The following is a 115,343-nucleotide window of genomic DNA, read 5'->3' as shown; positions in this document are numbered from 1 at the left end:
ATGGCGCCCTTGTTCAGCATCGTGTTGGCGTCGGTGAAGATGACGTAGGGAGTATTGACGTAGGGGAGGGCCCGGTTCAAGGCGGCGGTCTTTCCTTGTCGCCGCGGTTGGTACAGTACGGTGACCTCCGGGTACTCTTTCAGTCTCTCATTCGTGTTGTCATTGCTTCCATCGGTGATCCAGACCAGTCTCAGCTTATCCGCCGGATAATCCAGTTGTCTGCAATTCACCATCTTGCTCGCCACGATCGCCTCCTCGTTGTAGGCGGCTATCAGCAACGTGGCCTCCGGTAGTGTCTCGGGAAGGCGGGGGAGCCGGGGTTTAACGAACAGCTCCTTGATCTTGACCATAAGGTATAATACGATCCCATACCCCAGATAGGTATAGAAAACGATCCCGATCCCGATCCAGAAGAGGATCTCAATGACTTGACAGCTCTTTTCCATAAAATCTATTTAATTGAAGTGAAACCATTTTTGAAGTATATCCTTGATTTTAAATTTGATGGCTAAATTCACCAAATTGATTTTTATAGTTATAGGTAAACTGTAAAAAATGTATATAGCAAGAAAACGAAGGTAAGAGGTACTACAGATAATTCGGTTAGGTAGTTGGAAATTTCGAGTTAATAAAGAGCATGCGAGTTTTTTCCTTTCTTGTTTTTCCATTTTGTTATCTACGCATAATATTCTGTAGGCATGATATAGGCCCATGAACATGGTATCGAAGAGCAAACAGGGATAAATTGAGTGTGCTCTTAAGTGGGCTATATAGGCTCTTTTTGTTTTTTCTATTTCTGCGTAGCTGATACTTAATTTCATCGAATACCCTTGTGTCTTGATCTTTGAGGTTGTGGATTCTGGATTTATAGTATAATACAAGGTTTGATCGGATATTAATTGGCAAGACTTTGCGGATATAATAACTTGATATGTGAACCAGCAATCCTCTACCAGTTGATGAGGTATACACTGTATATTATGGGATTTTAAAAAGTTTAAATTATAAAGTTTGTTCCAGCTCATTACATATATATCATTGTTTTGTGCATATCGATATTGTGCGACTGGTAAATCATCTCCTTGGATTAAAATCGGGCTATACGTATAAGTAGGGTAGGTCTTTCCTGAGAGATCTTTCTTCATGTGTGATGCTGCGATGAAATCAACTGGATGTTCTTGCATTTTATGTACGAGAATTTCTATACATGTAGGGATGATCTCATCGTCACTATCCATAAAAAACAGATACTCGCCTTGCGCATTATCAATGGCAGTATTTCTTGTAGCCCCAAGGCCAATATTATACGGATGCTCGATGATACGGACATCCTTTCCTCTTGGATGATCTTTAATAATTCTATGGACAATGTCCATGGAATCATCTTGCCCTTTATCGTCTACTATTAAATATTCTATATTATCATATGTTTGGTTTAATGCGGATAGTAACGCTCTTTCTACGAATAGAGACACGTTATAAATAGGTATTGCTAAAGAAACTTTATACATAACTTTGTTATTTTGAGTTATTGTTTATGAAATAAATACCATCTTTTATTCCTTTAAACAAAAATGGAATAAGATGGAATTTTGCTTGAATCGTAAATATTAGAATCTTTTTGCAAAGAGCAAATGTCGTTTGATATATATATGAACATATACGAATTCTTTTTTTTGATAAAATGCGCTGGGCAAATATGAGACGATTTCGGGTGTGATAATATATACGCAAAGGACTCTCAATACCCACACTAGCGCTTTCCTTATGATAGATTATAGCTTTGGGCTCAAACCAAATAGAGGATCCAGTCTTTTGAATTTGAGTACACCAATCTAACTCTTCATAATAAAGGAAGTAGAATTCTGGCATTTTCCCGAATTTTTGTATGTCAATCGCCTTGACTGCCATGGCAGCTCCATGAGCGAATGAGGTTTCATGCGCTTCTTCGAACTGTCCTTGGTCTAACTGATCATAGCCAATGGAGGTGTTCCGGAGCGTTATGTAGCTCATTGGTGTGGAACCTGCGTATTGTAAACGTTCTTTTTCGGGCCAACAAGCTATTTTAGGAGAGACGCATCCTATTCGAGGATTGCTGTCCAGTCTATTTACTAATGCTTTTAGGAATGGTTGGGTAATGATTGTATCATTGTTAAGAAGTAATAAATAATAGCCTGTGGCATATGATATTCCCAAGTTATTACCACCGGCGAATCCAAGGTTTTTCTCACTCCGTATAACCTGTATGTCTGGGAACTTGGATTGGAGAAGCTTATGTTCCAGAGGGTCGGTAGAAGCGTTGTCTACGACAATGATCTCATGAGGATAAGTCTCATGGATAGCCAAGGATTCTATCATCTCGACGGTATCTTTCAACCCGTTATAATTGATAGTGATAATGGAGACTTTTTTAATCATGGCTTTCTTCTTTTTTTATCGTTATGTCATGTGGAGTGCTCTGAAAGCTCGTATCCTTGTTTTTTATCCGGATGAATGAGGCTATATATCCTTTTGTCAAGATGAAAAAAAGGAAGGGAAGCTTCGACAGATTCCTGTAAAGTTTCCGTGTATGCATCTTGCGGGGAATGGCCAGCGTATATGTCAAGATGCTGATTAATATCAGTCCATACCATTTCAGGGCAAGCGGGAAAGTTGTGAGGCTCCATGCCAAGGCGAGGAGAGACGGGATGATCAGTTTTAATATTCTCGGGAGCGGGAACCATTGGACCGCCTTGTCCATATAATTCCAGTTGAGGGTACGGAGGTCGAGATGCCGTATGATCAAAGAGAATGCCAGCAGTTGGGCGTGGAACCAGCGGGATCTTTGCCGTGCCATGACCTCTTGGCGTGAGGTCTTCTCGTCGTACACGAGGATGTCCTCGGCGTAATCGACAAAGATATTTTCCGTGGCGAGATAGATCTCCAGCTCCTTGTCCTCGGCGAAAGTGCCGCATTGGGGCATGTGGGATTTCAGCCATCCGAAGTCGAATACCATGCCGGAGCCTATCAAGGAGGAGGAGATCCCGACATTGACCCGCCCCTTGCGGAAGATGGTGTTGTTGATCTCCTCGGAGATACCGTCCCATACCGCTATCGGCGTATTGTCGTTCTTGAGGGTACGGTGCGCTTGCAGGGCGATGTTGTCTTGCGTGATATCGTTGACCCGGGTCAGGAAATCCGTATCCGTGAGGTTGTCGGCATCGAGGATGACGACTTTATCGATTCCCCCCTTCAGGTATTCCAAGGCGTAGGTGATGGACTTATGTTTCATGCTATGCTTGAAATCCGGCGTGAGGAGCTCGATCGGGAGCTTGGCGAGCGCTTGGTTCGTTTCCTCCCGCATATGGTCCGATACCACGATCACCCGGTATTTGTCCGCCGGATAGTCTTGCAGGAGGATGCGCTCCACGGATTCCTGTATGACTTGGTCTTCCTTATAGGCGGCGAAGATGACGGCGAACTTCTGGAGCCGTATGCTCCGGTGCTTCCGGTACCTCCTCCGAAAAAAGGACGCCAACGTAAAAAATAGGTCATAGCCTATGAAAAAGGCGATGAAAATGAATAGGGCGATATCTATGTAGATCAACAAGTGCATTCGCTTTTTTTTACAAAAGTACTTATAATTTTCAATAAGAGTTTGATTCTGCCGTTTTTTCTCACCTAAGGGGGCCATATCTTTCCCAGCGAGCTCAGCGCCGCCGAGAGTATCAGCCCCCAGCCCAGCAGGTTCAAGGGGCCGGGCGAGGGGTGGACGAGAGCGAGAGTATCGCCCCGATAGCCGCCAACGCCGCCTCCCGCATGTCTAGCAGGAGGGAGAGTACCGCCAGCAGGAAGAGGCTGGCCAAGGCGAGCAGGCGGAAGTGGGGGAAAGGGGGGCGTGGGCTCCGTGGGAGTGTCGGTCGTGTCATGGGGCGGTTGTTTTTGGGGCGTGTGAGATCCTAGGTTTAGCAAGAAATCCAGCAGGCTGCGGACGAAGGCAAGTATTTGTCGTATCTTATTCATATCAATTGTTGTTTTTTAGGGATGAGTAAATCGGTTCGATCTCGTGGCAGAGCTGTACCAGCGTCTCCCGGTAGCGCTCCCGGTTGTCGCCGTTCAGCTCGCTGATGTAGGGGCTGTAGGCGATGGCCTTGGCGTAGTCGGCGGGGAAACGGCTCATGGCGGCGGCCTGCGGGTAGGAGCAGACGAGGAGGCGGGCGAAGTCGAGGTAGGAGTTGCGTGCCGAGTCGTAGCGGCGGAACAGCAACTCGCCCCGCTTGTATCGGGCGGTGACGCGGCCCCCGTGCCAGAAGGCGTTGCTCGCCCCGTAGCCGGTGATGCCGAAATGGTTGTTGGCCTCCCGGGCTAGGCGGGAGGTGCCCCAGCCGCTTTCTAGGGCGGCTTGGGCAAGGAGGATGATGGGGTTTAGGTGGAAGCGGTCGCCGGCGGACTGGGCGTCGGCAAGGTGGGTGGAGATATAGGCTTGTTTCATGATATATACGATGAATTATGATTTGATTTTTCTTGGAAAATTAATCTTAAATTACTATCTTTGAATAAGTTAATAAATAAACAGCATCAGTATGGAAAAGCGGGAGACCGGTGTCGGCGCCTATTATTTTTGTGATATAGCGATGAGTTATTTTCCCTTATTGTCGAAGAAGAAAGCCTCGGATAAGCTGTCCCGGTGGATACGTGTCAGCGGAAAGTTGATGGAGCGGCTGGAGGAGTGCGGATGGCATCCCCGCCAACGGATCTTATCGCCCCGTCAGCGGGAGTGCATCGTTTCTCATCTAGGGGAGCCTTGAGTCAGATTTCGTCGGGGGATTCGCTGTCGCCTCCTCCCGGGGCGGGTGCGTCGGGCACGATCTTCTCGAACTTGGCGAGGCCGGTGACGCTCTTTAGCGTCACGCTCGGACGGAAGACGATCCGGGGACGTTTGATAAGGGAGGCGTTGAAGTCGGACTCCAGCTTGGTGCCCTTGCTGCCGATCACGGCTTGGAAGTGGCCGAGATCGCCCAGCTGGACGGTCTCCCCTTTCTGGAGGCGTTGCTTGAGGATGTAGAGAAGGCCGTCTACCACGACCTGCACGTCGCCCCGTGAGGCGGTGCTGCGGTCGGCGATCTGGTCGCACAGCTCCTCGAAATCGCAGGTGCCGGTGGACTTGTTCACGGCGTAATACAACTTGGAGCCGGCGGCGGCTCCCTTGGTCATGTCTTTTCGTAAGACTAATCGGTACTTGATCGGCATAATGTCTGGTGTTTTTTTGATTACGTTGTAAAGGTACGACATGCCGCCGGTGGGATTCCGGTCAACGGGGACGAAGGGGGGCGAGGTCGGGTGAATGGGGGTAAAGAGGTGGATTTTGAGTGAATAACGCTTGGTTTTCTAACGAAATAAGCGTATGTTTGCCCAATCAAAATTCGATTGACATGAAAAATTTACGGTATGAAAGAGAAAGACAAGCGGCGAGACGTGAGAGGTGAGTCCCGTGAACGGGCGAAGTGCCAGCGTGAGACGTTGGGCAAATATTTTTACGATTTGTCAAAACTGACGTTCACGGCATTGGTGCTGGGTGGAATAGCTATGTTATTCCAATCGGAAAAGATAGAGATAAGTATGATTGGAATGTTCATGGTAGGGATCTTGTTCTCTGTCGGGTTAGCTTTCTGTGGTAATAAAATCTTGAAATAATAAAGAGCTATGAATCCATTGACATTTCTTTTCGGGGTAATGCTATTGATACTTGTGGTGTTTATCGTTTGGATGTACACGCCATCCGGCAAGCGTTGGTTGGATAGCATGAAATAAAAGGACTATCGTATTTCCGGTCCGGACACTACTGTGTTTGGCTTCGGATACTACTGTGTTGGCTTCCCGGCACAATAGTGTTCGGTGCCAAACACGGTAGTTTTTTTTGTCTCCCCCCTATATCCCCTCCGGCAGGATACTTTGGCTTTGCAATTCCTTGGCGATACGGTCGCTTAGGGCGAAGTGATTCTCGAGCGTGGCTTGTAGGCGCAGGCGCTCTTCGGGTGTCGCCGCCGTGCGGACGGACTCCAAGGCCCGGGCTAGCTTCCGGTGCGCGAAGGACTCGCCGTAGAGGAGCACTTGGAAGCGGGTCTCGCCGGGAAGCCGTTCGTCCGGTACCGGCCCGGTATCTTGCGGCGCGGAGGCCCGGAGGGAGAGGACAAGGGCGGAGAGCCGCTCGTCCGCTATCCCGTCCGGGTGCTTGCCCTCGGATAGGAGGTGGAGCAAGTGGGCGTGTTCCGGGTCCTCTAGGGGAAGCTCGTTGTCCGCCAGTTCGCCAGAGACCCATGCGGGCAGGGAAATCTCGTTTCCGTCGGGGTCGTAGAACATCCGGTCATGGTGCGTGAGGCAAAAACGCAGTAACGCCCTTTCTCGTGGCAGGGCGTGCGTGAGGCCTGCGACTTTCTTCCTCGGTGCCGCTGCCGCTACGCTTTTCGGGTCTGTGGCGACAGACATTTCCTGCCGTAATACCTCCATCGGTATACCCGTCGCCCCGGATAGCTCCCCAAGCCTCCGGTACACGGCCAGCGGGGAGGAGAGGAGGCCGATCTCGCCCAACGCCCCGTTGATGGCGGTGGTGTCCGTGCGAGGGCGGGAAGCCGCTTGGCGGATGCGGTAGGAGAGGTAATCGAGGGTACCCTCCCGTGCTAGGCGTGCCAGCTCGTCGCTCCCTTTCCGGCGGTACACCTCGTCCGGGTCCATGCCGTCGGGTAGGGGAAGTAGGCTGACGGCGCATCCCTCGGACAGGAGCATATGGGCGCACCGGACCGTGTTCTGCCGTCCCGCCGGATCGGGATCGAGAGAGAGCGTCACCTGCCCGGCCAGCCTCCGTATCGCCCGGATATGCTCCTCGGTGAGCGCCGTGCCGCATAGCCCCACGGCGTACCGTATGCCGGAGGCGTGGAAGGCGAGCACGTCCTTGTATCCCTCGCAAAGCAGGATGCGCCCCTCGGAGCGTACGGCCTTTACCGCCTTGTGCAGGCCGTAGAGGATATGCCCCTTGTGGTAGGCGGGACTGTCGGGGGAGTTGACGTATTTCCGCCCCTTCTCCGACGGGGCAAGGCTCCGTCCGGCGAACCCGGCCACCTGCCCCCCGGTGGTGTGTACCGGGAAGACGAGCCGGCCGAGGAAGGGGCGGAACGCCGGGGGGGCGTCGGGCGGGCAAAGTCCCACGCCGAAGCCGCGGTAGGTCTCTTCCAGCCCATGGCGATCCTCTATCGTACGTGCCGTACCTACGGGGTGGCCCGGTAGCAGGCCGCTAGCGAACGAGGCGTTCGCCAGCAACAACGCTTCCCGCTCGTCCCGCCGCCGCTCACGACCAGCGGCAGCGGTCTCTTCCACCTCGATATTGTATTTGCGTGCCAGTAGGCGTACTGCCTCCTCGAAGCCGCATCCCTCCATGTGGCACACGAGCCGTATCGGGTCCGCCGCCTCGCCGCAACTGAAGCACTTCCCGATGTTCCTCGCCGGGGAGACGCGGAAGGAGGGATGCCGCTCGTCGTGGAACGGGCACAGCGCCACGAAGTCCTTCCCCGAGCGATGTAGCGTGAGGTAACCGGAGGCTACCTCGTCGATGCGGGCCGTCTCCCGCACCTTGCGCAGCGTATCGTCCGTCAGCATTCGAAGAGGCCCTTTCCCTTCGGTTTAGGCTCCGCTGCCCGGGCCTTGCGGACGCATGCCGGCTGGGTGTCGTCCCAGAAGGAGGTCACGCCCTCGTTGTGCATGAAGCGCACGTGTCCCAGCTCGCCTTGGCGGTTCTTGGCCAGCAGGATCGTGCCCCTCCCCCGGGTAGGCAGGTGCGTATCCGGGTCCTCGTGTATGTTCACCACGGAGAGGCGGCTGATGAAGGCCACCGTATCGGCGTCCTGCTCGATAGAGCCGGAGTCCCGGAGGTCGGATAGCTGGTGCCTGAAGGAGTAGGTCCCCCTCGTCTCGCAATTGCGGTTCAGCTGGCAGAGCAGCACGATCGGTATCTCCTCGTCCATCGCCGTAATCTTGGCCTTGCGGGTGATGTTCGAGATGGCCTCGTTTGGGGTCTGCCCCTTGTCGTCCCGGTTTACTAGCTGCAAGTAATCGATGATGGCGAGGGAACACTTCCCTTGCCGCCTCCTGAGGGAGATATCGCAGCGTATCTCGTCTATTTGGATGTCCGAGCGTTGGTTGATACATATCGGCAATTCTTTCAGCTGCCGGCTCGCCTCCTCCAAGGCTCTCATCTCCTCCTCGGTGGCGGTTCCCTTGGTGATCTTCGAAGGCTCCACGTCGGCTATCTGTCCCAGCATCCTGAAGATCAGCTGTTCCCTCGACATCTCCAGGCTGTAGACGCAAACCGGTACCCCTTGCTTGGCGGCGTTCACCGCCATGAAAAGGGCGAAGGCCGTCTTTCCCATGCCCGGGCGGGCGGCGAACACGTGGAGCGAGCCTGTCCGCAACCCTCCCATAAGCCTGTCCAGTCCCCCCAGCCCGGTATGTATGCCCGCCGTACCGCCCCGGGCTACCCGCTCGCGTATCTCCCGTACCCGTGCCATGGCCTCGGCGGTGGCGGTAGGCATGTCCGGTATCTCGTGGGTGAGGGAGAGCTGCTCGCCCAGTTCATCGGCCACCGTTCCCAGTTCCGATATCAGCTTTTGCGTATCCCGGTCGTCGGCCGCCGCCTTATGCGCCAGCTCGTGGCACCTCAGGATAAGCCGCCTTGCCACGAAGGCCTCCCTTATGTACTGGCAATGCTGCCGTACGAACTCTCCGCCTACCTCCATGTAGCCGTCTTGCCGGGCCAGCTCGAAGAGGTCGGGCAGTTGCCCGGCCCTCTCCGGCGAGAGCCTCCGTATCTCTTTCTCCACCGAGAGTATATCCGTTCCTTCCCCCTTCCCGTGAAGGCTGAGGTAGGCCTCTATCGCCAAGGCGATATCCGGGTGGGTGAACATCTCGGGCCTTATCCTGAAGGCGATCTCGGGAAGGCTCTTGCGTGAGGCCAGCAGCCCGAAGAGCAGGGCTTTCTCCGCTTTCCGCTCTTCGGGTAGCGTGAGGCTGGCGGGGAGGGAGGTAGGGGTTAGCGTTTTCTTATTTGCCATAAGATGTTTTGTTTAGTATGAACGACTGATAATTGATAATTTCCACCGCCATACCGTGATCTAGTTTTTTCTTGGTTATCACGCTGCTTTGTTCTAGCTCTTCCAATCCTTTCCGTATGGCATAGACCGTGCAGCCAAGATAAGTGGCCAGCTCGGGTATTTTCACGATACATTGCCCTTTCTGGATGGTGTATGTGTCATTTTTCCATGGACATTGGTAAGGGCTATAGGCGACTTTGCTGTACAGGTACAGCATGATCCCTATTTGCGTCGGGATCCGCTTTCCCTTGCAACAATTTCTTATGAGCATATCCAAGAAAACTCTGGGATAGCGGATGTAGCCGTTCTTCCGTAGCTCATCCGTGTTGAATAGTTTATACATAATGTTTTGAATTATACCCCTTTAGGGCGTGTTAATAAATATCGTACTCTGAATCGCATTCTAGATCAAACTCTGAACTTCTTAATCCTTAGCGGATAAGCTTGGAATCGTTGCTTTTTTTCGCCACGATTTCGCACCGCTATATATAAATATACAAGGGAGTTATTAAAAGATTTAAATAGGAAACGTGTCGTTTCCGTCTTTTTTGAAGAACCATTTCATTTAGATCGTTTTTTCACAATGGCCGTAAATCATGAATGAATAAATATTCCACTCTTTTTTTATGAAGATCGTGAGGATTTATAATTGTTGTTTAAATCTCTGCAAAGATCGGAATAAAATTGCGATAAAACAAAATATATACGAAGATATTAAATGTTTACAAACATGTGTTATAGTACGCTTTATTTAGATAGTAATAGCTAAATTTATGGAGGATTATTATGTGATGTTAATTGGAAAATAGATATTTTTTTAGGGATTGAATATTTTAATAAACTATGAGTGATTGTGCAGCCTTGAGGCTGATTCTAGACACTAAAATATATTTGTAGATAATGGCCTATAACTCGTGAATTCTAGTCATGTGAATATTATTTATGTATAGTAAGTGCTCCCTACAAATATCATAGGAAAAAGAAGGCGTCTTACCTTTTTGCGAAGGAATAACCATGTTTTTTTCTTATGAGATTTTTATAGAGTTAATTATTTTGTTCATTTGAGTTTCCCATGAGAGAGATCGAATTGATTCCCTGATCTCAAGGGGAGAAAGAGATTGCTTTTCATAAAAATGTATTAATGAGTTTATATCGATGGCGGTTTCATCTGCGGGCACTTTAAGTATATACGGTTTATTCTCAAAGTCGCTATCTGTCTCAGAGTAAATAAAAGAAAGGCCCCGGGCGGCATATTCCCTGTTCTTTAATGTTTTAATATGGGTGATACCGCTACGATGCCGTGCAAGACTACCGATGGCCATGTCTGCTTTCTCAAAAAGCCGGTCAAGCTCTTCGCCGTGCTTAGCGCCGTGAAGGGTTACGTAGTTCTCTAATTTATGCTGTTTGATGATTGGAAGGATATCATCTTTTTCTCGTTGCCCGAAGAAATCTCCTACAATATGGAAAAAGACTTTGTAATTGGGATGTGAATCATAATAATCAGCCAGACCTTTAACCAGACGGTCAAATCCATGCCAGTAATGAATCTCCGCTACTCCTATTAGGTGAAGTTCCTTGTTTGTATCGTTGACCTGTTGTTTCAATTTAATTTGCGAGAAGTCAATGCCATTGGATATTTGTATGGTAGGAACACCGAATATGGTTTTATAGTCGGAAAAAGTCACGATACCGCATAATTGTTTGGCCAAGACACGACGGAAACATTGATCTATAAATAGTAATTTTCGGCGAGAGAAACCTGCGTATTCTTGGTCATAAGGATAAGTTGGTATTTCCATTACTACCTTTATCCCCGCTTTACGCATTTGATGAACCATATGAATCGTGAATGGATTAGCGTTATGATCAGATCGCATATAAATAAAACTAATATTTTCTTTCTTCGCATATTCAACGATTGAGGAATATTCTATCCTTTTCAGTATTTTACCCTTGAACCCTGCTCCATAATCTTGTAGTACCTCGGAGTCTATCATTCTCAATTTCCTGCCGTTAGGCTCATTTAGGTAACAGAGTCTCGTATCAATGCCACATGCTCTTAAGGCATTGACTTGGTAGTAGATCTTCTTGCTGATCCCATTAGCAGGATTAAGACCGTGAAATATCAGGAATAAAGCTTTCATTTCTGTATCTTGGATTTAAGTAGGTTAATAATATCATAAGTTCCACTTAATTGTATATATATGGAAGAAAAAGATATAGCTAACAGAATCTTAACAGATAAGCTTCCTGGCTCAGTCATCTTGTATGATATCTCATATATAGGCCATAGTAAGAGTATCAAAATACTTGTTAATACAATGGGTGATAAAAATTGTCGGATAAAGATTTTTACATTACGCTTTAATGTCACTTTATACATCCATATATAGCATAGGATGAAATTGATCGTAAATGTGATAGTAATGCACCATGCGATCGCTTCGAGCGTTTTAAATACAAATATCCCTATTACAATGCCAGATACGTTTAATAAAGTGGAGAATACGCCGCAAATGAATAAACTTTTAGTGTCGTTGGCCGCTTGGAAAATAGAGCCGGATGTTGATAATATTATTTGTATACCAACAGATATAGATAATATCTGGAATACCGGAACGGAGGGCATCCATTGATCCCCAAACAAAATGAGAGTGATTTCCCTTGCGGAAAACCATAATAACGCAGACAGGGGTAAACCAATAAAGGCTAGAATATGAATAACCTTCTCGTATGAATCCGCTAGCTTATGCAAGTCATCTTGAAAACCGGAAAAGATTGGATGCATGACAGGAGAGATCACATGGGTTATATTTTGCAAAGGAAGCATCATTAACCGATATGATTTTTCGTAATACCCTAGGGCATTCATATTCATGTATTTTCCGATTAATAATTTATCAAGGTTTCTGCTGAAATAATTAATTACATTAAATAAAAATTGATAGGCTGAGAAACTGAATATCTTTTGGACCGAATCCAGACCGAATGTATATTGTAACTTTTGAGGGTTTTTCCGATATGATATGATAAACAAGAGAATGCTGGAGAAAATAGGATTAATGACTAATGCATATAGTCCGGCACCTGCGATGGCGGCACTGATGGCTATGCTTCCTCCAATAAATTGGATAGTTAAGCTACGATATGCGATAAACTTAAACTCCTTATTCTTGAATAGGAGTGCGTTAGGAACGATGTTTGCCGAAGCAAAAAATAAATTGATGGATAGTAGTTGGCATATTGTCAGTAATGTCTTTTGTTTATAAAAAAAAGAAATGGGCCAAGAGCATAGGAAAAAAAGAATAGATATCATGATTCCCAACCATAAGGTAAAAGAGAATATTCTGTTAAGATCTTTGCCTGTTAAATCCTTATTTTGAATAATAGCGGGCGCAATACCTAGGTCACTGAAAATACCAAAAAAAGAAATAATTACAGTTGCTATTGCTACTATACCAAATTCTTCGGGGGCAATTAAGCGTGCTAATATTCCGGTGACAACCAGAGAAATAATTATTCCGGAATATTTGGATATGGCCGTATATAATACTCCTGATATTAATTCTTTTTTTATGGATGCCATAGTTTCTTTTGTTTTTATAGGAATGATTTGAATAATAAAACTATTAGATTTTTTGTTGTCACGTATTGCCTATATTCTTTTAGACATCGTCTGGCTATTTTCAAGCGATCTTTAAAGGGTATTTTATAGGATAGCCATACTGCGGCGTTGAGCATTCTTGATAAATATAAGTCGATTATTTCACGGAACATTGGGTGTGAGTCTGCGAATTTGCTTAAATGGGCAGTTATCGTAAAGTAACTTTCCATGTTTCGCATTGAGAACTTACTGGTCATGATTGAGTCTTCCCGTAGCCTACGTTTGAAGAAATCCTTGTGTATGGAGGATACTCTTTGGGCCTGTAAATATAACAAGCATGTGAATAATTGATCTTCATGGATGATTCCGGGAAGAAAATCGAGTTGGATCTCTGTTAGGTATTCTCTTCTTATGAAATTAAGACATGGGGATGGAGAATATGCCTTATGATCTATTAGGAGTTTTAAGATATATGGGCCTTGATATACTAACTCCGGATTTGTACAATCTTTTCGTTGATAGTTTAAAGATATGTTTTTATGTTTTTCCTTGTTTAATATGTCCGCATCAAAAAAAACGAAATCTAAAGCCTGTCGTTCACATTTAATATAGCATGTTTTTAAGGCTTCTGGCTCCAGATAATCATCACTATCCATAAAATAAACGTATTTACCTTGGGTATATTCGTAGCCTTTGTTTCGGGTGACTGATGGCCCTTGGTTATACTGTGTATAAATTCGGATACGTTTATCTTCATCAGCTAGGCGTTTTATGATAGATAGACTGTTATCTGTTGAGCCGTCATTTATAACAATGATCTCTATTTCTCGTAAAGTCTGGCACATGATAGATCTTACCGCCTCTTCTACGAACTCCTCGGTATTATATAGGGGTATGATTACGCTAACTAGATTCTTATCCATTTTTGTTTGTTAATATCATAACGTTTGATAACTCTAGCGGGATTACCTATAGCAACGGAGTAATCTGGAATGTCCTTAGTTACTACGCTTCCAGCTCCGATCTGGCATCTCTTACCAATATGGACACCTGCTACGACTACACAGTTTGCTCCAATATGGGAGTCTTCATCTATTACTACAGTTTTCTTTACTAAAGGTTGTTCATTGGAATCCACATTTCCATCCTCATATCCATGATTAAAACCGGAGATGAAAACGTGCTGACCTAATCCGACTTTATTTCCGAATCGTACGGGACCAATCACCACCGAACCGATTCCAATACGGGCGTTGTCGCCTATGATAACATCGCCTGCCCCATTGTTGATGGTCGTGAAATCCTCAATGAGGGAATTTTTACCTACCGTGAACTGATTCCAAGGGAATACATCAATACGGGATCTTCTCCTTCGAATGATAGCTCCTTTTCCTTTCTTATGGATCCAAGGATTGACAAACCATTTTACCCAACAACGAGGTTTAGGATTTTTAGGAGAGGTTATTGAATAGAATACTATTTTCTTCAAAAACTCATTTTGCTTGATTTTCTGTTTGATTGGGCCTATATCCATGACTTATCAGGTTTAAATCGTTTTATATAGGGTCAAAAGATTTTCCGCTGTTTGTGACCAAGAGAATCTTTTGACTCTGTTTAAACCATATTCTATTTGATTTTGATAGAATATTTGATCTCGCTCTAAATATAGTATCTTGTCTGCGATTTCTTTTTCACTCAACGGGTCAACTAGTATTCCGCCTTCTCCAGCTATCTCTGGCATTGCGGATGTGTTCCCCGTAATTACAGGTGTGCCGCAAGCCATGGCTTCTAGCAAGGGAATACCGAAACTTTCCCTTAGGGAAGTATATAAAAAAGCGAAAGCGCCGTTATATAGATAAGCTAGGTCTGTATTAGGGATGTATCCCGGGTATGAGAGAAAGGGCTTGATCTCTTCTATCCGTTGCTCTCGTAGGATAGCGTCTAGTTTATCCTCGCTTAAGTCTGCGATAAGTAGAGGTCGTTTCTTTTCTGAGTGCTTCAAATAAAGGCTATATGCCTTTAACGTGCGGGCGACGTTTTTTTTAGGATCTGTATTGCCTAGGAAAAAAATATAATCGTCATTATTAATATACTTATGGATAATAGATGATATCTCTGGCAGGGGATGAAAGTGCTCGCTATATCCATTATAGATAGCTGTGATTTTATCCTTGGGTAATCGCAATACCTCACGTATGCGATCGCACTCAAAACGAGAGACTGTGATGATCTTCCTACATTGGGGGAGTATGCGAGGAACCACCATGCGGCGATAATACCAACCCATGTTTTGATACCAAGATTTATTTCCTCCCTGACGGGGTTCTAGGAAAATAATATCATGTAATGTCAACACTAACGGGACAGGGCAATTTAGTGGGGCGGTATTACTGGTACAATGCAAGAGGTCTGGCTTTATCTTGCTTACATTTCGTGGAAGCGCAACTTGTTCCCAAAGAGGGTAGGTAGGGCATTTTACCTCAATAATATGTACATTGTCTGTCTCTTCTAGGCAATGATCTTCACCTGGACTGACAAATATAAAATATTCATTTTCCTTGTCGATTTTTTGTAACTCTCGAATACTCTCAAGAGCGACAAAGTCCATCCCATGTTTGTTGGTCCGGAATATACGTTGTGCCTCAATTGCTATTCTCATGGTTTTAAAGAATGTTTAGTTGGATTAAATTTGTGTCCTCCTATACGGAAAATATTGAGGAACATAAGTATGAATAAGACAGGAACGCTCGCTATCGCTTTCTTGAATTTCCTGTCGACAAGATAGTCTGGTACCGCTATACTGAATGTAATACCTAACAAGACCAATAAGAGCCACCACTTGATGGATGTTATAAAATCGAGAACAGTCAAAAATGAGGCTATTAATATAATAAAACCTAGCAGTAATATGCGAGGAGGCATCATCCATTGAAATAATTTGTCGCAATAGTCCCAATTTCCATTAAATATGGCTGCCGGCATTTGGAAAAGACCCGAGAATAAGTTGCTGATTTGAGTTGTCAACCAACGACGGCGCTGGTTATAGAAATCCCTCTTACCTCGAACTTTCTCGTCATAGGTATATACTTCTTCCAAATACTCGATATAAACATTTTGCAACAAAAGCTTTCTTTCCATGTATTTATCTTCTCCTATATCGTGACATTCTTGTATGATATCCTTGAAAAGCTCGTATTCGAAAGCCATGCCGGAGCCGCTAAGGGCGGAAGAGAATCCAAGACGGGTATGGCCTTTACGAAAGATAGAGTTGTTAATTTCTTCGCTGACAGAATCGAGCACAGCGATATTGCTATCACGGTTTTTAGCGACCCTGTGTGTTTGCAATGCGGAACAGCCCGCATAAAGGGCATCGTTTATTTTCTCGAGATAACTTGGTTTTACGATATTATCCGCATCGAGGATAACGACATTATCATACTTTATATCTCCTTTCTCAATATAATGTATGGCTTCTTTGAGAGCCTCGATTTTTGTGCTTTGGGGACTATCCATTTTAACGACTTTCGCCGATAATGCTTTTAAGTTATCTATCGTATCTTGTCGCATTTGATTAGATATAACGATAATGTCGTATCGTTCTCTTGGATATTCTTGAACGAGAAAATTTTTTACGGAGTCTATGATAACTTCGTCTTCTTGATAAGCGGGGAACAAGACAGCGAAACGATACTTCTTCTTGGCAGTAGGATAATTATACTGTGGTTTCCGTTTTGAATAGATGGCAAACACGAATAAATATAGTACAAATATCAGAAAACAAAGGAATAAGATGGCATCTCCTAATTGAAAGGCATATTGTTCCTTATCAATCCAGTTTTCTCCTATTTGAAAGAATTGTTCAATCATAGCGTTATTTATTTGAAACAGTTAATTTTTTTATTCGTATCTCTTTGTCAAAGTAAGGACCGTTTAACACAAATGTTAGCCCCATAAATGCGATTATCATTGTTGGAAATTGACCCCAAAACGAGTTTGCGTATGCGTTAATGAACATACCGAATATACCACAAAGTAATCCGGACAATAATCCTTTTAGTTCAAGATCCTTGATCTGTGTGGCAATGATCCACCCTCCCCATCCTATAGTAAAAAAAATCATACTAAGATAAAGAATCAATCCAACTATGCCTGTTTCTACCCAAATTTTCACGTACCAAGAATCAGTTGGAATAGAAGTGGTAAAACGAGTGGATATTTTTACTCCTAATCCATCTCCAGATAGTCCAAGCCCTTCTCCAAAGGGCTTATATTTGAGATATGTGGCTAATTTTTTTTGATTTTCTTTGCGTACGATATATGAGGCATCTTTGGTTGGGTTAAAAGCGGTTCTAATTCTTCTGATAGATGAGTTGCTTTGTCCTATAGTTGTAAAAGCGAAAAAGATATAGATAAACAATAACATACTTGCTCCCCCAATGACCATTTTAGTTTGTTTGCTGATCAGTGTGTAAAGTGCTAGCCCTGCTAATGGTACGATTATAGCTCCTCTTGTCCCGGAAAGGAACAAAGCATAAAGTGCTAGAATCGCTATACATGAATAATATATCTTGCATAATGCAGATCGCATGTAGAGCGAGGCTATACCGAAAAACATGATGGCGGCACCCATATTGGCACCCATATTACTGGCATCCGTAAAGAATGAGAAATAGCGGATTCCAGACCAAATAATATGCGTTGTGGCTCCTCCGGCATTAAGCCATTTTGTCTCAAAACTATCAAATCCAATAAACTTTTGCATTAATGTCTTAATTATCGCAAATAACGTGAATATGGATAAACAAAATATGATAGCTTTGAGTATGGAATAGCGTGTACATAATAGAGATGTAATAATGACTATAATCAATCCATTGAATATTAATCCTCTTGATAATATCCAACCTTCTAATGAGCTGGTTGGATTGATTATTTCTAAAATGCAATAACCCATCCAGATACATAATGCGATACTTAGGATATTAAATGCTCTACGCCATTCTATGTTTTGGAAAAGGGCAGCTTGAATAAAGATCAGTACCAAAGCTATCATATATAGGATTTCCATAATAACACTGATCCCTTCTATGGGAATGTATCGGGTGATGCCTAATATGAAGTAATTGGTCGTGAATATAACGAATAATATAAGCCATGGATATCTTAATAAAAGGATACCTCCTACACAGAATAATGGAATCAAAGTTATTAGTATGAATACTGGAATTGAGTTATACAGCAAGGATATGCCAATACCTCCCAACCCTAAGACAAGAAAGAGCTGAGATATTTTGAACGAAGTATTGTCCTCTTGTATGTATCTTGATGTTTCCATGTGTTTTCGTTATTTTACAGCGGTATTAGTCGCCGTTAATCCCATATACATCATCCGGTTTGCGAAAGATCGCATAGATGTTTGAGGAGGTAATTGCCCCGTGAAATCTTCCACGGCCTCTCTCGTGGCATTGTTTAGATATAAGTACAATGCCGTGCCTTCTGTAATGTCACGCAGATATTTAACTAACTCCGTATCGCTATTTTTCCAAACCCGGCAAGCGTTAGCTACTAACAAATTGACTTGGCTTGACCCTAGCAAATGGGATGGAACACCATACTGTTGGATAGAAGGATACTCAACGATTAATATATCCGGCCTGCTTTCAAGCTGGATATGTTTGTCTATATGTTCAGCCATGAATAAGGAGGCATCGATTGGGATATCTTGACCGACTCTTAGGTATTTTACGTTGAAGCCAAGCTCTTCCCAAGATTCCTGGAAATATCGTGAGATAAACGTTTTTCCTTCTTTTTCCTCTAGACTTAGTATATTGATACAAAGTGTATCGCCCTTTTTGATGTAAGGTGTTAACCGGTTACAAGCATAAGCCGCAGAGATACGGTTACAAGTTTTTACGAATCCACGATATTTTAATTGGGAATTACGTCCTGTGAAAGCCCCTAATATATTCATGCCAGTAAGACGTCTGGCCCGTTCGGCATCCCGGAGCGTACGATCTAGCAACTCGATAACTAGGTTTAATCCGATAATAAAGATAATGCTACCAATAAATGCGGCAACAACTAATAGAAACCGCTTTCCTTTATCACTGAATAAAGGATAGGAGGCATCCGAGATCGTATTTAAGTTTGAAGAGGTTAATTGAAGATTCTTCTGCTTCATCTTTGCCATATTTAAAGCATGAAGTACTTCAAGATAAGATTGCTCGGTTACATGAATCTCACGTTCTTGTTGATTTATTCGTGTACCAATAGGAGAATAATTCTTGTATTGATCTGCAAAATCATTCTTGCGCTCGTTTAGAACCTTCAAATCAGCTTGTGCTTTCGCTTGTATAAGTGTTTGATTTAACCATTCTTGAACTAAACCTTCAATGGCTAAACCTTCTTTACTTTCTTTATAACTATTAATATTATTAGTAATTAGACCTATTTTCTTTTCGGCATCTCGTAGTTCTTCCCTGTATTTTACTAACTCTTGGTCTTTACTTAGCATTTCATCGGAGGTGAAAGTCTCTATTTCTGTTATTTTACCACTAATACGGGATACCTCGGCTAAGGTATTAATGAATTCCTCATTGGACTTAACTAATTTAGTACGAATATCCATGTACTGCTCCAGATTTTTGATAATGCTGGATGAGCTCTCGTAATTTCGCCGTGTCTCCTCATATCGATTCTCAAAGTCTGCGAAAGAGTGGGCGATAGCTTTAGTTTGCTCAATATAGTTAATAACACTATTCTTTACATTATAATCAGTAAGCTCGTTTTCTTGCTTATTCAGTTGTACACGAAGTTTCTTAAGTTCTTCCTCATAATATTTAACAATATCATTTGCGGTTTGATATCGTAAGTTGTTATACGAATATTTTAATTCTTCACTCACCAATTTGACCGTATTCCATGTAATACCGGGATCGGTAGAAGTATAAGCTATCTCTATTAAGTCGCTGTTTCCTTGCCTTCTGATGATAATACTGGATAAGGCATTGTAACTGTAAAATGCACTAGATCCATTAAACAACTCATGTAAATAATTACGACTGTCGCTGTATTTATACTCCTTGAATAAGTTAACGGTTTTGTCAAGAGAAGCTGTGTCAACTAAATGTAAGATCTCTTCTGGCACGGAAGCTATCAACTTTTTATAGTTATTTGCTGTTATGTATAGATTATCTATTTCCGGATCTCCATGCATTAAGTTTAGAGCTAGTAATTTCAATGAGACATTTTCTAAGGTTCCTCTTGATTTGGTTAGATTTACCAAGTTATCATAGGTGTTATTCACAGCTTGCCAATCAGGCCGAGTCTCATCATTTAATCCTGTATTAGACGTAATGCCAGTGTAAATTGAGGTGGTAACTGTATATTTTTTTTCTAAGAATTGACTGAAATAAGCAACCAACGCTGTTATTATTAGCGTTCCGAATACTAATTGATGCCAGATTCTATATATAAAACGCGATATATAAAGTGTTATATCCATGGGTTATCGATTTATAATCTTAATATTTGTGAGCATTTCTAATAAAGTTACGGCATTGTGCAAGGTCGCACGACCTTCTTGGTAAGAAATCACGGCACCAGAACGACGTCCACGTTCCATTGATAATGAGATAATATCAATTTTTCCATTAATAAAATCTTGTTCGGAGATTTTCATCTGGGCGTTGTAAAGTGCGGCAGCATCTGATTTAGCTTTTAATGTAGCCAATGCTTGTAAGACACTATTATAAGCTTCCAGTATTCTTAATTTCCGTTCTTCTATGGACATTTCATACTCATAATCCAATTGACGGAAACGAGCTTTCTTCATCCGTACTTTTTGGCCTCGGCTGAATAAGTCTCCGAATGGGATAGACACGGAAATACCTACACTGTAAGTATGCTGATTACTGCCTATACTGGTGAGAAATGAAGGATCTTCTATGGTTTCTCTTGTAGAAAGTTGAACTAATCGCCCATATTGATATTGGCCGTATACCCTGAAATAGTCCAACCATTCTCTTTTTGTAATCTTCATATCGGCGTTAGCCTCATCTCTTTTAGCTTCATAAATTCTGACAGAAGGATGGTCATATACGGATTCCAGAAAAACCGATAGAGGTGGTAATTGAATACGTTCATAGTCATCTAGCATGGCATTTATAGAATCCGTGCCGGAAGTTACTTCTATTGTTGTCGCTTTATCGAAGTATGTCTTCTTTTTTTGTGCGACAATTGAAAAAGCATTTAATATGAATAATAGAATAAATAGTATCTTCATGTGAATTATGTTTGTTATCAGCTATGTATAGTTTATACATCCTCTTTCTGCACGAACGCCGTAAACGTCTTGAATATAATCTTTATGTCTAGCCAGAAAGAAAAGGTATGAGCATATTTGATGTCTAATTGTTTACGTTCCTCGGCGGACATACTACCAGAATTGCCACGTTTCTCTACTTGCCAAAGACCTGTAAGGCCGGCAGGAGCCATGAAGCGTTGTATGTATTCATCGCTGGTCAATAATTCCGCCTCGTATACGGGAAGAGGGCGGTTACCAACTATTGACATGTCTCCATTTAATATATTGAATAGCTGGGGAAGTTCGTCAATGCTGTATTTCCGGATAATATGGCCGATCTTTGTTATACGGGGATCATTCTCTAATTTGATGAAAGCGTTGGAGCGTTCGTGACGTTTTACTTTTAAATAGTCGTTTTCAGGAGTAGCGTCATTGTCGGAATATAAAATGATATTTTGTTTATTCTCTTTAAAAAAAAAGGTCGCATTCTGTGAATTCACAGAAGTTGATGAAGAGGCCACGGCCTCTTCATCAATAGATTCCATATACTGATTAAGTTTCTTATATTCAGCCAAGCGTTTGTCCGCATCCATATACATAGAGCGGAACTTATAAAAATCGAAAACCTTATAGTTGCTGCCTACTCGTTTCGACTTGTAGAAAGCGGGGCCTTTGTCCTCCAGCTTGATCCAAATCACCGTGATGATAAAGATAGGGGAGAGGCAGAGGAGCGCCATGGATGAGAAAATGATGTCGAAGACCCTTTTCCATAAAGGCAGCTTGAAAATGGCGAGATCAGGCTCTTTTATTTGAGGCTTACGCGCTTTTTCCATTCTCTTGCATTTCTCGGCGATACCCAGTAGCTTCACTAAATCTTCCTTAGAGGTAGACTCGGAGATGACACAGTCCGTTCCGGCTTGCAAATAGGATATTTTCTCCTCCCGGGTCATTTCCGGGGCGATTAATACGATATATATATTTTGAAACGTCTTATGCAAATGCATGATCGCAGGAATGTTTAACGTAGGATCTGTTTTCTCGATGAATACACAATAATCCATTTCTTCGGCAGGAAGAAGCGTGTTTTTCATCTGCAGAAGCGTTATACATTCTATGACCCCGGTGCCTAATGCCTTACGTAAACGTTCGGCCAACGGCACGTTATTACCGAAAAAGACATAATTCATTATCTTAATATTCGTTTTACCCTTACCCTTAATTCCTCTGGATTGAAAGGCTTCAAGATAAAGTCTTCCGCCCCTTCCTCAAACAAACGTATTCTATTTGAGCTGCTCTCTACGCTCGATAGGATCAAGACCGGTATATGGCTGAACATATCGTTCGCTTTTAAATAAACCAAGAATTCCTCTCCGGACATTTCTGGCATATTCAAGTCAGAGATGATCAAATCCGGTAAATTGCCTTCTTGAAGCCAAGCGATCGCTTTCAAAGGATTTTCTTTATAGGATACCTTGTAAGTACTTGATAAATAAAGCATGATTATCTTTGCGATTTCTTGCTTGTCATCCACTAAAAGAACAGATTTCTCCATAGAGTCGTATAATATTGTCGTCTTTTGTTTTATCTATTATGCAAATTTAGGATATTAAATTGAAAAAATCTATGTTTTTCAATTGTTTTTTTGAAAAAACAGTTCGGACTTTGAAAATAGGGGAAACTGCGATTTTTTGATTAAGTTTGTACGCACATAAATGAGATGAGTATTCGAAGATGCGTTGGAGGAAATATATAGATTTTGATGTTATTCATTTATTGGTTGGCGCTATTGTCGGGATGGGCTTGTCCTCTTGCCAGCCGGAGATGCCGGTGATCTCTACGATAACCGTGGAGGCGGATGGCCTGACGGTTCCCGTGAACCCGGATCTGTATGGTTTGACCATTGAGGAGATCAACCACGGGATCGATGGGGGGCTGTACGCCGAGCTGATCCAGAACCGGAGCTTCGAGGATGGCGTGCCACCCTTGAACTGCCCTTACGACGCCGCCCGGAACGTCTTGATTACCCCGAATGGATGGACGATCCCTTTCATGCGGGGAGATTCCGTACCGGGATGGAGGCGGATCGTCCCTAATACACAGATATACCCGGATATGAAGGAGCTGGTGAATGATAAGAACCGGCGGTCGTTGCTCGTGGCCGTATCGACTTCCGGGGAGTCGGGGCGCGGAGGCGTGATAGCCGAGGGATACCGGGGGATACCGATCCGGAAAGGGGAACGATACGATCTCTCGTTTTTCGCCAAGGGGGCGAATATGGTGCCCCGTACCATCCGGGTGGCCTTGGAGGACTCGATGGCTAATACGGTCTTGAGCGATGTGTTTCAGGTAGCGCCGCTATACGAGTGGAAACGATACAGGCATACGTTTACGGCTACGGGGGACGCGCCGAACGCGGTCTTGACGATCACGGCCGATACCTCCGCCGTGTTTTGGCTGGATGTGGTATCGCTCTTCCCGGAGGATACGTGGAAGGGACGGAAGAACGGGCTGAGACCGGACTTGGCGGCGCTGGTCGATTCCTTGGCCCCTCGTTTTATCCGTTTCCCCGGAGGCAGTTTCGTGGAGGGGTATACGGCGGGTACGTACCCTATCTGGAGGGAGACGCTGGGTGATATCTCGGAGCGTAAGCATTTCTGGAACGTATGGGCCTATGGTACGACGAACGGCATGGGCTACCACGAGTACTTGCAAATGTGCGAGGATATGGGGGCGGAGCCTATCTACGTTATTAATAGCGGGATCACGAGCCAAAGCCGCCGGCCCCGCTACGAGGATATCACGGCGATGGATAAGCTCACGGGAGATGCCTTGGACGCTATCGCCTACGCGAACGCCCCGGCGGATTCCCTGCCGGGCGCCCTGCGTGCGAGGAACGGGCATCCGGAACCTTTCAACTTGAAGTATGTCGAGATCGGCAGCGAGAACTATGGCGGGGAGTATTTCAGGCGCTTTGAGCTTTTCCGCAAGGCGATCAAGGAGGCCTATCCGGAGATTACCGTTATCAGCAGTTCGCCCCTCACGAAGCGAGGCCGTAGCGAGTGGGTGGATTCCCATTATTACGCCGGGGAGAATTTCTTCCTATCGAACTCCGGCCGGTTTAATAGCGACCGGTATTCCCGACGTTCGCCGGCGGTGTTTATCGGGGAGTTTGGGACGACGGAGCGGCCCTTGGCCGGTACGCTCCGGGCGGCGGTGGCCGAGGCCTGTTTCTTGGTCGGGGCGGAGGAGAACCCGGATATGGTACGCCGCTTGGCGTATGCCCCGGTATTGGGCAACGCCGGGTTCGAGAACCAGCGCCATCCGTTGATCTCTTTCAACACCCATCAGGCGGTGGTCTCTCCTTCCTACCATTTATTAAAGATGTTTACCCGCCATCGGGGGGATGAGGTGCTGAAGACGATCGTGGATACCTACGAGAAGCCACAGGTACGTACGGGCCGGGCGGGCGTGGAGATGTTTGATAATAGCTATGAGTTCAAGGACGTGCGGATCGACGGCGTGCCCGTATCGGATATATCCGTGATGAGCGGGGGATGGAAGGTCCCGGAGGCTGGTACGTTGGTGCCGGAGGCCAACCGGTGGAACCAGGTATTGTTCGGCGACTCTACGAGCTACGCCTATGAATATACGGCTACCGTCCGGCGTACGAAAGGTAGCGGGCAGATACAGCTTCGCCTCCGCGACAACGGGTGGACGGGCGAGCAGGCGGATTATATCGCCCTGACGATCGGGGCGGGAACGAGCGAGCTGTACCATCAGGTAGGTGGCGTGAAGGATAGCTTGGTCTCTCCCGTGCGGTTCCCTTTTGAGAGTAACCGGTGGTATACGGTTCGCATGACGTGCGAGTACGAGCGCGTCCGTTGCTATGTGGACGGCGTATTGCTGCATGAGGTGGATATGCGCCCGATCCCGTCGTTGGTATCCGTCGCTACCCTCGACAAGGAGAACCGGGTGATTTACTTGAAGGTCGTGAATACGACCCGCCACGAGGAGAAGACCTCTTTGCGTATCGAGGGAGTGAATATCCGTAACGAGGCGGAGCTGATCCAATTGAGGGGGGAGCCGGAGGCTCGTAATACGTTTGAGAACCCGGGGGCCGTAACGCCTGTCACCGAGCCTATCGTATTCCCGATGAGCGGCCCGTTTATCTATAATTTCCCGCCTAATTCAGTGACGATCTTGAAATTATACATGGAGTAGGTCAGATAGGGCAGGAGGGCCGGTACACTTTATCTGTATTTATCCTAACTTCGCGGCGACTTTAACAAAAAAATGTGTTATGGAACCAATGCATAAGATAAACAAGGTAGAGCTCCGGAGTTTGCAGCTTGAGGACTATACGCAGTTGTCGCAATCTTTCAAGAGGGTATACGCCGACAAGGATGTTTTCTGGACCCGCAAGCAGATCGAGACGTTGATACGGATATTTCCCGAGGGACAGGTCGTGACGCTGGTGGATGACCGGATCGTAGGATGTGCCCTCTCCATCATCGTGGATTATGACATGGTGAAAGGGGATCATACCTACGCCAAGGTAACGGGCAACGAGACGTTCAGCACGCATAACCCGAACGGGAATATATTATATGGTATAGAGGTGTTCATCCATCCGGACTACCGGGGCCTCCGGCTGGCCCGCCGTATGTACGAGTACCGGAAGGAGCTGTGCGAGAAGTTGAACTTGAAGGCGATCATGTTCGGCGGACGTATCCCGAACTATTATAAATACGCCGATCATATGCGTCCGAAGGAATACATCGAGAAGGTGCGCTCACGTCAGATCTACGACCCGGTGCTCACCTTCCAGCTCTCCAACGATTTCCACGTGCGGAAAGTGATGATGAACTACTTGCCGAACGACGAGGAGTCGAAGCATTGCGCTACCCTGCTGCAATGGGATAATATCTATTACCAGCCGCCTACGACGGATTACGTGGATAAGAAGACAACCGTGCGTGTCGGTCTGGTACAATGGCAGATGCGGCCTTATAAGACACTGGACGACGTGTTCGAGCAGGTGGAGTTCTTCGTCGACGCCGTGTCCGATTACAAGAGCGACTTCGTCCTTTTCCCCGAGTATTTCAACGCTCCGCTGATGGCCAAGTTCAACCATCTAGGCGAGGCGCAGAGCATCCGTGGGCTGGCCCAGTACACCGAGGAGATCCGTGAGCGATTCGTGAACCTCGCCATCAGTTACAATATCAATATCATCACCGGTAGCATGCCTTTGCTGAAGGAGGACGGGGCGCTGTATAACGTGGGATACCTGATCCGTCGTGACGGCTCCTACGAGATGTACGAGAAGGTACATGTCACCCCGGACGAGCAGAAGAGCTGGGGACTCTCGGGCGGGAAGATGGTGAAGACGTTTGATACGGATTGCGCCCGGATCGGCGTGCTGATCTGTTATGACGTGGAATTCCCGGAGCTTTCCCGTATCATGGCCGACCAAGGGATGCAGATCCTCTTCGTGCCTTTCCTTACGGATACGCAGAACGGTTACTCTCGGGTTCGTGTGTGTGCCCAAGCCCGGGCGATCGAGAACGAGTGCTTCGTGGTGATAGCGGGCAGCGTGGGCAACCTGCCTCGTGTGCATAATATGGATATACAGTACGCCCAGTCGGGTGTGTTCACGCCTTGCGATTTCGCTTTCCCTACCGATGGCAAGCGTGCGGAGGCAACCCCGAATACGGAGATGATCCTTGTATCGGACGTGGACCTTGATTTGCTCAACGAGTTGCATACGTATGGTAGCGTGCGTAACCTTCGGGACCGTCGCCACGACTTGTATGAGTTGAGGGTAAAAAAACAGTAGTGTTTGCGGTTGAACACAATAGTATTCATGGTTGAACCCAGTAGTGTTCGCTATTAAACACAATTATATTTGCCGGAAGAATGCAGTAGGGGCGGGATCTGTCCGCCCTCCCGTGCCGTGTATGCGTGGGAGGGCGGACGAATCCCGCCCCTGCGGTTTATATCGGGGGGAGGATCGCTCGCTTCCCCCCTTCGGAAATGATCTTAATGACTTAGCATCTCAGCCGTGATCGGCGTGAATTTCTCGGCATCCGATTTACGGAGTTGTACGCTGCCGTCGTTCCAGTTGGAAGGCCAACCTCCGATGATGTGTCCGAGGAATACCAGCTTGATCTCGTGCAAGCCTTTTGCCAAGGCCGCGGAGGTGTCATGACGGGAGAAGCGTTTTACCTCGCCACCGTTATTGACCATCAACTTGCCGTCGATCCATACCTCCTCTAAATCGGAAGAGATGTAATAAACGCCATCCTCCGGGATATTCACGTAGCCGGTAGCGATAGCGGCGTATTGCTTCACGCCTCGCATGGATTCGGGGGCGGGCACTTGGTTGGTCAGTTCACGGGTCGTCTTGATGACCTGTTTCTTACCGGTCTTCTGAGCGGCCTCCAGATTATTTACGCTTAGGTACATGCCATCGAATACCTCCATGTCGAGGCCCGGGGTCGTCTTGGCTACCTCCTTGGCGGGAGCCAGCGTTTGTTTCTCCACGAGGATCGTGCGAGGCTTACCCATCTTGCCGGAAGGCAACACGGAAGCGATCTTCACGGTCGTAGTCTCTGTGATGTCGAAAGGAGCCGTATATACGGTAGATTCCGGGGTAGGCTCGGTGCCATCCAGCGTGTAGACCATCTTCATCGGACGGTTCGTGGTGAATGTCATGGTAGCCTTGTCCGTGAAAGCCACGAAGTTGCAAGAACCGTTCGGTTGCTCGGGCTGCGGGATGTAGTAGTTGATACCGTGTCCGTCTAGGCGAACCTGAGCGTTGTCCAGACGGCGTTCGAAGTCCTTGTAATCCTTCCGGTCCAGCGGGCTCCAAGCGATCTCGGAGAGGGCTAGGATACGAGGATAGATACGGTACTCCATGATGTCCGTGTTATAAAGGTACTCACTCCATACGTTGCATTGCACGCCCTTGATGAAATGCCCTTTACCGGCCGCTGCCAGCGTGTCGGGGACGGGGTTGTATTTATAGACCCGCTCCGCCGTGGTGAATCCTCCGATAGATACCGGGTTGATCTTGTAGTCGCCTTGGAACTGGTCGATATACATACCCTCGCTTCCCGGGGTCATGATCACGTCGTGGTTCATGCTAGCGGCGGCGATACCGCCTTCCTCACCTCGCCAAGACATTACCGTGGCCGATGGAGCCAGACCTCCCTCAAGGATCTCGTCCCATCCGATCATCTTCTTGCCGTGCTTGTTTACGACCTTCTCCATGCGTTGTACGAAATAGCTCTGCAATTTCTCCTCGGCGGAATGTTCCTTGTCGCCTTTCAAGCCTTCCTTACGGATACGGGCCTGACAAAGCGGGCATTTCTCCCAGCTCGTCTTCGGGCACTCATCGCCTCCGATATGGAAATACTCGCCCGGGAATAGGGGAGCTACCTCGGCGATCACGTCCTCGAAGAACTGGAAGGGTTCTTCCTTCCCGGCGCATGATACGATGTCTTCCACGCCCCAGATGATACGGGGAGTACCCAGCTTACCCTCGCAAGACAGCTCCGGATAGGCGGCGATAGCGGCCATCTCGTGTCCCGGAAGCTCTATCTCGGGAACGATCGTGATGAAACGATCCGCCGCGTATTTAACGATATCCTTCACCTCCTCTTGGGTATAGAAGCCTCCGTACTCGGTACCCTCGCCATCGATGCGCTTAGAGCCGATCTCGGTCAGTTTCGGGTACTTCTTGATCTCGATACGCCATCCTTGGTCGTCGGTCAGGTGCCAATGCATGCGGTTGATCTTGAACAAGGCCAATACATCCAGCTGCTTCTTGATATTCTCTACCGGGATGAAATGGCGGCAGGGGTCGAGCATGATACCGCGGTAGCCGAATCGAGGCTCGTCCTTGATAGATACGGCCGGAGCGGTCCATGCGATACCTTTCACGGCGGAAGGACTCTCGATCTCGGCGGGCAGCAATTGCAAGAACGATTGCATACCGTAGAAAAGACCTTGAGGGGTCTTGGCTTTGATACGAACGCCGCTGTCGGCTACGTCGAGCGTGTATCCCTCGTCGTTTACGTCCAGAGAGCCGTCGATAACCAATGAGATACCGTCGGAGGTCTCTTTGTCGGCGGTAGCTATCTGGTAGCCTGTCGCCGTGTTCATTTTAGCCGCGAAGAACTCGGCTACGGTTTTCGCCTCCGGGGTGGAAGCGTAGATCTTCGTGTTTTTGTTTAGCTTGAAGTTTCCCTCGTTCTGCGTAAGGCTGACCGGTGTCGGGATGATGTTGATACCTTGGTTGTAAGCTTTCGCTTTACCGGGAGCATCATCACACGAGGCCATCAGACCCAAGACAGCGCCGGCGCAGATTGTAGCAAGGAGCTTTTTCATAGAATTAAAAATTGAAAGTTGAAAATTGAATATTGTTTAGATGTTTTTGAGAGTTTAAAAAGAGAATTGAGAGTTGAAGATAAGATGCCGTTTGGCATCCTTTTCAATTCTCAATTCTCAATTTCCTATTTACCATGCGAAGATAGGATATTCCTTCATGATACCGTTCACCTTCTCACGAACGGCGCCGATAGTCTTATCGCATTCGGGAGCTGCCAATACGGTGTCGATCAGTTCCACGATCTCGCCCATAAGCGGCTCTTTAGCGCCACGGGTCGTGATAGCGGGCGTACCCACACGGATACCGGAGGTCTGGAAGGCTGAGCGGCTGTCGAACGGAACCATGTTCTTGTTCACCGTGATGTCGGCGGCTACCAAGGCTTTCTCGGCCACCTTACCGGTCAGGTCGGGGAACTTCGTGCGCAGGTCGATCAGCATGCTGTGGTTGTCCGTACCGCCGGAGATGATCTTGTACCCTTTGTCCGTGAAGGCCTTGGCCATAGCGGCGGCGTTCGCTTTCACCTGTGCTTGGTACGTCTTGTATTCCGGCTCCAAAGCCTCTCCGAAGGCTACGGCCTTGGCCGCGATCACATGCTCCAGCGGACCGCCTTGGATACCCGGGAATACGGCGGAGTCCAACAACTGAGACATCTTCTTGATCTCGCCTTTCGGTGTTTTCTTACCCCAAGGATTCTCGAAATCCTTACCCAGCAGGATGATACCGCCACGAGGACCCCGCAGGGTCTTATGCGTCGTAGACGTTACGATGTGAGCGTACTCCAGCGGGTTGTTCAGTAAACCGGCGGCGATCAGGCCTGCCGGGTGAGCCATATCGATCATCAATAAGGCGCCTACCTTGTCGGCTATCTCACGCATACGTTTGTAATCCCAGTCACGGGAATAAGCGGAACCACCGCCAACGATCAATTTCGGTTTCTCACGAAGGGCTACTTCCTCCATTTGGTCGTAGTCCACCCGTCCAGTATCTTCCTTTACATTATATTCGGTAGCGTGATAGAGAACGCCGGAGCTATTTACTGGTGAACCGTGGGACAGGTGTCCGCCATGCGACAGGTTCAACCCGAGGAACGTGTCGCCCGGATTCAATACGGCGAAAAATACGGCTGCGTTGGCCTGCGCCCCGGAGTGAGGCTGCACGTTGGCCCATTCGGCGTTGAATAGCTTTTTCAACCGTTCGATAGCGATCGTCTCACTTTGGTCTACTACCTCGCAACCCCCATAATAACGCTTGCCGGGATATCCCTCGGCGTATTTGTTGGTCAGACAGCTTCCCATGGCCTGCATGACCTGGTCGCTGACAAAGTTCTCGGAAGCGATCAACTCAATGCCTTTCAATTGGCGTTGGTGCTCCTTCTCGATAATGTCAAAAATGATGTTGTCTCTTTTCATTACCTCTTAAATTGGTTATTGCAATGATATGTTCCTCATTGAAAAGGAATCCTCGCGAATGTACTATATTATTTTAATACTATTTAAAAGATTCCGTTTAATTATTACAGATGCGCCGGAAACGGCTCCGCTTACCACTTGGTGAGGGTTACGTTTCTGAACTCAACCTCCTTACCCTCGCTCTGTAGCCCGATATGGCCTTCCTTCACCTTGTTGGTTCCGGTGTTCTGGTATACGCCGTTGATGTAAACGGTGATGACGCCGTCTTTCACGAAGATGTTCGCCTCGTTCCACTCTCCGGCGGGCTTCTCGCTAGACGGGTTCACGTTCTTTACGACAGGGAAGAAGGGACGTTCCTCTCCCGGGCGTTGCTGGTACTCGACAAGGTCGGAGCCTCCCAGCAGTACGAACAATCCGGCCCTCCCGGCTTGCAGATTACACTCGATCCCGTTCGGGAAGGGGTTCTTTAGGTCTGCGATATGCAGGAAGATGCCGCTGTTTGCGTTGGAATCCCCATTCGGCCAACGCCATTCCACGTGCAATTTATAGTCGCTGTATTTCTCCTTGGTGTACATATAGCCGAAAGGCTGGCCGGTGATGAAGATCTTACCGTCGCGTACGGAATAGACCTGATCGGCGGGGACGGAGTTTTTGTCGACTACGAAATTCCAGTTAGACAGGTCTTTCCCGTTGAACAGTTTCTCGGTCTTCTGTGCGTTCGCCCCATCGGAGAAACAGAAGAGGGAAGCGGCTAATACAGCCAAAGATAGCATTCTTTTTTTCATGGCATTAAACTCTATTTATAGTATGATTAATCAACGATTAGTTTGCGATAGCGTACCCGTTTCGGCTCGGCGTCGCCCAAGGTCTTACGTTTGTATTCCTCGTATTCGGAATAGGTCCCTTCGTAGAAGACCACGTTGGAATCGCCCTCGAACGACAGGATATGGGTACAGATACGGTCCAAGAACCAACGGTCGTGAGAGACGACGACGGCGCAACCGGCGAAGTTCTCCAGCCCCTCCTCCAAGGCACGTAGCGTGTTCACGTCGATATCGTTGGTCGGCTCGTCGAGCAGCAATACGTTCGCGTCCGCTTTCAGCGTCAGCGCCAGATGCAGGCGGTTACGCTCTCCTCCGGAGAGTACGCCGCATAGCTTCTCTTGATCCGCTCCCGCGAAATTGAATTTAGACAGGTAAGCGCGTGCGTTCACCTCCTTGCCGCCCATACGGATGAATTCTTGTCCGCCGGATACGACTTGGTAAACGGTCTTTTTCGGGTCTATATCCTTATGGGTCTGGTCGGCGTAACCTACTTGTACGGTCTCGCCCACCTCGAAGGTCCCCTTGTCGATGCTTTCCATGCCCATGATCATCTTAAATAAGGTAGTCTTACCGGCACCGTTTGGCCCGATGACTCCCACGATACCGTTCGGGGGAAGCATGAAGTTCAAATCATCGAACAGCAGCTTATCGCCGAACGCCTTTGCCACATGCTGTGCCTCGATCACCTTATTGCCCAAGCGAGGGCCGTTCGGGATGAAGATCTCCAGCTTAGCCTCACGCTCCTTCTGGTCCTCGTTCAAGAGGGCCTCGTACGAGTTCAGGCGTGCCTTACCCTTGGCGTGACGGGCCTTCGGCGCCATATTGATCCATTCCAGTTCACGCTCCAAGGTCTTACGGCGCTTGCTGACTTGCTTCTCTTCTTGAGCCATACGCTTCGTCTTCTGGTCTAGCCAAGAGGAGTAATTACCCTTCCAAGGGATACCCTCGCCACGATCCAGCTCAAGGATCCATCCGGCCACGTGGTCTAGGAAGTAACGGTCGTGCGTGATGCAGATAACGGTACCGGCATATTGTTGCAGATGTTGCTCCAGCCAGTCGATCGACTCGGCGTCCAAGTGGTTGGTCGGCTCATCCAACAGCAATACGTCCGGCTGCTGGAGCAGCAATCGGCAAAGGGCCACCCGGCGACGCTCGCCTCCGGACAACGTATCCACCACCTGATCCTCCGGCGGACAACGCAAAGCGTCCATGGCACGTTCCAGACGGCTGTCGAGGTTCCATGCGTCCGTAGCGTCGATCTTGTCCTGCAACTCCGCCTGACGGTTGATCAAGGCATCCATCTTATCCGGATCTTCCAGCACCTCCGGATCGCCGAATCGCTCGTTCACCTCCTCATATTCTTTCAAGGTGTCCACGATCTCCTGCACGCCTTCCTGCACGATCTCCTTCACGGTCTTGCCCGGCTCCAACTTAGGGTCCTGCTCCAGATACCCTACGGAATACCCGGGGGAGAAGACCACCTCTCCTTGATAATCCTTATCGATACCGGCGATAATCTTCAGCAACGTAGATTTACCGGAACCATTCAATCCAATGATTCCGATTTTCGCCCCATAGAAAAAGGACAGATATATATTCTTTAAAACCTGTTTTTGAGGCGGAAAGATCTTGTTCACGCCTACCATCGAGAAAATAATCTTCTTATCGTCTGCCATATAATTTTTTGTGTGTTAATTGGTTCCTTAACTTAAAATAATGGTGTACAAATCTACGTAAATATCTTTTATTTTACAAATGAACAAAGATCATAGGTATCAGATATCTACCGATTGCCAAGTTTGGCGTGTGGAGATTACTCGGTTTAATTCTCTTGTGCAAGAAGCCGGTAGATATGCTATTCCTCGGAAGTTGAGTTTTAGCGTTATCATAAATGAAGGGTAGGAGAGGTTGTGCGGCGTTGTGGTTAGGACTGTGCGATCATGTGGCTTTAGGTTGTGTGATCCTAACGATTTAGGATTGTGGTTCGTCTTCGTCTCGTGAAGATATGTAACCGGTTTATGCATGATTGTAATACGTGATGTAAAGTGCTTATATCTTGTTTCTTGCATTTGCTCCCCATGAAAAAACTAAAATTTATCCCTCTTGAAATTTGTATAATAAAATAAAACCCCCTATCTTTGCACTCGCATTACAAAAGTAACGCACAGGATGATTCGCTAGCTCAGCTGGTAGAGCACAACACTTTTAATGTTGGGGTCCTGGGTTCGAGCCCCAGGCGGATCACATAAGAACAAAGCCAAACGGCGACAAAAAAGAGACAAGTCCTACAATATCAACGTATTGTAGGACTTTTTTTATTGTTTCAGTCTTGCTTAAAAGACAAAAAAGGGCTCACCCGATAAACCTGGGGGATTAAGCATACAGCTTTGTAAGTCTGAAAAGAAAGAATTTTATATCCGTTACTCCTCTTAAAGCAGCTCTAAACGCCTTAATTTTAGCATTAAAAGACTCTGCAAATGCATTAGTTGCCCTGTTTACAAAGAAGTTCAAGACTTCATCATAGTGCTCGTAAAGTGTGGCGGCAATAACATTGAAACTCTTAAAGCCAGAGTCGTCCACTTTGTTGTACCATCGTGCAAGCGAGAGTCTTGCTGCATCTTTGACGGTATTCTTGGAAAATATCATTCTTAGGGAATGTGTAAGCGAATAGGCTTCTTTAAGATCAGGATACGTTTCAAAGAGCACCTCAGCTCTTTGTCTCTGACTTTCCGTCCATTTGTCGGCAGATTTAAAAAGCAGATATCTGCTGCGAGCCAACAACTGCTTGTGGGTATCACCATTTGCAAGCACAATTGGAGTGTATGCTTCGCCCAGGCATTTGGCTTCTTCCCTGGCATCCGTGTCTGCTTGAATGGCATCCCATCTATGCGCGATACGCATCTCCTGCAAGGCATCACATGCAAGTTTCTGTATATGAAAGCGGTCTATGGTACGCATTGCATTCGGGAAACAGCGTCTGGCTATAAGTCGCATGGAATTCGACATATCCATTGTTATCTCCTTAACCAACAGTCTCTTGTCCTCGTCAATGCGCATAAGTGCTTCCGTGACAGCATCTGCCGCCACACCCTTTACAATAGCAATGATGGTACCTTTACCTCCACGTGAAGATCTGTTGCTTACTATAGTGTACAGCTCACCGTTGCTTGGAGCCGTTTCGTCAATGCAGATGCTTTCACCAATGTTCTCTGGAAAGACAAGCCAGTCTTCTGCATGTGAGAGTTCTGACCATTCACGATAGCCGCTGAGCACTTCCTTGTATTGCTTTTCAAACGTATCCCCGTTTATGTGATAATAGCGGTCAAGCGAACGGGAGGTCGTAGGAATCGTCTCCATACACTCCTTTTAAAAAAGCCGCAAACTCCTTGGAGTAGCGGGTTTCTTCAGCCTTCAGGTCGTAAGAGTCGGAGAAGTATCGGTTATTCTGCTTGTCATACCATTTGCGTCTTCTGACAATTAGGTCAACACCTTTATCGCGGATTGGAAAGTCACGTATAGTTACGGCTTCACAGAACCCTTTGGATTCAATCTCTGGGTTCTCTTTATATTCAGCCTTAACCGATTCATCAAGATAGATGCGGATAAGGGATGCCTCTTCTTCTACACGTACTACTTCAAAATTTGAAAGTATCTCTGATGGCAGAATCAACTGTGCCAATGCTAATAGTCCTTGATTGTTCATGGTACAAAGGTGCAAATTTTCTATAGAATTAAAGAATTTTCCCCCTGATTTATCGGGTGAGCCCAAAAAAGGGGCACGAAAAGACACGGTTGAGTATCCAAATCGTACCCCCTTCCCCCAAAAACGATTAGGGGGTACGATTGTCGGAAATCACTATCCATGCAGAAGGTTTCAATCTCTGTATTGATTTTAGATATTATCATCTGAAACCTGTTTTACTGTGATTTTTTTATTAATGGTGTTTAAATTCAGTTGTTTACTCGAATACCTTTCTTTTATTTAAGAATAGCAAAGCAATACAAAAGTCATTCTGTAAAAGTAATTCAAAGTCCAAAACAGATACAGACACGATTTTTGTATATTTGCAGGATACAGATAACACCTGACAAGTATGAAAAAAGAAATCCTATATCAAGAAATAGCGAGAACTATTGCCTGTCAAATTAAGAAAGGCGTGTGGAAAGCTGGTGAGAAACTACCTTCTTTACGCACTATTAGCAATGAAAATGGTGTAAGTCTTAATACTGCAATTCAGGCATATTATGAATTGGAAAAAGACGGATTTATAATATCACGCCCAAAATCAGGGTATATTGTCAATTACAAACCCATACGCCTATCTGTTCCAGCGACAACACAACCGTCTGTAAAGCCTGAGAGCAAAGAGGTGATAGATTTGATTGCTGACGTATACAGCTCGTTAGAAATAGGAGATAAATCGATCACTCGATTTTCATTAGGAATGCCCGAAGATATTTTATTACCAATTGCAAAACTTAATAAAGAACTTATAAGAGCTATGCAGGCACTTCCGGGTAATGGAACCCGGTATGATGAAACACAGGGAAATATGCGATTACGTAAATCTATAGCTCGTTTTACGTATAGTTGGAAGGGAAACTTGACAGAAGATGATATAGTGACAACTGCTGGAGTTACTAATGCGGTTGCTTTAGCTTTATCTGTAATTACTAAGGTAGGAGATACTATTGCGGTTGAAAGTCCGGTCTATTTTGGAATGTTACAATTAGCCAATAGTATGGGGTTACGTATATTGGAATTACCTACCAATCCAGTAACAGGGATTGATCCAGATGCGCTGAAAAAAGTTTTACCACAAATTAAAGCTTGCCTGCTTATAAGCAACTTTAATAACCCATTGGGAAGTTGTATGCCTGATGAACATAAAAGGGTAGTTGTTGATATGCTGGCCGGATATGATATACCTTTGATCGAGGATGATTTATATGGTGATTTATTTTTTGGAAATTCACGTCCTAAGCCCTGCAAGGCTTTTGACAAGAAGGGGCTTGTTTTATGGTGTGGTGCGGTATCTAAAACATTAGCGCCGGGGTATCGGGTAGGATGGATTGCTCCCGGCAAATTTAAACATGCTATTATTCGCCAAAAGAATATTCACCTTATTTCTACGCCTGCGCTTAATCAAGAAGCGGTTGCCAATTTCATGGAGAATGACAGATACGAAAACCATTTACGTAAACTGCGACAAGAATTATACGCAAACAGTATTCATTTTGCCCATTCCATCATGGATTACTTCCCCGAGAATACAAAAATTGTTACTCCACAAGGAGGATTTATGCTTTGGGTGGAATTAGACAAACAGATTGATACAACAGAACTTTATTATCGGGCTATGCAGCGAAAAATAAGCATAGCCCCCGGACGTATGTTTACATTACAAGAGCAATATACCAATTGTATGCGTTTAAGCTATGGACAACGATGGACTCCACTTCTTGAAGAACGTTTAAAACAATTGGGGGATATAATTAAAAATCACTTTAACTGATGTATGTATTCCTTTAGTACTTCCCCTATTACTTGAAGTCCTTTCATGATTCTATCTTCTGGCATATTAGAGTAATTTATTCTAAATGTATTTTCTTTGTGCTCAACAGGATAAAATGAACCGCCGGGTACAAAGGCTATTTTCTGTTCAATGCATTTTTGCAGGATGTCACGCGCTGAAATATTTTCGGGTAATTCAATCCAAGTAAATAACCCGCCTTGAGGATGAGTATATTTTATGTCATTAGGAAAATTTTATGTCATTAGGAAAATAGCGTTCAATACATTCTAATGCTATATCTCTGCGTTTTCTGTAGACTTCTACTATTTTGCTAATATGCTCATCAATATCATATCGTTTTAGATATTCGGCAATAGTCATTTGAGCTATTGTGTTACACTGCAAATCAGTGCCCTGCTTAACTAACACATACTTGCGGATAATATCTTTATCACCTGCAATCCACCCAATCCGAAAGCCCGGACAAAAGATTTTAGAAAAACTACCAGTACATAAGATATTACCTACCTTATCAAAAGACTTTATAGAGGGTAAAGACTCTCCTTCAAACCTTAATTCTCCATAAGGGTTATCTTCAATAACAGGAATATCATATAAAGCAGATAGTTCAGCCAGTTTTTTTCGTCTTTCCAAACTCCATGTTTTTCCAGTGGGATTTTGAAAGGTTGGTATTACATATATTAGTTTTATATTTTGAGTATTATTCAGTACCTCTTCCAAAGTAGCCATATCCATGCCTTCTTCATCTGTTGGAATTTCAATGAAGCTACTCCCATATGATTTGAATGCGCTAATTGCTGCTAAATAGGTGGGGCTTTCACACAATACGATATCACCATCGTCCAGAAATACTTTTCCGGATAAATCTAATCCTTGTTGCGAACCGTGAGTTATAAGAATATTATCCTTATCAAACGATGTCCCTAAGCGTTCATTCATTCGTTTGGCAATCCATTCACGTAAAGGATAATACCCTTCAGTAGTCGTATATTGAAGAGCTTTTGCTCCTGCTTCTTGCAAAACGACCTGATTCATTTTGTTAATTTCATCTATGGGGAATAGCTCAGGGGCAGGTAGTCCACCAGCAAATGAAATAACATCTTCCCGTTCTGTAACTTTGAGTATTTCTCTTATTTCCGAAGCCTTTATATAAGACATTCTCTTGGCAAATTTCAACTTCATAATCATTAAATATATTTGAAAACTAAAATAATGCAAAGTAAAGCATAATAGATAAATGAGAACAGATACAATTTGCACAATATCAGCGGGTACAGATTTTCGGAACCAAGTATTATCCCGATTGTATCGCCTACCGAAAGAATCAAACGGACAGTTATCAATAGAAAGACAGGACTGATACTTGCGTCGACAGTTATTCTAGCCGAACCTCAATTAACCAAGCGTGAGAAAGAAATACTAATATTAATTCGGCAAGGTTTTCTGAGCAAAGAGATCGCTTATAAGCTAAATCTTAGTATTTATACGGTAAATAATCACCGAAAGAATATATTGGCAAAGCTAAATGTAGATAATGTGATCGAAGCTATCAATAAGGCGGAAAATTTCGGTATTCTCTATTGATTACGATATCCAATCCAAACCACTAGCTAATATTGATATGATTGCGGTTATATTTCATCCTCTGGGGCTGAATCCATTTGTGCGATGCGCTATGAGTGAATTATACAATCATTTTTTTGCGGAAAAAGTAGTGCGGGTGTCGTATGTAAAGAATACCCGCACTTTCTATTTATTTTGAAAAACGTAATTTTATAGTTCAAGATTCACTTCATTCATATTGATTTCAAGAGAGCGCCGCTATACCTGTTCCTATCAAGTTTGCGTTATTCATATTGTTGATATGGATTTCTATATCCGCTAATGCGGATTCATTAAGGAGTTCTTGTAATTTCTCCAGAACAAGAATGTTATAGTTTTTATCTTTTCTATTCTCGCTCCAAAATAGACTGCCTTCGGCTACTAGACAGATTTTTTGTATATCTTTATTATATGATCTCAGTAACTGAATAAGGCCCAGTAGCGATGCGGCGACTAATTGTGCTGATCTGTTGTAGATCCAATGAGCTACATCTACATATACGTCCTTGTGAATATCCGGATAGTTCATGATAGCGGTCAATTTTTGGGCATCGAATTTATTCTCAAACTCATCCAAAGGGAAAGTTGCTTTCAATATATCGCCTAGATACATACCCGAAACTGCTTTCTCAAACCGCTGTTTTCCAAGGCTGCCTGAAATGGCGTCAACCGTATCATCGACTGTCGTGAGGAATGGAGGATGGAAGTTGCCCGACTCTAGGTTGACAGGGACTAAGCCTTGTATATTATAACTCGAATCTAATTTCTTTATTTTATCCGCCGGAATGAAAGTGGCCATGTTGGTGCCTGTTCCTACGATCAGACCGATATAGGCGTCATAGCTATTGTCGGTTAGGCCGGCAAACAAGCTGGCGATAGTATCGTTTAATACTTTAATACCTGTAAATTTGATTTTACAATGTTCGTTTAGGTAGTCGAGAAGTGGTTTGCCAACTAATTGCCCTACCATTTCTTTAATGTCGACTCCTTTTGTCCAACGTAACAATTTGGCGTCTCCACTGAGCACGGATTCTGCTGGATAAGAAAAACAATAGCCGATTGGCATTTCCTCATCCCGTTTTATCCCGACAATCATATCGGCTAATTCTTTAAATAGCTCCTCACGAGTATATCCCGGTGATTTCATGATCGACATGTCTTTTTTCCACCCATTGTTGGGATGGATGGTTGGTGATCCTTGTCCAAGATCGACGGTCGCTACTCTATAGTTGGTTCCTCCTAAATCGAGAACCAATGCTTTTCCATTAATATCAGAGGTTTTGGGAGAGATAAAAGTCGGTATGCATTGTATCTCCGCATTTTCATGTTTTAATCCCTCTTCAACCTTTTCCCGAAATGAACTGGCTATCTCTTTGAGTTGGTCATTTTCTAACCAGAAAATATTTTTCTCCATAAGATTGATTTTTTGATTTTGAAATATCCTTGTTAGTGAATAACAATTTAGAAAGGGATTTGACTATCCTTATTGGTTGATTAAGTTAAGGGGATAAATTTCGGATACTGTAAAATTTGTTGTGTTAAATTTAAATTTTGTATAAACAAAAGGGTGACGATGTCTGTTTAAAACACCAAACAGATGATTTTATTTATTAATCTAAATTAAGATATATGATACCGAAAGTGGAGATAGAAGCAGGCAAGGCGGATTTAATCCGTGAGATTTTAGGCGTTAATGATTTGCAGGACATTAACTTACTTGATGAGTACCGTGATATATTTATAAAATCACAAAAGTCTGCGTATGAGAATGAATCTGTTAATGATATTAATTGTACGGATTGAATTTTGTGAGAAAAATGTCTTATATACAGGGCATAGGATGAGAATATATTATTCAATATTCTGTTTACTAGCATATTACAGTTTCTTTGTATTTCTTTCTTAGGAAACTACAGTTTCCCGCTAGGATAGAAACTGCAGTTTCTTCTAGGGGAAACCGGAGTGTCTTTTAGGCTCGGTTTGTGTAAACGATAAGGAAAATCTACTACTTATCATTTACGGTCTTCCCATATTCCTCATCACTTACCGGCTCAAGCCAAGTGTTTTTATTGGTTTGGGGATTACATTCTACGGCGATATGCGAAAACCAACTGTCCGGTGAGGCGCCGTGCCAATGCTCTACGTTTGGTGCGATTTCGACAACATCCCCGGGTAGTAAACGACGGGCGCTTTTACCTCGTTCTTGATAATAACCCACACCACCTACGGCGATGAGTATCTGCCCTCCTGTATGCGTGTGCCAGTTGTTTCGGCAGTTAGGTTCAAACGTTACGTTAAACATTGGTACGTTTAAATCCTTATTGCTTGTTAATGGCACCAGCCAAGACTTCCCCGAGAAATATTGTTCAAACCCGGTGTTTTCATTTCCTGTAGGGAATTCACTAATTTTTGGAATTTCAGTTTTCATTTCTTGTGCGTTTATATTGCCAATGGAGATTAATGTGATCAACATGGCAATGGTTATTTTCTTTATATTCATATTTGTTTTCTTGATTTTATTCATATTACAAAATTATTTAAGATATTCCATTGCTTTTGTATACCAATTACTGATAAGTGTAACAGAATTACTGATTTTACAATCTATAGAATCTTGAAGTTGATGGCTTTTAAATAAATATAGGGGAAATCTCAAATTGGCGAGATTGGACAATTGTTAGTCTGTTGGGATTATGTATTTTTGTCATCATAAGAATCTATAGGATGAAGCCTGATACGGAAAACATATATCAACGGAAAATCAATCAAGTAATTGATTATATCAATGCGAATTTGCATCTCCCTTTACGACTGGATATAATAGCCGGGCAGGTAAACGTGTCCGAGCGGCAGCTACTACGTATTATGAAAGGAGCCTTGAATGAGTCATTATATGCTTATGTGGCAAGGCAACGTGTAGAGCGAGCGGTTCTATATATGCATACGGAAGATATGAGTCTGGCAGATCTAGCGAGTCGGGTAGGCTATGATAACCCCCAATCTTTCTCGAAAGCGTTCAAGAAACAATTCAGCGTATCTCCGAAAGCTTATATGGATAAGTTGCGAGCACGTCTGAGAGAAGAGACCGAGAAGTGGAGTAATGCTTCGGTCGGGAAGGAGATTATTCCATCAGGGATGTTCGGTACGATTCGTTTGCAGAAAGGAAAATATGCGGTTTATACCTTAAAAGGTAGTTATGCGGGATTACAAGAACTATATAATAATAAATATAGATTTCAATTATACCAAACGGCATGGAATGGCGTTTGAGGAATATGTGAGTTATTCGGAAGAGGATGACGATACGCAAGTGACAAAGATTTATATACCAATAAAATAAATTAGTATGGAAACAAAATTTTGCCAAAGCTGCGGTATGCCGCTGCAAAAGAATGAGGAGTTAGGAACGAACCATGACGGAAGCAAGAATGAGGAATATTGTTGCTATTGTTATAAGGACGGGGCCTTCACGATGGACTGTACGATGGATCAGATGATCGATCATTGTGTCCAGTTTGTCGATGAGTTCAATAAAGATGCGGACTTTCATTATACGAAAGAGGAGGCCGTAGCGAATATGAAATTATTTTTCCCGACATTGAAGCGCTGGGCGGTACAATAAGCCTCTATAAAAAGCGTCTATCTGCGCTTCGGCTTGCTGGATTAGTTTCACTGGAATGCGGGGCTTCTTCTCGAAAAAGTCCATTTCTATTTGAATGGTGTTTTTTTTAATGGAGCGGCTCCAATTACCTATTATCTTTCCGTTATACAAGATAACCGGGTAGAAGGTGCCGAATCGGTTGAACGCTTTTGGATGATGTTCTAGCGGCAATACGTCCGTGCGGTTTTTGTAACTGATCAAGTATTCATCGAAGGCGGGGAGGAGACGCAGTACAGGTTCGCTCTCATTTTTTCCTTTCCATGATTGGTGGATGAAATATTCACGGGAATCGAACGTCTCGGTCATTAACTCCGCCTTGATCAGATTGATAGCGAACCTACACTCGGTAGCGGTTAGCCCGGACCACCAAACAAAATCCTGTAACTGGGCAGGGGAGTGGCTTTGAAAATATCTGGATGCCAATCTCGCCAGAGCCTCTTCCCTGCAAAGTTCACGAGTAGGAGGGACACGTTCGTCCAATAAGGCGTAAGTCGTTTTCTTTCCTTTATCGATCCCGCTACAGACGATGCCTTCCACCTCACCCCATGTAAGGAAAAGGTTTACGTGATCTATGGTGGGCAAAATCCCGGATTTTTGCAATTCCGCCGTTACTTCTTGTTTGGTCAGGCTTTTGTATCCTTCCAATATCTTTCCGATCTGATCTAGGCATCTTGTGAACAGCGTTTTTTCTATCTTCCCGAAATGTCCCTTGGCGTACGACATAACGGCAGCCTTGATACGCTCGGAAGATAGCATAAGCATCCAACGGATATCCTCGGCGGCCACGAAATGCCAAGTAGGACGCATCACATGGGTACGTAGAATATCACCTTTGTACAAAGCCTCATTTACCGTTTCAAGGGAAGAGGATCTCAAGCGAATACCGATCGCCCATTTGGCCATCTCATACTCCTGCGCCTGGATAGCGCCCATCCAAGAGACCAACTCTTTCGGGGACTCGAATCGGGGTTGTTCCAATTGTTGGCTAGCTACTCGTATATGTGTTATCATAATATATGAATATAAACGCAAATGTACGAAATAAAGCGTTAAACATCCCATAATCTTGAAGATATACTCATTCTTTTTGTACCTTCACGCTAGAAACAATTAGTGAAATTTATGACGATAGCGTATTTAAATGTGGCTACAGACCGGCAACACTTGGATATTCAAAGGGAAGAGATCTCTTCTTTTGCCGCGGCCAAAGATATCCATGTGGATAAATGGGTCATGGAAGTATCCGGAGAGAAAGCGAAACAGCCGGGACCAAAGTTAAAACTTGTTCTCGAACGCTTGAAGAAAGGGGATGCCTTGATCGTATCGGATATTACCCGTTTGTGTCTTACCTTATATGAGTTGATGGGGATACTTACCGTTTGCATGGAGAAGGACGTGACGGTCTATTGTATAAACGACCGTTATATATTCGATGACCGGATGGATCGCCAATTGATGATTAATGTCTTCAAGCAAGTAGACGAGATTGATCACAGTCTGGTTTCCATACGTACAAAAGACGCCTTGGAACAGGTGAAAAGTACGGGAAAGCGGTTGGGACGTCCTAAAGGCTCGGAATCCAAGTTGTTCTTCTTGGATGCCCATAAGGGGGAGATCATGAACATGTTGGAGCGGGGAGAATCGGTAGGATCGATTTGCGAGCATTTCAACGTCTCTAAGAATACTTTTTATAAGTATAGGAAGAAATTCTTCAGATCGTAAGGATTGGTTTTAATACCAATCCTTTCGTTTCATATATAGCCAAGTCAATACTCCGGTAACTATCATGACGGCCCAAGCTATGAAATAACCGTAACGCCAATCCAATTCCGGCATTATCTTGAAGTTCATACCCCATACGCCCACCAAGAATGTCAAAGGGATGAAAAGGGTGGAGACAATCGTCAGCCGTTTCATGATGGCGTTCATCCTAAGATCGTTATTGGATATATAAAGATCGACAAGGGAAGAGGTGATTTCCCGGCAGCTTTCCGTTGTTTGGATAACGAATTGGAGTTGGTCTTGCAGGTCATTATAGATCGGCAGGATATCCGGGGTGATAATCCCGTTCTCTGTTCGTAATAGTTTTGAGAATTGATCTTTCAGCGGTAGGCTATTCTTACGGATAATCATGTACTCATGGCGGTGTTGTTGGATTAGGGAACCCATATTACCCTGATCGTTCTTAGGATCGAGCAAAGTCTCTTCTATATCCTCTAGTATCTCTTCTACCTTTGAGGCGGATTCTACTAAATTCGCTATGATGGTGTTTAGAAGGAAAGCGAGCAGCAATCCACTGCCTTTTTTCCGGATGTTCAGCATGTTGGATAGTAGCGCTTTATGAGCGGCCTCGAATACGGGGTTGTTGCTTTCCGTAAAAGTGATAACCGTATTGTTCGCTACCAGTATACTGATGTGCTCAGACCGCATCTCGTTATTGACATCGTAATAGCAGGAGTTTAATACGATAAGCATTCGTCCTTTGTATTCCTCTACCTTGACCACGTGTTGGGGAGTCAAGATATCCTTAGCGTCCAGATTATGCAGTCCGAAATCTTTTACGATACGGGTAATGGCATCCGCGTTGGTCAATCCGCTAACCTCAAACCAATTGATCTGATCCGGGTCGGATAGTTTGCTGAAAGAGGTGTCGGTTATCCGCACCTCTTTCGTATGCAAAGATTGTTCGTTGTATTGCGTGAGACGGATGCCGGTTGCTGTCTCATGTTCGCCGGCGTAATAATACTTGTCCGATAAATGCCGGTTGGATATATGTCTTCTCCTGTGTGTATATTCATTCCGTCTCATAATAAGGATCTCTTTTTAATCGAATTCAACAACGGTGATGCCGGCGCCTCCGAACTGCACATGCTCGTCTTGAAAACGACGGACACCGGGAACCGTGCGCAGATAATCCCGGATTAGCTGACGTAAGATACCCGTACCGGTTCCATGCAAGATACGAACCTTGCCTGCCCCGACTTGAATGGCGTCGTCGATAAAATAGGTCACGCTTTGCAATGCCTCATCGCCCCTCATTCCTCTCACATCGATTTCTTGCTTAAAGTTTATCTTCTTCTCATGCATATTGTCAGTGGTCTGGGAGCTGACGAACGTGCTTTTCTGGATTTCCCGTTTGATCTGGCCTTTGCTTACCTTTTCCAACTGCTCCAGCTTAACCGTGCTTTTGATCATCCCGAATGCTACTACGGCCTGCTTTCCTTGTAGTTCCATAACGGTTCCGGCGGAAACCTGCCCTTTAAGGCGTACATTGTCACCGACCTCTATCACCTCTTTATTAAATATCGGCTGGGCCGTCACTTTTTGTTTCTGTTTCTTCCGTTCATTCCGTTCCTTGAGCTTCGCCATCTTGCGTGCGATCTTATCGTCTTCTTCTTCGGTCGCCATTACGGAGTTCTTGAACTCTTCCAAGGCTTTGCGGGCCAGTTTGGTCTGTTCTTTTTCCGCTTGGGCCTCCTTGATCTCACGGACGGTATTCTCGATCTTGGCGTTAGCCTCCGCTAGAATACGTTGGGCCTCGGCCTTTGCCTCCCGGATGATCTCTTTCCGTTGCTTGTTTACGGCTTCCAAGTCTTGTTCATAACGAGAAGTGACATCTTCCAGTTTTTTCTCCTGCTGACGGATATTCTGCCGTTTGCTTTCCCAGTACCGTTTATCGCGTACGATATCTTGCAAGTATTTGTCCATATTGATATAATCCGCTCCGACGTTCGCGGAAGCGTCGGCTATTACGTCCTCGGGCAGACCGATCTTGCGTGCGATCTCTACGGCGAACGAGCTACCCGGGTTTCCGATAGAAAGCTTGAACAAGGGCTGCATCAAATGGCGGTCGTACAACATGGCACCGTTTACGATACCCTCCGTATCCTCGGCGAAATGCTTCAAATTCTGGTAGTGGGTCGTGATTACCCCAAAGCTATGATTCCGGTTGAAGCGATCCAATAAAGCCTCGGCGATAGCGCCGCCAATCTGGGGTTCCGTACCGCTACCGAACTCATCGATTAGGATAATGGTCCGCTCGTTACAATTCTTCACGAAATACTTCATGTTGGTAAGGTGGGAACTGTAGGTACTCAAATCGTTCTCGATGCTTTGCTCATCGCCTATATCGATGAATATATGCTCGAAGATCCCGGTTCTTGATCGCTCATGCAAAGGAATCAATAAACCACATTGCAACATGTATTGAAGTAATCCGACCGTTTTCAGGCAAACGGATTTACCACCGGCGTTCGGACCGGATATGATCAAGATCCGTTTTCCCTCGGTCAGCTCGATATCGAGGGGAACTACCTGCTTGCCCTGTTTCTGTAAAGACAGGAATAAGAGCGGATGCACGGCACGTGCCCAATCCATTTGTCGCTTATCCTCCACGATCGGCTTGATCGCCTTGACTTGCTCCGCAAATAACGCTTTCGCACGAATGAAGTCAATGTCGGCAAGAAACTCGTAAGATTGTAGGATATCCGGAGCTAAAGGACGGATCACGTTCGTGAATTCCGTCAGTATCTTAATGATTTCCCGGCGTTCTTCCCCTTCCAGTTCCCGGATGCGGTTATTCGCTTCCACGACCACCTCCGGCTCTATAAAGACCGTCTTGCCACTGGCGGACTCATCATGTACGATACCTTTTATCTTTCGTTTGAAGGCCGGGGCTACCGGGATCATCAAACGACCGTCGCGCATGGTCGGTGTCACGTCCTTATCGACAACCCCGTCCGATTGCGCCGCACGGAGGATGGATTGCAGGCTGCGGGATATACCGCTCATCGTGATCGTCATCTCCCTGCGGATTTGCGATAGGGTGGAGGAAGCACTGTCCTTGACCTTGCCGAATTTATCGAGGATGCTATCGATCTTTCCAATCAATTGGGGGAAGACAAAGATATCTCCCGCCAATTCTGTCAAGGCCGGATACTTGATTTCCTCATCGTCCATGGGCTTGAAGAAGCGTACGATGTCATTGATCGTTTGCAAGGAACGTTTGAGGTCGAACAACTCCCGTTCATCCAGCCAAGTACCTTCCGGCCGAATCCGTTTCAAGGAATAGCGCACGTCGAAGAAATAACTGGCGGGGAATTCCGTGTCTCCGTGTAGGATACGGATAAACTCATCGGTTTGTTCCAATCGCTTGGATACGACCTCGAAATCGGCGGAGAATCCCATCTCCGCTACCCGCTCTTCCCCGAGCGGGCTTAAACATTTTTCTGTGATTAAGTGACGGATCTTATCAAAGCCCGTCTTTTGTTCAAAATTTTGTGGATATATCACGTGTTTGTAAAATCTTTATTTGATCTCTACCGTCACTTCAGAGCGAATGGTAGGACGGATAATTACTTCTAATTTTGTCTTGCCACGCTTTATATTAAATGTACAGGCGTTGTTGCCGGACGGATTAATATAAGGGGCGAAATAGTATAAATAAGAGAACGCCGGCAAGTAATCGGAGCTTTGCGACGCATCCGCTATTTGGGGATATTTGAATACGTCCCAAAACATGCAATATTTGAAACCGTTCGCGTCCGTAAACATCGTCTTCGGATCACGATATTGCATCGTGTTCGTGATAAAGCGTTTGTAGGCGGACGAGAACTCCTCTGCCGAATGATCCATCTTATGGCGGCCGATCTTTTCTATAATGTCACGGGGACGGATGCCTGCCGCATAAGCGGGAGAGTTACGATCTACGTCAACCACTTGATCCAATTTATCGATATCGTAGCTGATCCCCGTATAATTATAGGTCTTCTTGCTCACCTTGAACGGTACGTTACGTCCGTATTTCGTGTATGGGTATTGCATACACATCAACGGGACATGCACCCGGGCGTATTCGTCTAAACGATAAGAGTCTTCCAGCAACTCGTTCGCCTCACATTCCCAGAGTACACGTCCGGGGATATCTTTTTGATCGATGATACGGATACCGAATTGCAACAGATATTCGGCTTCCGCTTCGGCGGCGGCGTAATTCAAGAACGGGAATTTCTCCATCTTACTGTGCGAGAAGTTGTACCGGTAAGTCGGTTCTTTTTCTACCAATACTTTATTCGCTCCCAGATAGTTCGGGTTCTTATCGAAAAAATAGAAAGTCTGTATCAATAAATCCGGCTTCGCGATATCAACCGTAAGTCCTTTTTTGGTCAACTCGTTCTCGATGCATTCGTTGATGACCGTTTCCAGTTTACGGTTATTCTCGTCGATGGTCGAGAAGGCGAATGTCTTGAAGTTACCGAAATCTACGCCGTCGGATGTGACGGTAGTCTTGAACGGGCATACGAATTCTTGCTCATTGGTTGTCTCCAAGCTATACATCGCATAGGCGGACGCCAGCTGGTCTTCCGTGATGGCGTTACTTTTCTTGCAGTCCTTCTTTACCAATACTTGTTTAGAAGGAGAGGAAAGGTTGCTGATGGTCAATAGGACATCGTTTCTTCCGGCGGGATTCAGCAGTTGAGGGATCTCATCGACAGATATTTCCGTCACAGGTACACCGTTGATCTCCTCGATCACGTCGTATTTCTTAATACCTGCTTGCTCGGCGGATGAATAAGGGATGACGCTTTTAATGACCGGCTTGTTGTTTCCCCAGTTCTTGCTCTGGCTGATATCGTATGTGAAGCCTAGTCGGCAGATGGATGTATTCCTGTTTTGGGCGGAAACCGTACAGACCGCCAATACTAATAGTAACGTTGATAAAATCACACTTCTCATCATATTCTGGAATTTTATTTACTCTAAAAATACCTGTTTCGTTTAAAACATAGGCAAAGGTAAAGATATTTTTGATGTGGTGGAATAGTTGGCAATATATTTGCTGCTATAATAGTGTATGAACTTGATATGGATGCTGTGTATATACTTTTTAAGGGTATTTATGTGGTACCGTATTTCGCTTACAATTAGTTAGTAATGAAAAAAATCAGATAGATTATGAGCAAGATGAATCCAAACGAGAAAAAAGAAAACGCTTCAAAAAACGAAAACGTGAATAATGAGGAAGCGACAAATTTGCAGGAAGAGCAGTCAAATGCGGCAGATGAAACTGCCGGCTCTGACAATGTGTCGGGCGAGGTGGAAGCCTTGCAAAAGAAATATAACGAATTGAACGATTCCCATCTGCGCTTGATGGCGGAGTTTGACAATTACCGTAAACGTACGATGCGTGAGAAGGCCGATTTGATCAAGACTGGCGGCGAGGGTGCGTTAAAGAACCTTCTTCCTATTATCGACGATTTCGAGCGTGCTTTGCAGAACGTCCGCACGGCTGAGGATGTAGAGGCCGTTAAAGAAGGCGTGGACTTGATTTTCGGTAAGTTCATGGGCTATCTGTCTCAGCAGGGCGTAAAGCCGATCGAGGCCATAGGCAAGCCGTTCAACACGGAGGAGTTTGAGGCTATCGCTACGATTCCCGCTCCGGAACCGGACATGAAGGGCAAGGTATTGGATTGCGTACAAACTGGATATACCTTATTTGACAAGGTAATACGTCACGCTAAAGTAGTAGTGGGAGAATAATCGGAAAATCGGCAAATAACAAATACAAGGATGGCTAAAAGGGATTACTATGAAGTGCTGGGCGTTGAGAAGAATGCTTCGGCGGATGAGATAAAGAAAGCGTACCGTAAGAAGGCGATACAATTCCACCCGGATAAGAACCCGGGCGATAAGCAAGCGGAGGAGAACTTTAAGGAGGCGGCTGAGGCATACGACGTGTTGAGCGATCCGCAAAAGCGTCAGCGTTATGACCAATTCGGCCATGCGGGTGTCGGCGGGGCTTCACAAGGTGGCGGCTTCGGTGGTGGTATGTCCATGGAGGATATCTTCTCCCAGTTCGGCGACATCTTTGGTGGACATTTTGGCGGTTTTGGTGGCTTCGGTGGTTTCGGCGGTTCTCGTGGAGGACGCCGTGTGAACCGTGGATCGGACTTGCGTGTGAAGGTGAAGCTGAACCTGAAAGAGATCGCTAACGGCGTGGAAAAGAAGATCAAGGTGAAGAAGTATGTGCCTTGTTCGCATTGTCACGGTAGCGGGGCGGAAGGCTCGGAGGGTGTGAAGACGTGTGATACGTGTAAAGGTAGCGGTGTCGTTACCCGTATCGCCAACACGATCCTTGGGCAGATGCAGACGCAGACGACTTGTCCTACTTGTGGTGGCGAGGGCAAGATCGTTGTCAAGAAATGTACGGAGTGTAACGGTGAGGGCGTCGTTCGCGACGATGAGATTATCACGATCAATATCCCTGCCGGTGTAGCCGAGGGCATGCAGCTCTCCATGAATGGTAAAGGCAACGCCGCACGACATGGTGGAATCAACGGCGACTTATTGATCCTTATCGAGGAGGAACCGCATCCGGAGTTGATTCGTGATGAGAACGATCTGTTATACAACCTGCTATTGAGTGTTCCGCAAGCAGCCTTGGGAGCCACGGTAGAGGTCCCGACCATCGACGGAAAGGCGAAATTGAAGATCGAGCCGGGTACACAGCCGGGTAAGGTGCTTCGTTTGCGTAATAAAGGACTTCCTTCCATCAATAGTTATGGTACGGGCGATTTGTTGGTGAACGTGAGTGTATATATCCCCGAGACTTTGTCGTCTACGGAGAAAGAGACGCTGAACGGATTGGAGAATTCACCGAACTTCCAGCCTAATAAGACGATGAAAGAGAAAATCTTCAGTAAGTTTAAGCACTTCTTTGATTAACGAATAGGAAAGACTACTGTGTTCGTGTGAGAACACTATAGCATTCGTGGATAAACACAGTAGTGTTTGGAAATGAATACTATAGTGTTTATCGCCGGAATACGGTAGTCTTTTTTCATAAGTCCTAAAATGAGTATCCTATGAGAATATATACCCGTGGAGGAGATAAAGGAAAAACCGGCATACATGGCGGTGAGCGTGTCGATAAGGATGACATCCGTATTGAGGCGAATGGGACGTTGGATGAGTTGAACGCCGAGATCGGCATTGTCCGTACGTTGCTGCCTCCCGATCATGAATGGCAGGTGTTGCTGGGTAGGATACAGCGTGAGATGATGGCCGTGATGTCTCATGTGGCGACACCATCGGCGATCCGTGATAAGAATCCGAATCCGCTTCCCGATGATTTGGCCGTCTTTTGTGAGTCCCATATCGATGATCTATCCGCCCAGATGGAGGATAACGGGTATTTTATCCTTCCGGGAGGCACACCTGTTTCGGCGCACCTCCAATTGGCCCGTACGATCACCCGCAGGGCCGAACGCCGCTTGTGGACATTGAATCGGAAAGACCCGGTTCCTGCCGGGATCATGGCGTTCGTGAATCGTTTATCGGATCTGTTCTTTACGATGGCACGTTATGACATGTTTCGTCAAGGGAACGCTGAGGAACGTTGGCAATCCTTCCTGTATAAGCGGAAAAATAAATCCTAGAGGGCGATATCTTGCCATTTGCCTTTCACGAGCTCACGGGTGGACTTGAAGCCGGCTTGCTTCAGCAACTTGAAAGCCTCCTTGCGACCGTCGTTCACCAAATCCGGATAATGGCAATCGGAGTTCACCATGACAGGGATATTCATTTCCCGCATCCGTGATAGGTATTCCACACGGGGGTAAAGCTCTTTTTTCTTGGTCCAGTTCTTGGTGTTGACCTCTACCATCAATCCTTTCTCCTGAACCAGATCCAGACAAGCCTCAAAAGGCTTCCGATACCAATCCTCCTCAAAATTGAAGATATCGTACTTCTGTCCGTTCATATAGATCTTATCCATATGCCCGACGATATCGATGCCTCCGGCCTCTATCATTTTCATCGTGGTATCGAAGAAACGCTTGACAAGCAACCGGACATCTCCTTCAAAATGACGCTCCACGGAGTGGGCGTATTCCCTGAATGAGCCGTCTATACAGACCATGTTCTCTTCGACCAGACGCTCTGATACGGGCAAGAAATGGATGGAACCGATCCGGTAGTCCAAAGGCAACTCTTGGAAATAGGGGATCGAGGCGTTATAGGTCTCGTCCAGATAATCAATCTCCAGACCGGCATATATTTCTAGTTGATCGCTGTATTTCTGTTTTAGTCGTTTTATCTCTTGCAGATACTCCGGCATATCGTCTTTAGACATATTCCAGAAGGTCTCGAACGGAAGCGGCGAGTGGGAGGAAAAACCGTACGCACGGAACCCGTGTGTTATGGCGAATCTCACGAAATCCTCCGGAATACTTCTTCCATCACAAAAAGTACAATGACTATGGTAGTTACTGAGTTGCATGATTGTTCTTAGTGATTAAAAAGCCACATCCAGATCATCTTGCCCGGATGTGGCCTCGTATGATGAATGAGAGAGGTGTTATTTGATAACGCCTAGCTCTTTTCCTACCTTGATAAACGCAGCGATAGCCTTGTCCAGATGCTCAGTCTCGTGGCCGGCGGACAATTGTACACGGATACGAGCTTGTCCCTTCGGTACTACCGGGTAATAAAAACCGGTTACGTAAATACCCTCTTCCTGCATCTTGGCGGCGAAATCTTGAGACAACTTAGCGTCGTACAACATAACAGCGCAGATAGCGGATTGAGTCGGCTTGATATCGAAACCGGCTGCCAGCATCTTGTCGCGGAAGTAACTTACGTTGTTCATTAATTTCGTATGTAAAGCGTCGCTCTCCTTCAACATCTTGAACATCTCCAAGCTTGCGCCTACGATGGCCGGAGCCACGGAGTTAGAGAACAAGTAGGGGCGAGAACGCTGACGTAACATATCGATAATCTCCTTCTTTCCGGTCGTGAAGCCACCCATGGCACCACCGAACGCCTTACCCAGCGTACCCGTGAAGATATCTACACGTCCGTAAACATCAAACTGCTCGGCTACGCCATGGCCAGTCGGGCCTACGACACCGGCAGAGTGAGACTCGTCCACCATAACCAATGCGTCATATTTCTCGGCAAGCTCGCAAATCTTGTCCATCGGAGCGACATTGCCGTCCATGGAGAACACGCCGTCCGTGGCGATGATACGGTGACGTTGGGCCTGCGCCTCTTGTAGGCAACGCTCCAAGTCCGCCATATCGGCGTTAGCGTAGCGATAACGTTTAGCCTTGCATAAACGAACACCGTCGATGATAGAGGCGTGGTTCAAGGCATCCGAGATGATAGCGTCTTCCTCGCCGAACAATGGCTCGAACAAACCACCGTTAGCGTCGAAACATGCGGCGTAAAGGATCGTGTCCTCAGTCTTGAAATAGTCGGAGATGGCTGCTTCCAATTGCTTGTGCAAATCCTGCGTTCCACAGATGAAACGAACGGACGACATGCCATAACCGTGTGTATCCATGGCTTCTTTCGCGGCCTTGATCAGTCGTTGGTTATCGGACAGGCCAAGATAGTTGTTGGCGCAGAAGTTCAAAACATCACTTCCGGCATTTACTTTGATGTCGGCTCTCTGCGGCGTAGTAATGATACGCTCGTTCTTGTATAAACCAGCGGCTTTGATGCCTTCAAGTTCATTTGTCAAGAATTCTTTAAGTTTTCCGTACATAAAAACTTCGTTTTTTATTAGTATTTAGATGTGAGTAGTAGCTTCGTTGTCAAAGCGACAGACAAAGGTCTGTTTTTTTTTTGAATTTTAATACTAAAAAAGAGAAGAAATTCATGTCTAAACTGTTTTATTCTCTATACCTTTGCCGACGGAAAAAAACTTAAATCTCATTAAACGCGATGAAGAATGTATTAGTAATTGGTTCTACCGGTCAGATCGGATCAGAGTTAACCATGAAATTAAGAAGTATCTACGGTGGGAACATAGTAGCGGGTTATATCCCGGGTGCGGAACCTAAAGGCGAGTTGTTAGAATCGGGACCTTCCGCTATCGTGGATATCACGAACGAGCAGCAGATCGCTGAGACGGTATCAAAATATAATATTGATACGATCTACAACTTGGCGGCTCTTTTGTCGGCTGTAGCAGAGGCTAAACCTCAGTTGGCGTGGAAGATCGGTATGGGGGGCTTGTTCAATGTGCTTGAGGTGGCCCGTGAGATGCACTGCGCCGTATTTACGCCGAGCTCTATTGGCGTTTTCGGTAACAATACCCCGAAAGACAAGACTCCTCAAGATACGATCCGTAATCCTCGTACGATGTACGGCGTGACGAAGGTATCCGGCGAGTTGTTAAGCGATTATTATAATATCCGTTTCGGCGTGGACACACGTTCGGTTCGTTTCCCCGGATTGATCTCTTACGTGACACCTCCGGGTGGCGGTACGACGGATTACGCTGTCGATATTTATTATTCGGCCGCTAAGGGCGAGAAGTTCGTTTGCCCGATCGCAGCCGGTACCTTCATGGACATGATGTACATGCCGGACGGCTTGCGTGCCGCCATCGAGATCATGGAGGCGGATTCTACGAAGTTCGTTCACCGTAACTCTTTCAATATCGCCTCGATGAGTTTCGATCCGGAGATCATCTTTAATAATATCAAGAAATATATGCCTGAATTCCAGATGGAGTATGAGGTAGATCCTTTGCGTCAGGCTATCGCCGAGTCGTGGCCGAACTCCTTGGATGATACTTGCGCCCGCCAAGAGTGGGGCTGGAAGCCGGAGTATGATTTGGATGCCATGACAAAAGACATGTTAGCTAAATTGAAAGAACGTTTCAATAAATAAGAGTGATGTTGTAGCCATGATTGTTTGTGGATAGAGGGGCCGGGGTATCATCAGGGGGGATGATCCCCGGCTCTATTTTTTACCGCCGCTATTTCAATAAATCCGGTCGGAGGCGTGCCGTACGCTCTTGTGCTTGTTGCAAGCGCCATTCTTCGATCTTGCGCTGGTGCCCGGATAATAGTACCTCGGGTACTTTCCAACCTTTGTAATCGGCGGGACGTGTATAAACAGGCGGGGCCAGTAAGTCATCTTGGAAGGAGTCGGAGAGGGCGCTTTGCTCGTCGCCGATCGCTCCCGGTATCAAGCGTACCACGGCGTCGGTTATGATAGCGGCGGCCAGCTCTCCTCCGGTAAGGACATAGTCTCCTACGGATATCTCTTTCGTTATCAAATGCTCACGGATACGATAGTCGATCCCTTTATAGTGCCCGCAGAGGATAATCATATTATTTAGTAAAGACATACTGTTGGCCATGGGCTGGTTGAGTGTCTCGCCATCCGGGGAGGTATAGATTACCTCGTCATATTCCCGTTCGCTTTTCAACGCTGAGATCGCCCGGTCTATCGGTTCGATCTGCATCACCATTCCGGCCTCTCCTCCGAACGGATAATCATCCACCCGCCTCCATTTATTAGTGGTGTAATCCCGTAGGTTATGTAAATGAATCTCTGCTAATCCTTTATCTTGCGCCCTCTTGACGATAGAGCAATTAATCATCCCCTCGATCATCTCGGGAAGTACGGTAAGTATATCTATACGCATAAAAAATAGTTGTAACGTTAAAACCTCCCGCAAAGGTACATCTTTATTCTGACTCATCGTAAAGTGAGTCTCTATTATCTATGATTCGTGATAGAAAATTAAGAATGAATGAAACGCATGCGTTGGCGCAGTTAAGAGTTCGTAGAAGTTCATGAGGATATTTTTGTATCGTTTGAATTATTATTCGTACTTTTGTCCATCAATTCGGCGGCTATCAATAGAGGCCGTCTCTTTAGAGAATAAATTTTATAGCGATGAATATATCTTACAATTGGCTGAAAGAGTATCTTGATTTCGATCTGGAGCCAGAAGAAGTTGCTGCGGCGCTTACCTCTATCGGTTTGGAAACCGGTGGAGTAGAGGAAGTTCAAACCATTAAGGGCGGACTTGAGGGACTGGTTATCGGTGAAGTGTTAACTTGTGAGGAACACCCGAATTCTGACCATTTACATATTACGACCGTAAATGTAGGTGGCGAGGCTCCTTTACAAATCGTATGCGGTGCCCCGAACGTGGCTGCCGGACAGAAAGTGGTCGTAGCCGTGAACGGTACGAAACTGTACGACGGTGACGAATGCTTTACCATCAAGAGATCCAAGATCCGTGGCGTTGAGTCCAACGGTATGATTTGCGCCGAGGACGAGATCGGTATCGGTACCGACCATAACGGTATTATCGTACTTCCCGCCGATGCTGTTGTAGGTACGTTAGCTAAAGATTATTATAATGTAAAGAGCGACTACGTGCTGGAGGTGGATATCACCCCGAACCGTGTAGACGCTACTTCCCATTTCGGTGTCGCCCGTGACTTGGCCGCTTATTTGAAGCAAAACGGCAAGCCCGCCGAATTGAGACGTCCTTCGGTAGACGCTTTCAAGATTGACGACGAGACACCGGGCGTAGAGGTCGTGGTAGAGAATACGGAGGCTTGTCCCCGTTATTCCGGTGTTACGATCAAGGGCGTTACGGTGAAGGAGAGCCCGGAGTGGTTACAAAACCGTTTGCGTGTGATCGGCCTTCGTCCCATCAATAACGTAGTGGATATAACGAACTTTATCCTGCATGAGTTAGGGCAGCCTTTACACTCTTTTGACGCGGGTAAGATCAAAGGAAATAAAGTGATTGTCAAGGCGGCCGAGGCTGGTACGAAATTCGTCACGTTGGATGGCGTGGAGCGTACGTTGACCGATCGTGACTTGATGATTTGTAACGTCGAGGAACCGATGTGTATCGGTGGCGTGTTCGGTGGTTTGGATTCCGGCGTGACGGAGGAGACCACCGACGTATTCTTGGAATCCGCTTGTTTCCATCCGACGTGGATTCGCAAGACCGCTCGTCGTTTTGGCTTGAATACGGACGCTTCTTTCCGCTTCGAGCGTGGTTTGGATCCGAACAATACGATGTATGTATTGAAACGTGCCGCCTTGTTGATACAAGAGTTGGCGGGAGGTAAGATCACGGGTGCCGTACAGGATGTTTATCCTACCGTGGCGGAACCGTATACGGTTGAGGTGACTTACGAGAAGATCAATACGTTGATCGGTAAGGATATTCCGGTAGAAACCGTGAAAAGTATCTTGGCAAGCCTTGAGATGGAGATCGTATCCGAGACTGCCGAGGGCTTGACTTTGCATGTTCCCGTATATCGTATCGATGTGCAGCGTGATGTAGACGTGATCGAGGACATTCTTCGTATCTACGGATATAATAACGTGGAGTTCAGCGATAACGTGAAGTCCAATTTAAGTTACCAGACTCCTACGGATCGTAGCTGGAAATTGCAGAACTTGATCTCGGAGCAACTTTGCGGTTGTGGTTTCAACGAGATCATGAACAATTCCTTGACACGCTCCGCTTATTATACGGATCTGTCTGTTTATCCGGAAGCGCATTGTGTCATGTTGATGAACCCGTTAAGCGCTGATTTGAACTGCATGCGTCAGACCTTGTTGTTCGGAGGCTTGGAGAGCATCGAGCATAACATGAAGCGTAAGAATGGCAATGTCCGTTTCTATGAGTTTGGTAATTGCTATGATTATAATATCGATAACAAGAAGGAAGATGAGACCTTGGCGCAGTTCAGCGAGGATTACCGTCTAGGCATCTGGGTAGCCGGCAACCGGGTGGAGAACAACTGGGCGCATCCGGACGAGAAATCTTCCGTTTATGAGTTGAAGGCTTACGTAGAGAATATCTTAGCCCGCTTGGGCGTGGATATGAAACGGGTTATTTTCGGTAACTTGACGAATGATATCTATTCTTCGGGCCTAAGTATCACGACCGGTTCCGGACGTCAATTGGGTACGATGGGTATCGTAAGCAAGAAACTTCGTAAGATGCTGGATATCGATATGGAGGTTTATTACGCTGAGTTGTCGTGGACCCAATTGATGAAGGAGATCAAGAAGGCGAAAGTAACCTTCTCCGAGATTTCCAAGTTCCCGGCCGTTAAACGTGACTTGGCGTTGTTGCTTGATAAGAGCGTACAGTTTAGCGAGGTCGAGAAAATCGCTAAGGATAGCGATCGCAAGCTATTGAAGGAAGTATCTCTGTTTGACGTTTACGAGGGCAAGAATCTTCCGGCGGGCAAGAAGTCTTATGCCGTAAGCTTCTTCATGCAAGATGAGAGCAAGACTTTGAACGATAAGCAGATCGACGCTATCATGAAGAAGATCCAGACGAATCTGGAACAAAAGCTAGGTGCTCAATTGAGATAAGAATTTAATTACATAAAATAAAGATAAACTGATAAACATATGGGAAGAGCGTTTGAGTTTCGTAAAGCGAGAAAGTTTAAGCGTTGGGGCAATATGGCCCGTGTATTCACGAAGTTAGGTAAGGAAATCACGATCGCGGCAAAACAAGGTGGGCCGGAGCCTGAGAATAATCCTCGTTTACGTGTGTTGATGCAGAACGCCAAAAAGGAGAATATGCCGAAGGAGAACGTGGAGCGTGCCATTAAACGTGCCGTATCCAAGGATTTCACGGATTATAAGGAGATGAACTATGAGGGATATGGTCCTTTCGGTATCGCTATCTTCGTTGAGACCGCTACGGATAATACGACTCGTACGGTAGCCAACGTTCGTAGTTATTTCAATAAGAACGGTGGTTCTCTGGGAACATCCGGTAGCTTGGAGTTCTTGTTCGATCATAAATGCGTATTCCATATCGCTAAAAAAGAGGATCTTTCTTTAGAAGACCTAGAGTTGGAGTTGATCGACTTCGGTGTAGATGAGGTTGAGGAAGACGAGGACGAGGTTGTTCTTTATGGTGAGTTCGCGCAGAATTCGGCGATCCAGAAATATTTGGAGGAGAATGGTTTCGAGATCTTGAGTAGTGAGTTCGTACGTATTCCGAACGATTTGAAGGAGGTTACTCCGGAACAGCGTGAGTCTATCGAGAAGATTATCGAGAAATTAGAGGAAGACGAAGACGTTCAAAACGTATTCCATAATATGAAGGAAGACGATTCTGAGGAGGAATAACGTACGCTTATACGTAAAATAGTATACTTTATCCGTAAAAAAGCGACATCGAGGCAAATTCGATGTCGCTTTTTCTTTTTTACAACGAATGTTTCATGTTTTTTATTTATTTTTGTGAGTCTAGGGTGAATAACAATTTAACTTATATGGTGAAAATGAAAAGACTATTTCTTCTTTGTGCGTTCGTGAGCATGTTTGCGACGTGTAATTTTATCTCAGCTCAAAAGGAGTTAGGGATTTTCAATTCTGTTTCGGCAGGAGTGGGTGTTGGTTTGACGGGTGTAGATGTGGAGGTCGCTACTCCTATTACGCCTTATCTGGCGTTGAGAGGTGGTCTTACCTTTATGCCGGGTTTCAGCATTAATACGGACGTGGATGTAGATGTTAACGATCCGCGAGCGGGCGTGTATAATGATACATACTCCATGGATGTCAAAGGTAGCTTGAAACGTACTTCCGGACAGTTGTTGGTGAATGTTTACCCGTTTCCTCACGCTTCTTCGTTCTTCGTTGCGGCCGGCGCCTATTTCGGTGGTTCTTCCTTGGTGAAGATAGAAGGGCATAGTGATAAGCTGAAAGACCTGATCGCCCAAGGAGAAAGTGCGGGCATAGTTATCGGTGATTATACGATTCCGGTGGATAATAACGGTAATGTATCCGGTGGATTGAAAGTGTCCGGTTTTCGTCCTTATCTAGGTCTTGGATTCGGTCGTGCGGTTCCTAAGAAACGGGTTGGCGTGATGTTTGAGCTGGGTGTGCAATTCCATGGCAAACCGGAGGTGTATACGGATTCAGGGGATGTAAAGGACTTGTTGAATGAGATAGACGAGGATGATACCTTTACGAAGATCATGGACAAGCTAACGGTTTATCCGGTCATGAAGATTCGTATTTGCGGAAGAATATTTTGATTGTCAAAGATAGTATAAGCTAAGAGTGGCGTTAATAATACGATGCCACTCTTTTTTTATGGCTAAACTTTCATTTATTTTGTTTATTTTTGCGCGCTGTTAGGGTCATAATTTTGATAAAAATAACTTTATATGAAAAACAAACATTTAGTGATGCTATTGCTATCATCTTGCTGTTTAGCGGCATGTGTGGATAGTAAGTATGATTTAAGCGATGTCAATACGGACGATGCGGTAATGGGTGAGTCTTGGATAGCTCCCCTCGGTACGGGTTATGTAACGTCGGATGACGTTGTGAATGTAGAGAAAGTCCCTTCCATTCGGGAAGTCGACGGGGCTTACGTCATGATCTATGATGGAGAGATGAAGATTAAGGGGAAAAGCTTACGGGCCGCCTCTGATAAAGTGGAGATCGCCTCGGAAGATATAACGACTGGGGATATCGATGGTTTGTTTGATGGCGATTTCGTTTTGGCGTTAACGAATCCCCATATTACATTAAAGTCGAATGTAAAGAATGCCTCTTTGGATTGTAGCTTGTCTATCGAGGCTGAGAACGCAAGTAAAAAGGAGGCTACTTCCTCTGGTTTTACCTTGTCAACGGTGTCTCCTAATATTTGGATCGGCCCTCTTGATCCGAAGACGGATGCTTTTAAGTTTGTCAAGAACGAGAAGTTACCGGGAATCGTACAGATTGTTCCTCAAAAAATACATTTGTCTTTGTCCGCCGATAGCAAACAATGGGCGAACGCTCCTATGGATGCCTTGAGCGAGTTACGCTATGCGGTAGAGCTTCCGTTGACTCCGGCACCGGAATTTAGCGCCGTATCCGTCGAGCGGATCGAGGACGCTTTTGATGAGGATTTCGTAGACTATATTTTCTCGGACGGAAGCGCGAAGATCTATGGAGAGGTTACGAACGAGATGCCGTTCGATATGTCTATCGAGATGGTGATCATGGATGAGAACAATGTACCGGTAGATATCCAATTCCCGGCGCAAGAGGTAAAAGGACAATCCGGAGAGGTTGTCTTCGAGATCACGAAGGAGGATATGCCGAAAATGAAGGACGCACGTCATATAGACCTGAATTTACATTTAACGGGTAGAGATCAAAGCGAGGCTTTGAAGAAAGGCCAGAAAACGACCTTCAACTTGAAACTTAAGAAAGAAGGCGGAATTTCTATTTGATCCCAGTACTAACCATTTAAATTACGAAAAAGAAAGATGAATACTATATATAATATGTATAAGAGAGGTCTGTGCGCTTTATGTTTATTGACCACTGTGGGGATGTCGGTATCCGCCCAGCAAATACGAACTTCTTACTTCATGCAATCCTCTACGGCACGCACGACGATGAATCCGGCGTATCGTCCCGAGAGAGGCTATGTTTCCATTCCGGTATTAGGCGCGGTTGGCGCTTCGTATGGTACGAACGGAATAGCTGTGGATAATTTTATTTATCCGAAGAATGGTGAGACCGTTACATTCATGGATAACTCCGTGAATACCGAGTCTTTCCTGAATGGCTTGAAGGACGAGAATCAGGTAAACATGGATTTTGGTACGCAGGTTCTATCCGGTGGCTGGTACGCCGGCAAGGGATTCTGGACGGTTGATGTTTCTATCAAGGGATTGGCGAATATTCGTGCTCCGAAGACATTGTTCGAGTTCATGAAAAAGGGTAATGGATCTCAGAGTACGTATGATATCCGTAATATCAGGGCGTATGCCGAGGCTTATTTGGAGACAGGCGTAGGATATTCTCGTCCTATCACGGATAAGTTGACAGTCGGAGGTAAGGTTAAATTGTTATGGGGCGTAGGTTCTATGGACGCTACGATCGATCAGATGCATGCAGAGATGGGAGAGACTAGCTGGAAAGTTACCTCTACCGGTACATTGCAGACGAATATGAAAGGCTTGGTTCCGGAAATGGAAGTAGACGAGCAAGGCCGTGATTATTATAATAGCTTTGATTTCGATTCTCCGGGTCTTAGCGGTTTCGGTATGGGAGTGGACTTGGGTGCTACGTACCAATTGACCGAGAATATCATGTTATCCGCCGCTGTCCTTGATTTAGGTTTTATCAGCTGGAGCAAGGGAGGTAGCACGCTAGGTAAGTTGGATGGAACTTTCGACTTTAACGGCTTTGATCTGGCTATTGGCGAGAATAACGGTGATATACCGAGCATGGGCGATCAGTTTGACGCTATCAAGGAAGATTTCGAGAACTTGCTTCATTTCAAGAAAGAGGGTGAGTCCGGAAGCACTACCCGTCTTCGTTCGACAATCAATATCGGTGGCGAGTACCGTTTACTGGAAAACAAGTTAGGTATCGGTTTATTGTCGAGCACTCGTCTTTATTCCCCGAAAGCCTATACGGAACTGACATTGTCCGGTAATTACCGTCCGGTGAAATGGTTTGAGGCTACGCTGAGCTACTCATTTATCCATAGTAAGTTCAAGACGTATGGTATCGCCTTGAATTTCTCACCGTCTTGGATCAATTTCTTTATCGGATCGGATTATATGTTGACAAAGGTAACTCCACAATGCTTACCGGTCAGCGGTAACGCCATGAATCTTTACATGGGAGTAAGTGTTCCTTTGAAATCATTCGCTAATTAATAGGGAATACTCAGAATAGAGTCTGTATCATAAAGGAAAAGGCTGTCCGGGTTATATACCCAGACAGTCTTTTCTTTTTTATTAGGCTCGTTTTATTAGGTTTTTTATCTTTGTGGACTGATTGAAAGGAAGAAATTGGATATGAGATTAAAGACTTTAGCCACCCATCCGGTATGGAGAGAGCCCCGGACTGTATTCGGGGTATGGATGCTAACAGGTGTTATTTTTGCTATTGTCAAGTTGTTGATCGGGAAATATAATAATTATAAGATATTTGAAGGAGTCTACTGGCATGCTATCGAAGGCTTAACCTTATATGGGGATCATTATCCGGAATATTATGATTCAAACCATTATGGAGTCTTATTCAGTCTTATCATAGCTCCTTTCGCCCTGTTACCGGAATGGCTGGGTATGATCTTATGGATAGCGGGGAATACCGCCCTATTATTTTATGCGATTAGCCGATTGCCATTGTCGAGTACCCAAAAAATCATTATTTATTGGTATTCGTATTGTGAGTTGATGACGGCTCAAGGAGTACAGCAATTCAATATATCAGTAGCGGCCTTTATCTTATTATCGTTTGTCTTGATACTGGAGAAAAAGGATTTCTGGGCGGCAGGCATTATTATGCTCGGAACATTTATCAAGATCTATCCAATCGTGGGATTGGCGTTCTTTTTCTTCTCAAGGCAGAAAGTGAGATTATTAGTCTCTTGTCTTTTCTGGGGATTGGTTTGCTTTGTGATCCCGGTACTTTATACACCGGGGATTGAGTATGTGATCTCTCAGTATATAGATTGGTTTGAGCGATTGAAGGTGAAAAATATGTTGAATATGTTCGCTGATCCACAAAATATATCATTATTGGGAGTGGTTCGAAAGATATCCGGGAATCCGGACTATAGCGATATGTGGCTTATCATACCGGGCTTGATTTTATTTTGCATTCCATATTTAAGGATCTCGCAATATAAATATCCGGCTTTTCGCTTTATGCTATTAGCTAATGTTTTATTGTTTGTCGTATTATTCAGTACGGGAAGCGAGGCGAGTGGGTATATCATAGCGATGATAGGAGTCGCTATCTGGTATATATGCAGTGTATCGCCCCATAAGAAATATACTTATTGGCTTTGGATAACTACCTTGGTGATTGTTGGCTTATCCACTACAGAGCTGGTTCCATCGATTGTCCGGAATGGACTGATCCGTCCGTATGTGATAAAAGCTTGGCCTTGCATTGTAGTGTGGCTGACCATTTGCTATGAGATGTGTTTCTTGGATTTTAGTCATTCTCCCTATAAGCATATCACGACTTAGGCAGAGTGAATATCGCCTGTTTTTTAATAGAAGGTTACATAATAAAACGAGACTACTCCCGACAGGCGATGAGAGTAGTCTCGTTTTAAACTACTTTTTATCGATCTCTTTCAGCAATTCATTTACCGCTGTTCTCAATTGCGTATCTTCCCCTTTGACAACAGTTTCCGGAGAATTAGCGACTTTAACATCCGGTTCCAGCTGTGTGTTCTCTAAGTAACTACCGTCCGACAGGCGATAACCGGTAATAGGTGTGCCGAATACCAGCGTCGGATCTTGCAGGGTTTCCCAAGAGACGGTAGTCATTGTTCCCGGTACGGGCATACCAACTAAACGTCCGATGTGTTGATGCTTATAAACCCACGGGGTTCCATGTGCGTTACTATAATTAGCCTCGCATTGGAGCATGATGGAAGGTTTATTCCAGCGGCGGCTAGGCATATCGCAAGCCTCCCGGCCACGTGTCACTTGGGTGAGGTATTTCTCTCCGCTGAACAAGATCTCGATATCCTCATGCAAACGTCCACCACCATTAAAGCGGGTATCAATGACGATGCCCTCCCGGTCGTTATATTTACCTAGGATATCGGAGTAGACAGAGCGGAAACTAGGGTCTCCCATGGATTGGATATGGACGTATCCCAATCGTCCGTTCGACCATTTATCCACGTCGGCGGCACGTTGCTTCACCCAGCGGGTATAAAGCAAGTTATTTAACTCACCGTTACTGATAGGCAAGACTACCTCTTCCCAACGTTCTTTGGTTTGTGGATCGTAGAGGGAAACCAAGGTCTTCTTTTTGGCCTTATTGTTTAATAGCTTGGAGTAATCCATATCCGGGGTTATTTCTTGCCCGTCTATTTTCTCCATGACGGTACCGGCTTTTACCTTGGAACGTGCGTGATCGAACGGGCCTTTTTCCACTACCTCAGCGATTAATAAACCTTTGCCGCTATGGTTCCAATCGAAAAGTAGGCCTAGGTTGGCGGTAATATTGCCGCTTGTTTGCGGACGGAAGCGTCCTCCGGTGTGGGAGACGTTGAGTTCTCCCAGATATTCGCTTAGCAACTCTGCGAAGTCATAGTTGTTATTGATATGTGGCAAGAACTTACGGTAGGCGGCGGTCATAACGTCCCAATTTACGCCGTGCATGTTCACGTTGTAGAACCGTTTTTGCTCTTGTTTATAGACATGGTCGAACATATACTCACGCTCGGCGGCCAAGTCCATTTTTAAGTTCGCTTGGTAATGAATCGGTGTTAGTTTCTCCGATCCCATATCCATTTTTTGCATGGAATTGCTACCCAACAAGAACAGGTTCTTACCTTCCTTATCCATTTCCATGTTCGCCCATCCGGTATTCATCTTGTGGAGTAGCTTGGTCTCTTTCTTGCGCAAGTCCATTTTCCACAGGTCGTATTTGTCTTCGAAAGCCGAGAAATAATATAAGGTCTCGCCATTCTTCGAGATGACGGCGCTACCCATTTCGGAGGAATTAGGAGTAAGACGTAGGATACGATCTTGGATTCCTTTCAGTTCCACTACGATATCCTTGGGCTTTTCGTCTTTCTTTTCATCGGCTTTATCTTCTTTTTTCTTGTCGTCGGTTTTGTCCCCGGCTACCTCTTTCTGCTCCTTTTCCAGTTCCTTTTGCAACTCATAATCCTCTTTGCTCAAGCGGAATTTATCATAAGCGTCTTGATTCATGAATACCAGCATGGCATCATTCAAGGAACCCCATGAGGCATGCGCACGCATTCCGTAACGCTCGGTGGTGAATAAGATGGCGTTTCCATCCAGTACCCATTGTGGGGAGGTGCTGGTGTAACCGCTATTGGTCAGGTTGGTGATCTCCCCGCCTTGCGCGCTAACCAAGCCTATATCCGAATAAGGATCGTGTTTGTTGCCGATAAACCGGAGCGTGAACCATTTACCGTCTGGCGACCATGAGTAATCGAAACCGCCGGCTGTACTATACCATGTGGAGCCATCCGTGACTTGGCGTACTTTCTTCGTCTCAAGGTTGACTACCATCAACCGCATACGATCTTCTATGAAAGCGAGTTCCTTAGCATCCGGTGAGAATTGAGGATAATTACGCTCTACGGTCTTAGAAGGCAGGAGAACTTCCTCTTCGATAATCGTTGCGTTCGGGAAATTAGCTTCTTCCTTACGGGCGATCTTAGCCAAGTAAAGTTGCCAATTACCACCACGCTCGCTGGCGTAAGCCAAGGTACGGTTATCCGGCGAGAAGCATACGCCTGTTTCGGCGGCCGGGGTATTGGTGATTTGTTTGGTCGTGTTGTAATCGGCCGAGGTGACGAATACCTCGCCTCTTAGGGTTAAGGCGATCTGCTTGCCATCGGGGGATACGGTGGCAGAGGTAGCTCCTTTGCTGGAATTCAGATCGCTGATTTGCTCTTGATCGTCACGGATCAAATCAATCCGCACTTTCTGCGGATTGACTCCCGGACGTTGTGTATAGATCTCGCCATCGTATGTGTAGCATAATGTATTGTCGCTACTTGTAGAGAGGAAACGTACGGGATGTGTCTTGAACTTAGTAACCGCCGTTATAGATTGTGGGGTGTTGAGAGGGAATGAATATACATTGAAAGAACCTCCGTTGCGTTCGCTCAGAAAGTAAACCGTCTGTCCATCCGGGGTAAATACGGCGTTGCGGTCTTCTCCCGCATGGTCGGTCAAATTGGTATGTTTTCCAGTTTGCGTATCGTACATCCATATATCCCGGGTGACGGACGAGGTATGATGTTTACGCCATTCATCCTCGAAGCCCTTACGGTCTTGGTATAAGAATGTCTTTCCGGATTTATTGAAGCAAACCATCTCGGCGGGTGTTCCCAATACTTGCTCCGTACGTCCGCCACCGATCGGCACTTTATAAAGTTCCGTCATGGCCGAGGTCGGGAATAAGGCACTCTGGGCGGGATCTTGTATGGATGCGGAGAAGAGTACGTATTTGCCGTCGGGAGTAAAGGCCGATGGAATCTCGGAGGCGGAATGAGTGGTGAGGCACTGTGCCGTTCCACCGTTGGAGGGCATTACGAATAAATCGAAATTGCCGTTACGATCGCTGGCGAAAGCGATTTGTTTTCCGTCCGGAGACCAGATTGGCGTGCATTCATACGATGCTTGGGTGGTAAGTTGTGTCGCTGTTCCTCCTTTGGCCGGTACTTTATAGATATCTCCTTTGTAACAAAATGCGATCTCTGTTCCATCAGGAGAAATTTGTACATCACGCATCCACAAAGGGGTTACAGCGTAGCTGGTAGTCGCAAAGCCCAAGGCAATGCAGGTTAAAAGTTTTTTCATGTACTTAATGCTTTTTTAGAATGGTACGAAGATACATATTATTTTGTACCCATCAGTCTGCTCTCTATTGAAATATTAACTGGATTTACCCTTTCAATTTCACGATAAATAACACGAGGCTTTCCCCTTGGGCCTGTGCGGGGAAAGTATTTCGCAGATCCTCTCCGGATTTGCTGAAACAATAGGAATGGCAATAGGGATCGATAGGGTCCATTCGTCGCACATTACCGGTTTGATAAAAATTATCTTTTAATCCTTCTTTTACCTGCCAGTATTCTTCCTTCTCCGTATCATAACAGAAGGTGTAATTTCTGGACTCATCCTCTGCGTTATAGTAAGTAGATACCCAGAAACGGCTACCCATGCGGATCGGTAGCAAAGGAAGTGTATTCTTTCCGGCAAGGTTCTCCAAGGCTTGGCTTTGCCGCTTTTGCTTAATATATAAAGTGTCCCGTAATAAGTTCCCGGGTTGATAGGAGGGGGCGTAGGCATAAACCGTTCCGCTTCCGGGCTCCACGGCTATTTCCGGGGCGAGACAACCGATCGGGCATGCGGAACGTTCCAGATCGACCGGACGGATCGTATGAGATTGTAATTTATGGAAAGAGGAATCGTATTCAACGATTTGTTTCTCAATCGTGGCGGTTTTCCCTGCCGTATCCCCATGAACACATTCCTCGGTGGTAAATATCCGGTTATTGTGCATGGATATGGATAGCATATGCCTATTCTCCGGAAGGTCGCATTTCAGTTTCTTGCGGGTAAGGAGATCACCATTGAATGAGTAATAGAAAATATCGTCCGTGTTTCCAAGTACGATCAGCTGCTGGTTGGCCGGGTTCACTACATACCCCGCTACCCGTATGTCATCCGGATGGGTGATGCGACAGATAAATTCTCCCTTGCGATTGAAACGGTAAAGCGTCTCATTGCTGATAAGGAATAGGTTGTCTCCCTCTTGACGGATATACTTAGCCTCCTTGATCGAATGCGTCCCTGAGTCCTGTAATGGAATGGCGATTACCTCATCCGCGATGTCAGACAAGGCTCCGGTAGGGTTGCTCCGGATCGATTCATTCGAGATTAACAGGTTATAGGCTTGCTTTCCGCAAACCAATAGAACAAGTAGTAATAAATATGTAAAGGTTCTTTTCATATCACCGCTAAATTAAAGAAGGATAAACCTTTTTATGATTTTTACGAATTGTTCTTATAAAACGTAGATCATCTGATTTTATTGGATAAGCCTAGAATTATTCTTGTAGAAATACCCAATTATCCCCCTCGGACATGGATTCTTTATAGGAAAAGCCTTCCCATGTGAATGCTTTTAATGTCTCCGGGTCAGAAATCCGGTTCTTTATGAGATAGCGGCTCATTTGTCCCCGGCACATCTTGGCATAGATCACGATCGTCTCCGCTTTGCCGTTCTTCCAGATCTTGAACTCGGGTGTGATGATCCGGACGGATCGCTCCACCTCCTTCCACTGGAAAGAGGGTTGGATATCCAAGCTGGCTAGATTCAGTAGGATTCCGTCTCCCTGTCGGACGTCATGGATTAATGTATTTGTTTGCCTGTCCTTCCAGAAGGCGTACATATTCCCGTCGCCTAGTTCCGGGATTTTTACGTCGAACTCCATCCGGTAAGGCTTGATAAGGTCTAATGGGCGAAGTAACCCGTAGCATCCCGATACGAAACGCATATGTTTTTGCGAGAAAAGAAAATCCTCCTCCGTGAAGTCTTTCGGGCTGATATTCTTGAATACGACACCGGTATAGGCGAGTATCGCTTGTAAGGGCTGGTTGTCTTCCGCATGAAAATCTTGGTATCTGCGGTAACATTCCGCCGCCAGTTTCGGGCTGAGCTTGAGGATACGACTTAATTCGTCAATGGGAAATTGGGTCATATGCAGGGCGATCTCGTTCGCCTCTTGCTGGAAACGTGGAGTCGTGCCTTGCGGCGCTTTTATCTTGGATGTCCCGGTCATTGTCTTAGCCGGAGATAATAATATCAACATATCTATATTGGATTTGGATTGATCGCATAAAGGTAATCCATATTAAGATTCAAATAGGGTATAAGTATCCCAATAAATCTTAAAGTATCTCGACTCGAATGGGGGATTTAATGGAGGAATGAGTCTTGGTGATAGAAATGTAATGAGGATTATGAAGATGAGAGATGTGAAGATGCGACCTATATTCCTTTTGATAGTATTCATCCTACCTACGATGGCCCATGCGCAGTGGACGGAACAGGATTCTTTGCGCCTGCAAGAATTTTTATCCGGCAAGGAGGAGATACGTTTGAATCCTGAGTTTCAGAAGGCGATAGAAAGCGGGACTTTTCTACGACCCGATCAACCGGGAACCCATATGTTATCCTCGCCAAGTGAGTTGCCGATTACGAAAGACTTCTCGGAATATGTACAGTTAGATACTTTACGTAGGTTGACTAATTATGATTCGATTACCCCAGTCCTATTCATGCTGCTGAATTTTAAGTCACCTTCCCGTTCATTGGCCATACAGAAGCAAGCGCACACGATTAGGCTCCCTAAGAATCAGGATTGGAAAGAGTTTAAGGTAGGTAAGGTTCCTATGGCTGCCAACGTAAAACTGACTAACATATACTCGGATGTCGTGAAGGATGGACAGCGAAGGGGAGGGGTACTTGCTACCATAAGAGTCTATTTCGACGCAGAGGATTTACTTGAGACTATTTTCTGGAAAAGTGCCCGTGACAAGAAGAGAAACAGGAAACGGGAGAATACGTGGAAGTATTATAATGACTATCCGTAAATTGTTGGATTTATAGGATATAACCACTCGAAAAAAACACGTACGTGAATTTCAAAAAACATGTACGTGTTTCCGGAAAAACTCGTACGTGTTTTTTGAGAACATTGACTGTTTTTACCTAGATACTGTGCGTTTACTATCAAAACCTTTTTCTCTCTCTTTTGTTCTTTCTGAAAAGATACGTCCTAATGACATCCGAAATGGACGGTTTGACGGGGAGTTCTCTATTCTGTTTTATAATATTAAGACAAAATGTCATATTTTCGTTTTGGTATTTCTTTTGTAAGGATATAAGTGTAAAATAAATTAGAAAAGAATATAAGAAAGGAGCTTAAATATATGAATTTAAACAATTTTACAATCAAGGCGCAGGAGGCTGTTCAACAAGCCGTACAGTTGGTTACCAAAAATAACCAACAGGTTATCGAACCTGTTCACTTGTTGAAAGCTGTCATTATGACGGGTGAGAGTGTTACTAATTTTATCTTTCAGAAATTAGGGGTAAACGCTCAAAACCTGAATATGGTACTGGATCGCCAAATCGAATCTTATCCTAAGGTTTCGGGAGGCGAACCCTATCTCTCTAGCGAGTCGAACGCTGTCTTACAGAAGGCGATCGATTATTCCTCTAAAATGGGGGATCAATATGTATCGTTGGAGCCGATCATCTTGGCGTTGTTCACGGAAAAGAGCACCGCTTCACAGATATTGAAAGACGCCGGCGTGACAGAGAAAGAGTTACGTCAAGCAATCGAGGAATTGCGTAAAGGAAATAAGGTGACAAGCCAATCCGCCGAGGATACGTACGATGCCTTAGGAAAATACGCCATCAATTTGAACGAGCGTGCCCGTAGCGGTAAACTGGACCCCGTGATCGGACGTGACGAGGAGATCCGCCGTGTCTTGCAGATCTTGAGCCGCCGTACGAAGAACAATCCGATCTTGATCGGTGAGCCGGGTGTAGGTAAGACTGCTATCGCTGAGGGGTTGGCCCATCGTATCGTTCGGGGTGACGTTCCCGAGAACTTGAAGTCTAAACAGATCTTCTCGTTGGATATGGGCGCGTTGATCGCCGGAGCTAAATATAAAGGCGAGTTCGAGGAACGTTTGAAAGCGGTGGTGAACGAGGTTACGAAATCCGAGGGCGAGATCATCCTCTTTATCGATGAGATCCATACCTTGGTAGGAGCCGGTAAAGGCGAAGGCGCCATGGATGCCGCTAACATCTTGAAACCGGCTTTGGCTCGTGGTGAGCTACGTTCGATCGGTGCCACGACGTTGGATGAGTATCAGAAGTATTTTGAGAAGGATAAGGCGCTTGAGCGTCGGTTCCAGACCGTTATCGTAGACGAGCCGAGTGAGTTGGATACGATCTCCATCCTTCGTGGTCTGAAGGAGAAATACGAGAATCACCATAAGGTACGTATCAAGGATGATGCGATTATCTCTTCCGTGCAGTTGTCTACCCGTTATATCACGGATCGTTTCTTGCCGGATAAGGCGATCGATTTGATGGATGAGGCCGCCGCCCGTCTGCGTTTGCAGATCGATTCCGTACCGGAGTCGTTGGATGAGGTTTCCCGGCGTATCAAACAGTTGGAGATCGAGCGTGAGGCGATCAAGCGTGAGAACGACAAGTCGAAATTAGAGCAACTGAACAAGGAGATCGCCGACTTGAAGGAGGAGGAGACCAAGCAAAAGGCTCAGTGGCAGAGCGAGAAGGAGCAGATCAATAAGATCCAGCAAGATAAGATCGATATCGAGAACCTAAAGTTTGAGGCTGATAAGGCGGAGCGTGAGGGTGATTACGGCAAGGTCGCTGAGATCCGTTACGGTAAGATCAAGCAAAAGGAAGAGGAGATCAGGGAGGTACAGGCTAAGTTGAAGACGATGCAAGGTGCCGCGGCTATGATCAAGGAGGAAGTGGATAGCGACGATATCGCCGATGTGGTATCCCGTTGGACTGGAATTCCGGTCAGCAAGATGATGCAGAGCGAGAAAGATAAGTTATTACGTCTGGAGTCCGAGCTTCATACCCGTGTGATTGGTCAGGAAGAGGCGATCAACGCTATCGCCGATGCGGTTCGTCGTAGTCGTGCCGGCTTGCAGGATCCGAAACGACCGATCGGTTCTTTCATCTTCCTCGGTACTACCGGTGTGGGTAAGACGGAGTTGGCCAAGGCGTTGGCCGAGTATCTGTTCGATGACGAGAATATGATGACCCGTATCGATATGAGTGAGTATCAAGAGAAATTCAGCGCGACTCGTTTGATCGGTGCGCCTCCGGGATATGTGGGTTACGATGAGGGTGGACAGTTGACGGAGGCGATTCGCCGGAAACCTTACTCGGTTGTCTTGTTCGATGAGATCGAAAAGGCGCATCCGGATGTATTCAACATCTTGTTGCAAGTCTTGGATGATGGACGGCTGACGGATAACAAAGGCCGCGTTGTCAACTTCAAGAACACGATCATTATCATGACAAGTAACCTAGGTTCTTCCTTGATTCGTGAGAACTTCGAGAAGATGACACCCGCCACGCATGACAAGGTGGTAGACGAGACGAGGATCCAAGTACTGGAACTGTTGAAGAAGACGATCCGTCCGGAGTTCTTGAACCGTATTGACGATATCATCATGTTTACTCCGCTGAACGAGGAGGAGATTCGCAAGATCGTATCCTTGCAGTTGAACAGCGTGAAGAAGATGTTGGCTACGAACGGTGTCGCCTTGGACTTCACGAACGAGGCCGTGGACTTTATCGCCGACAAGGGCTTCGATCCTCAATTCGGTGCCCGTCCGGTAAAACGTGTCATTCAGAAGTATGTCTTGAACGAGTTGTCAAAGGCTTTGCTGGGTGGAACGGTAGACCGTAACCGTCCGATCGTGATCGATAGGAAAGACGATGGTCTGGAATTTAAGAACTAAAGTAGACTTGAACACTTGACGTTAAGCATGGTGTTTCTATAAAATAATGAAGGTGGAATGATCCTATGTGAATCATTCCGCCTTTTTATTTTTCACTAATAGGTAGATACGGCTTGGTGCGATTATTTCCGGGTGGGAACCGTGCACCAAAATGTAGATCCTTTTCCAACGCTTGACTCCACGCCGATCTCTCCACCTAAATGTTTAATGATTAATTCACAGATAGACAGCCCGAGCCCCGTACCTTGGGTGAAGGAATCTAATTTAGCGAATCGCTCGAAAACACGGGAGATATTTTCTTCCGCTATCCCTTTTCCCGTATCGGTAACAAAGAAATAAATATCGTCTTTCCTTATTTCATATCCGATCGTTATCATTCCCTCGAAAGTGTATTTGCAAGCATTATTGATGAAATTAGCCAGTACTTGGGATAAACGGTTTCTCTCAGTATGGATAATGTAGCTTTCCGCAGGCAGTTCCGTGCGGAATTCTACTCCTTCCTTGATCTTGAATCGGTAACTCCGCCATAGGGTTTGTATAAGCTCGTTAATCTCTACTTCCGTATAAAGGAAATCCAATATACCGGCTTCTATTTTTGACATATCGAGTATGTCATTGATTAAATTAAGGAGTAGCTCATTGTTTGCGTGAATGATTTTAGCGAATTCTTTGATCTCCTCTTTATCCTCACTTTCGCTGATAAGGGTCGAGAAACCTACGATCGCATTCAATGGGGTCCGTATCTCATGGCTCATATTGGCGAGGAAAGCACTTGTCAACCGGTTTGATTCTTCCGCCTTCTCACGTAAGCGGATCACTTCTTCGGCCATATTTCGTTCGGTGTCAAGAATGTCTTTCTTATGCCGATGTTCCCTCATCGAAAGGAGGATAAGTAGAAAGGCGATAAGAGCTATCGCCACTACCTCGAATGGGGACTCTATCATGAAACTCGGGACTACTACGAGGCTCATTTGCTTAAAGGTAGAAATAGGGTAAAGTTTGGGGTTGATTGTTGACGTGGAATGGCCGTATGCTTGATCGGTTTTAGACAGGAATGATTTGTAGGCACCTTTCATGGAATGTTTAAGATCGCTTGGCGTGATTGGACTGATTACATATGAGGTCTTGAATAAGTAAGCCTTGATAGGCCCGATTTTGCTCCGGAGAGCTCGGGTACTTGTGGTACTTTGTATTTTAGGTTCCATTGTAATCATAATTTAATACATTTACTGAGTTCTAAAAGAACTTGAGTATCAAATGACTATATGTAAATAAATGATGGGGTGTATTTTGATTTTAACACAAATAAGACTGGCTTTAGTGTTTTTTGTGATCCATAAAGATATTGGAAGTCTCTTTGGGGTACTCGGTTGGAAATATATTCTTTCAAAGAAAATATCATGCGGAACAGTAAATTGCCCGGAAGCTATAAAAAATAATAGGTCTATATGATAATCAAGTATTTTTATTACCTTTGCTTCCTATAAAACCTAAGCTCTTTTAGAACTATGTTCAAGTAAGGGCATTTGCTTTTGTTAAGTCACGTCCGTAAATAAGCTTAATTGTTTTTGGGATATAAAATCAAAATATTTCCGTACATTTGCCGCTATTCAAACCAATTAAACAAGATTAATTATGAGCACGAACAATGACGAGCTACTTTATGACGAGGATGATTCCGTAAAATTTATCCAGAATTATCTTCCCCAAGAACTGAAAGGAAAGTTCAGTAATGACGATATCAACTATATCGTAGACTTGATCTACGACTTCTATGAATCTAATGGCATGCTAGATGATGATGGCGACGATGAGATCGAGATCGATGAGGAAGAGGTTGTAAATTATGTAAGTAAGAACGCCCAGAAAGACGGCGTAGGCAAATTCGAACCGGAGGAAATCACTTTTATAGTACAAGGAGAACTTGAATATTGCGATTCGATCAACATGTTTGATTGATATTTGTTATATATATAAAGTTGTTTAAGTGAAATTGTAGAAGATGATGAGGAACATTAAATTATTATCTGTTTTACTGCTATGTATGGCAGTGGTGTTTACGAGTTGCGGAACGTGGAATAACACGGCGAAGGGTACGGCGATCGGTGTAGGCGGTGGTGCCGCTGTCGGAGCTGGCGTTGGTGCCTTGGCCGGAAATACCGCATTGGGTGCCGTGATCGGTGCGGCCGTAGGTGGTACAGCCGGTGCGTTAATCGGTAAGAAAATGGATAAGCAGAAGAAGGAGCTGGAAGCTACCCTGCCTGAGGACACGAAGATCGAAAGCGTGAACAATGGTGAGGCCTTGAAGGTTACTTTTGACTCCGGTATCTTGTTTGCCACGAACTCGAGTACGTTGAGCGACGCTTCCAAGAGTGCCTTGCGTAACTTCGCTACCAGTTTGAAGGCCAATCCGGATACGGATATCCGAATCATCGGCTTTACGGATAACACCGGCAAGGTGGATTATAACCAGACCTTGTCCGAGAAACGTGCGAAGAGCGTTTACGATTACCTGATGATGCAGGGGGTAAGTACGGATCGTATGGTTTATGAAGGCAAAGGTATACATGATCCTGTGGCTAGCAATGACACTCCCGAGGGTCGTTCGTTGAACCGTCGTGTTGAGATCGTGATCTTGGCTAATCAGAAGATGATCCAAGAGGCTCAACAAGGAACGCTTCGATAAGTTTTTTAAGCTATCCCTGCCGGAAGCGGACAGGTTATAGTGTATGAATTGGGGGACTGTCTTTTCCGGATAGTCCCTTTTTTGTTTAAATCGCAGGATAGGAAGGATGAAGAAGTTGATATATATTTTATTTGTGTTGATTACGATCGCTTTTGCCGTGGCGGCCATAGCCGGATTCGCTACCGGACGTATGAATCCGGAAGGGAAGGAGTGGATCTCGTTTCCCGGATTGGTGTTATTACCGGTATTGGCGGTCAATCTATGTCTTTTCTTGATGTGGTGTGTCTTTAGGAGCCATTGGTGCTGGGTACCTTTGGCGGCGTTATTGTTGAACTGGGAGTTTTTGATATCGATGTTCCAGATACGGGTCTTCCCTAAAGAGATTCCGATAGGGAAAGAAGCGGTTAAGGTGATTACCTATAACGTGAATAATTTCAATACGGACGGAAAGAAACAGCTTCCTAATATAGCGGATTGGCTGAGAAAGGAGGACCCGGATATCGTTTGCCTCCAAGAATGCCCCGTTGAATCGGCCCTGCGGATGGATTCTCTCGCCAAGACCTTATCGTTCCTACCGTATTATTGCTCTACCCGTTCGGCTACGAAAGCGGCGGGCAACGCTATTTTCAGTAAATATCCGATCCTTCGTTTTGAGTCTATCCTATACCCGGAGTCTAGCAATAAATCCTTGTTTGCCGTCATGGATATCCAAGGGGATAGTGTTCGTGTATTTAATAACCATTTCCAAACGACTAGCGTGAATGCCGTAAAGCCTCGTCTTTACCAAGCCCATGCCGAGGGTAAACAATTGGAGGAAACCGAGGCCGCCTTCCATATGGCTTTTCAGATGAAGAAGAATTTCGTGAAACGGGCTACTCAGGCGGATTATATCCGTCAGATGTTGGATGCCGGGGAGGGGCCCGTGATTCTTTGCGGTGATTTTAATGATACACCGGCCTCTTATACGTACCGTACCGTGAAAGGTGATTTAACGGATGGGTTCCGTGACTGTGGCTCCGGTTTCGGGTACACCTTTCGTCAATTAAAGCGTATATTTCGAATTGATTACATAATTTATTCTCCTGATTTTAAGGGTGTAACTTATGATTCTCCTAATTTAGACTACAGTGACCATAAGCCCGTCGTATGGTTAGGATATGTTAATTAACACACCCAAAAGGATAGTTTTAGAACCTTTTTCAACTCATGCTGTTTTAATAGTGACTTATATATAAGCACAAATAATAGTATAAACTGTTTTAAACGTTAAAATGAGATGAAAAAGATTTTTCCTTTTTTTCTGTTAGTTCTTCTGCTGGCTTCTTGCCAAAAGGACCCGGACATGTCGAAATTGGACAATGATTTTCTGGTGTTCACGAATCATGATAAGGACGCGAAATTCGAATCGTTCACTACGTTCTACATTCCGGATAGTGTATTGGTTATCGGCACAAGCGAGAAACCTCAGTTCTGGACAGCCAATGAAGCAGACGATATTATCACTACGTTGGTGAATAATATGGAAAGCCGCGGTTTCAAACGCACGCTAGACAAAGATAACGCCGACTTAGGTCTGCAAGTTTCTTACGTACAAAGTACTCAATATTTCGCTGACTACAACGATGGTTACAACTACCCGTACTGGTGGTGGAACTATCCGGGATATTGGAGTCCGGGTTACTGGGGACCGGGTTGGGGAAATTGGTATTACCCGTATCCTGTAGTGTATAGCTATAGTGTAGGTTCCTTGTTGACTGAGTTAGTGGATTTGGATGCTCCTGCCGCTTCTAAGGCAGATGCTAAACTTCCGGTTCTTTGGACCGCTTACATGAGTGGCTTGTTGTCTGGTTCTGATAAATTCGACACTCAGCTAGCTGTTCGTGCTATCGAGCAAGCATTTGTACAATCTCCGTACGTAAAGAAATAATAATTCGAATGATTAAAAGTTTGAGGTTCTATGAAAAAGATAAATAAATTAATCGCTTTACTCATCGTTTGTATGGCGATGCCTGCTCTGGCTGGCGCCCAGGTTTTGAAAAACGCGTATTTTAATGTAGACTGGCAGATCAACTCTCCGTTCGGTCAAGACTTCTCAAAGAAGACTAGCGGTTGGGGTGCTCACGCTGAGGGTGGTTACTATGTGATTCCTAATTTCGCTATAGGTGCGTTCATCTCTTATCATACAAATAATGAGTATGTGGACCGCCAGACGATTCCGGTAAACTCAACATCCGTAATCACTTCCGATCAACAGCATTCTATCTTCCAGTTGCCTTTTGGCGCGGCTTTCCGTTATAACTTCGCTCCGGAAGGACAATTCCAGCCGTATGTTGGCGCTCAGTTAGGTGCTAGCTATAGTGAGATGTCTACCTACATGAACGTGTTGAAGGTTTACGATCGTAACTGGGGATTCTATGTAGCTCCCGAGATCGGTATGACCGTGTACTTCACACCTCAGAAACAGATCGGCGTACATATGGCCGCTTATTATAACTACGCTACCAACAAGGGGGATGTCCTCAGCTATCATATCGATGGTTTGAATAACTGGGGTATCCGCTTAGGTCTAGCGTTCTGATAGACAACGTTTGTTCTTTTAAGTGTTTTATGTAGTTTAGGGAAACGGAGGGCAGTGAATGTCTTCCGTTTCTTGCTTTTATAGGATCTGTAGTTTCACCCCGAATGAAAGGCTTAAATAATCTTTTGGCTTCAAGTAGCTGTTACCGATAGCGTTTATTATATACAAATCGCAGGTGCTCAACTCATAGAAGAAGCTGATGGATTTATGCCAGCTACTATTTGGATTCAGTTTGAGCGTGATCCGCTCCCCGATAAAGATATGGTTACGGATGCGGGTGGAGAACCAATAATATCCCGGGGGATACTTATTCGGTTGCTTGGCCCAGAAATCCCGGTCAAATAGGAAATTTACGTAGATACCGCAACAAAGAGGCTCGAAAGATACTTTTTCTCCCAGATCGATATTCCAAGGAAAATAGTTTTGTTTCAAGGTGAAAGTCACGTTCGCGTGATCATTCGCGTTGCGGGGGACGATACCCAGCAACATATCCGTTTCCCAATGATTCCGGTAATAATTCCAACCGGTACCCACGGATAGCATCGCCATGGAACCTGCGAATTGTACTTTCGTATAGCGGGGAATGACCCGTTGCCATGCGTTCTCGTACCGTTGCACTCGTTTCGTGTATTTATCCTCTTGCGCATGGAGTGTAAGGGAAAAGACACAAGTTAAGAGGAGAAGCTTAAAAATTGACCACTTCATACATATAATCGTCAGGGGTTAAGGTAAAAAGAAGATAACTTCGTTTGGCGATATTGGCGCAACCGTAGTAGATAATACCATCCTCAAACAAATCGGCTGCCGATACGCAATGGTTATGCGCATGCAAGCAGAACATTAAAGATGGTAATGTCTTGATATAAAGTTGGAACACGTCTTTCACGTTATTGTCGAACTGTTCGTTCCCGGGAGGGGCGTGCATGACTACGATCGTGCGTTTATTACGGGTACTATCCGCTATCTCATTCTTTAGGAAATTAAAATCGGGTACCGGATGGGAATAATCATACTCGATAGCGTTCGTATTGAGGCATACGAATTTCACGTCGCTCACGACAAACGAGAAGTTCTCATTCCCAAAGATTTTACGAAATACTTGGTCGCCATTACCGATCACGTCGTGATTACCGATCAATCCTACGTAAGGCACTTTTAGTTTGGACAAGATATCATCGTTCCACTCGAATTCCTTCTTTAAGCCGAACTCCGTATAATCTCCTCCATGGATAATGAAATCGATGCTATCTAATTGATTAACGTACTTGACGAAATCTTCCGTCTCATTATAACTCCGCTGGGTATCGCCCATAAAAATAAAACGGATCGTGTCCTTCCCTTCGCTGACTTTCTCGATACGCTCGATATTGGTCGGGTTGATCTCCCGGGAAGTATCGGAATCCAGACGGCCGTCATACGGATGATAGTCGATTAAGTCGCAAGCCGTGAGGAGCGTAGCGGCAGAAAGCCATATGTATTTCTTTAAAAACATAGCATCCTAACTTTTTTATATGCAAAGTTAGGATGCTATCAGTACCAAAAAAGGTCATTTCTGAGCTTATACTGGTCTAAAATGTATATTCTATAAAGCGAATACTTGCTTTATTTCCGTGAAGTCGGATAATACGATATCGGCAGTCTCATTTCCTTTATAAGCGCTCCAACCAATACTTTTTAGCCAGATTGTCTGGCATCCGATCCGGGTGGCGGGGACGATATCCTTATCATAGGAATCACCTACGACAACAATCTCGTCGGCGGGAAATCCCAGTTTATCCACTCCTAATCGGAAGATCGCCGGGTCCGGCTTACGGATACCTACGACCGCCGATTCCACGATAGCGCCGAATAAATGATCCAAACCGAAATCTTTCAACACGGATTCTATGTTCCCATAGAAGTTCGATACCAATACCAATGGGTAACGTTCCGCTAATTGCTCCAGAATGGGGCGGGCGCTATCGATTGCCTTCCGGGCGTATTCGTAACACCAATCCGCTAATTGTTCCGGTAACTCCGGGGTAATCGCCTCGGCGGATAAATGCCCGTTCTCTTTCAGCCATTGGATTTGTAAATCGCTTTTCAAGCGCAGCATATCCAGAAACGTATGATGAGGCTTCACGATCGGATTCTTTCCAAGCGTTCTTTCTCCATGTACATAGGCATCACGGAAAACCGCTTTGGATACGGGAACCTTCAAGGCCTCATACGCCATCCAGATCACCTCTGCCCAGTGCATGCCGTTACTGTCTATCGTTCCGCCGTAATCAAAGAGGATTCCTTTTACTTTGTCTAATTTGAACATAATCGAATGGGATAAAAACGTTATAATTGTTTGCTGAAATCTTCACAAATATGCTCATGTTTTTTGATCATATAGAGCAACATCAAGTTTAATACGGTCAGCTCGAATACGAAATACAGCCAAGGCATGTCGATGAAAAGGCTGACAAACAAAGCGATCACCCGGGTATTGAATGATAGCATATTTGTATATTTCATTAATGGCAGGCTCTTTGTTCGAAAAGCCTTACGGAACCATTCCGGCGCTTGTCCGTTGTATTTCTCACGGATGATGTTCATCATGTGTTGGAATTTAGGTGTCCATGCTTCTTGACCTACCGTATAATTAATGTAGAAGGTCTCGAACAATTTATAGATAAAGTCATGTTTCCAACTCATCTTCTTATAATTCTCCTTCAATAGGGGAGAGTGGGAGAGCTCGCTACCCGATTTACCTTTCAAGAACAACAAGTGAATATTGCGATAATAATCCGCCATGGCCGCTTGCTTGCTATGGAAGAATCCCGTCGTAGCCGCCAATAGCCAGATCCATATTCCCCATTCCGGCGTGAGGCGTAAGCAGATTGCCGCGTAGATAGCGATAAACCAGAAATCGCCGGCGGCACCGTCCAAGATACGTCCCAAGGCACTTTTCTGTCCGGTCATACGGGCTAATTGTCCGTCTGCGCTATCATACGAGTTTGCCCAGATTAACAGTAACATGCCGATCACGTTGATAGCGAGGCTCTGGAAATAGAAACAGATACCTGCCGCTATGCCGATAAAGATGCTGGCGATCGTGATACTATTGGGCGATACCCCCAATTTATTAAAGAACAAAGCCCATTGGTAGCCAATAGGACGATAGAAATGAATATCGATAAACTCCTCGGTGTCCAAAGATTTTAAGGTTGACTCCAGACTGGGAGTAGACTTAGTCTCACTCATGATTGATTTTGTTAAAACGATTTAGATGTGTTCTCGCATAAGATCCCAGATACGACGTGCGATGTTTGGAGCCGCTTCTTCCCGGCAAGGGGCGAAACTAGGCCAATCGTTGAAATCGATAATCCGCATGACACCATCCTCGGAGACAATGCAATCTCCCCCGTAAATATGTATGTTCAATACCTCCGCAGCCTTGTGGCAAAGCAGACGAAGCTGCGCTTCGTCGAAGGGGATCCCCTTCGCTGTACCATTGATAACTTCTAAACCAAATTTACTATGATGCATGTTCGATGGATAGAACCAATAAAAGAAATCGGTTCCAGCTACCCCGTAAAATTTCACCAAATCGCCTACCAGATGCTCATTGATTACCGCCGACGGGATACCACGGATAGCGTATTCCTTCAATATGCTTTTCGCCTCTTCCGGGTTTCTTACGTAGGTGACGTCTTCCCGGTGGATGGCGTGGAAATCTCCCCGTTTGATCCAGCAATTAAAGAAACCGGCTTTCTCAAGGGCTTCTGTCGGATCCTCATCTGTCCGTAAGATTAAACTTTCCGGATGGGAGATATGATTGGATAATAGGAGGCGGGTCATTTTCTCACGGGTACAATTCTCGATCCCGTAACCCGAGTTCACCACGAAATAATTTTTATCCTCTAGTTCTTGCAGCTTATGGATGGACTTCCAGTCTCTTACCATATTAAAGATACCCTTTTCCTTCGGGTCTTGTAGCAGCAGATCCGATTCGATATATTCGTTTACATCGCATCCCAATTTTCGTAAATGCTGGGCTGTCAAGGCGAAGATCGCCGCGTCGTTGCCGATATGATTGGGGGAGAATTGATTTCCTCTGCGGATACCTGCTAAAGTTAATTTACTCATTGTTAGACAGTATTCTTTATGACTTTAAAAATGATTCGGCTTTCAAAATGTCATCGGCGTGATCCACGTCGATGATCTTGCTGAAAGGATAGGCCTTTAGCCTCAACCCCTCGGCGATGAGCTGCCGTTGATAATTGCGCATTCTCGACATTCCCTGCGAGATGGCGTTGTTCAATACACCCAGAGCCGGACGCCTCAAGCAATAGATACCTCCCGATATGTAACGGCAATCACCGTCTGCCTGATCTAGGAAATTCCGGACGTAAAGTTCGTTGTCTGTTTCTACATATAAGGGTTTCTCGTCATCAATAAAATCAGTGACGGCCATCAATCCGTCCAGTTTATCCTCTTGGATGAACTGTTGGATATAGCCGCTGAACTCTTCTTCCTTGAAGATCGTGTCTACAGTAGTTAAACAAATCTTATCACCATCCAGATAATGACTCAGCTCGTAGAAGCTGTGCATAGAGCTGGGGGTGGATTTTACCAACAGGTAAAAGGGTATAGGTAGTCGCAGGGCCTTCAGGTAATCCTGTACCTCGGTCATCTCCTCGTTTACGATGATACTGATAGAGGTAGCGTTATTTTTCAAAAAAACGTCTATCAACCGGTCTATCAGAGCGACACCGTTGAGTCTAACCAGAGGCTTTGGCCACTTAACACCTTCTTGCGCCAAGCGGGAGCCTTCGCCGGCGGCAATGATCGCGTAATCCATAACTTTTATTAGTTCAAATAATAATTTCGCAAAGTTACGAGATTTCTGAGATAGTTTTAGGCTATATCGTTGATATAATTGGTCAAAATTTCTATAAATTAGGACTATTTGACTAGAACAACAAAGACGTTATAAAGAGCTTGAATGTTTTTTTGAAAATAATTATCGTTTTATAGTTGCTAATTCAAATAGAATGCTTTCCTTTGTGCCATGAACAAAAGATAGTTTGTATAGCTCTTTTATCTTTTAGCATTTATTCATCAGCGATGATAATACTTTCTTTTAGAGATTGACTTCACCAACCATCCTTGTTTTATTATTAATTTTTATTTTTTTATATCATTTTCGTATGAATATTTACATTGGAAACCTGAATTATCGGGTAAGAGAATCAGACTTACAACAGATTCTGGAAGAGTATGGTGTTGTAGACTCAGTTAAAATCATTGTTGACCGTGACACAAAACGTTCTAAGGGCTTCGCTTTCGCTGAGATGCCTAACGCTGCAGAGGCTCAAAAAGCTATCGAGGAGTTGAACCAAGCTGAGTACGAAGGTCGTCAGATGGTTGTTAAAGAAGCTATCCCTAGACGTTAAATTTTAGAAGAAAGAAATTTTTAAAATAAGACGAAAAAGCGGGGAAACGAGGTGAAAACTTCCGTTTCCCCGCTTTCTTTTTTCAGTGTATTTTGTTTATGTTCGCGAGAAATTTTAAGAGTGATGAAGAATATAGGTGCTAGGAGTCTCATTGTGGGTCTTTGCTTGATGGGATTGGGGAGTTGGTCTCCCTCGCTGAAGGCGCAGATCGCGGATCGTGTCTATAAGACGGATTATCATATCGACCCGGAGAAGGCCCGGGAGTTGTCCGTGGAGTTGGATAATATTAGCTTCTTCAAGGATAACGAGTATACGGGTAAATTTACCAAGGGGTATTCGTTGCCGGGGCTTTGGGTACAAGGCAAAGCGGTTTATTATCCCTTGCGGAATATCAAGTTGGAGGCGGGTGTCCATATGTTGATCTATCATGGGGCGAATAAATATCCGAGCATGGCTTATCAGGATATCGCTTATTGGAAGGGAGACCAATACCAAAAAGGGGTACATGTGTTGCCCTATTTCCGGGCGCAGATGGCCCTCTCGGATCATGTGAACATCGTGCTGGGAAATATTTACGGCGCTTCCAACCATAATTTGATAGAGCCTCTTTATAATCCGGAGTTGAATTTGACCTGCGATCCCGAGGCGGGCTTGCAGTTGTTGTATGACTCGAAGGCTTTCGACTTGGATGTGTGGGTGAACTGGCAGAGCTTTATTTTCCGGGAGGATGTGCATCAAGAGGCGTTTACCGTCGGGATCTCTTCACGGCTAAAGTACAACGACCCGGCTTCCCGTTTCCATTTCTATACGCCGGTGCAAGGATTGGTGCAGCATAGGGGAGGCGAGATCGACACGATCTTCAACAATTCCGTGCAAACCTTGATGAATGGCGCGATCGGTGTCGGAGGTGTATGGAATACCGGACATCGTATTTTCAAGAACTTGAACGTGGAACTGGATGCTACCGGTTATTATCAGCAAGCGGGAGAGATATGGCCTTTTGACAGCGGATATGGCTTGTATGCCCGTGCTTCCGCCGATATCTATGATTTCCGGGTGAAAACGTCGTATTGGACCTGCAAGGATTTCATCTCTATGTTTGGTAGCCCGTTTTTCGGGGCGGCCTCGATGATTGATGAGGGGGTTACGTTCGACCGTCCGCAAATGATCTATCTGGGGGTGGAATATTCCCGGCAACTAGCGAAGGGTTTCTCGATAGGAGTAGATGTGGACGTTTTTCATCATCTCTCCGGAGATATGAATGATGCGGATGGAGTAAAACAACCGATGGGAAGCGCCACGAGTTTTACGGCAGGGGTTTACATGCGTATCAATCCGTCTTTCTTGATTAAAAAATTCTGATCATTACCTTCATACATAAACACAGTAGTATTCGATTGTGAATACTACTGTGTTTTTCTATGAATACTATTGTGTTCAGCCGTGAATACAATAGTGTTTTTATTCAATTACTAAATCAATCTTTTTCAGTGTCTTATCGTCCGAGGAACCTCCATATAGGATTTGGTATTTACCCGGGCGAACCTCCATGGTCTGCGTATTGTCATTGAAGGATTGGAAAGCTTTCGGTTCCAATTGGATGCTAACCGGTTGTTCGCTGCCAGCCTTCACGTTCACACGTTTGAATGCTTTCATCGCTTTTAGCGGTCCGGCAGGATCGTTCGGGTTCTTGATGTAGATCTGAGCGACCTCGTCACCATCCATCTTGCCTGTATTGGCGATATCGAAGGAGAGGGTAACCGATTCGTTGGAAGCGATCTTATCCTTTGACAACTTAGCGTTCTTATAATCGAATGTTGTATAGCTCAAGCCATAACCGAACGGATAAAGCGGAGTCTGCGTCATGTAACGATAGGTACGGCCCTTCATGCTGTAATCTTGGAAGTCCGGAAGTTGGTCTACGGATTTATAGAACGTGATCGGCAAGCGTCCGGCCGGGTTATAGTCTCCGAATAAAACGTCGGCCACGGCTGTTCCACCTTCTTGTCCGCCATACCAAGCGTTCAAGATAGCGTTTACATGATCGTTCTCCCAGTTCAATGCCAATGCGCTACCCGTACATACCACGTATACTACAGGCTTTCCGGTGGCTACCAAGGCTTTGACCATTTCCTTCTGTACGGCCGGGATCTCGATATTCGTGCGGTCGCCTTTCCGGAAACCTTCAGCGTCTACCGGCATTTCCTCACCTTCCAGACGTGGAGAGATACCACCTACGAATACGATGACATCAGCGTCTTTAACCTTGCTGGCCGTAGCTTGGAAATCTACGGGTGTGCGTACGCCTACCGTAAAGTTCAGGTCAGCGCTACCCGTGCGTTGCATATATTCGATCTTTATGGGATATTTCTCACCTTTCTTAGCGTTTAGCGTATAGAGTTTTTCCGCTCCATATTCGTTTTCCCATACCTCGGCGACTTTAGCCGTATCGATATACAGGCGGAATGCGTCGTTTCCGGATAGTTTGAACTCGACAGGACCATCTATCGGAGACTCGAATTCACCCGTAAAGCGAGCCGTGAAATTCGTCAAGTTCACGTTCGGGGCGAATTGGGTGTTACCTCCAGTGGTATAATGAAGCTCTTTCGCTAATCCCTTGTAGGCGGGGGTACCCTCGAACTCGGTATTGTTGAAGAATTCGGAGGCGAAACCCTGTCCCGCCGTGGAAGATACGTGGCTACCTAGGTCTGTCACGACAAAATCGGCGGTATGGTTGCAACCCAGCTCGTAGATAACCTCTGCGTTCGGGACTTTATTGCGGATACCTTCCACGATCGTAACGGTCTTGGTCGGGAAGCCGTTGTAGTTGGCCCATAGCATGGTAGAGTCCGCCGCGTTCGGTCCGACTACGGCGATCTTCTTGATATTCTTGTCCAGTGGAAGCATATTATTCTTGTTCTTCAACAAAACGATACTTTTACGTGCCATATCCAGTGCCTTGGCGATATGCTCCGGGCTCTCGACTACGCTGTAAGGTATCTTAGAATAAGGAACCCGCTCGTCCGGATCGAACATACCTAGCTCGAAGCGGCCTTTCAGTAGGCGGCGTAAGGATACGTCCAGATCTTTCTCCGAGATCTTACCGTCGGCCAAGGCTTTGTTTAGCGCACGGTAGCTACCGCCACATTCTAGGTCGGTACCGTTCAATACGGCGTCGGCGGATGCGCTCTCAGCGTCCGGGTGCGTCTCATGACGAGGCGTATTCTTGTCTTTCCTCCAGAAATCATCGATAGCACCGCAATCGGACAGGATGATATTGTCGTATCCCCAACTGTTACGCAAGATATCGATCAATAATTTGTCGCTACTACAGCAAGGTTTACCCTCGAAACGATTGTAGGCGCACATTACCTCTTGTACATCGCCTTCCTTAACTAATGCCTCGAAAGCCGGAAGATACGTCTCGTACAAGTCACGAGGGGTAGCTTCTGCGTTGAATTCGTGGCGGTTCCATTCCGGGCCGCTGTGTACGGCGTAATGCTTGGCGCAAGCGTGTGTCTTATAATAATTAGGATCATCGCCTTGCAATCCGCGGGTTACGGCTACGCCCATCTTCTCGGTCAAGTAAGGGTCCTCGCCATAGGTTTCCATACCCCGTCCCCAGCGAGGGTCACGGAAGATATTGATATTCGGGGTCCAGAAAGTAAGACCTTTGTAACGGTCGTACTCCTTGTCTTTCTGGTATTGGTGGTATTTGGCACGGGCCTCGTCGCTGACCATCGTGAAGGTCTCGTGAACGGCGTTATCGTCGAAGGTAGCCGCCATGGCGATCGCTTGCGGGAATACGGTCGCACGTCCGGCACGAGCCACGCCGTGAAGAGCCTCGTTCCACCAGTCGTAAGTCGGGATTCCCAAACGCTCGATGGCGGGGGTTACGTTCATCATTTGGCCGATTTTCTCCTCCGGTGTCAGTCGGGATAGTAAGTCGTCGATACGTTCTTCCAAGGGAAGATCCGGATTCCGGAAAGGGTAATCTTGTTGTTTTTCACTACAAGAGGCGGTGAGTAGGAGGGTGATCATCGCTACTGTCAGTTGTTTCATTTTCATGTTATTAAATTTTAGATATTGTTTATCTTACATTATTACTTATTGTAAACTATTTTAAGATAGATCGTTATCTTTGATATTGATGGAGCAAAACTACGATTTTAGAAGCATTTTTTCAAACAGGAACACTTAAAATAGGTTACTTTAGTGGTTATTCATTTAAAAGCCCTATTTTTGCCGTAACAGATTAAAACACGAAAGAATGATGAAGAAGTATCTATTTTTGTTACTAATAGGGGCCGCTAGCCTGACGGCCTGCGGAGACGATGACGATCCCGTTGTTCCGGAATTGAATAAGCTAACGAAAGTTTCTTGTTATAAAGACGGAGCTTCAAGCCCGCTTTTTACCGCTGATATCAATTATATGAATGACGGGAAAATATCGAGTATATCTTTCCATGGAGATAAAGAGTTTCGTCTTTTCTCTTCTGACAACAAATATTTGATGATAGATATCTCTACCGGGGACGAACTAGGAGAATATATATTAAGTGGAAATGTGATCACGGCAAAGAACGTCTTGAGGAAAAATTCGTATGCGAGTAATGAGGTCTATGTGAGTGATGAATATAAGTATGGTTATTCCGGATCTAATCTGGTGTTGACCTCATGGGTAGCTCGTTGGCCGAAAGAAGACGGTCAAGGGTATGAGAGTGAGGATTACAGGGAATATGATAAGTTTTATTGGGAAAACGGGAATGTGGTAACTTTTTCTCGGAATCAGGATCGGATGGAGTATGAGTATAGTACGGTGGAGAGGCCTGAAAATTATCCTCTACGTGTGATCGGCTCTTTTGCTCCGGTTGATTTTGAAGCTGTGACTCCCTTGAACCTATTATATGGTGTTCAGAACCGGAATCTTCCGATCCGTGCCTACACCTATACGATCCCTAACCAGAGCGAGGTGAAAGCTGAGTACAAATACACCTATACCACCGTGGGAGATTATATAATGTGTATGACTATCGATGAGAATGACGGAGGAACCGCAAGCTCTTATAAGTATACTTTCGAGTATAATTTCGCCGTGAAGTAAGGAGACATGCCTTGTTTGGTTTAATTAACATACGCATATGCAGCATTTCCGCCCTAAAACACATTTCTAATTTTATAGAATTAAAAGGTTGATTAGTTTAATTGATAAACTTAGAAAGGAAGTATTATGAACGGATTCTTTAATTTTAGGAAATTAGTTGTAGGTGTAATGGCGGCTACTTGTTTTATGGGGTTTCAATCTTGCTTGGACGATGATGATGATTATCCTTACAGTAAAGTGTTGCCGAATGCGTTGGTGACGGTTAAGCCGGTCGATGATGGTTCATATTTTCTTCAATTGGATGATAGCACGACCTTGTTGCCTGTCAATATGACCTCTTCTCCCTTCGGGCAGAAGGAGGTGAGAGCGTTGGTGAATTTTGACGAGACGAACGAGTCTAGCGGAATTTACAGCAAGGCCGTAAATATTAATTGGATCGACAGTATCCTTACAAAACCAATCGCTCCGGATTTGGGGGTGACTAGCAACGATTCGATCTATGGCTCTGACCCTGTGGAGATCGTGAACGATTGGGTTACCATCGCCGAGGACGGATATCTGACACTCCGTTTCAGGACGATCTGGGGAGACCGCAATAAGGCTCATTTTGTAAACCTACTGACAGGCAAGGACCCGGAGAATCCTTATGAGGTAGAGTTCCGCCATAATGCTTATGGCGATGTATATGGCGCATATGCGGATGGACTGGTCGCTTTTAAATTGGATAGCCTTCCGGATACGAATGGTAAGACGGTTAAGTTGAAATTAAAATGGAAGTCATTTGATGGCGATAAATCTGTGGAATTCAATTATTGTTCACGCAAGTCTACTCCGGCAAAAGCATCCATAGCTGCCGAGAGAAGCGCCTTAAATTTGAAATAGGTCGGTTTGATCGTTTAAATAGATGGGGATTTGGCAGGGAGTGAATCTCCCTTGCTTTTTGAAAGTTCTTTCCTAGTGATAGGGAAGGACTTTTTTTATGGATAGAAACAAAAAAGGACTCTAAGAAGAGTCCTTTTTATTCGTGGGCAGTGATGGATTCGAACCACCGAAGGCGAAAGCCAGCTGAGTTACAGTCAGCCCCATTTGGCCACTCTGGTAACTGCCCATTCCAATATATTTTCTTGAGCCTCTTGTCGGATTCGAACCAACGACCCCGAGATTACAAATCACGTGCTCTGGCCAACTGAGCTAAAGAGGCATCTGTTATTCGTTTGCGGGTGCAAAGGTAGTAATAATATCTTACGATGCAATAGCTGGAGGTATTTTTTTTCAAAAGGGAACGAAAAAAGCCGTCCGGGACAACTCCCGGGCGGCTCTTCTCTACACGTAACTTACATCAAATTAAATCAATATCTCTTACCAACGGTTTCCCAGTCAATAATCCCCCACAATGCGTTCAAATGATCCGCACGGCGGTTCTGGTAATCCAGATAGTAAGAATGCTCCCATACATCGAATCCCATGATCGGAGTCAATCCCTTAACGACCGGGTTACTACCGTTGGGTTCTTTGGTAATTGAAAGTTTGCCGTCTTTATCTTTAGCCAACCATACCCATCCTGAGCCGAACAAGCCTGTACCGGCAGCCACGAACTCTTTCTGGAAGTTCTCGAACGATCCCCACGTAGACTTGATAGCCTCGGCTAGCTTACCCGTAGGCTCGCCACCTCCGTTCGGGGAGAATTGGGTAAAATATAGATTGTGATTCAATACTTGGCCGGCATTGTTGAAAATGGCTCCGTCAGACTCACGAACGATCTGCTCCAGCGGAGCGTTCTCGAATTTCGTGCCCTCAATCAGCTTATTAAGGGTATTTACATAGTTCAATAAATGTTTTCCGTAATGGAAATCAATTGTTTGTTTGCTGATAACTGGTTCTAAACCGTCGTTTGCGTACGGTAACTGGATTAACTCGAATTTCATAACTTCTTCTTTTTTATCTGTTATTTGACTATTTGTGATCATTAATAATAAACTTAAACATAATGTAAGCATTGTCTTCTAGTTTTTTATGTTGATTTACTATATAAACAGAGCCGAGGGGATGAAAGTTCTGGGTTCGGTGATGATTTTTTAGTGAAAATATGTTTGCGGCTAAAGTTTTATAGGGAAAACTATGCGTTATATATCGCGAAAGTTTCTATTTTTGTGCGCTCTTAAGCTTTTATTAATTAGTAAAACATATTTGTAGATGGTAAAGAAAGTTGGGAATTTAATTCCAAACACCTTTTTTATTACAAAAGGAAGTGGCGAATCAGACTTGGAGAAACACGCTGGTTCTTACCACATGGCTCTTTATGACGCCGGTATCTCTGATTTCAATATCATGACGTATTCGTCAGTGATACCCGCTACGGCACATCTGGCAACCATGGATGAACTAGACCTTCCTCCATTTGGTTCGGAAATGAAAACGATCATGGCTGTATCCCATGGATATCAGGATGAGTTCGTGTCTGCTGGTGTGGTTTACGCATGGATGTATAAGGATGAGAACTTTGATGAGAAGGTTGGTGGCCTTGTGTGTGAGGTCAGCGGACGTTACCGTATCGAGGAGCTTGAGTCTCGTCTGATCCGTGTTATCAACGATCTTCATCAGAAGACGTATGGGAAGTACTATCTTGGAGAGCTTAACTTTATCACCGAGGGAATTACGATCGAGAAACGCTATGGAACGGCGTTGGCCGCCCTTTGCTTCGTGGATTTCCTTCAACCGGAGGTCGAGGAATAAGTCGTGTTGAGTATTTTTTGTGATATTTATAGAGCCGGTTCCTTTCAAGAGCCGGCTTTTTTGTTAACTTTGAGCAACAAAAAACATATAAATATTGTTTTCGTGATATGAAAAAGATAATTAATCCGTGGGAAGGGCTGGACGGTTATATGTGTTTCGGTTGTGCTCCGAACAATCCGCTGGGGCTGCATATGGAGTTTTTTGAGGATGGTGACGATATCGTGGCGTTCTGGAAGCCTCAAGGTACTTACCAAGGATGGCTGCGTACGTTGCACGGAGGTATACAGACTACGCTGATGGATGAGTTGGCCGGCTGGGTGGTCTTGCGGAAGTTGCAGACCTCCGGGGTGACTTCACGCCTCGACGCCAAGTTTATGAAGAGTATCTCTACGGACGAGCCCCAGCTGACGATACGGGGACGGATGACAGACAGGAAACGGAACGCCATCTTCATAGAGACCGAGATCTATAACTCGGCGAATGAGTTGTGTACCCGTGCCGAGATGGTTTATTTCATCACCCCGCAAGAACGTGCGATGGAGGAGTTTGGTTTTTGCGGGTGTAAGACTGAGGATGAACATTAGTATAAATAAAAAGAAAAGTTAGGTTATTATGAAGTATGTTGGGGCTCACGTGAGTGCGGTCGGTGGGGTTGAGAATGCCCCCGTTAATGCCCATGAGATCGGTGCGAAGGCTTTTGCCCTTTTCACCCGGAATCAGAGGCAATGGAAGTCGCAGCCGTTGAAGGCGGACAGTATCCATTTATTTAAGGAGCGGTGTGAAGCGTACGGTTACGATCCGGGATGTATCTTGCCGCACGATAGCTATTTGATCAATCTGGGGAACCCGGACGCCGAGGGATTGCAGAAATCCCGTGACGCTTTTCTGGACGAGATGACACGCTGCGAGCAACTGGGACTGAAAATGCTGAATTTCCATCCCGGAAGCCATTTGGGGAAGATGGAGGTGGATACCTGCCTGTCTCGCATCGCCGAGTCGATCAATATCACGTTGGCTCAGACGAGTGGCGTATGTGCCGTGATAGAGAATACGGCGGGGCAAGGCTCGAACTTGGGATATACCTTCGAGCAGATCGCCTATATTATAAACGAGGTAGAGGATAAGAGCCGGGTGGGAGTATGCCTCGATACGGCGCACACGCTTGCCGCCGGTTACGATATAAAGACACCGGAGGGATTTTCCGAGACATTCCGTCATTTCGACGAGGTGGTCGGCTTTTCTTATTTAAGGGGGATGCACTTGAACGATTCTAAAAAGGAGCTGGGATCACGTGTGGACCGGCACGAGAGTATCGGTAAAGGCTTGATGGGCCTTGATACCTTCCGCATGATCATGGCGGACCCCCGTTTCGACAATATGCCCTTAATCCTAGAGACCCCGGACGAGGCGCTTTGGCCGGAGGAGATACAGCTTCTATATAAACAATTAAAATCTTGATTATATGTTCATTTTAATGCCTGTCATTTTTGTCTTAGGAATCCTCGCTATTGCCTTGGAGGATAAGATCAAAATAAATAAAGCGGCCATAGCGTTGTTCATGGCTATCTCTATGTGGATGATATTGATGTTCGATGCCTACAATATTTTCGTCGAACGCTCTAGTACGATCTTTCAAGAGTTCTTGACCCAGAACCCGGAGATGGCCAGCTTGCCCCCGCATGAGCAATTTATTAATTTTATATCGAACCGTGCGATTGTTTATCATTTAGGAAACGTCTCCGAGACGCTTTTCTTCGTGATGTGTTCCATGTTGATCGTGGATATCGTGGATAAGCATGGTGGTTTTAGGGCCGTGACCGGGTATATCCGTACGCCGAATAAACGTAAGCTGTTGTGGTATATAAGTTTCGCTACTTTTTTCTTCTCCGCCTTGTTGGATAACTTGGCAGCCGCTATCGTGATCATGGCGGTGTTGCGTAAGCTGGTACCGGATCGTACGGATCGTTTGAAATATGCCTGTATGGTGATTATAGCGGCGAACGCCGGTGGCTCATGGTCGCCGATTGGTGATGTGACGACCATCTTGCTTTGGGTCGGAAAGAATATCTCGGCGATGCACCAGATCTCTCACGTATTTATCCCTGCTTTGGTTAATATGTTGGTGCCGTTGACGATCGCCCATTTCTGGTTGTTCAAGAAAGGATCTACCTTGCGTGTGTTGAGCGAGGAGGAGCAAGGTGACGAGTACATACCAGAGATACCGAACCGCTCACGTCGGATGATCTTTGTGATCGGCGTGCTTTCCTTGGCGTTGGTGCCTGTCTTCCAGATGGTGACGAACTTGCCGCCGTTCTTGGGCGTCTTGCTGGGATTGGTGATCCTTTGGTTCTATACGGATTTGATGTATAGCAAGCTGCATATGCATGAGTCCCAGAAACTCCGTATTTCCCAATTGTTGCCGAATATCGATTTGGCTACGATCTTCTTTTTCTTGGGGATCTTGATGGCCGTGGGAGCGCTGGAGACCTCCGGGCAGTTGGGCATCATGTCCGCTTTCTTGGATAAGCATGTGCATGAGCCGTATCTGATCAGCTTCGTGATCGGCGCCTTGTCCTCCTGCGTGGATAACGTAGCCTTGGTAGCTGCTACGATGGGTATGTACCCGATCGTGGAGCAGGCGGCCGACTTATCGCCTTATGCCCAGTTCTTCGTATCGGATGGTGGTTTCTGGACCTTCTTGGCTTATTGCGCCGTGACGGGTGGTAGCATCTTGATCATCGGATCGGCCACGGGCGTTACGGTAATGGGATTGGAGAAGATCGATTTTATGTATTATACGAAACGGTTCTCTATCTTGGCGTTGATCGGCTATTGTTGCGGCGCCGGTGTATATATGCTTTTATTTGCTTAAAACTTTATTTATATGAAGAAGAGTTGGATTTTATTAACCGCTTGCGCCGCCCTGTTATCCGGGGTGGAGGCTATCGCCTGTACCGGTTTGCTGGTGGGCAAGAAGGCTTCGACAGACGGTTCGGTAATGATTAGTTATGCGGCGGACTCGCATTCCCTGTATGGGGAGATGTATCGTTGGCCCGCCGCTACATGGCCGAAGGGCGCCATGTTGGAAGTGAAGGAATGGGATACGGGGAAACCGCTGGGCAAGATCGCCCAAGTGGAGAAGACCTATTCCGTAGTGGGTAACATGAACGAGCATCAGGTGGCTATCACGGAGAGTACGTTCGGCGGACGCCATGAATTGGTGGATACGACGGGTATCATGGATTACGGTAGCTTGATCTACATCGCTTTGCAACGTTCCAAGTCGGCCCGTGAGGCGATCAAGGTCATGACGGACTTAGTAAAGGAATATGGCTATTACAGCAGTGGCGAGACGTTCTCTATCGCCGATAAGAACGAGGCTTGGGTGATGGAGATGATCGGTAAGGGACCGGGTAACAAAGGTGCCGTTTGGGTAGCGATCCGCATCCCGGAGGATTGTATCTCGGCGCATGCCAACCAGTCCCGCATCCAGCAGATACCGTTTGACGATAAGGAGAATTGCATGTACTCGCCGGATGTGGTTTCTTTCGCCCGTGAGAAAGGATATTTCAAGGGAAAGGACGCTGATTTCAGTTTCGCCAAGGCTTATTGCCCGTATGATTTCAGCGCCTTGCGTGGATGCGAGGCTCGTGTATGGTCTTTCTTCCGTAAATATGATACCACGATGGATCAGTATACGGATTTTATCAAGGGTGATCCTTCCAAGGAGCCGATGCCTCTGTATGTGAAGCCGAATCGTAAGCTTTCCGTTCAAGACGTACAGAATGGCATGCGCGACCATTACGAGGGAACGGATCTGGATATGACGAAAGATGCCGGTGCCGGCTCGTATAAGGTTCCTTACCGCTGGCGGCCGATGACGTTCGAGGTAGACGGGCAGGAATATACGAATGAACGTGCCATAGCGACGCAACAAACGGGCTTCGTGATTGTTCCACAAATGCGTAACTGGTTGCCGGACGCTATCGGTGGTATCTTGTGGTTTGCCGTGGACGACGCTGATATGGCGGTCTTCACTCCTGTATATGCGTCGGTAACGGATGTTCCGGAGTGCTATCGGGTGGGAAACGGCGATTTGCTGAACTTCTCTTGGACTTCCGCTTTCTGGATTCATAACTGGGTGGCTAATATGGCTTACCACAAATATAGCTTCATGATTCAGGATATCCGTAAGGTACAGCAGGAGTTGGAGAATGGTTATCAAGAGACCGTACCGGCTATCGATAAGGCGGCTCAGGAGTTGTATGCCAAGGACCCGGCGGAGGCTGTCAAGTTCTTAACGTGGTATAGCACGACTAATTCAGACTCCGCTACCGCCCGCTGGAAGCAATTGGGTGAGTATTTGCTGGTAAAATACATCGATGGAAACGTGAAGAAAGAGGTGAACGGACAGTTCAAGCGTAATCCGTACGGCCAGCCCGCGTCTCCCGATTTTCCCGGATATGACGAGGACTATTACCGTAGCATCGTGAAGAGTGCCGGTGATCGACTGAAAGTAAAATAAATACCAATAATAATCTAATGTTGAACTAAACGAAAGAAAGCGTATGAAAAAGTTTGTAATGATGCTGATGTTAGCAGTCTTTAGTCTGGGAGCTTATGCGCAGACGCAGCAAGGACAATCTGCCGTGGGATTTAACATCGGTTATGGATTCGATTCGAAGAATGCCACGTTAGGAGTTGATTACCGCTATTGTATCACGGATGCGGTACGTTTGAGCCCCTCTCTTACTTATTTCGTAAAGAATGACAATCACAGCACTTGGGCGATCGACTTGAATGCTCATTATGTAGTGAAGTTAAGTGAGATGTTCGGTTTTTATCCATTAGCGGGGCTTAGTCTGTCCTTTTGGAATTGGGATGCGGGCCATGGCCTTTCTCATAACGAGACTCGTCTGGGAGCCAATATCGGTTTAGGTGGTGAGGTTTATGCTACCGACAATCTTTCGATAGGATTGGAGGTGAAGTATAATATCATCAAGGATTTCGATCAGGCCATGCTGGGTGTTCGCGTAGGATATAGTTTCTGATCCCAATATAGTCACAGCCCCACGGCAGTACTGCCGTGGGGTTACACCAGTACTGCTTCCGGCTCTCGCCGATACTGGTGTAGCCCATTGACGGTACAGGCGTTTCCTTTATTCCTTCATTCCTTCACCGGCTCCTACACACACACGCACGTATACGCATATGCGTGTTATTAATGTACGCATACATGTGTGTGGGTGTGTGTAGGAGCCGGTGAAGGAATGAAGGAAATAATCATTTCCTTTTTCTCGATTGCTTACCATCTCAAATAATCCTCGAACGTGACTTTCTCGAAATTGGGGATTACCTCATATACTTTATCTCTTAAAGATTCCGCCGGATTCGTCGTACTTAACCCGATGACACGCATCCCTGCGTCCTTCCCGGACTGTATGCCGTTGAAAGAATCCTCGAATACGATACAATCCTCGGGAGATACGTTCAAGTCTTTCGCCGCCAATAGATAACACATCGGATCGGGCTTACCTTGCGTGATGCGGTCGGCGGTCACTAGGGTATCAAATAGATTGTCCAGATGTAGAAGCCCGAAAGCCCGTTTCACCTTCGCGTTATCCGAGCTGGTAACCAAGCCTATCTGTACGCCGTGCTCCTTCAGCATACGGATGAACTCGATGGAGCCGGGCATGGGAGGCAAGGGCATCGTCTTCTCATACTCTGTAGATTCTTTGGTCACCATTTGGCGGAACTCCTCCGTATATCCGGAAAAATACTTCTCCAGAATATACGGTAGGGTCGTACCCTTTATAATATCAGCGAAATTATCGATACCTAAGCCATAACGTTTAGCGGCATCGTTCCAGAATAAATCGTAAATAGGTTCCGTATCTACTACTACGCCGTCAAAATCGAACAAGGCGGTCTTTAGTTGTTTCATATAAATAATCATTTAATATTTATATCGCGAAGATACGTCTATTTTTTATGAAATCGATTATCTTTGTGGACGCACACATTGCTTGATTATATATATTAAAAATAAATAAGACATGAAGACACTAGTAATTTGTACCGCCATGAGCGCTATGATCCTTTGCGCCTGCGGTGGAAAAAACACGCAAAGTACGGAAGAGACAGCTAAGGTAGTACCGATGGCCGTAATTACACCGGCGATCAATCAATTGACCGACCAAGAGAAAGCCGAGGGTTGGGCGCTCCTTTTTGATGGTAAGACAACGAAAGGCTGGCGTGGAGCGCACAAAGACGCTTTCCCGGATCACGGATGGATGGTGAAAGATGGCGAATTGATCGTGCAGAAATCCGACGGTAGCGAGTCTACGAACGGAGGCGATATCGTTACGGAGGGTGAATATTCCGCCTTTGAGTTCAGCGTGGATTTTAAGATCACCGAAGGGGCCAACAGCGGTATTAAATATTTCGTGACCGAGCAAGAGAAGCAAAAAGGCTCCGCTTACGGCTTGGAGTTCCAGCTATTGGATGACGCTAAGCACCCGGATGCCAAGCTTTACACGACTTTCCCCGGTAGTCGTACCCTTGGAAGCTTGTATGATCTGAAGAAAAGCGAGAACATCCGTTTCAACGGCGTAGGAGAGTGGAATACGGCCGTGGTGAAGGTATTCCCGAACAACCACGTAGAGCACTGGCTGAATGGTGTGAAGGTATTGGAGTACGAGCGTGGCAGCAAGGAGTTCCGTGATTTGGTGAAGGGCAGTAAATACGCTGATCCATCTTATAATGCGGGTGGTGCTTTCGGCGAGGCTCCGAAAGGACACATCCTTTTGCAGGATCATGGGGATGAGGTAGCGTTCCGCAATATCAAGGTGAAGGAGTTGAAATGATCGCCTCGTGACTAATTTTTCGTAACAAAAGAGTACCGATTTAAAAAAAGTTGTTACTTTGCGGCGAATTTAGACTACTAACTTTAAAAGATAACAGACAAATACCATGATTTGGAACGAAACTATTGAATGTATGGACCGTGAGGAAATGCGGAAACTACAGAGCCTACGGTTGAAAAGAGTTGTTGAACACGCTTACCATAACTCCCCGTTTTATCGTAAGAAAATGCAGGAGATGGGCATTACTCCCGACGATGTACAGACAATAGATGATATAACGAAATTACCGTTCACGGTAAAACAAGACTTGCGTGATAATTATCCTTTCGGCTTGATGGCCGTGCCGATGTCCGAGATTGTCCGTCTGCATGCCTCTTCCGGTACGACAGGTAAGCCTATCGTCGTGGGATATACCCGTAAGGACTTGGGTATCTGGGCCGAGGTCGTGGCTCGCTGCCTGACCGCCTACGGTTTGACAAAGAACGACTCCGTGCAAGTATCCTACGGCTACGGAATGTTTACCGGAGGCTTGGGTGCCCATGCCGGAGTGGAGAATATCGGTGGTACGGTGATCCCGATGAGTAGCGGTAATACCCAGAAACAAATCCAGTTGATGCACGACTTCGGGGCGAAGGGTTTGGCTTGTACGCCTTCTTACGCCTTGTATCTGGCGGAGACCATCCACCAGTCCGGTATTCCCTTGGAGGAATTCCAGCTACGTGTCGGAGCGTTCGGTGCCGAGCCTTGGACGGAGAATATGCGTAAGGAATTAGAGACGAAACTAAATATCAAGGCTTACGATATCTATGGCTTGACGGAAATCTGCGGTCCGGGCGTTGGAGGCGAGTGTGAGTGCCAGAACGGTACCCACCTGTGGGAAGACCATTTCTTCCCGGAGATCGTGGACCCGAATACCTTACAACCGGTGGAACCGGGACAAGTAGGAGAGTTGGTCTTCACCACGCTTACGAAGGAGGGTATGCCGATGCTTCGTTACCGTACACGTGATTTGACCTCGCTGACTTACGAGAAGTGCGCCTGTGGACGTACGGCGGTTCGTATGGGACGTATTTTAGGTAGAAGTGACGATATGTTGATTATTCGTGGCGTAAATGTTTTCCCGTCTCAGGTAGAATCCGTAATTTTGGAGCTGCCGGAGTTCGAGGCGCATTACCTGATCGTGGTGGATCGTATGAACAATACCGATACTTTCCAGATACAGGTGGAGGTTCGCCAAGAATACTACTCGGACGAGATGAACAAGATGATCGCCTTGAAAAAGAAGATCGCCGCCCGCATGCAGAGCGTGATCGGTTTGCAACCGGACATCAAGATCGTGGAGCCGCGTAGTATCGAACGTAGTATGGGTAAGGCAAAACACGTGATCGATAAACGTAAGTTAGTATAACCTCTAAAAGATTAAGTACTATGTTAATAAAACAATTATCAATCTTTCTGGAAAACAAGAAAGGCCGTTTTACGGAAGTCGCCAAGATATTAGGGGAGGCAGGGGTCAATATGTCCGCTTTCACGGTAGCCGAGAATTCCGATTTCGGTATCCTTCGCCTAATCGTATCCGATACGGAGAAAGCGATATCCGTGCTTCGTGAAAAGTTATACGCTGTAAGCGTGGCCGACGTGGTATGCTTGCATTGTCCTAACCAGCCGGGAGCCTTGGCAAAGGCGATGGATATCATTACCTCGGCCGGGATCTTCATTGAATATATGTACGCTTTTTCTCAAGGCGACGCTGCTAACGTGATCATCCGTCCGGACGATGTCAATAAGTGCGCGGAGGTTTTGAAAGCGAATAAATTGGAATTGATCGCTGCTAGCGATTTATATAAGTTGTAAATATTAACGTTTTGGGTTTCATTTATTCGCCTAAAAGCACTAATTTTGCACGCTAAAAGTATGTGAATGAAAAAGGTTGTATTTTTACTGATGATGATGACAGTACTATTATCCTCTTGTGGAGAGTATAATAAGATACTGAAGAGCACGGATTACGAATTGAAATATTCGTACGCGAAGAAATACTTCAACGCGAAGCAATACTCGAAATCCGCTACTCTGCTGGATGAACTGGTTACAATCTTTAAAGGAACAGCTTATGCCGAGGAGTCCTTGTACTTGTTGGCGCAAAGCTATTACGGTCAGAAAGATTATCAGACGGCTTCGCAATACTTCGAGACCTATTATACGACCTATCCGAAAGGGGAGTTTACGGAATTATCCCGTTTCTATTCCGGTTATGGTTTGTATCTGGACTCTCCGGATCCCCGGTTAGACCAGTCGCAGACGTATAAGGCGATCGAGCAGTTGCAACTTTATTTGGAGTATTATCCGCAAAGTGAACGGGCCGAGGAAGCGCAGAACATCATGTTCGAGCTTCAGGAGAAGTTGGCTTACAAGGAATTGATGGCCACCCGCTTGTATTTCAATCTAGGTACCTATATGGGGAATAACTTCCAGTCTTGCGTGATCACGGCGCAGAACGCCTTGAAGAATTACCCGTATTCCAAGTATCGTGAGGAATTCATGTTCCTTATCATCCGTGCGAAGTACGAGTTGGCGCTAGTATCCGTAGAGGAGAAGTTGCAGGGCCGTTACCGGGATGTGGTTGACGAATATTACAACTACATGAACGAGTATCCGGAAGGTAACTACGTAAAGCAGGTAACGAAGTTCTACGACTATGCCAGCAAGCGAATTACAGATGCATATTAAGCGAATTTAATCAATAAAACGAAAATGGATTACAGAAAATCAAACGCTCCTACCAATACGGTAACCCGTGACATGATGAAGTTAAGTGAAGAAACGGGTAACGTATATGAGACAGTCGCTATCATTTCAAAACGGGCGAATCAGATTAGTGTTGAGATGAAACAAGATCTGGAAAAGAAACTTCAAGAGTTCGCTTCTTACAATGACAACTTGGAGGAAGTCTTTGAAAACCGTGAGCAGATCGAGATTTCACGCTACTATGAGAAACTTCCGAAATCAACGTTGATCGCCGCTCAAGAGTACGAGGATGGCAAGGTTTATTACAAGAATCCTGCTAAAGAGAAGAATAACTTCTAAGAAGAAATATTTTTGAACATCGGAAAGGCTGACCCTCAAATGAGTCGGCCTTTCCATTTAAAACGAACTAATTACCATGTTACAAAGAATACAAACTGTTTACCTGCTAATTATCGTGGCGCTTACGGTCGCTACCTTATTCTTGCCGTTGGCCGTGTTGCAACAAGGAGACGCCCTCTTCTCGTTCGATGCTAGCGGGTTGAGCACGATGATCGGTGAGCCGGAATTACTATACCCGGCGTGGGGCTTATTTGCCTTGACTGCTATCATCGCTATCATTGCCTTGGTGACGATCTTCTTATATAAGAAAAGAATCCTGCAAATCCGTCTTTGCGTGTTCAACGCATTGCTGATATTGGGCTTTTATGGTTTCTTCGCCTTCTTGATCTATTCCTTGAAGGGGGATATGGAAGGTGCCAGCGTAAGTGTTAAGATCGCTCTTTCCTTCCCGTTGGTCAATCTGATCTTGGATTATCTGGCGATCCGTAATATCGGGGCCGATGAGGCGCTGGTACGTTCTTTGGATCGTTTGCGTTAAGGCTTTCCAGATAAATCATTGGGTATAAGATATTAGGTAAGGGACTCTTTTTGTCAAGGGCCCCTTATTTTATGTCCGGAAAAGTATAATACATAAGACAATATTATTTTGTATATGAAACAATATTGTTTTTCGGTGAAATATATCTACTTTCGTAGAATACAAATATCCGTTACCAATCATGAAGAAGACTCAGCTTATCCCCATCGCTTTATTGTCGGTATCGGCGGTAGCGAACGCCCAGAATACCAGTTGTCCCCCGAATATTATCCTGTTCTTGGTGGATGATATGGGATGGGAGGATACGTCCTTGCCTTTCTGGACTCAAAAGACGCATTATAATGAGGTATATGAGACCCCGAACATGGAACGATTGGCGAAAGAGGGCATGATGTTTACCCAAGCCTACGCTAGCAGTATCAGCTCGCCTACCCGTTGCAGCTTGATCACGGGGACGAACGCCGCCCGTCACCGGGTTACGAACTGGACACTTTTTAAGGATAAGACGACCGACCGGGAGAGTGATGTGCTAACCCTGCCGGATTGGAATTATAACGGCGTGGCCCAAGTGGGTGGGACGAATAATACGTTTGTGGGTACTTCATTCGTGCAGATATTGAAGAATAACGGATATCACACGATCCATTGCGGCAAGGCGCATTTCGGGGCAATCGATACCCCGGGGGAGGACCCGCATCATTGGGGATTCGAGGTCAATATAGCCGGGCATGCCGCCGGAGGTCTCGCCAGTTACCTCGGCGAGAATAATTACGGGCATACCAAGGATGGTAAACCTTACGCTCCGAACGCTATCCCCGGATTGGAAAAGTATTGGGGAAGCGACACCTTCGCTACGGAGGCCTTGACGCAGGAGGCGATCAAGGCGTTGGACAAGGCTAAAAAATATAACCAGCCGTTTTACCTATATATGTCACATTATGCGATCCATATCCCGATTGATAAGGACAAGCGTTTCTACCAGAAATATATCGATAAGGGGTTAACGGCTAAAGAGGCGGCTTACGCTGCCTTGATAGAGGGTATGGATAAGAGTCTGGGCGATTTGATGGACTGGTTGGAGAAGAATGGCGAGGCGGATAACACGATCGTGATCTTCATGAGCGATAACGGTGGTCTTTCCAGCGAGCCCAGATGGCGTGACGGCGAGATCCATACGCAAAACTATCCCTTGAACAGTGGTAAAGGCTCCGCCTATGAGGGAGGAGTCCGTGAGCCTATGATCGTGCGTTGGCCGGGGGTGGTGAAACCGGGAAGCAAATGTGATAAATACTTGATTATCGAGGATTTCTATCCAACTATCTTGGAGATGGCAGGCATAAGGGGGCATAAGACCGTACAGCCGATAGATGGCGTCAGTTTCATGCCTTTATTAAAAGGTACGGGAGATCCTTCCGTGGGACGTAGCTTATTCTGGAACTGCCCGAATATATGGGGTAATGACGGGCCGGGAATCGGTCCGACTTGCTCGGTCCGTAATGGAGACTGGAAACTGATCTATTATTACGAGACGGGGAAGAAGGAATTGTTTAATATCCCGGAGGATATAGGGGAACATAATGACGTGGCAAGGCAGCATCCCGATATCGTAAAGCGTCTGTCCGGGGAATTGGGTACGTATTTACGGAAAGTGGACGGGCAACGTCCGTCGTTTAAGGCGACAGGCAAACCGGTTCCTTGGCCGGATGAGATATATTAATTAAAAAAAGAAAGAGCATATGGAGTTTTACAAAGCGGAAGAGAATCGCTATGCGGATATGATATATCGGCGGTGCGGACGGAGCGGTATCTTATTGCCGGCCGTTTCCTTGGGATTGTGGCACAACTTTGGTAGTGTGGATGTGTTCGGTAATTTTATCCAGATCGCTCACGCCGCATTCGATCATGGCGTGACTCATTTCGACTTGGCGAATAACTATGGTCCGGCCTACGGATCGGCGGAGGAGAATTTCGGCCGGATATTGAAGAAGGGCTTGGGCGCTTATCGGGATGAGATGATTATCTCTACGAAGGCGGGCTACGATATGTGGCCGGGACCGTATGGGAACTGGGGAAGCCGTAAATATTTAATGGCTAGCTTGGATCAGAGCTTGAAACGGATGGGACTGGAATACGTGGATATCTTTTACTCCCATCGTCCGGACCCGGAGACTCCGATCGAGGAGACGATGGGGGCCTTGGCTGATATCGTCCGGCAAGGAAAGGCTTTGTATGTAGGTATCTCCAACTATGACGCGGACCAGACCCGTAAGGCCTTGGCCGTACTGAAAGAACATAAGGTGCCTTGCTTGATTCACCAAGCCCGCTATTCGATGTTCGATCGTTGGACGGAACCGGATTTATTGCCTGTATTGAAGGAAGAGGGTGTGGGTATGATAGCGTTCTCGCCGTTGGCGCAAGGCTTGCTTACGGATAAGTATTTGCGTGGAATTCCGGAGAATTCCCGTGCGGCGAAATCGACCGGTCATTTGCAGACCTCTCAAGTTACCCCGGAGGCCGTGGAAAAGGCCCGTAAGCTAAACGAGGTAGCCGCCCGCCGTGGACAGACCTTGGCGGAGATGGCGCTCGCTTGGTTATTAAAGGACGAACGGGTAACTAGCGTATTAATTGGCGCTAGCTCTGTCGCCCAATTGATGGATAACCTGAAAGCGTTAGATAATATCTCTTTCTCCGGGGAAGAATTGCAGGAGATAGAGAACATCTTAATATAACGTGAATCGTATCCGATTGTAGAGACGGGGCGTGCCCCGTCTCCGCAGCCTGTACAAATTTTAGAATAAATGAAACCGTTCTTATATCAAGTAGCGTCTCTTTTTTACGAGAAATGGGGAGCGGAGGTCAGTCGTTTGGCCTTTGTTTTCCCAAACCGGCGTACGGGACTTTTCTTCCAGAAATATCTCTCGGAGGTAGCCGATACCCCCCTTTTCTCTCCGACAATCCTTACGATCAACGATCTCTTTATCCAGTTGAGCGGAAAACAATCCGCCGACCGGATCAGTATGCTTTTTACCCTGTACGACATCTACATCCGCCAAAGCGGTTCCACCGAGACTTTCGATGAATTCCTGTATTGGGGCGAGATGTTGCTCAACGACTTCGACGATATCGATAAGTACATGGCAAATGCCCGCATGCTATTCAGTAACGTGACGGACCTACGGGAGATAGAGAATGATTTCGATTTCTTAAGTGATGAGCAGATCGCCGCTATCCGTAGTTTCTGGTCCAGTTTTTATCCCCGGGGCGATACGCCGAACCAGCAACAGTTCTTGGCGGTCTGGCAAGTGCTATACGATCTCTATGAGGAATTCCGTGCGACCTTGGCCGCCGAGGGAAAAGGTTACGAGGGCATGATCTTCCGGGAGGTCGTGGAAAGCATGGAACGGGGCGAGTCTCCGGATTTACCTTACGAGCGAATTGTCTTCGTCGGTTTGAACGCCTTGTCCGTGTCGGAAGAACGTTTCTTAGCTCAGTTGCAGAAGCGGGAGATAGCGGATTTCTATTGGGATTATGTATCCGATAAGGTAACCGATCCGGATAATAAGGCTTCTTACTTCGTCTCCCGTAACTTGAAGAGCTTCCCTTCCTCGATGAAATTACCCTCCGAGGAGAAGGTAAAGACCGAGATCGAGGTGATTGGCATCCCTTCCGGTATCGGGCAGGCCAAGCACGTCTACACCCTGTTGAGCGATTGGTGCAAGGAAGCGGAGATGAGTTCGGAAGAAGCCCTGCGTACGGCGGTGATCTTGCCCGATGAACATCTGCTGATCCCGGTGCTGAACGCCATACCGGAGCAAATCCGGCGTATCAACGTCACGATGGGTTATCCCTTGGCGGGAACCCCGGTCGCCTCGTTGATCGAGTATATCTTGGCGTTGCAGAAGAACGTACGCTACATAGACCGGAATCCGTTGTTCTATTTCCGCGACGTGCTGCCGGTATTGAACCATCGCTACATCCTCTCCACCTCACCGGAGATTATTTCCTCCTTGGTGAAAGAGATCACGGAGAACAACAAGATCTATATCTCGCATACGGAGTTAGAGAAAACGCCTTTGCTAGAAATCCTGTTCACGCCGGTGACCGGGGTGGAGGCCTTCTCGGACTATCTGATCAAGGTGTTGGAAGAGCTGAACAAGGTTATGTCCGCCCTTTCCGATGAAGAAGAGGAGGACGCTACCCTACGGACGAACGATTTGGAGCAAGAGTTCATCTTCCATTATTTCACCACGGTAAACCGCATGAGAGAGGTAATGAGAGACGCTTGTGTAGAGATGAAAATAGATACCTTCTTCCGCCTATTGAAGCGGGTAACCGATACGATCACGATCCCCTTCCACGGTGAGCCGCTTTCCGGCCTCCAGATTATGGGTGTGCTCGAGACCCGTGCCTTGGATTTCGACCGTCTGATTATCTTATCCATGAACGAGGGTATTTTCCCGCAGCGGAAAGCGGCGAACTCCTTTATCCCTTATAACCTACGCAGGGGTTTCGGGTTGCCTACCTACGAGCATCAAGATAGCGTATGGGCCTACCATTTCTATCGTTTGATAGAGCGTGCCAGCCACGTGAGCCTTTTATACGATACCCGCAGCAACGGATTGCAGACGGGAGAGGTAAGTCGCTTTGTCCACCAGTTGCATTATCATTATGAGGTGCCGATGCGAGATAAATTGGTGGTCTATAACGTATCTTCCTCCAAGACTCCGCCATTGGCCGTGCCGAAAAGGGAGGATATCATGCGCCGTTTAGATGCTTACCGGAAAGGGGGGAGCAAGGCGATCTCGGCGAGCGCTATCAATACGTATCTGGATTGCCCGTTGAAATTCTATTTTTCCGTCGTGGAAGGCATTCGAGAGGAAGAGGAGGTGAGCGAGACGATCGAGAGCGATGTATTCGGAAGTATCTTACATAAAGTGATGGAGGAGCTTTACAAGCCGTTCCAAGGGAAGATGGTTACCGTGGATTTGCTGAAAGCGATCCGTAAGGATACGGCCTTGCTTACCGGAGCTATCGCCCGGGCTTTCGCCAGCGAGTTTTTCAAGACAGAGGTGGTTCGCTCCCTTACCGGACAAAACTACCTGATCGGCGAGATGATCCGCAAATACGTGGAGAAAATCTTGGAGCGTGACGGCAAGCTGACCCCTTTCGTTTACATCGAGTCCGAGCGTAAGATAAACGGTCTGATCAGCCTTTCCGACCATTCCGAGATCCGGTTGAAAGGCTTTATCGACCGTGTGGACGAGGTTCGCGACGCTATCCGTATCATCGATTACAAGAGCGGTAGCGGAACTACGACTTTCAGTAGTATCGAGAGCCTATTCAACAAGGAGGAGAAAGATCGTGCGAAAGCCGTGATGCAGGTGTTCATGTATTGCTGGATGTACGCCCATCTCACCGAGAACAAGGGAAAGACGATACAACCGGGCATTTATTACGTCCGTTCCCTCTTTGCCGATCCGTTCGACCCATCTGTCTACCATCGTATCGAACGGGGGAAGTCGGAGAAGGTAGAGGATTTCTCCGGTTATGCCCAAGCGTTCGAGGAGGGGTTGCGGGGCTGCTTGGACGAGATCTTCAATCCGGAAATTCCCTTTACGCAAACCCCTACGGGGAAGGCTTGCTCTTATTGTCCGTTCAAGGGTATTTGCGGTAAGTAGCATTTATCCCGGTACTTCTAGGAGAGTACCGAAGTACTCCTTGTAAAGTACTGTGGTATTTCTCCGGATAGTACTGGAGTACTCCTTACAAAGTACTGCGGTACCTCTTAGGCAGTACTACAGTACTTCTTGCGAAGTACTGAGGCGAGGCTTACTGATGAGGAAGCAATTCCACTATCTTTTCCAAAAAGATCTGATCAGTCTCATCGAAACTATCCGATTGATCACTGTCTATATCAAGGACAGCGATTACCTTATCCTCCCATATCACGGGAACTACGATCTCAGAGCGTGACGCCGAGCTACAAGCGATATGTCCCGGGAAAGCGTCTACGTCCGGTACGATGATCGTACGGGTCTCTTTCCAGGCCGTGCCGCATACCCCTTTTCCGTATTTGATTCGTGTACAGGCGATAGGGCCTTGAAAAGGCGCTAATACCAACTGATTGTCTATGACCCGGTAGAAACCTACCCAAAAGAAACCGAAAGTCTGCTTGAGTGCTGCGGCGATGTTCGCCATGTTCGCTACTTGATCCGTCTCGTTACCTACCAATGAGGCGATTTGCGGGAGCAATGTCTCATACATCTCCTGTTTATCACCGTTTTTAATCCGTAGTTCCTCTGCCATATTTAAACTATTATAAGGTCGCGAATATACGAAACTTGTTTACATATGAATGATTTTTGCAGAAATAACTAAGCGAAATTATATGTCAGAGTCAGTGACTTTAAAAAGTTATTTTTACGAAGTACTAATCCCTTCGTCGCAGAAGAACACTTCAAGTCCCATAGAAGATATACTTCATCACGTAAGTAAGTATATCTTTTATGAAAAAGCTTGCGCTTTACAAATGTTTCAATCCACGCACCCACACGGGGTGCGACCTTCTTTGTATGTGCAAAACGTGTTATTTACACGGGGTTTCAATCCACGCACCCACACGGGGTGCGACATGACTCCGAGAGGACGAGTTGGCGGGGAGATAAAGTTTCAATCCACGCACCCACACGGGGTGCGACTACCCTCCTTGCTTATAGCTACCCCATATCCAGCTGTTTCAATCCACGCACCCACACGGGGTGCGACGGACACCGCTACTATTACCGATACGACGAGAACGGGTTTCAATCCACGCACCCACACGGGGTGCGACAATACATTGTATTAAGCAAGTATATAAGGCAATCAAGTTTCAATCCACGCACCCACACGGGGTGCGACGTTAGCGTTTTCTCACTTGCTTTCTTTACCTCGTTCTGTTTCAATCCACGCACCCACACGGGGTGCGACACCCGTTAGGGTGAAACGTGCTCCCTGCCGGGCTTGTTTCAATCCACGCACCCACACGGGGTGCGACTGTTTAATACAATGTATTGATAATAAAACCAATAAAGTTTCAATCCACGCACCCACACGGGGTGCGACGAGGGGAAAAACGCATATTTATTATTCTTTCCAGTTTCAATCCACGCACCCACACGGGGTGCGACCAAAGCGTTTATTACAAAAATTGTAGAAAATTATGTTTCAATCCACGCACCCACACGGGGTGCGACGCGGCGTTGATATCGGCGTTAATAATACTACCGGTTTCAATCCACGCACCCACACGGGGTGCGACTAAGCGTTTTTTCACTTGCTTTCTTAACTTCACTCTGTTTCAATCCACGCACCCACACGGGGTGCGACCGCTATTTCCGGGTGCGCCCCACGGGTCAAAATGTGGGTTTCAATCCACGCACCCACACGGGGTGCGACTATAATCACTTTGGATATATCGTTGACAAAATGAGTTTCAATCCACGCACCCACACGGGGTGCGACTTTTTTATACTCGTAATCCGTTCCCATTATGTAATGTTTCAATCCACGCACCCACACGGGGTGCGACTACAGCCCAAATGGAAAAGCCGGGGAATATGCCGAGTTTCAATCCACGCACCCACACGGGGTGCGACACTTCTTTGTCTTTAGCTAAAGCAACTAAAGCAGGTTTCAATCCACGCACCCACACGGGGTGCGACACGAGCCTATAGAGTACGATTTTGGTATATATTACGTTTCAATCCACGCACCCACACGGGGTGCGACACTTTTGGACCAGCCCCCCCAATCCACGAAGGGCGGGTTTCAATCCACGCACCCACACGGGGTGCGACACCCTTGCTCGAAAGGTGTTTTTCTTGTTTGGGTTTCAATCCACGCACCCACACGGGGTGCGACCGTTAGTGTAATATTAAAAATCTGATAGTGATATGACGTTTCAATCCACGCACCCACACGGGGTGCGACTTACCTATTTAGTCTAAATCAGTGGCGCGACGAGTTTCAATCCACGCACCCACACGGGGTGCGACTACCTAGAGTTGACCAAACGTTTTGCGCATACAAAGTTTCAATCCACGCACCCACACGGGGTGCGACAATGCGGTTTAGATCAGTATCCGGTCGTGATGCTGGTTTCAATCCACGCACCCACACGGGGTGCGACAAAAAGCCCTTTCGTCCTATATCACTACGGTACGTTTCAATCCACGCACCCACACGGGGTGCGACGGATTATAGTTCATACAGAATACAGTTTTACCTTGGTTTCAATCCACGCACCCACACGGGGTGCGACGTATAGATATATTGTAGGTCGTTAGGGTGTCGAGTTTCAATCCACGCACCCACACGGGGTGCGACTCTTGCTTGCGGCCGCAATTTGCGCAGGGATACTTGGTTTCAATCCACGCACCCACACGGGGTGCGACCTCTCCATTCATAAACCGGTATGTGATCGGGAATGTTTCAATCCACGCACCCACACGGGGTGCGACATCCGGTTGACCGGACGTACTAACCAAATTGATATGTTTCAATCCACGCACCCACACGGGGTGCGACTTAGATCATTCTGATCTCGTACTACAGTCTCTATGTTTCAATCCACGCACCCACACGGGGTGCGACACGCTACGTGTTTTTTTATAATATTATCTATGTATAGTTTCAATCCACGCACCCACACGGGGTGCGACCTTTTACATTTGATCGGAAGATACCCCTTGCTTGTTTCAATCCACGCACCCACACGGGGTGCGACTGTAATAAATCTAATCAAATGTAAATGTATATTAGTTTCAATCCACGCACCCACACGGGGTGCGACCTAAAAGCTTGGTGCAACCTGTTTAAATCTGGTAAAGTTTCAATCCACGCACCCACACGGGGTGCGACCGCTTAACAATGTGGTTTAAGCGCTATTATGGTCCAGTTTCAATCCACGCACCCACACGGGGTGCGACCACTTCCTTGTCTTTAGCCAAAGCTGCCAAAGCGGGTTTCAATCCACGCACCCACACGGGGTGCGACCCCGTGTTTTTTTTATAATATTATCTATGTATAGTTTCAATCCACGCACCCACACGGGGTGCGACTTCTCCAGTTTCACGCTATCCACCGCAGGAAACTCCGTTTCAATCCACGCACCCACACGGGGTGCGACAATTTTCAAGGGTGCGCCGTATCATTACATTGTTGGTTTCAATCCACGCACCCACACGGGGTGCGACTTACCATTTACCCGCCAAACTATTAACGGGGTCGTTTCAATCCACGCACCCACACGGGGTGCGACTTTGTTCGTCCGCTAATCCTGTAATTCCCGGTTATGTTTCAATCCACGCACCCACACGGGGTGCGACTAACGACGGGTTGACGTCCGGGTTGATTATACGGGTTTCAATCCACGCACCCACACGGGGTGCGACCCGTTGTTCGTACCCGTTTGCATAATGATTCGCAAGTTTCAATCCACGCACCCACACGGGGTGCGACGTTGAACCGCATTTTCATTGCTCAAACGGAAAGTATGTTTCAATCCACGCACCCACACGGGGTGCGACCTTTCCATTCCTTTGTATCGTTCCAAACCGGGTATTGTTTCAATCCACGCACCCACACGGGGTGCGACAGATACTATTGTTTCCTGTTTTTTGGGCGGTACGTTTCAATCCACGCACCCACACGGGGTGCGACTTAGTACAGGTGGCACGATTGTTTATATCCCGGATGTTTCAATCCACGCACCCACACGGGGTGCGACAAAACGAAATGGTTTATGCTGACGCAATTACGTTGGTTTCAATCCACGCACCCACACGGGGTGCGACCAATTTCTTGGTCTATTTTAGCAATGGTATTTTGTTTCAATCCACGCACCCACACGGGGTGCGACGACGCAGGGTAATTTAGCATCCGTTGAATGTGAATTTGTTTCAATCCACGCACCCACACGGGGTGCGACTATATGCCATTGTTTTAGATTTTAAGGGGACGGAAAGCGTTTCAATCCACGCACCCACACGGGGTGCGACTTCAAAAACCGGGTTTACGTTTGTTCGGAGTTAGGTTTCAATCCACGCACCCACACGGGGTGCGACTACTGATAAAAATGTTTTTATCAAATCGCCGCAAATGGTTTCAATCCACGCACCCACACGGGGTGCGACCCTGTATAAAGTTACATATTATAAGTCAATAAATTAGACCTATTAATATGCGAATTCTCATTTTTATTTCAGCTTAATGGCTGCAATCGCCTTATAGACGGGTTAATCTGCTAATTATTAAGGGGTGCGAAAATACTACTTTTTTCGTAATACTCCACATTCGCATAAATTATATGATAAGAGCATTATTAACTTTGTAAGCAGTTTCAACACCTATCACTTTTACCCTTTTATTCTCGTTTTTATTGAGAATATAAAATCTAACGCTATCAAGAGACATATCAATAATACGCTTGATTCGTTCAATCAAGAGACAATATTGTGCTTCTGTCACCTCACACTCAAAGACAGAATTCTGTACCCTTTGGCCATAATCTATGCAAGCCTTAGCCACATGTCGTAGGCGGCGAGCTCCTTCTTTGCTCGTAGTATCCACATCATAAGTCACAAGAATATGCATAATCGTAAATCATTTTATTAGAAATACCGGATAATTATCAATATCTTGCCTGATATATCTTGCCATCAACATGGCCTGTACATAAGGCAGAAGCCCTATCTCTATTTTTTCATTAAGATAAGGATGGATTATCACCTCCCTTTTCCTTGCCTGCCATGCGGAAATAAATGTCTTTTTCCCTTTATCCGTCATAACAACCCCATTATCACCTTGAAACAAAAAATCCTTGGATGTTATCTGTCTTTTATTAATCAACGACAAGACAAAACGATCACCAAGATAGGCTCGCAATTCTTCCATCATATCCAATGCTAAGGATGTACGTCCCGGACGAAGTGTATGGAGAAATCCTACGTATGGATCAAGGCCAACTGTTTCGAGTGCGGCAGATGTATCATTAGCAATCAAAGTATAAGCAAAAGACAACATGGCATTCACTGCATCTTTAGGAGGACGGCGATTCCGGCCATGAAACGGGAAATCAGCCTTCTGATTAAGTATCAAAACAGGCAACACTTCAAAATAGGCATTTGAAGCCATGCCTTCATACCCTATTAGGGTCGTCTTATCTTGGGTCGCCAAAGCTTCACGCTTGGCATGTTCCAACACTTGTACCGCCCGATTAATGTTTTCATTCTCTCCATAATCACGAATATATCTCTTTAATATATTACGATAGTTTTGAATCTTACCACCAATCATCAGTCGTGCCACATGTAATGACCAGGATTCATCATCCGACAATTGATATTGTCTCTTGCGTAACAGTACATTCCCTTTCGTTGCGCTCTGTACCCTGCTGATAAATCTGCCATGAGGAGATAGGAATGTAAGTGATATGCTATTGTCACTGCACAATTTCATCACGCCCGGACTTGCGCCCATATATCCGAACGTCACAATGCCTTCTATGTTTATCGCAGGAATACGGAACACTTCCTCTTGCTTGACTGATACTACGACATTCTGCCCATCCTTACTCAGATAGGCTTCAGGTGTCGTCACATACAAAGTATTCAACAATTTTCTCATGTATATAAGTGTTTATTGAGGTAAGTATCTACCGTGGTACAATTCTTGGCTATCGTCGGCATACAGATTTCTTTCAATGAGCATTTGTCGCAATGTCGTTCATATTTTGCTTTTGGGATAACAGCCTTACTGAATATTTCATGCATATCCCTGGCGCATTGTCTGACGATATTGCGCAACTCATCTGTTATAGCCACCTCTATCCGATGACGAAGTTCTCCATAAAAGAACACACCGTAGGGTATATGGATTGCGTACATTTCTTCAAGACACATTGTTTGTGCCGCCAACTGCACTTCATCCACTTCATCCTTTTTGGGTCTGCCATGCTTATACTCCACAGCTACCGGTCGCCAACGTCCTGGATATTTAGGATGCAAGATCGTATCTTCCAAAGATGGAGAAGGTAGCAACTCTATGGCATCGGAAATGCCATAGAGCCCCAACTCACGCGAAGCGATATTCACTGCACGCAATGTTATTTGATCTCCACATTTCTGTCTATAGAACGGGTCATCCACATGTTTATGCAGAATCTTTCCCTCTATGGTGAGACGGTTATCATCCCATTGCTGCTCAATGTGAATCAAAGCCCATTGCCGGGGACAGAACCTGAAGTGCTGAATCCCCGACAACATGAGCATATCGTCTTCGCTATACATTGTCTTTTGTTTTATATCAGTTCCTCTACAGTAACATTTGATGGGACATGTTCCTTGTCTATCGTGACATGGTAATCACCGAATGAACGTGGTGCTCCATCGCACACCTTCTCTACCTTAACCAAGTCAAATAGTTTGTTGGCAGGGGCATTACCCAATACAGAATCATGTTTGAAAACAATCAATTTCTGTGCACTCATCAATCCGCGTGCAGCCGAACGATCCATATCGAACATGTTCTTCAGGGCTTCCCAGAACAGCGCAAGGTCTTCTTCTGAAAAGCCTGTTTGTTGGGCAAGGTTGGCAGAAATGAAGCCGTGACAGATGTAGAGACCGTAAGGTACGGTAAATTTCCGTCCTTGTATTCCTACCTGCGATTCATATGTTTTTTCTTCATCACGAGCTGCGCATACAGTTAATGCATGCTCTTCAGAAACAACCATATCTTTTGAACGGGCAAACGTCATCTGAACCGCTCCTCTTACTTGTCCAGCATTCGCTCCTGTTGAAAGGACAGCGCCAAAGGTCCTAACATCAAAGAAACGTTTACACATAGCTTCTCTACCTGTAGATACTTTATCAGCAGGGGCTTTTCCCTTTTCAAGTTTTATACCAAGGTCTTCATACGTCTTACGAATTTCTCCGTTAATAAAAACCTCTTCGCCCGAAAATTCCTT

Annotated in this window: 97 protein-coding genes, 3 tRNA genes, 3 pseudogenes and 1 CRISPR repeat array (2 of these 104 running past the window's edge); of the genes and pseudogenes, 47 read left to right on the top strand and 56 right to left on the bottom strand. The window is 45.9% G+C overall.

Annotation, left to right across the window (positions count from 1 at the left end):
* The 5 genes from ACYIA1_RS21480 to ACYIA1_RS21460 all read right to left on the bottom strand — a co-directional run.
* Positions 1 to 446, bottom strand: partial view of a glycosyltransferase family 2 protein gene (locus ACYIA1_RS21480; protein WP_480336376.1) — the 5' end (the start) only. 742 nt of this gene lie to the left of the window's left edge; only the first 446 of its 1,188 coding nucleotides appear in the window; the start codon lies at positions 444 to 446; the stop codon falls past the left edge of the window.
* 9 nt (positions 447 to 455) lie between these two features.
* Positions 456 to 1,511 carry a glycosyltransferase family 2 protein gene (locus tag ACYIA1_RS21475; protein WP_057327136.1) on the bottom strand — a complete coding sequence of 352 codons (1,056 nt, stop codon included), beginning with the start codon at positions 1,509 to 1,511 and terminating at the stop codon, positions 456 to 458.
* Between the two features lie 7 nt (positions 1,512 to 1,518).
* Positions 1,519 to 2,418, bottom strand: coding sequence for a glycosyltransferase family 2 protein (locus tag ACYIA1_RS21470; RefSeq protein ID WP_480336375.1), 900 nt, complete (start codon positions 2,416 to 2,418; stop codon positions 1,519 to 1,521).
* The gene (locus ACYIA1_RS21465) at positions 2,411 to 3,595 is read right to left on the bottom strand and encodes a glycosyltransferase family 2 protein (protein WP_009017924.1); all 1,185 of its coding nucleotides are present in this window, start codon (positions 3,593 to 3,595) and stop codon (positions 2,411 to 2,413) included. The genes ACYIA1_RS21470 and ACYIA1_RS21465 overlap by 8 nt, the downstream gene beginning before the upstream one ends.
* A 408-nt stretch (positions 3,596 to 4,003) precedes the next feature.
* Complete coding sequence (locus ACYIA1_RS21460) at positions 4,004 to 4,471, bottom strand: glucosaminidase domain-containing protein (protein ID WP_009017926.1); 468 nt, start codon at positions 4,469 to 4,471, stop codon at positions 4,004 to 4,006.
* 91 nt (positions 4,472 to 4,562) lie between these two features.
* Here ACYIA1_RS21460 and ACYIA1_RS21455 point away from each other — a divergent pair, with 91 nt between their 5' ends.
* Positions 4,563 to 4,787 (top strand): DUF4248 domain-containing protein, encoded by a 225-nt coding sequence (locus tag ACYIA1_RS21455; RefSeq protein ID WP_005856539.1) that lies wholly within the window; start codon positions 4,563 to 4,565, stop codon positions 4,785 to 4,787.
* Position 4,788: 1 nt separating this feature from the next.
* Here ACYIA1_RS21455 and ACYIA1_RS21450 read toward each other — a convergent pair whose 3' ends face one another.
* Positions 4,789 to 5,229, bottom strand: coding sequence for an HU family DNA-binding protein (locus ACYIA1_RS21450; protein ID WP_005868367.1), 441 nt, complete (start codon positions 5,227 to 5,229; stop codon positions 4,789 to 4,791).
* 198 nt (positions 5,230 to 5,427) lie between these two features.
* On the opposite strand from ACYIA1_RS21450, the gene ACYIA1_RS21445 reads away from it, so the two are divergent.
* A complete protein-coding gene (locus ACYIA1_RS21445; RefSeq protein ID WP_005868368.1) occupies positions 5,428 to 5,673 on the top strand; it encodes a DUF6722 family protein in 246 nt (81 codons plus the stop codon).
* Between the two features lie 234 nt (positions 5,674 to 5,907).
* Here ACYIA1_RS21445 and ACYIA1_RS21440 read toward each other — a convergent pair whose 3' ends face one another.
* From ACYIA1_RS21440 to ACYIA1_RS21375, 14 genes are all read right to left on the bottom strand, one after another.
* Complete coding sequence (locus tag ACYIA1_RS21440) at positions 5,908 to 7,629, bottom strand: DNA primase (protein WP_434344396.1); 1,722 nt, start codon at positions 7,627 to 7,629, stop codon at positions 5,908 to 5,910.
* Positions 7,623 to 9,080, bottom strand: coding sequence for a replicative DNA helicase (locus ACYIA1_RS21435; RefSeq protein WP_005868371.1), 1,458 nt, complete (start codon positions 9,078 to 9,080; stop codon positions 7,623 to 7,625). The genes ACYIA1_RS21440 and ACYIA1_RS21435 overlap by 7 nt, the downstream gene beginning before the upstream one ends.
* A complete protein-coding gene (locus tag ACYIA1_RS21430; RefSeq protein WP_005868373.1) occupies positions 9,070 to 9,462 on the bottom strand; it encodes a hypothetical protein in 393 nt (130 codons plus the stop codon). The genes ACYIA1_RS21435 and ACYIA1_RS21430 overlap by 11 nt, the downstream gene beginning before the upstream one ends.
* Before the next feature lie 682 nt (positions 9,463 to 10,144).
* Positions 10,145 to 11,263, bottom strand: coding sequence for a glycosyltransferase family protein (locus ACYIA1_RS21425; RefSeq protein WP_270708433.1), 1,119 nt, complete (start codon positions 11,261 to 11,263; stop codon positions 10,145 to 10,147).
* Positions 11,260 to 12,705 (bottom strand): lipopolysaccharide biosynthesis protein, encoded by a 1,446-nt coding sequence (locus ACYIA1_RS21420; RefSeq protein ID WP_270708434.1) that lies wholly within the window; start codon positions 12,703 to 12,705, stop codon positions 11,260 to 11,262. Before ACYIA1_RS21420 ends, ACYIA1_RS21425 begins: the two co-directional genes overlap by 4 nt.
* 14 nt (positions 12,706 to 12,719) lie before the next feature.
* On the bottom strand, positions 12,720 to 13,646 hold the full coding sequence (locus ACYIA1_RS21415) for a glycosyltransferase (RefSeq protein WP_196009641.1): 927 nt from the start codon (positions 13,644 to 13,646) through the stop codon (positions 12,720 to 12,722).
* Entirely contained in the window at positions 13,631 to 14,257 is a 627-nt protein-coding gene (locus tag ACYIA1_RS21410) for an acyltransferase (protein ID WP_057327205.1), read from the bottom strand. The genes ACYIA1_RS21415 and ACYIA1_RS21410 overlap by 16 nt, the downstream gene beginning before the upstream one ends.
* Before the next feature lie 12 nt (positions 14,258 to 14,269).
* Positions 14,270 to 15,382, bottom strand: coding sequence for a glycosyltransferase family 4 protein (locus ACYIA1_RS21405; protein WP_057327206.1), 1,113 nt, complete (start codon positions 15,380 to 15,382; stop codon positions 14,270 to 14,272).
* Positions 15,379 to 16,590, bottom strand: a complete 1,212-nt coding sequence (locus ACYIA1_RS21400; RefSeq protein WP_057327207.1) for a glycosyltransferase family 2 protein — start codon at positions 16,588 to 16,590, stop codon at positions 15,379 to 15,381. The genes ACYIA1_RS21405 and ACYIA1_RS21400 overlap by 4 nt, the downstream gene beginning before the upstream one ends.
* A 4-nt stretch (positions 16,591 to 16,594) precedes the next feature.
* Positions 16,595 to 17,791: an O-antigen ligase family protein gene (locus ACYIA1_RS21395; RefSeq protein WP_230328016.1), complete on the bottom strand. Its 1,197-nt coding sequence runs from the start codon at positions 17,789 to 17,791 to the stop codon at positions 16,595 to 16,597.
* A gap of 276 nt (positions 17,792 to 18,067) precedes the next feature.
* Entirely contained in the window at positions 18,068 to 20,227 is a 2,160-nt protein-coding gene (locus ACYIA1_RS21390; RefSeq protein ID WP_480336374.1) for a GumC family protein, read from the bottom strand.
* A 3-nt stretch (positions 20,228 to 20,230) separates the two neighbouring features.
* Positions 20,231 to 21,007 carry a TolC family protein gene (locus ACYIA1_RS21385; RefSeq protein WP_122115038.1) on the bottom strand — a complete coding sequence of 259 codons (777 nt, stop codon included), beginning with the start codon at positions 21,005 to 21,007 and terminating at the stop codon, positions 20,231 to 20,233.
* A gap of 32 nt (positions 21,008 to 21,039) precedes the next feature.
* The gene (locus tag ACYIA1_RS21380; RefSeq protein ID WP_195392969.1) at positions 21,040 to 22,215 is read right to left on the bottom strand and encodes a sugar transferase; all 1,176 of its coding nucleotides are present in this window, start codon (positions 22,213 to 22,215) and stop codon (positions 21,040 to 21,042) included.
* The gene (locus tag ACYIA1_RS21375) at positions 22,215 to 22,580 is read right to left on the bottom strand and encodes a response regulator (protein WP_005856577.1); all 366 of its coding nucleotides are present in this window, start codon (positions 22,578 to 22,580) and stop codon (positions 22,215 to 22,217) included. The genes ACYIA1_RS21380 and ACYIA1_RS21375 overlap by 1 nt, the downstream gene beginning before the upstream one ends.
* A 179-nt stretch (positions 22,581 to 22,759) precedes the next feature.
* Between ACYIA1_RS21375 and ACYIA1_RS21370 the strand changes: the two genes are divergently transcribed.
* Both ACYIA1_RS21370 and ACYIA1_RS21365 read left to right on the top strand, forming a co-directional pair.
* Positions 22,760 to 25,249, top strand: a complete 2,490-nt coding sequence (locus ACYIA1_RS21370) for an alpha-L-arabinofuranosidase C-terminal domain-containing protein (protein WP_480336373.1) — start codon at positions 22,760 to 22,762, stop codon at positions 25,247 to 25,249.
* A gap of 79 nt (positions 25,250 to 25,328) precedes the next feature.
* Complete coding sequence (locus ACYIA1_RS21365) at positions 25,329 to 26,864, top strand: carbon-nitrogen hydrolase family protein (protein WP_005868392.1); 1,536 nt, start codon at positions 25,329 to 25,331, stop codon at positions 26,862 to 26,864.
* 203 nt (positions 26,865 to 27,067) lie between these two features.
* Here the strand turns inward: ACYIA1_RS21365 and ACYIA1_RS21360 are convergent, their stop codons facing one another.
* The 4 genes from ACYIA1_RS21360 to ettA all read right to left on the bottom strand — a co-directional run bounded on the left by ACYIA1_RS21360 (position 27,068) and on the right by ettA (position 33,329).
* Positions 27,068 to 29,419 (bottom strand): family 20 glycosylhydrolase, encoded by a 2,352-nt coding sequence (locus ACYIA1_RS21360; RefSeq protein WP_480336372.1) that lies wholly within the window; start codon positions 29,417 to 29,419, stop codon positions 27,068 to 27,070.
* 129 nt (positions 29,420 to 29,548) lie between these two features.
* Positions 29,549 to 30,829, bottom strand: coding sequence for a serine hydroxymethyltransferase (glyA, locus tag ACYIA1_RS21355; protein WP_005856586.1), 1,281 nt, complete (start codon positions 30,827 to 30,829; stop codon positions 29,549 to 29,551).
* A gap of 131 nt (positions 30,830 to 30,960) precedes the next feature.
* Positions 30,961 to 31,614: a 3-keto-disaccharide hydrolase gene (locus ACYIA1_RS21350; protein ID WP_036651046.1), complete on the bottom strand. Its 654-nt coding sequence runs from the start codon at positions 31,612 to 31,614 to the stop codon at positions 30,961 to 30,963.
* 26 nt (positions 31,615 to 31,640) lie between these two features.
* The gene (ettA, locus tag ACYIA1_RS21345; RefSeq protein ID WP_005856590.1) at positions 31,641 to 33,329 is read right to left on the bottom strand and encodes an energy-dependent translational throttle protein EttA; all 1,689 of its coding nucleotides are present in this window, start codon (positions 33,327 to 33,329) and stop codon (positions 31,641 to 31,643) included.
* A gap of 495 nt (positions 33,330 to 33,824) precedes the next feature.
* Here ettA and ACYIA1_RS21340 point away from each other — a divergent pair.
* Positions 33,825 to 33,897: transfer RNA gene (locus ACYIA1_RS21340), tRNA-Lys, on the top strand.
* 129 nt (positions 33,898 to 34,026) lie between these two features.
* On the opposite strand, the gene ACYIA1_RS21335 is transcribed toward ACYIA1_RS21340, so the two are convergent.
* Both ACYIA1_RS21335 and ACYIA1_RS21330 read right to left on the bottom strand, forming a co-directional pair.
* Positions 34,027 to 35,010 carry an ISAon1 family transposase gene (locus ACYIA1_RS21335; RefSeq protein WP_016270043.1) on the bottom strand — a complete coding sequence of 328 codons (984 nt, stop codon included), beginning with the start codon at positions 35,008 to 35,010 and terminating at the stop codon, positions 34,027 to 34,029.
* Entirely contained in the window at positions 34,976 to 35,356 is a 381-nt protein-coding gene (locus ACYIA1_RS21330; protein ID WP_016270338.1) for an ISAon1 family transposase N-terminal region protein, read from the bottom strand. Before ACYIA1_RS21330 ends, ACYIA1_RS21335 begins: the two co-directional genes overlap by 35 nt.
* Positions 35,357 to 35,747: 391 nt before the next feature.
* On the opposite strand from ACYIA1_RS21330, the gene ACYIA1_RS21325 reads away from it, so the two are divergent.
* Positions 35,748 to 37,169, top strand: coding sequence for an aminotransferase-like domain-containing protein (locus ACYIA1_RS21325; protein WP_008772066.1), 1,422 nt, complete (start codon positions 35,748 to 35,750; stop codon positions 37,167 to 37,169).
* Here ACYIA1_RS21325 and ACYIA1_RS21320 read toward each other — a convergent pair.
* Positions 37,157 to 38,372: pseudogene (locus tag ACYIA1_RS21320) on the bottom strand (aminotransferase-like domain-containing protein). The gene ACYIA1_RS21325 and the pseudogene ACYIA1_RS21320 overlap by 13 nt on opposite strands.
* Before the next feature lie 117 nt (positions 38,373 to 38,489).
* On the opposite strand from ACYIA1_RS21320, the pseudogene ACYIA1_RS21315 reads away from it, so the two are divergent.
* Positions 38,490 to 38,774, top strand: a pseudogene (locus ACYIA1_RS21315) (response regulator transcription factor); the annotation flags it as partial.
* Positions 38,775 to 38,997: 223 nt separating this feature from the next.
* Here ACYIA1_RS21315 and ACYIA1_RS21310 read toward each other — a convergent pair.
* Positions 38,998 to 40,206: a hexokinase family protein gene (locus ACYIA1_RS21310; RefSeq protein WP_480336371.1), complete on the bottom strand. Its 1,209-nt coding sequence runs from the start codon at positions 40,204 to 40,206 to the stop codon at positions 38,998 to 39,000.
* A 215-nt stretch (positions 40,207 to 40,421) separates the two neighbouring features.
* Here ACYIA1_RS21310 and ACYIA1_RS21305 point away from each other — a divergent pair, with 215 nt between their 5' ends.
* A complete protein-coding gene (locus ACYIA1_RS21305; RefSeq protein ID WP_005856636.1) occupies positions 40,422 to 40,595 on the top strand; it encodes a hypothetical protein in 174 nt (57 codons plus the stop codon).
* A gap of 202 nt (positions 40,596 to 40,797) precedes the next feature.
* Here ACYIA1_RS21305 and ACYIA1_RS21300 read toward each other — a convergent pair whose 3' ends face one another.
* Positions 40,798 to 41,316: a cupin domain-containing protein gene (locus ACYIA1_RS21300; protein WP_480336370.1), complete on the bottom strand. Its 519-nt coding sequence runs from the start codon at positions 41,314 to 41,316 to the stop codon at positions 40,798 to 40,800.
* A 200-nt stretch (positions 41,317 to 41,516) separates the two neighbouring features.
* Here ACYIA1_RS21300 and ACYIA1_RS21295 point away from each other — a divergent pair.
* Both ACYIA1_RS21295 and ACYIA1_RS21290 read left to right on the top strand, forming a co-directional pair.
* Positions 41,517 to 42,132, top strand: a pseudogene (locus tag ACYIA1_RS21295) (helix-turn-helix domain-containing protein).
* A gap of 6 nt (positions 42,133 to 42,138) precedes the next feature.
* A complete protein-coding gene (locus tag ACYIA1_RS21290) occupies positions 42,139 to 42,414 on the top strand; it encodes a zinc ribbon domain-containing protein (protein WP_008780534.1) in 276 nt (91 codons plus the stop codon).
* Here ACYIA1_RS21290 and ACYIA1_RS21285 read toward each other — a convergent pair.
* The gene (locus ACYIA1_RS21285; RefSeq protein ID WP_272060608.1) at positions 42,376 to 43,464 is read right to left on the bottom strand and encodes a winged helix DNA-binding domain-containing protein; all 1,089 of its coding nucleotides are present in this window, start codon (positions 43,462 to 43,464) and stop codon (positions 42,376 to 42,378) included. The genes ACYIA1_RS21290 and ACYIA1_RS21285 overlap by 39 nt on opposite strands.
* A gap of 111 nt (positions 43,465 to 43,575) precedes the next feature.
* Here ACYIA1_RS21285 and ACYIA1_RS21280 point away from each other — a divergent pair, with 111 nt between their 5' ends.
* The gene (locus ACYIA1_RS21280) at positions 43,576 to 44,175 is read left to right on the top strand and encodes a recombinase family protein (RefSeq protein WP_005856646.1); all 600 of its coding nucleotides are present in this window, start codon (positions 43,576 to 43,578) and stop codon (positions 44,173 to 44,175) included.
* Between the two features lie 9 nt (positions 44,176 to 44,184).
* On the opposite strand, the gene corA is transcribed toward ACYIA1_RS21280, so the two are convergent.
* Genes corA through ACYIA1_RS21265 form a run of 3 tightly spaced genes read right to left on the bottom strand, consistent with a single transcriptional unit; the run spans position 44,185 to position 49,191 of the window.
* Positions 44,185 to 45,261: a magnesium/cobalt transporter CorA gene (gene corA / locus ACYIA1_RS21275; RefSeq protein WP_008780536.1), complete on the bottom strand. Its 1,077-nt coding sequence runs from the start codon at positions 45,259 to 45,261 to the stop codon at positions 44,185 to 44,187.
* A 15-nt stretch (positions 45,262 to 45,276) separates the two neighbouring features.
* On the bottom strand, positions 45,277 to 47,745 hold the full coding sequence (locus ACYIA1_RS21270; RefSeq protein ID WP_009275996.1) for an endonuclease MutS2: 2,469 nt from the start codon (positions 47,743 to 47,745) through the stop codon (positions 45,277 to 45,279).
* 15 nt (positions 47,746 to 47,760) lie between these two features.
* A complete protein-coding gene (locus tag ACYIA1_RS21265; protein ID WP_005862083.1) occupies positions 47,761 to 49,191 on the bottom strand; it encodes a DUF4136 domain-containing protein in 1,431 nt (476 codons plus the stop codon).
* A 216-nt stretch (positions 49,192 to 49,407) separates the two neighbouring features.
* On the opposite strand from ACYIA1_RS21265, the gene ACYIA1_RS21260 reads away from it, so the two are divergent.
* The 3 genes from ACYIA1_RS21260 to ACYIA1_RS21250 all read left to right on the top strand — a co-directional run bounded on the left by ACYIA1_RS21260 (position 49,408) and on the right by ACYIA1_RS21250 (position 51,890).
* A complete protein-coding gene (locus tag ACYIA1_RS21260; protein ID WP_005862085.1) occupies positions 49,408 to 49,992 on the top strand; it encodes a nucleotide exchange factor GrpE in 585 nt (194 codons plus the stop codon).
* A 30-nt stretch (positions 49,993 to 50,022) separates the two neighbouring features.
* A complete protein-coding gene (gene dnaJ / locus ACYIA1_RS21255; protein WP_005856657.1) occupies positions 50,023 to 51,177 on the top strand; it encodes a molecular chaperone DnaJ in 1,155 nt (384 codons plus the stop codon).
* Between the two features lie 140 nt (positions 51,178 to 51,317).
* Positions 51,318 to 51,890, top strand: coding sequence for a cob(I)yrinic acid a,c-diamide adenosyltransferase (locus tag ACYIA1_RS21250; protein WP_008780537.1), 573 nt, complete (start codon positions 51,318 to 51,320; stop codon positions 51,888 to 51,890).
* On the opposite strand, the gene ACYIA1_RS21245 is transcribed toward ACYIA1_RS21250, so the two are convergent.
* Positions 51,887 to 52,732 (bottom strand): histidinol-phosphatase, encoded by an 846-nt coding sequence (locus ACYIA1_RS21245; RefSeq protein WP_122143779.1) that lies wholly within the window; start codon positions 52,730 to 52,732, stop codon positions 51,887 to 51,889. The two genes, ACYIA1_RS21250 and ACYIA1_RS21245, sit on opposite strands and share 4 nt — an antisense overlap.
* A 78-nt stretch (positions 52,733 to 52,810) precedes the next feature.
* The gene (kbl, locus tag ACYIA1_RS21240; protein WP_005856664.1) at positions 52,811 to 54,001 is read right to left on the bottom strand and encodes a glycine C-acetyltransferase; all 1,191 of its coding nucleotides are present in this window, start codon (positions 53,999 to 54,001) and stop codon (positions 52,811 to 52,813) included.
* A 179-nt stretch (positions 54,002 to 54,180) separates the two neighbouring features.
* On the opposite strand from kbl, the gene ACYIA1_RS21235 reads away from it, so the two are divergent.
* Positions 54,181 to 55,134 carry an NAD-dependent epimerase/dehydratase family protein gene (locus tag ACYIA1_RS21235; RefSeq protein WP_005856666.1) on the top strand — a complete coding sequence of 318 codons (954 nt, stop codon included), beginning with the start codon at positions 54,181 to 54,183 and terminating at the stop codon, positions 55,132 to 55,134.
* Positions 55,135 to 55,222: 88 nt separating this feature from the next.
* Here the strand turns inward: ACYIA1_RS21235 and trmD are convergent, their stop codons facing one another.
* The gene (gene trmD / locus ACYIA1_RS21230) at positions 55,223 to 55,897 is read right to left on the bottom strand and encodes a tRNA (guanosine(37)-N1)-methyltransferase TrmD (protein WP_008772076.1); all 675 of its coding nucleotides are present in this window, start codon (positions 55,895 to 55,897) and stop codon (positions 55,223 to 55,225) included.
* Between the two features lie 254 nt (positions 55,898 to 56,151).
* Between trmD and pheT the strand changes: the two genes are divergently transcribed.
* The 6 genes from pheT (at position 56,152) to ACYIA1_RS21200 (ending at position 64,256) form a co-directional block, all read left to right on the top strand.
* Positions 56,152 to 58,614: a phenylalanine--tRNA ligase subunit beta gene (gene pheT, locus ACYIA1_RS21225; protein WP_005862093.1), complete on the top strand. Its 2,463-nt coding sequence runs from the start codon at positions 56,152 to 56,154 to the stop codon at positions 58,612 to 58,614.
* 39 nt (positions 58,615 to 58,653) lie between these two features.
* Positions 58,654 to 59,385: a YebC/PmpR family DNA-binding transcriptional regulator gene (locus ACYIA1_RS21220; protein ID WP_005856672.1), complete on the top strand. Its 732-nt coding sequence runs from the start codon at positions 58,654 to 58,656 to the stop codon at positions 59,383 to 59,385.
* A gap of 146 nt (positions 59,386 to 59,531) precedes the next feature.
* Positions 59,532 to 60,296, top strand: a complete 765-nt coding sequence (locus tag ACYIA1_RS21215; RefSeq protein ID WP_005856675.1) for a hypothetical protein — start codon at positions 59,532 to 59,534, stop codon at positions 60,294 to 60,296.
* Positions 60,297 to 60,428: 132 nt separating this feature from the next.
* Positions 60,429 to 61,487 (top strand): DUF4621 domain-containing protein, encoded by a 1,059-nt coding sequence (locus tag ACYIA1_RS21210; RefSeq protein WP_022192116.1) that lies wholly within the window; start codon positions 60,429 to 60,431, stop codon positions 61,485 to 61,487.
* Between the two features lie 36 nt (positions 61,488 to 61,523).
* The gene (locus ACYIA1_RS21205; protein ID WP_005862097.1) at positions 61,524 to 62,930 is read left to right on the top strand and encodes a DUF5723 family protein; all 1,407 of its coding nucleotides are present in this window, start codon (positions 61,524 to 61,526) and stop codon (positions 62,928 to 62,930) included.
* A 141-nt stretch (positions 62,931 to 63,071) separates the two neighbouring features.
* Entirely contained in the window at positions 63,072 to 64,256 is a 1,185-nt protein-coding gene (locus ACYIA1_RS21200; RefSeq protein ID WP_121961032.1) for a glycosyltransferase family 87 protein, read from the top strand.
* 90 nt (positions 64,257 to 64,346) lie between these two features.
* Here ACYIA1_RS21200 and ACYIA1_RS21195 read toward each other — a convergent pair whose 3' ends face one another.
* The 3 genes from ACYIA1_RS21195 to yaaA all read right to left on the bottom strand — a co-directional run bounded on the left by ACYIA1_RS21195 (position 64,347) and on the right by yaaA (position 69,607).
* Entirely contained in the window at positions 64,347 to 67,589 is a 3,243-nt protein-coding gene (locus ACYIA1_RS21195; RefSeq protein WP_480336369.1) for a S41 family peptidase, read from the bottom strand.
* An 85-nt stretch (positions 67,590 to 67,674) separates the two neighbouring features.
* Positions 67,675 to 68,745, bottom strand: a complete 1,071-nt coding sequence (locus ACYIA1_RS21190; protein WP_094582343.1) for a 6-bladed beta-propeller — start codon at positions 68,743 to 68,745, stop codon at positions 67,675 to 67,677.
* A gap of 97 nt (positions 68,746 to 68,842) precedes the next feature.
* Entirely contained in the window at positions 68,843 to 69,607 is a 765-nt protein-coding gene (yaaA, locus tag ACYIA1_RS21185) for a peroxide stress protein YaaA (protein ID WP_154395801.1), read from the bottom strand.
* 151 nt (positions 69,608 to 69,758) lie between these two features.
* On the opposite strand from yaaA, the gene ACYIA1_RS21180 reads away from it, so the two are divergent.
* Together ACYIA1_RS21180 and clpB are read left to right on the top strand one after the other, a co-directional pair.
* A complete protein-coding gene (locus ACYIA1_RS21180; RefSeq protein WP_008778334.1) occupies positions 69,759 to 70,391 on the top strand; it encodes a DUF4858 domain-containing protein in 633 nt (210 codons plus the stop codon).
* 339 nt (positions 70,392 to 70,730) lie between these two features.
* Positions 70,731 to 73,319 (top strand): ATP-dependent chaperone ClpB, encoded by a 2,589-nt coding sequence (gene clpB, locus ACYIA1_RS21175; RefSeq protein WP_196009065.1) that lies wholly within the window; start codon positions 70,731 to 70,733, stop codon positions 73,317 to 73,319.
* Between the two features lie 122 nt (positions 73,320 to 73,441).
* On the opposite strand, the gene ACYIA1_RS21170 is transcribed toward clpB, so the two are convergent.
* Positions 73,442 to 74,524, bottom strand: coding sequence for a sensor histidine kinase (locus tag ACYIA1_RS21170; protein ID WP_230327927.1), 1,083 nt, complete (start codon positions 74,522 to 74,524; stop codon positions 73,442 to 73,444).
* A 430-nt stretch (positions 74,525 to 74,954) separates the two neighbouring features.
* Between ACYIA1_RS21170 and ACYIA1_RS21165 the strand changes: the two genes are divergently transcribed.
* From ACYIA1_RS21165 to ACYIA1_RS21145, 5 genes are all read left to right on the top strand, one after another.
* Positions 74,955 to 75,278, top strand: coding sequence for a hypothetical protein (locus tag ACYIA1_RS21165; protein ID WP_480336368.1), 324 nt, complete (start codon positions 74,955 to 74,957; stop codon positions 75,276 to 75,278).
* Positions 75,279 to 75,324: 46 nt separating this feature from the next.
* The gene (locus ACYIA1_RS21160; protein WP_005856698.1) at positions 75,325 to 76,005 is read left to right on the top strand and encodes a YiaD family glycine zipper/OmpA-like lipoprotein; all 681 of its coding nucleotides are present in this window, start codon (positions 75,325 to 75,327) and stop codon (positions 76,003 to 76,005) included.
* A gap of 106 nt (positions 76,006 to 76,111) precedes the next feature.
* Positions 76,112 to 77,173, top strand: coding sequence for an endonuclease/exonuclease/phosphatase family protein (locus ACYIA1_RS21155; protein WP_480336367.1), 1,062 nt, complete (start codon positions 76,112 to 76,114; stop codon positions 77,171 to 77,173).
* A gap of 108 nt (positions 77,174 to 77,281) precedes the next feature.
* Positions 77,282 to 77,932 carry a DUF4136 domain-containing protein gene (locus ACYIA1_RS21150; protein WP_005862113.1) on the top strand — a complete coding sequence of 217 codons (651 nt, stop codon included), beginning with the start codon at positions 77,282 to 77,284 and terminating at the stop codon, positions 77,930 to 77,932.
* A 30-nt stretch (positions 77,933 to 77,962) separates the two neighbouring features.
* On the top strand, positions 77,963 to 78,583 hold the full coding sequence (locus tag ACYIA1_RS21145; RefSeq protein WP_005862115.1) for an outer membrane beta-barrel protein: 621 nt from the start codon (positions 77,963 to 77,965) through the stop codon (positions 78,581 to 78,583).
* Positions 78,584 to 78,661: 78 nt separating this feature from the next.
* On the opposite strand, the gene ACYIA1_RS21140 is transcribed toward ACYIA1_RS21145, so the two are convergent.
* The 6 genes from ACYIA1_RS21140 to ACYIA1_RS21115 all read right to left on the bottom strand — a co-directional run bounded on the left by ACYIA1_RS21140 (position 78,662) and on the right by ACYIA1_RS21115 (position 83,414).
* Complete coding sequence (locus ACYIA1_RS21140; protein ID WP_005856706.1) at positions 78,662 to 79,288, bottom strand: hypothetical protein; 627 nt, start codon at positions 79,286 to 79,288, stop codon at positions 78,662 to 78,664.
* Positions 79,269 to 80,075, bottom strand: a complete 807-nt coding sequence (locus ACYIA1_RS21135) for a metallophosphoesterase family protein (RefSeq protein WP_480336366.1) — start codon at positions 80,073 to 80,075, stop codon at positions 79,269 to 79,271. The genes ACYIA1_RS21140 and ACYIA1_RS21135 overlap by 20 nt, the downstream gene beginning before the upstream one ends.
* 90 nt (positions 80,076 to 80,165) lie before the next feature.
* A complete protein-coding gene (locus ACYIA1_RS21130; RefSeq protein WP_259012886.1) occupies positions 80,166 to 80,888 on the bottom strand; it encodes an HAD family hydrolase in 723 nt (240 codons plus the stop codon).
* A gap of 20 nt (positions 80,889 to 80,908) precedes the next feature.
* Positions 80,909 to 81,814, bottom strand: a complete 906-nt coding sequence (locus ACYIA1_RS21125; protein ID WP_480336365.1) for a CDP-alcohol phosphatidyltransferase family protein — start codon at positions 81,812 to 81,814, stop codon at positions 80,909 to 80,911.
* Positions 81,815 to 81,835: 21 nt separating this feature from the next.
* A complete protein-coding gene (locus tag ACYIA1_RS21120) occupies positions 81,836 to 82,699 on the bottom strand; it encodes an ATP-grasp domain-containing protein (RefSeq protein ID WP_022192123.1) in 864 nt (287 codons plus the stop codon).
* Positions 82,700 to 82,715: 16 nt separating this feature from the next.
* Positions 82,716 to 83,414 carry a nucleotidyltransferase family protein gene (locus tag ACYIA1_RS21115; protein ID WP_022192124.1) on the bottom strand — a complete coding sequence of 233 codons (699 nt, stop codon included), beginning with the start codon at positions 83,412 to 83,414 and terminating at the stop codon, positions 82,716 to 82,718.
* Between the two features lie 349 nt (positions 83,415 to 83,763).
* Between ACYIA1_RS21115 and ACYIA1_RS21110 the strand changes: the two genes are divergently transcribed.
* Together ACYIA1_RS21110 and lpxZ are read left to right on the top strand one after the other, a co-directional pair.
* Positions 83,764 to 84,009 carry an RNA recognition motif domain-containing protein gene (locus ACYIA1_RS21110; RefSeq protein ID WP_005856718.1) on the top strand — a complete coding sequence of 82 codons (246 nt, stop codon included), beginning with the start codon at positions 83,764 to 83,766 and terminating at the stop codon, positions 84,007 to 84,009.
* Between the two features lie 123 nt (positions 84,010 to 84,132).
* Positions 84,133 to 85,371 carry an LpxZ family protein gene (lpxZ, locus tag ACYIA1_RS21105; RefSeq protein ID WP_057326296.1) on the top strand — a complete coding sequence of 413 codons (1,239 nt, stop codon included), beginning with the start codon at positions 84,133 to 84,135 and terminating at the stop codon, positions 85,369 to 85,371.
* Positions 85,372 to 85,470: 99 nt separating this feature from the next.
* On the opposite strand, the gene xyl3A is transcribed toward lpxZ, so the two are convergent.
* Complete coding sequence (xyl3A, locus tag ACYIA1_RS21100) at positions 85,471 to 88,077, bottom strand: xylan 1,4-beta-xylosidase (RefSeq protein ID WP_005862132.1); 2,607 nt, start codon at positions 88,075 to 88,077, stop codon at positions 85,471 to 85,473.
* Between the two features lie 205 nt (positions 88,078 to 88,282).
* Between xyl3A and ACYIA1_RS21095 the strand changes: the two genes are divergently transcribed.
* Both ACYIA1_RS21095 and ACYIA1_RS21090 read left to right on the top strand, forming a co-directional pair.
* The gene (locus ACYIA1_RS21095) at positions 88,283 to 89,113 is read left to right on the top strand and encodes a DUF5032 domain-containing protein (protein WP_005862134.1); all 831 of its coding nucleotides are present in this window, start codon (positions 88,283 to 88,285) and stop codon (positions 89,111 to 89,113) included.
* Positions 89,114 to 89,239: 126 nt separating this feature from the next.
* The gene (locus ACYIA1_RS21090) at positions 89,240 to 89,995 is read left to right on the top strand and encodes a NigD1/NigD2 family lipoprotein (RefSeq protein WP_005856726.1); all 756 of its coding nucleotides are present in this window, start codon (positions 89,240 to 89,242) and stop codon (positions 89,993 to 89,995) included.
* A 143-nt stretch (positions 89,996 to 90,138) separates the two neighbouring features.
* On the opposite strand, the gene ACYIA1_RS21085 is transcribed toward ACYIA1_RS21090, so the two are convergent.
* The 3 genes from ACYIA1_RS21085 to ACYIA1_RS21075 all read right to left on the bottom strand — a co-directional run bounded on the left by ACYIA1_RS21085 (position 90,139) and on the right by ACYIA1_RS21075 (position 91,110).
* Positions 90,139 to 90,221: transfer RNA gene (locus tag ACYIA1_RS21085), tRNA-Tyr, on the bottom strand.
* Between the two features lie 19 nt (positions 90,222 to 90,240).
* Positions 90,241 to 90,314: transfer RNA gene (locus ACYIA1_RS21080), tRNA-Thr, on the bottom strand.
* A 148-nt stretch (positions 90,315 to 90,462) separates the two neighbouring features.
* Positions 90,463 to 91,110 (bottom strand): superoxide dismutase, encoded by a 648-nt coding sequence (locus tag ACYIA1_RS21075; RefSeq protein ID WP_005862137.1) that lies wholly within the window; start codon positions 91,108 to 91,110, stop codon positions 90,463 to 90,465.
* A gap of 196 nt (positions 91,111 to 91,306) precedes the next feature.
* On the opposite strand from ACYIA1_RS21075, the gene ACYIA1_RS21070 reads away from it, so the two are divergent.
* The 6 genes from ACYIA1_RS21070 (at position 91,307) to ACYIA1_RS21045 (ending at position 96,897) form a co-directional block, all read left to right on the top strand.
* Complete coding sequence (locus ACYIA1_RS21070) at positions 91,307 to 91,846, top strand: pyruvoyl-dependent arginine decarboxylase (RefSeq protein ID WP_008772093.1); 540 nt, start codon at positions 91,307 to 91,309, stop codon at positions 91,844 to 91,846.
* 107 nt (positions 91,847 to 91,953) lie between these two features.
* The gene (locus tag ACYIA1_RS21065) at positions 91,954 to 92,430 is read left to right on the top strand and encodes a PaaI family thioesterase (RefSeq protein ID WP_005856732.1); all 477 of its coding nucleotides are present in this window, start codon (positions 91,954 to 91,956) and stop codon (positions 92,428 to 92,430) included.
* 28 nt (positions 92,431 to 92,458) lie between these two features.
* Positions 92,459 to 93,304 (top strand): deoxyribonuclease IV, encoded by an 846-nt coding sequence (nfo, locus tag ACYIA1_RS21060; RefSeq protein ID WP_005862141.1) that lies wholly within the window; start codon positions 92,459 to 92,461, stop codon positions 93,302 to 93,304.
* Between the two features lie 4 nt (positions 93,305 to 93,308).
* The gene (nhaD, locus tag ACYIA1_RS21055; RefSeq protein WP_048927343.1) at positions 93,309 to 94,718 is read left to right on the top strand and encodes a sodium:proton antiporter NhaD; all 1,410 of its coding nucleotides are present in this window, start codon (positions 93,309 to 93,311) and stop codon (positions 94,716 to 94,718) included.
* Positions 94,719 to 94,730: 12 nt separating this feature from the next.
* Positions 94,731 to 96,371 carry a dipeptidase gene (locus ACYIA1_RS21050; RefSeq protein ID WP_480336364.1) on the top strand — a complete coding sequence of 547 codons (1,641 nt, stop codon included), beginning with the start codon at positions 94,731 to 94,733 and terminating at the stop codon, positions 96,369 to 96,371.
* Between the two features lie 43 nt (positions 96,372 to 96,414).
* Positions 96,415 to 96,897, top strand: a complete 483-nt coding sequence (locus ACYIA1_RS21045) for a porin family protein (protein ID WP_008772096.1) — start codon at positions 96,415 to 96,417, stop codon at positions 96,895 to 96,897.
* 254 nt (positions 96,898 to 97,151) lie between these two features.
* Here ACYIA1_RS21045 and ACYIA1_RS21040 read toward each other — a convergent pair whose 3' ends face one another.
* Positions 97,152 to 97,790: an HAD family hydrolase gene (locus tag ACYIA1_RS21040; protein WP_005856741.1), complete on the bottom strand. Its 639-nt coding sequence runs from the start codon at positions 97,788 to 97,790 to the stop codon at positions 97,152 to 97,154.
* Between the two features lie 112 nt (positions 97,791 to 97,902).
* Here ACYIA1_RS21040 and ACYIA1_RS21035 point away from each other — a divergent pair, with 112 nt between their 5' ends.
* From ACYIA1_RS21035 to ACYIA1_RS20995, 9 genes are all read left to right on the top strand, one after another.
* Positions 97,903 to 98,712, top strand: coding sequence for a 3-keto-disaccharide hydrolase (locus ACYIA1_RS21035; protein ID WP_121961898.1), 810 nt, complete (start codon positions 97,903 to 97,905; stop codon positions 98,710 to 98,712).
* A gap of 106 nt (positions 98,713 to 98,818) precedes the next feature.
* On the top strand, positions 98,819 to 100,120 hold the full coding sequence (locus ACYIA1_RS21030) for a phenylacetate--CoA ligase family protein (protein ID WP_008772099.1): 1,302 nt from the start codon (positions 98,819 to 98,821) through the stop codon (positions 100,118 to 100,120).
* Positions 100,121 to 100,140: 20 nt separating this feature from the next.
* Complete coding sequence (locus tag ACYIA1_RS21025) at positions 100,141 to 100,566, top strand: hypothetical protein (protein WP_005856748.1); 426 nt, start codon at positions 100,141 to 100,143, stop codon at positions 100,564 to 100,566.
* A 66-nt stretch (positions 100,567 to 100,632) separates the two neighbouring features.
* Positions 100,633 to 101,442, top strand: a complete 810-nt coding sequence (locus ACYIA1_RS21020) for an outer membrane protein assembly factor BamD (protein ID WP_005856750.1) — start codon at positions 100,633 to 100,635, stop codon at positions 101,440 to 101,442.
* A gap of 24 nt (positions 101,443 to 101,466) precedes the next feature.
* Positions 101,467 to 101,799, top strand: coding sequence for a DNA-directed RNA polymerase subunit omega (locus ACYIA1_RS21015; RefSeq protein WP_005856752.1), 333 nt, complete (start codon positions 101,467 to 101,469; stop codon positions 101,797 to 101,799).
* A 76-nt stretch (positions 101,800 to 101,875) separates the two neighbouring features.
* A complete protein-coding gene (locus ACYIA1_RS21010) occupies positions 101,876 to 102,337 on the top strand; it encodes a DUF4293 domain-containing protein (protein ID WP_005862150.1) in 462 nt (153 codons plus the stop codon).
* A 181-nt stretch (positions 102,338 to 102,518) separates the two neighbouring features.
* Complete coding sequence (locus ACYIA1_RS21005; RefSeq protein WP_195400713.1) at positions 102,519 to 104,054, top strand: sulfatase; 1,536 nt, start codon at positions 102,519 to 102,521, stop codon at positions 104,052 to 104,054.
* Positions 104,055 to 104,073: 19 nt separating this feature from the next.
* Complete coding sequence (gene mgrA, locus ACYIA1_RS21000; RefSeq protein ID WP_011966350.1) at positions 104,074 to 105,066, top strand: L-glyceraldehyde 3-phosphate reductase; 993 nt, start codon at positions 104,074 to 104,076, stop codon at positions 105,064 to 105,066.
* A gap of 69 nt (positions 105,067 to 105,135) precedes the next feature.
* Positions 105,136 to 108,015 carry a PD-(D/E)XK nuclease family protein gene (locus tag ACYIA1_RS20995; RefSeq protein ID WP_480336363.1) on the top strand — a complete coding sequence of 960 codons (2,880 nt, stop codon included), beginning with the start codon at positions 105,136 to 105,138 and terminating at the stop codon, positions 108,013 to 108,015.
* A 151-nt stretch (positions 108,016 to 108,166) separates the two neighbouring features.
* Here the strand turns inward: ACYIA1_RS20995 and ACYIA1_RS20990 are convergent, their stop codons facing one another.
* The 5 genes from ACYIA1_RS20990 to cas7c form a co-directional block, all read right to left on the bottom strand.
* Positions 108,167 to 108,643: a GAF domain-containing protein gene (locus tag ACYIA1_RS20990; protein WP_480336362.1), complete on the bottom strand. Its 477-nt coding sequence runs from the start codon at positions 108,641 to 108,643 to the stop codon at positions 108,167 to 108,169.
* A gap of 225 nt (positions 108,644 to 108,868) precedes the next feature.
* A CRISPR array of direct repeats spans positions 108,869 to 112,512; the repeat unit is 32 nt; unit sequence GTTTCAATCCACGCACCCACACGGGGTGCGAC.
* A 169-nt stretch (positions 112,513 to 112,681) separates the two neighbouring features.
* Complete coding sequence (gene cas2 / locus ACYIA1_RS20985) at positions 112,682 to 112,972, bottom strand: CRISPR-associated endonuclease Cas2 (RefSeq protein WP_005856765.1); 291 nt, start codon at positions 112,970 to 112,972, stop codon at positions 112,682 to 112,684.
* A gap of 9 nt (positions 112,973 to 112,981) precedes the next feature.
* Positions 112,982 to 114,004, bottom strand: a complete 1,023-nt coding sequence (gene cas1c / locus ACYIA1_RS20980) for a type I-C CRISPR-associated endonuclease Cas1c (protein ID WP_005856767.1) — start codon at positions 114,002 to 114,004, stop codon at positions 112,982 to 112,984.
* The gene (cas4, locus tag ACYIA1_RS20975) at positions 114,001 to 114,666 is read right to left on the bottom strand and encodes a CRISPR-associated protein Cas4 (RefSeq protein ID WP_480336361.1); all 666 of its coding nucleotides are present in this window, start codon (positions 114,664 to 114,666) and stop codon (positions 114,001 to 114,003) included. The genes cas1c and cas4 overlap by 4 nt, the downstream gene beginning before the upstream one ends.
* Before the next feature lie 11 nt (positions 114,667 to 114,677).
* Positions 114,678 to 115,343, bottom strand: partial view of a type I-C CRISPR-associated protein Cas7/Csd2 gene (gene cas7c, locus ACYIA1_RS20970; protein ID WP_122145536.1) — the 3' portion only. 213 nt of this gene lie beyond the right edge of the window; only the last 666 of its 879 coding nucleotides appear in the window; its start codon lies beyond the right edge, outside the window; the stop codon is at positions 114,678 to 114,680.

It is taken from the genome of Parabacteroides sp. KHUB-02 (assembly GCF_056640955.1).
This window is presented reverse-complemented; position numbering and strand designations above follow the sequence as displayed.

Coding starts and splice junctions, on each gene's coding strand:
- ACYIA1_RS21475 (WP_057327136.1), bottom strand. CDS start 1,511: ATGTATAAAGTTTCTTTAGCAATACCTATTTATAACGTGTCTCTATTC.
- ACYIA1_RS21470 (WP_480336375.1), bottom strand. CDS start 2,418: ATGATTAAAAAAGTCTCCATTATCACTATCAATTATAACGGGTTGAAA.
- ACYIA1_RS21465 (WP_009017924.1), bottom strand. CDS start 3,595: ATGCACTTGTTGATCTACATAGATATCGCCCTATTCATTTTCATCGCC.
- ACYIA1_RS21460 (WP_009017926.1), bottom strand. CDS start 4,471: ATGAAACAAGCCTATATCTCCACCCACCTTGCCGACGCCCAGTCCGCC.
- ACYIA1_RS21455 (WP_005856539.1), top strand. CDS start 4,563: ATGGAAAAGCGGGAGACCGGTGTCGGCGCCTATTATTTTTGTGATATA.
- ACYIA1_RS21450 (WP_005868367.1), bottom strand. CDS start 5,229: ATGCCGATCAAGTACCGATTAGTCTTACGAAAAGACATGACCAAGGGA.
- ACYIA1_RS21445 (WP_005868368.1), top strand. CDS start 5,428: ATGAAAGAGAAAGACAAGCGGCGAGACGTGAGAGGTGAGTCCCGTGAA.
- ACYIA1_RS21440 (WP_434344396.1), bottom strand. CDS start 7,629: ATGCTGACGGACGATACGCTGCGCAAGGTGCGGGAGACGGCCCGCATC.
- ACYIA1_RS21435 (WP_005868371.1), bottom strand. CDS start 9,080: ATGGCAAATAAGAAAACGCTAACCCCTACCTCCCTCCCCGCCAGCCTC.
- ACYIA1_RS21430 (WP_005868373.1), bottom strand. CDS start 9,462: ATGTATAAACTATTCAACACGGATGAGCTACGGAAGAACGGCTACATC.
- ACYIA1_RS21425 (WP_270708433.1), bottom strand. CDS start 11,263: ATGAAAGCTTTATTCCTGATATTTCACGGTCTTAATCCTGCTAATGGG.
- ACYIA1_RS21420 (WP_270708434.1), bottom strand. CDS start 12,705: ATGGCATCCATAAAAAAAGAATTAATATCAGGAGTATTATATACGGCC.
- ACYIA1_RS21415 (WP_196009641.1), bottom strand. CDS start 13,646: ATGGATAAGAATCTAGTTAGCGTAATCATACCCCTATATAATACCGAG.
- ACYIA1_RS21410 (WP_057327205.1), bottom strand. CDS start 14,257: ATGGATATAGGCCCAATCAAACAGAAAATCAAGCAAAATGAGTTTTTG.
- ACYIA1_RS21405 (WP_057327206.1), bottom strand. CDS start 15,382: ATGAGAATAGCAATTGAGGCACAACGTATATTCCGGACCAACAAACAT.
- ACYIA1_RS21400 (WP_057327207.1), bottom strand. CDS start 16,590: ATGATTGAACAATTCTTTCAAATAGGAGAAAACTGGATTGATAAGGAA.
- ACYIA1_RS21395 (WP_230328016.1), bottom strand. CDS start 17,791: ATGGAAATCCTATATATGATAGCTTTGGTACTGATCTTTATTCAAGCT.
- ACYIA1_RS21390 (WP_480336374.1), bottom strand. CDS start 20,227: ATGGATATAACACTTTATATATCGCGTTTTATATATAGAATCTGGCAT.
- ACYIA1_RS21385 (WP_122115038.1), bottom strand. CDS start 21,007: ATGAAGATACTATTTATTCTATTATTCATATTAAATGCTTTTTCAATT.
- ACYIA1_RS21380 (WP_195392969.1), bottom strand. CDS start 22,215: ATGAATTATGTCTTTTTCGGTAATAACGTGCCGTTGGCCGAACGTTTA.
- ACYIA1_RS21375 (WP_005856577.1), bottom strand. CDS start 22,580: ATGGAGAAATCTGTTCTTTTAGTGGATGACAAGCAAGAAATCGCAAAG.
- ACYIA1_RS21370 (WP_480336373.1), top strand. CDS start 22,760: ATGCGTTGGAGGAAATATATAGATTTTGATGTTATTCATTTATTGGTT.
- ACYIA1_RS21365 (WP_005868392.1), top strand. CDS start 25,329: ATGGAACCAATGCATAAGATAAACAAGGTAGAGCTCCGGAGTTTGCAG.
- ACYIA1_RS21360 (WP_480336372.1), bottom strand. CDS start 29,419: ATGAAAAAGCTCCTTGCTACAATCTGCGCCGGCGCTGTCTTGGGTCTG.
- glyA (WP_005856586.1), bottom strand. CDS start 30,829: ATGAAAAGAGACAACATCATTTTTGACATTATCGAGAAGGAGCACCAA.
- ACYIA1_RS21350 (WP_036651046.1), bottom strand. CDS start 31,614: ATGAAAAAAAGAATGCTATCTTTGGCTGTATTAGCCGCTTCCCTCTTC.
- ettA (WP_005856590.1), bottom strand. CDS start 33,329: ATGGCAGACGATAAGAAGATTATTTTCTCGATGGTAGGCGTGAACAAG.
- ACYIA1_RS21335 (WP_016270043.1), bottom strand. CDS start 35,010: ATGGAGACGATTCCTACGACCTCCCGTTCGCTTGACCGCTATTATCAC.
- ACYIA1_RS21330 (WP_016270338.1), bottom strand. CDS start 35,356: ATGAACAATCAAGGACTATTAGCATTGGCACAGTTGATTCTGCCATCA.
- ACYIA1_RS21325 (WP_008772066.1), top strand. CDS start 35,748: ATGAAAAAAGAAATCCTATATCAAGAAATAGCGAGAACTATTGCCTGT.
- ACYIA1_RS21310 (WP_480336371.1), bottom strand. CDS start 40,206: ATGGAGAAAAATATTTTCTGGTTAGAAAATGACCAACTCAAAGAGATA.
- ACYIA1_RS21305 (WP_005856636.1), top strand. CDS start 40,422: ATGATACCGAAAGTGGAGATAGAAGCAGGCAAGGCGGATTTAATCCGT.
- ACYIA1_RS21300 (WP_480336370.1), bottom strand. CDS start 41,316: ATGAATAAAATCAAGAAAACAAATATGAATATAAAGAAAATAACCATT.
- ACYIA1_RS21290 (WP_008780534.1), top strand. CDS start 42,139: ATGGAAACAAAATTTTGCCAAAGCTGCGGTATGCCGCTGCAAAAGAAT.
- ACYIA1_RS21285 (WP_272060608.1), bottom strand. CDS start 43,464: ATGATAACACATATACGAGTAGCTAGCCAACAATTGGAACAACCCCGA.
- ACYIA1_RS21280 (WP_005856646.1), top strand. CDS start 43,576: ATGACGATAGCGTATTTAAATGTGGCTACAGACCGGCAACACTTGGAT.
- corA (WP_008780536.1), bottom strand. CDS start 45,261: ATGAGACGGAATGAATATACACACAGGAGAAGACATATATCCAACCGG.
- ACYIA1_RS21265 (WP_005862083.1), bottom strand. CDS start 49,191: ATGATGAGAAGTGTGATTTTATCAACGTTACTATTAGTATTGGCGGTC.
- ACYIA1_RS21260 (WP_005862085.1), top strand. CDS start 49,408: ATGAGCAAGATGAATCCAAACGAGAAAAAAGAAAACGCTTCAAAAAAC.
- dnaJ (WP_005856657.1), top strand. CDS start 50,023: ATGGCTAAAAGGGATTACTATGAAGTGCTGGGCGTTGAGAAGAATGCT.
- ACYIA1_RS21250 (WP_008780537.1), top strand. CDS start 51,318: ATGAGAATATATACCCGTGGAGGAGATAAAGGAAAAACCGGCATACAT.
- ACYIA1_RS21245 (WP_122143779.1), bottom strand. CDS start 52,732: ATGCAACTCAGTAACTACCATAGTCATTGTACTTTTTGTGATGGAAGA.
- kbl (WP_005856664.1), bottom strand. CDS start 54,001: ATGTACGGAAAACTTAAAGAATTCTTGACAAATGAACTTGAAGGCATC.
- ACYIA1_RS21235 (WP_005856666.1), top strand. CDS start 54,181: ATGAAGAATGTATTAGTAATTGGTTCTACCGGTCAGATCGGATCAGAG.
- trmD (WP_008772076.1), bottom strand. CDS start 55,897: ATGCGTATAGATATACTTACCGTACTTCCCGAGATGATCGAGGGGATG.
- pheT (WP_005862093.1), top strand. CDS start 56,152: ATGAATATATCTTACAATTGGCTGAAAGAGTATCTTGATTTCGATCTG.
- ACYIA1_RS21220 (WP_005856672.1), top strand. CDS start 58,654: ATGGGAAGAGCGTTTGAGTTTCGTAAAGCGAGAAAGTTTAAGCGTTGG.
- ACYIA1_RS21215 (WP_005856675.1), top strand. CDS start 59,532: ATGGTGAAAATGAAAAGACTATTTCTTCTTTGTGCGTTCGTGAGCATG.
- ACYIA1_RS21210 (WP_022192116.1), top strand. CDS start 60,429: ATGAAAAACAAACATTTAGTGATGCTATTGCTATCATCTTGCTGTTTA.
- ACYIA1_RS21205 (WP_005862097.1), top strand. CDS start 61,524: ATGAATACTATATATAATATGTATAAGAGAGGTCTGTGCGCTTTATGT.
- ACYIA1_RS21200 (WP_121961032.1), top strand. CDS start 63,072: ATGAGATTAAAGACTTTAGCCACCCATCCGGTATGGAGAGAGCCCCGG.
- ACYIA1_RS21195 (WP_480336369.1), bottom strand. CDS start 67,589: ATGAAAAAACTTTTAACCTGCATTGCCTTGGGCTTTGCGACTACCAGC.
- ACYIA1_RS21190 (WP_094582343.1), bottom strand. CDS start 68,745: ATGAAAAGAACCTTTACATATTTATTACTACTTGTTCTATTGGTTTGC.
- yaaA (WP_154395801.1), bottom strand. CDS start 69,607: ATGTTGATATTATTATCTCCGGCTAAGACAATGACCGGGACATCCAAG.
- ACYIA1_RS21180 (WP_008778334.1), top strand. CDS start 69,759: ATGAAGATGAGAGATGTGAAGATGCGACCTATATTCCTTTTGATAGTA.
- clpB (WP_196009065.1), top strand. CDS start 70,731: ATGAATTTAAACAATTTTACAATCAAGGCGCAGGAGGCTGTTCAACAA.
- ACYIA1_RS21170 (WP_230327927.1), bottom strand. CDS start 74,524: ATGGAACCTAAAATACAAAGTACCACAAGTACCCGAGCTCTCCGGAGC.
- ACYIA1_RS21165 (WP_480336368.1), top strand. CDS start 74,955: ATGAGCACGAACAATGACGAGCTACTTTATGACGAGGATGATTCCGTA.
- ACYIA1_RS21160 (WP_005856698.1), top strand. CDS start 75,325: ATGAGGAACATTAAATTATTATCTGTTTTACTGCTATGTATGGCAGTG.
- ACYIA1_RS21155 (WP_480336367.1), top strand. CDS start 76,112: ATGAAGAAGTTGATATATATTTTATTTGTGTTGATTACGATCGCTTTT.
- ACYIA1_RS21150 (WP_005862113.1), top strand. CDS start 77,282: ATGAAAAAGATTTTTCCTTTTTTTCTGTTAGTTCTTCTGCTGGCTTCT.
- ACYIA1_RS21145 (WP_005862115.1), top strand. CDS start 77,963: ATGAAAAAGATAAATAAATTAATCGCTTTACTCATCGTTTGTATGGCG.
- ACYIA1_RS21140 (WP_005856706.1), bottom strand. CDS start 79,288: ATGAAGTGGTCAATTTTTAAGCTTCTCCTCTTAACTTGTGTCTTTTCC.
- ACYIA1_RS21135 (WP_480336366.1), bottom strand. CDS start 80,075: ATGTTTTTAAAGAAATACATATGGCTTTCTGCCGCTACGCTCCTCACG.
- ACYIA1_RS21130 (WP_259012886.1), bottom strand. CDS start 80,888: ATGTTCAAATTAGACAAAGTAAAAGGAATCCTCTTTGATTACGGCGGA.
- ACYIA1_RS21125 (WP_480336365.1), bottom strand. CDS start 81,814: ATGAGTGAGACTAAGTCTACTCCCAGTCTGGAGTCAACCTTAAAATCT.
- ACYIA1_RS21120 (WP_022192123.1), bottom strand. CDS start 82,699: ATGAGTAAATTAACTTTAGCAGGTATCCGCAGAGGAAATCAATTCTCC.
- ACYIA1_RS21115 (WP_022192124.1), bottom strand. CDS start 83,414: ATGGATTACGCGATCATTGCCGCCGGCGAAGGCTCCCGCTTGGCGCAA.
- ACYIA1_RS21110 (WP_005856718.1), top strand. CDS start 83,764: ATGAATATTTACATTGGAAACCTGAATTATCGGGTAAGAGAATCAGAC.
- lpxZ (WP_057326296.1), top strand. CDS start 84,133: ATGAAGAATATAGGTGCTAGGAGTCTCATTGTGGGTCTTTGCTTGATG.
- xyl3A (WP_005862132.1), bottom strand. CDS start 88,077: ATGAAAATGAAACAACTGACAGTAGCGATGATCACCCTCCTACTCACC.
- ACYIA1_RS21095 (WP_005862134.1), top strand. CDS start 88,283: ATGAAGAAGTATCTATTTTTGTTACTAATAGGGGCCGCTAGCCTGACG.
- ACYIA1_RS21090 (WP_005856726.1), top strand. CDS start 89,240: ATGAACGGATTCTTTAATTTTAGGAAATTAGTTGTAGGTGTAATGGCG.
- ACYIA1_RS21075 (WP_005862137.1), bottom strand. CDS start 91,110: ATGCTTACATTATGTTTAAGTTTATTATTAATGATCACAAATAGTCAA.
- ACYIA1_RS21070 (WP_008772093.1), top strand. CDS start 91,307: ATGGTAAAGAAAGTTGGGAATTTAATTCCAAACACCTTTTTTATTACA.
- ACYIA1_RS21065 (WP_005856732.1), top strand. CDS start 91,954: ATGAAAAAGATAATTAATCCGTGGGAAGGGCTGGACGGTTATATGTGT.
- nfo (WP_005862141.1), top strand. CDS start 92,459: ATGAAGTATGTTGGGGCTCACGTGAGTGCGGTCGGTGGGGTTGAGAAT.
- nhaD (WP_048927343.1), top strand. CDS start 93,309: ATGTTCATTTTAATGCCTGTCATTTTTGTCTTAGGAATCCTCGCTATT.
- ACYIA1_RS21050 (WP_480336364.1), top strand. CDS start 94,731: ATGAAGAAGAGTTGGATTTTATTAACCGCTTGCGCCGCCCTGTTATCC.
- ACYIA1_RS21045 (WP_008772096.1), top strand. CDS start 96,415: ATGAAAAAGTTTGTAATGATGCTGATGTTAGCAGTCTTTAGTCTGGGA.
- ACYIA1_RS21040 (WP_005856741.1), bottom strand. CDS start 97,790: ATGAAACAACTAAAGACCGCCTTGTTCGATTTTGACGGCGTAGTAGTA.
- ACYIA1_RS21035 (WP_121961898.1), top strand. CDS start 97,903: ATGAAGACACTAGTAATTTGTACCGCCATGAGCGCTATGATCCTTTGC.
- ACYIA1_RS21030 (WP_008772099.1), top strand. CDS start 98,819: ATGATTTGGAACGAAACTATTGAATGTATGGACCGTGAGGAAATGCGG.
- ACYIA1_RS21025 (WP_005856748.1), top strand. CDS start 100,141: ATGTTAATAAAACAATTATCAATCTTTCTGGAAAACAAGAAAGGCCGT.
- ACYIA1_RS21020 (WP_005856750.1), top strand. CDS start 100,633: ATGAAAAAGGTTGTATTTTTACTGATGATGATGACAGTACTATTATCC.
- ACYIA1_RS21015 (WP_005856752.1), top strand. CDS start 101,467: ATGGATTACAGAAAATCAAACGCTCCTACCAATACGGTAACCCGTGAC.
- ACYIA1_RS21010 (WP_005862150.1), top strand. CDS start 101,876: ATGTTACAAAGAATACAAACTGTTTACCTGCTAATTATCGTGGCGCTT.
- ACYIA1_RS21005 (WP_195400713.1), top strand. CDS start 102,519: ATGAAGAAGACTCAGCTTATCCCCATCGCTTTATTGTCGGTATCGGCG.
- mgrA (WP_011966350.1), top strand. CDS start 104,074: ATGGAGTTTTACAAAGCGGAAGAGAATCGCTATGCGGATATGATATAT.
- ACYIA1_RS20995 (WP_480336363.1), top strand. CDS start 105,136: ATGAAACCGTTCTTATATCAAGTAGCGTCTCTTTTTTACGAGAAATGG.
- ACYIA1_RS20990 (WP_480336362.1), bottom strand. CDS start 108,643: ATGGCAGAGGAACTACGGATTAAAAACGGTGATAAACAGGAGATGTAT.
- cas2 (WP_005856765.1), bottom strand. CDS start 112,972: ATGCATATTCTTGTGACTTATGATGTGGATACTACGAGCAAAGAAGGA.
- cas1c (WP_005856767.1), bottom strand. CDS start 114,004: ATGAGAAAATTGTTGAATACTTTGTATGTGACGACACCTGAAGCCTAT.
- cas4 (WP_480336361.1), bottom strand. CDS start 114,666: ATGTATAGCGAAGACGATATGCTCATGTTGTCGGGGATTCAGCACTTC.